The following is a 110,622-nucleotide window of genomic DNA, read 5'->3' as shown; positions in this document are numbered from 1 at the left end:
CGCGCCGGAACCGCCATGCTACGGCGCCAACGTCCGCGAGTTTTTACACAGCCTCAGTCAGAACCGGACGCGGCGTGCACACTAGATTTGGGTTCCAGCGCAGTGCCCAGGAGCGGACCTTCCCAACGTCGGTGGAGAGTCAGGTCCGGTCACCACACGACGCATCGATTTCGATCGTCCAGCGGTCCTCGCCGCCGGCGAACCCGCCGATTGCCTGCCCTTCCACGCCACAGTACTACGCCGCTTGGCAACGGCTTTACACAGCGCCGCAACCGGAGTTCCCTACAGATCACAGGGCTCCGAGAAGGCGCGCAAGGCAATCCGCCGACGCCGCCAAGCCGAGTGTGAGACGCCGCATGAAAATCCGGCGAATGCGGTATTATGTTACCGTCACTCCCACTCGATCATCAACTCAGCAATAAGCTTCTGATTTCATTAGCATAAATATCTCACGAGATCGTTATCGCGTCAAGAGATACGTCAAATTACTAAGATGCCGATTTTATTAGACTTTATATTTGTTGACAAATTCAACTTTTCCAACATGAGACAAACAGGAATACAGATCTGTACTGTATATCTTCGCGCACTTTTCTGCACCAGAAGCGCCCCAAAATACGCCAGCGTACGCTCCCGCTATCTCTCACCTCCTCCAGCACATCGCCACTGGCCTATCAGCGCCGCAGCATCCCGGCGTGGTGAACGACCAAACAGCCGGGCGTATTCGCGATTGAATTGCGACGGACTTTCATAGCCCACGCGATTGGACGCCGCTGCTGCGCCCAGCCCCTCGGTCACCATGAGGCGTCGCGCCTGGATCAGGCGGATCGTCTTATGGAACTGCAGAGGTGTCATGCTGGTCACCGTCTTGAAGCGGCGGTGGAACGCAGAGACGCTCATGGCGGCCAAGCGCGCCAGATCGTCAATCGATGCGGGCTGATCGAAGTGCTCCCGCATCCATCGTGCTGCCGCATGAACGCCGGAGAGCGCCGCGCCCGGCGCGGCGATGTCGCGCAGCAGCCAGCCCTGCGGCCCCTGGAGCACGCGGTAAAGAACTTCACGCTCATAAACGGGCGCGAGGACAGGAATGTCTTCGGGCCGCTCCATCAGCCGCATTAACCGGACCCAGGCATCGAGCAGTTCGGGCGTTGTCGCGCCGACGGAATAGCCGCGCTCCTTCCCGACCGAAGGCGGCGCCTGCTCAAGAAGCGATGCGATCACAGCTCGGTCCAGCGTCAGACTGACGGCGAGATAGGGTTCGCCAGTCGGTTCGGCCTGGACCGTTCCAACCGCCGGCAAGTCGACCGACATCACGAAATAGCTCGCCGGATCATACCGCAGCGTTTTGTCGCCGATGGTCATGGATTTTGATCCTCGCAGGATCAAATTGAGCATCGGCTCATAGACTGCGGCCAGTTCGTGCTCGGGAATGGCGCCCTGGGCCATCGCCAACCGCGGTATGCCCGTTTCGGTTCGCCGGCTTTCCGCGCCAGCCGCCAGACGGCGCAATTCGTCCAAGGGCTGTTCCATGCGCACTGCTTGAGCGGTTGCTAGGCCGCGCGCAAGCGCAAAGCAGGATCAGGCAAGGATAAGCCAGGATCTCCCAGCGCCGAGACGACGCCTCCGACCTATCTCCGCCGGACACATCACGCGGAGAAGCAAAAATGTCGGTCGTCATCATCACGGGCGGAAGTCGAGGTCTGGGTCGTAGCGCGGCTCTGCAGTGCGCCCGACGCGGCATGGGCGTGATCGTTACCTACAACAGCCATCCCAAAGGCGCCGAAGAGGTTGTCGCCGAGATCGCGGGGATGGGCGGCAAGGCCAAGGCCTTGGCGCTCGACGTCTCCCGAGTTTCCAGCTTCATCGCCTTCCGCGACGACGTCGCCCAGGCGCTTGAAACCTATTGGGCGCGCGACCGCTTCGACTTCCTGGTCAACAACGCCGGCCACGGCCTCTTCGAGCCCATCGCAAGCGTCACCGAAGCGCAGTTCGACGGTCTCCTGAACGTGCATCTGAAGGGGCCGTTCTTCCTGACCCAGAGCCTGCTCCCGTTGATGGCCGACGGCGGCGCCATCGTGAACATCACCAGCGCCACGACCCGCGCGGCCACCGCCGGTGTCGCTCCCTATGCCGCGTTCAAGGGCGGGCTCGAGATCCTGACCCGTTACATGGCCAAGGAGTTCGGCGATCGGCGCATCCGCGCCAACGCCGTGTCACCCGGCGCGATACGCACCGAACTCGGCGGCGGCCTGCCCGCGGATTTCGAAGCGCTTCTCGCGGGACAGACCGCCTTGGGGCGCGTTGGCGAGCCGGACGACGTTGGCAAAGTCGTGGCGGCCCTGCTGTCCGATGAAGGTGCCTGGATCAACGCCCAGTCGATCGAGGTGGCTGGCGGTTACATGATCTGATGGCGCGGGACGCGATCATCCAAGGGCGTGCGGCGCGGCTTCAAGCCGCCCAACGCGTCCATGGCTGACCATACCGGTCCGCTCGTCGAACGCCGCTTCCTATGGTTTCGGCCAGCTTCCTCGGAAGGTCCTCACCATGTCCATGACGCTCTATAATTTCCCCCTCTCCGGCCACTCCCACCGCGCCCGGCTGTTCCTTTCGCTCCTGGGCGAAAAGGCCGACATCGTTGACGTCGACCTCGCCCAGGGCGAGCACAAGTCGCCAACCTTCCTGGCGATGAACAGCCTGGGCCAGGTGCCGGTGCTTCAGGACGGAACGACCAGCATCGCCGACTCCAACGCCATCCTGGTCTATCTGGCCAAGAAGGCGGGTCGGACTGACTGGCTGCCGGAGACTCCGGAGGAGGCCGCCCGCGTCCAGCGTTGGCTGTCGATCGCCGCGGGCGAGATCGCCTCCGGCCCGGCCTCGGCGCGACTTATCACCCTGTTCGGGGCCAAGCTCGATCCGGAGAGGACCATCGCCAAGGCTCACGCCATCCTCAAGGTGATGGACGATGAGCTGGCGAGATCGGACTACCTGGCAGGCTCTCGTCCCACCATCGCCGACGTGGCGGCCTATTCGTACGTCGCCCATGCGCCGGAGGGCAACGTCGCTCTGGACGACTACGGCGCGGTACGGGCGTGGATCGCGCGGATCGAGGCCTTGCCGGGCTTCGTGCCGATGCCGATCTCGCGCGTGGGCCTGCGGGCTTGAAGCGCGCTCGCCCGCGTGACTTCGACCACTCGGCGCGTCCGCATGCGGACGCACCGAGTTCTCGATCCGCGCAGGCTTCGAAGCTTGAAGCCGAACACATTCCCTCGCCGATCGAAGCTCGCCTGATGATCGAGGTCGAACGCGGGGCCAGCCTTCATCTCGCCAGCTGCTGGCTCGCCTGAGATCAGCTCTGAAGGTCACGACAATGTCCTCGCCCTCACTGCCCGTCTGGCCGCATGCGCGCTCGCCGTTCCACGCCGGAGAACAGGCGGTGCAGGAGCGCGTGGGCGTCCGTGAACGGATCGAGACCCTTGGCCGCAAGGTGATCCGGGGCGAGATGCCCGAACAGCACCAGACCTTCTTCGCGCAGGTCCCGTTCTTAGTGTTGGGCGTGCGCGGCGACGACGACTGGCCTTGCGCCACCCTGATTGGATCCGCCCCCGGTTTTGCCCACGCGCCGACGGCGACGAGCCTGGTGGTGGGAGCTCTCCCCCACTCGGAAGACCCCGCGCTCGCGGGCCTGCGTCTGGGCGGCGCGGTCGGCGTGCTGGGCATAGAGCTGCCCACGCGGCGTAGAAACCGCCTCAACGGCCGGATCGAAGCGCTGAACGAGAGGGGTTTCGTCATCGCCGTCGATCAGAGCTTCGGTAACTGTCCTCAGTACATCCAGACGCGGGCGTTCGAGGCCGCGCCGCCGCGGGGCCTCGAGCCGGCCACGCGACAGTCGGGCCTGGATGAGGCCGCGCGCGCCTTGATCGCCGCGGCCGACACCTTCTTCATCGCCTCGGCCGCGCCGCCTGGGCAGGCTGAAAATCCGGTCGACGGCGTCGATGTCTCTCATCGCGGCGGCAAACCCGGCTTCGTGCGGGTCGAGGGCGATGTTCTGACCGCCCCCGATTTCGTCGGCAACTACCTCTTCAACACACTCGGAAACCTCACCCTCGATCCGCGCGCGGGACTGGTGTTCCCCGACTTCGCGACCGGCGACTTGCTGCATCTGGCCGTTACGGCGGAAATCGTCTGGGACGGACCGGAGGTGGAAGCCTATGCCGGCGCCGAGCGGCTGTTGCGCTTCACCGTCGATCGCATGGTCCGCGTTCCCGCCAGCCTGCCGTTGCGCGCCGTCGGCGATGTCGGCCTCTCTCCCTATCTGGAGCGGACTGGATCCTGGGCGAGCCGGTCACTGGCGGACTGGGGTCTGCGGGACTACAAGCGCCTACGCGTGGTGCGCATCCTCGACGAAACCCGTTGGGTGCGCTCCCTCTGGCTTGAGCGGGAGGATGGCGGCGCGCTGCCCTCCTTCACCCCCGGCCAGTTCCTGCCCATTCGCCTGCCGATCGGCCGCAACCGGTTGACGCGCACCTACACGATTTCGGATCGCTTCGACGGCCGCTACTATCGCCTGAGCGTCAAGCGCCAGGGCGCCGCCTCGGGCTGGCTTCATCAGGCCAAGATCGGCGACACACTGGATGCCCTGCCGCCCAGGGGCGGCTTCGTGCTCGACGCTCGATCGCAGCGGCCGGTGGTGCTGGTCTCGGCCGGCATCGGGATCACCCCGATGGTGGCGATGCTGAATGGGCTGCTCGCCGAGACGCCTGACAGGCCGGTCTGGTTCTTCCATGGCGCGCGGAGCGGGGAAGAACACGCCTTCGCCGATCATGTGATGCGTCTGGCTGGCCGCCACGCCAGTCTTCGAGTGATCACCGCCTATGACGCTCCGCGTGACGAGGATCTGGCGCGCGGCGTCCTGGCGGGCCGTATCGATCTCGACCTCATCCGCCGGACGCTGCCGCTTGACGACTACGAGTTCTATCTTTGCGGTCCGCCTGGCTTCATGCGGACGCTGGCTGAAGGACTGCCAAGGCTCGGCGTCGCGCCCCAGCGCATCCACAGCGAGGCTTTCGGTCCGGCCTCCCTCCCCCAAAACAGCGCCGAGACGACCAGGGAGGCGTCGCCCAGCGCGCTCGTGACCTTCGCGTCCATTGGCAAGACGACGCCATGGTCGAGGAATTGCAGCAGCCTCCTGGACCTCGCCGAACAATCGGGGCTCGAGCCCCCATCGGGTTGTCGCATAGGCGTCTGCGGCGCCTGCCGAACGAAGATGTTGTCGGGCGCCGTGGCCTACGACATCGCGCCGACGGCGGAACACGCCGCGGACGAAGCGCTGCTCTGCTGCGCCAGACCGGCCACAGATCTTGTTCTCGACCTCTAGCGATCAAGGGTTCTCATGACCAAGCCCGTTCCATCCCAGGCCATTGAAATCACCCGCTTCGATCTCGTCGAAGGGCTGACGATCGGTGACTTCATCCGCGCCAACGCCGACGTCGATCCCTGGCTCTTGCGCCAACCCGGCTTCGTGTCGCGACAGATCGCCCAGGACGCGGACGGTCAGATCATCGACATGTTGGTCTGGGCGAGCGCCGCGCAAGGTCGGGCGGCAGCCGGCCGGCTGATGTCCGAGCTCGCCAACTCGCCCGTCCATGACGCCATAGACCAGAACACTGTGTCGTGGACGGTCGCGCCGGTGTTCCACCGTCTCGAGGCGGACGCCGCTCAGACCGGATGACGGACCTGGAGGCGGCGTTCAGCCAAAGGCGTGCGGCCCGGCTTCAAGCCCGCTGATGACGCGGGGCGCATTCTCCGGGGACGCGACAGGTTGCCGTCGCGCCGAAATTCAAGGAAAAAACCATGAGCGATCCCCAGCCCCTCTCGCGCCATGGCGCGGTTCTCGCCATCGCCCTCGCAGGCCTGCTCGGCGTCCAGCCCGGCGCCGCGACCGCACAGACGCCCTACGCCAACATCAACAAGGCGGCCGCCGCTGCGGACGTCACCCTCACGCCGCTGCGTGGCGGCGTCTATCTCGTCGAAGGCTCTGGCGGGAACATGGCCGCCATCGGCGGTCCGGAGGGTCTGCTGCTGGTCGACGACGGCATCGCGCTGTCCAAGACCAAGATGCGGACGGCGCTCAAGCGCGTGGGCAAGGGTCGGCTAAGGTATGCGATCAACACCCACTGGCATTGGGATCACACCGACGGCAACAGTTGGGCGCGCCAGGACGGCGCGGTCGTGGTGGCCCACACCAACACCGCCCGCCATCTGGAGGAGACCATTCGCGTCGAGGAATGGGGCCACACCTTCACGCCGGTCGCGGCCGACGGGCGCGCCGACGTGCGTATCACCGGGACGACGACGATCGCCTTCGCCGGCGACCAGCTCGTCCTGCGCCCGTACGCGCCATCCCACACCGATGGCGACCTCTCGGCCTACTTCGCCCAGGCCGATATTCTGCTCACCGGCGACACCTGGTGGAACGGCCTCTACCCGTTCATCGACTACGTCGCCGGCGGCGGCATCGACGGGATGATCGCGGCCGCCGACGCCAGTATCGCTCAGGCCGGACCGCGCACCATCGTCGTTCCGGGCCATGGACCGGTCGGCGGTCGCGACGATCTGATCGCCTATCGCGCGATGCTCGCGACCATTCGCGACAATGTGGCCAAGCTCAAAGCCCAGGGCCTGAGCGTCGATCAGGTGATCGCCGCGCGCCCCACCGCCGCCTTCGATGAGGTCTGGGGCAAGGCGATCATCAGCCCTGAACTCTTCACGCGCCTCGTCTATCGCGGCGTGTGACCCGGATCCGAAGCTCTCCGTCCCGAGCTTCGGTAGGCTCGTCGCCCTCCCCTCCCCCAAACGGGGGCGACGAGCCGCTCAGGCGATTGAATCGCCGAGCGCGTGGCGCATGGCCTCGAGCGCGGCGATCATCGCCCGCATGGCGGCGGGATTGTATTCGCCCTGCCCCGCCGGGCCGTGGTGGATCTCCAGGGATTGGCCGCCGCCCAGATCCATATGAAAGGTGTCCAGGGTCCGGAACCGTCCCGCCGCCGGCGCCCCATCCGGCGCCAGCTCGTTCGCGCCGGCGTCGGTGTCGACGGCGCCAAGCTGCTCCAGTTGGCCGTTCAGCAGTGTCTTGAGCGTGGGGTCCAGGCTACCGCCGGGCGGTCCCAGCAACGTCAAGGAAAAGCCGTTGGCGGTGTCGGCCCCGAACAGGCTCGTCGGGCTTTGCAGCGAGGCAGTCTTGGGAAGTGGGATGGGGTCGGCTGGCGAGGGCGAAGCGGTGGGCGCGCCCCCTTTCCGCGACAGGCTCGCAATGGACTGACCGGCCGTCAGACCCATGATGCTCATGATGAAACCCTCCTCGGTCTATGACTGAGGACAGCGTCGCAACAAACGCGCCGCGGATCAGACGTCCAAGCCGCGACCAACCTGTTCCCAAAAGCGATCGCCCGGGCGGCGGGATATGCCTAGCCTGGTGACGAACGTGCCCGGCGCGTTGCGCTTAGCGAGCCTTCAAATTCGGCGATGGCTTCCGCCAGCGCGGCAGGGTTGGACAGAAACGGCGAATGATCGGTATCCAGCGTCGCGCATCCGGCCAAGGCCAGGCGCGCCGACATCGCCGCCTGGGTTTCCAGCGGAATCGTCTCATCGCGGGCGCATTGGACGTAGAAGCGCGCCAGGTCGGCCGGCGGATCGCGCGGCAAGGGCTCCGCTGCGGGGCCCAGCGCCTGCCAGGTCGCGCAACGGTCGGCGGCCCATCCGGCCAGCCCGTCGGGACAAGCTGAGTAGAAGGCGGCGATGCGGTCGGACCGGCTCAGCGCCGCCACCCCACGTTCGGCGTCGACGATCATCTTGGGAACCGCCGCGCCGGCCGGACCCAGACCAAGCGCCTGAAGGTGCGACTCGCCGGCAAGCGGCGCGCTGGCGGCGACGTAAACCAACGCCTCGACGCGGTCAGGGCGCATCGCCGCGGCGGCTGCGATCGCCGCGCCCCCGAGCGAGTGACCGACCAGCCAGACCGGCTCGTTGCCGATCGCCTCGACGATCGCCCGCGCGCAGTCGGCAAGACCGATCCCCCCCAGCGCGGCCGCCGCCTCGCCAACGCCGGGCAGGTCGATGGCCTCCGCACTGTGTCCCTGCCGCTGGAGCAACGTCTCGAGTCGCGACCAGCACCATGCGCCGTGCCAGGCGCCGTGGACGAGGATGAAACGCGCCATGGCTCAGGACTCCGTGCTGGTCAGCACTTGAAGGTGCAAGAACGGCTCCTCGCGCTCGCGGGCGACCGCCGCAAGGTCGGCGACCAACACCTTGGGGTTCAAGGCGACGTGCGCGGCCTGCAGGCGGGTTGCGACCTCCAGGGCGATCGAGGGTTCGTCGGACCAGACCGCCGCGCTCGGTCGGCCCGGCAGGGTGTTGGCGACCGCGATCGCTTCATCGAGATCGCCATAAGGGATGACCGTCGCCACCGGCGCCCACGGTTCGCTGCGGAAGAGGCTCATCGTCGCCGAGACGTTGACCGCCAAGGCCGGGGCCATGACCGCGCCTTGCCTCGGCGATCCGTCGTCAGCTGGCAAGATGATCTCTGCCCCGGCGTCCTCCGCCTGGCTAAGCAGGGATGTCGCGCGCGTCCGCGCCGTTTGGGAAATCAGTGGTCCGATCACCGTGCGAGCGTCTCGGGGATCGCCGATGGACAGAGCCCCGGCCAGGGCGGACAGAGCCTCGACCAGTTCCGCCTGGCGATGTCGCGGCGCCAGCAGGCGGCTGGGATTGGATGGCCCCTGACCGCTGGCCAGGAACAGCCTTGGCCCCAATGCCGAGATCACTTGGTTGAGATCCGCGTCCGGCAGCAGAATACCGGTCGCGCGGCTCTGTAGGCCAAGAACGAGTGACTTGCCGACCGACGCGCGCGCGCGGGCCAGGTCGGCCGCCAACGTCGCGTCGCCGGAAAAGGCCAGCCAGTCGATCCCGGAATGCGCCGCCATCCCAAGGCAGGCCGCATCGTCGGCGACCACGATACTGAACACGCCGTCGGGAAGCCCCGCCTCTGCCAGGAGGTCGCCCAGCCCCTGACCATCCAGCGGGCAGGCCGGCGGCAGCGCCAGAACCATCGAGCAGCCCGCCAGCAGACTGGTCAGCAGCCAGGAAACCGCGCTGGGTTGGGTGGCGTTCCAGGCGGCGACGGCGGCCACCACCCCGGCGGGGCGGCGTTGGTCGGTGCGTGATCCATCCAAGGCCCCGCGCGCCGTCGTCAACCGCGCCTCGCCAGCCTTCAGAGCCTGAGCCATCAGCTCGCGCGCCGCGGTCACCGGCAGAGCGGTCTGACGGGCGCTGAGCAGGACAAGCTCGTCCGCCTTCGCGACGTAGAGATTCCAGAAGCGCTCGAGGACCGCCAGGCGGGCCTCGAGACTGGCCCCCGACCAGCTTCGTCGCTGCAAAGCCTCGCGCGCGGCCTGAACCGCCAGGTCGATGTCGCCGGGGCCGGCCAAAGGCGCTTGGCCAAGCCAGGTGTCATCATAAGGGGAGCGGACCTCGACGCGTAGTCGGCCGAGCGGCGCTTGTCGCCGGCCGCCGATGAAGTTACGCCGATAGGACAGCATGTCGTTATGAGCTCGTTCGCGATCGCCACACGGCGGCGCGAAGGCGTTCCGGACGGCTTCACGAGCTTGGTGCGCCATCGCCCCGGTCGCCAGTTCAGGGACGTGAATCGGTGTGAAAACGCCTTGCTCAAGCAAGCTTTGACAGCATGTCGGCCGCTCGCCGGGCCAAGGGACCATCGCGGTCGGGCATCGCCGCCAATAGTTGCCGGACGCGGTCTTGGGCCTCGCCAGGCGTCTTCGCCGCGTCGCAGGACAGCAGCGCCATGGCCGCCGCGAGTTCCAGGCTAAGCGCCGCCCCCGCCCGCGCGGCTTCAAGCGCCTGCCAGGCATAGTCTCGCCTCACATCCTCGCCATCGCCAGCGAGCACCTCGCTGGCGATCAGATAGAGCCTTGGCAGATCGTAGTGCTGGCCGATCGCTCGGGCGTCCTTCAGCGCCGCAAGGATCCGCCGGCGCGCCTTGGCATGTTCACCCAGGGCGTGAAGCCCTTGAGCAAGCGTCCCGGAAAACGCGGGCGAGAGGATGCGATGGGCTTCCCGATCCAGGCGCTCCAACGCCTGACCTAGGCCTTCGACACCCTTGGCGTATCGCCCGCGGCCGATATCCAGTTCTCCGGCCAGGGCCAGGCCCACCCCATGATAGGGGCCGATGCCGTGGCGGGCCGAATGTTCGATCAGACGGACCACGAGGCGGTCAGCCGTTTCCCAGTCCTCGTCCCAGAGCGCCACCGTCGCGGTGTAGATCAAGGCGATGCACAAACTGACCGGGCGGCCGCCGCGTTCGGCTTCGACCACCGCGGCCTCGCATACCTCGATCGACCGCGCGCGCTCGCCGCGAAGCCAGAGCGCACGACACAACACGATCATCGCGCGCACCTTGTGGTCATATCCGAAGACGTCCGCGCCGTCGGTGTCGGCCGCGGCCCAGTAGGCAAAGCCCTGGTCGATCGCCTCCTGGGCCCGGCGCTGGTCGGCGACCAGGTGCAATGAAGTGCCGAGCATCCATTGCGCCAGCGCCGCTCCGCCCGGATCGCGCGCGGCGTCGCAGAGCTCGGCGCATTGGCGTCCGCAGTCGAGCGCGGCGGAGAACTCGCCGATCCGAGTGAGGAAGATATGCTGGCCGGCCAGCAGCTGCACCTGATCGGCCCGCGCCTTCAGGCGTTCCGCGAGCGAAAGGCCACGCTCGATCGTCTCGCGGACGGCGTCATGGTTGCCGCGACCGAACATGCGTGCGATCGCGATCGCTTCCAGCAGCCTCAGCTCCTCGCCCCCTCCCCGCCGTCCTTCGGCCAGCCTGTTCAAGGCGCGGACGCACCAGGTCTCACAGTCCTCCAGCAGGGCGCGAGAGAGCATCAGGGGCGCAGCGCCAATCGCCAGACTGGAAAAGAGATCGTCGGGACTGGCCGCTTCAGCCCATCTGAGGGCGGCGAGCACATCCCCGACGGTGGGCGGCGCCGACGGGGCGCGTCTTTGGAAGAGCGATCCGTCGGATCCGCCGCCTTCTTGAAGGCGCGCGAGGACCTGCCTGGCGTGACGCTCGGCGATGGTTGCGGCCTCCCCGCTGCGGGTCAACTTGGCCAGCGCATAGGCCCGGGTGGTGTCGAGCAGCCGGAACTGAACGGGTCCCGCGCCGCCATGGGAGGTCCAGACGAGCGACTTGTCGACCAGGCTCGTCAGGGCGTTGGCCACCTCGAGCGCGTCGTCGCCGGGGTCTCCGGCCACGGCATGGGCGTCCTTCAAGCCGAACGGTCCAGTGAACAGGGCCAGGCGCCGCAGCACCCGCTGGTCTCGCGCGTTCAGCAGATCATGGCTCCAGTCGAGCAGCGCCTGAAGCGTCTGGTGGCGTGGGGCGGCGTCTCGGCGCCCTGGCCACTGCAGCCCCAAGCTCTCATCGAGCAGGTCGACGACGCCCCTGAGGCCTAGAGCCCCGACGCGACTGGCGACGAGCTCGATCGCCAGAGCCAAGCCGTCCAGCCGACGGCAGATGTCCCCCGCCAGGCGCGTCTCCGCCTGAGTCCATGGCCCCCGTCGACCGCTGACTTCGGCGCGCTCGACAAAGAGCTGCACCGCCGAATAGTCAAGCGGCTCGCCCGCGGCGTCGGCGTCATCGGCGTGTGGAAAGTCCAGAGGGTCGAGCAGGTGGACGGTCTCGGCCTCCACGCGAAGAGCTTCGCGGCTGGTGACGAGGATCCGATAGGCGTCAAGCCGGCGGGTGAGCCGATCGCAGAACGTCGCGACCGCTTCGACCAGGTGTTCACATCCATCAAGGACCAGCAGCAACCGATGGCCGGCCAGCGCCGTGATCACCGTCTCCTCGAGCTCGCGCCCCGGTCCGTCCAGGCCCAGGGCCGCCGCCACCGCCTTGATCAGCGCGGCTTCATCGTCAGCCGCGCTGAGATCGACGAACACGGGCTCGACCGCCGCCCGCGCCTTCAAGGCCTGGGCGACCAGCGCCGCGACCGTGGTCTTGCCCAGACCGCCAGCGCCGACGAGCGAAATCAGACTCCGTTCGCCCAGGGTCGTCACAAGGCGATCGACGACGACGTCGCGCCCGATCACGCGCGCGGCCGGCAGCGGCAGGCGGGTGGAAAGGTTATGGGCCGCTGGCGGAGCAGCCGACGGCTGAACATGCTCGGGTGGAAGGTTAAGCCAACGCACCGGCGCGACGAAACAGTAGCCCCGGCCGACCACGTTCTCGATGTAGCGCGCCCCCTCCTCGCCCTCGCGCAGGGTCTTGCGCAGCCCCGAAACCGCGACCCGCAGGTTGGACTCCTCGACCGTCAGACCGGCCCAGGCTCGTTCGATCAACTGTCGATGGGTCAGCACGCGACCATGCTCACCGACCAGAGCGATCAAGACCTCGAGCGCGCGCGCGCCGATGGCCACGGGAACGCCCTGCCGCGTCAGCAATCGCTGCTCGGGGGCGAGCACGTAGGGACCGAACAGCGCTTGGCGTGCGCCGGCGGCCTCGCCCGAGTCGATGGCGCGTGCGTCCCCCAAACCGACTGTCCCCTCCTAAGACGCGGATACAACCGCGACGGACGCCAGGTCAGCGCCGCGGGCCGGCCAGTTCGCCACAGTCAGGGTTCGTTGGCTTGTCCGCAAGCACGATTGTTCAAATCGCCACGCGGTCCTTGGCGCTCGTCGTTCGGCGTCTGCAGCCCCTGGAGACGCCCGAAGATCACGCCGGCCTCGCCGCGAGCGAGGACGGCGCTGAGGTCCGACCAGGTTTCCGAGCGGACCGCCCGGTAAGGACGAACACGGGGCGGGGGCGGCGGCCTCACGCGACCGCCTCCGTCTTGGTCCACAGGGTTTGGGCCGTCTCGCGGCCGCCCCGGTGACTACGGCGCCAGGCCGCCGGCGGACAGCCATAATGCTTGCGGAAGGCGCGGGTCAGGTGAGCCTGATCGCACAGCCCGCAGGCGTAGGCGATCTGGGCCAGACCCTCGTCACTGCTCACCATCATGTGCCGGGCCCGCTCGAGCCGCTGGCGCATGATGTAATCCGATGGCGTCAGGCCGAAGGTAACATTGAAGCAGCGACCCAGCTGGCTGGTGCTGATGCGGATCACGCGAGCCAACTCACCGACCTTGATGGTCCGTTCGATGTTTTGCTCGATGAATTCCGCCAGACGGCGCAATCGCCAGCCGGTGAGACGCGCGCCTTTGGGGCGGGGTGGCGTGTTGTCGGGAGTCGCCGGCGCGACATCCAGTTCCCGATCGATGATCCTATGCGCCTGGCCCAGATAGGTCCGCGCCGCGTGCCGGTCGCTGTCCAGCGACTTGAGCGCGTCGTCGATCAGAGCACGGACCATATCGTGTCCGGGCCTTGCCCAGGTCGGGCCGTCCGTCAGGGCGATACTGTGCATGGGAGCCTCCTTGTCGTGATGACAGGAGCATCGGCCCGCATCGCGCCGAGCGCGCGTTAAGCGCCGTGACCAGGCGTGAGACGTCGCGAAGGTTGCAGCTCACGGTCACATAACATCGTTCGACGGAGACTTCACGAGACTTCACATCGCCTGACTCGTGGCGCCGCGCAGGCCGTGCGCACATCAAAGGGCGAGCAGCGCATGCGCCTCGCGCCCCTCCCACCGCTTTCAAAAGAGGCCGCCATGCGTCCCCCGCTTCCCCCTTTCACCCTCGAGACCGCTCGCCAGAAGGTTCAGGCGGCCGAGAATGGCTGGAACAGCCGAGATCCCGCCGCCGTGGCCCAGGCCTACACGCCAGACAGCGTCTGGCGAAACCGCAGCGACTTCGTCACCGGCCGCGAAGCCATCGTCGCGTTCCTGACCCGCAAGTGGGACAAGGAGCAGGAGTATCGGCTGATCAAGGAACTTTGGGCCTTTACCGACAACCGCATCGCCGTTCGCTTCGCCTACGAATGGCGCGATGCGACGGGCACCTGGTTCCGCTCCTACGGCAACGAGAACTGGCAGTTCAACACCGAGGGTCTGATGGAATGGCGTCTGGCCAGCATCAACGACCTGCCGATCAGCGAGTCCGAGCGCCTGTTCTTCTGGCCGCTCGGCGCGCGGCCAGCCGACCATCCGTCGCTGTCCGCCCTGGGTCTCTGATCCTCCGTCCGTCCATCGCCTCAGGAAAAAGGACCCTCTGATGACCATGCTCAACTGGAACGACTATCGCGATCAGCTGATGAAAGGCGTCGGCGAGCTAGGCAGGCTTTCGCCAGACACCGTGCGCGGCTACGCCACGCTAAGCGGCGCGGGTGCCAAGACCGGCCACCTCGAGGCCAAGACGCGTGAACTGATCGCCCTCGCCGCCTCCATCAGCCTGAGGTGCGACGGCTGCATCACGGTTCATACCGAGGCCGCCCATCGACTGGGGGCCACGCGCGAGGAGATCGCCGAAGCCCTAGGCGTGGCCATCGCCATCAACGCTGGCGCGGCCCTGGTCTATTCGACGCGGACACTGGACGCGCTCGACACCCTGCCGCGGCCCTAGGCGATTACGAAAGCGGCCGCGGGCGCGCTAGCCCCGCGCGCCGCGACGCCAAGCGGCCGGCGTCTGGCCGTAGGCCTTGCGAAAGGCGCGGCTGAGGTGGGCTTGATCGCAGAGGCCGCAAAGCTGCGCGATCTGCGCCAGGGCGTCGTCGGTTTCCAGCATCAGACGCTGGGCCATCAGCAGGCGCCTTTGCATGATGAATTCCGATGGCGAAAGGCCAAAGGTCGCTTTCAAGGCCCGACCAAGCTGGCCGGTGCTCATCTTCGCCGCGCCGGCGAGCTCGGCGCTGTAGAGCGTGCGCCCGATATTATCGTCGACAAAGGCGACTATCTGGCGCGCGCGCCAGGTTGGCAGCACGCAACCGGTTGCTCCCGCCGACGCGCGGCTTTCGTCGCGCGGCGGCGGCTCCAGAAGTTCCCGCGCCCGGGCGACCAGCACCTGGGCTGCGATCGGGTCGGCGGGCAGCGCGCCCAGCGCCTGATCCAGCAGGACGGCGACCCTCAGCTGCAACGGCCTGGGCGCGCGGATCTCCGAGGCTGTCAGCGCCATGGCGATCCGCCCGCTTGCGAGTCTTCACAGCGCGCAACACCGCACAACACCAAAGGCGAGCGCGTCGAAACTAGTCTGCTCGCCAGGTTCGACGAAGGCCGTCGCGCCCCAAGGAGCTCTCCCCCATGAAGACCTGGTTCATCACTGGCGCAGCCCGCGGCCTGGGCGCTCGGATCGCCGAGCGCGCGCTTCAGGCCGGCGATAGAGTCGTCGCCACCGCGCGCGACCCGAGCGCCGTCACCATGCGATTTGGCCAGCGCGCCAACCTGTTGGCCGCGCGGCTTGACGTGACCCAACCGGCGCAGGCCAAGACAGCGGTCCAGGCGGCCCTCGATCAGTTCGGGCCGATCGACGTCCTCGTCAACAACGCCGGCTATGGCTTGGTAGGCGCGGTCGAGGAGGCCAGCGCCGGAGAGATCGAGCAGCTCTTCGCCGTCAACGTCTTCGGGCTGCTGGCGGTGACGCGAGCGGTCCTGCCAACCATGCGCGCCCGGCGAAGCGGCCATATCATCAACATGTCCTCGATCGGTGGCTATCGGGGCGCGGCGGGCTTTGGCGTCTATTGCGCCACCAAGTTCGCGGTCGAAGGCCTCACCGAGGCCCTTCATGCAGAGCTGGCGCCACTGGGCATCCATGTCAGCGCGGTCGAGCCGGGATATTTCCGCACCGACTTCCTGGACCCAACCTCGTTGAAGATCAGTCAGCCGGCCATCGCCGACTATGCCGAGACGGCCGGCGCTGTTCGCATCCGTGTGGACGGGCTCAACCACCAGCAGCCCGGCGATCCAGCCAAGCTGGCCGAAGCCGTCCTGCGATTGGCCAATATGCCCGCGCCCCCGGTACGTCTGCCGCTGGGCGCCGATACCGTCGCGGCGATCGCCGCCAAGCACGCCCGCGACAGCGAGATCCTCGCCACTTGGGGCGGGCTGGCGGCGGACACCGGCCACCGCGCCGACTAGAGGCCGGAAGGCGTAGTCGGCGGCCTGCTGAGGGCCGCCGACGCACGCGTCACGGATGCGCGACATCGACGACGACCTTGCCCCCTGCCCGGCCGCCAGCCAGCGTCTCGTAAGCCGCGTCCAAGGCGTCCAGACCAAACCGGCCTTCGTGCAGGCGCGGCTTCAGCGCTCCTTGATCGGCCAGGGCCGCCACTTCCGTCAGAATCTCGCCGAAGTGGCCGCGCCCCTCGCCGCTCAACAGCGGTTGAAGCGTGAAGACCCCCGAATACGTCGCCTGCTTGAAAGAGAGCGGCGCCAGCGCATGCACGCCCCAGCCCAGGCAGCTGACGACGTGGCCGAACCTTTTGACGGCCTGGAACGAGGCGTCCAAGAGGGCGCCGCCGCCGGTGTCGTAGACAACCTCGAAGCCCGCGCCGGCGGTATGCTCGCCGACATAATCGGCGACCGATCGCGCACCGTCGATGGCGACCGCGCCGAGGTCGCGAAGGTAGCTCTGATCCGCCTCGCCCAAGGCGGTGGCATAGACCCGCGCGCCCTTGGCCAGAGCGATCTGGACGGCCAGATGGCCTACACCGCCCGCGCCGCCTTGGACCAGCACGGTCTGGCCAGGTCTGACCCGGGCGCGATCGACGAGGCCTTCCCAGGCCGTTATGGCCACCAGCGGCAGGGCGGCGGCCGCGCGCGCGGAAAGGCTGACCGGCCGTTTGGCGAGAAGTCCCGCGTCGACCGAGACGTACTGGGCGTGGGCGCCCTGCAGTCCCCCGACACCGCCGACGAGGCCGAAAACACGATCCCCCGGCGCGAAACCCACCACGTCCGCGGCGACGGCCTCCACCTCGCCGGCCAGGTCCATGCCCAGCACCGCCGGCAACGGGTTGCGAGCGTGGGCTGCCTGCTCGGCGCGGATCTTCAGGTCCAGAGGATTGAGGCCGCTGGCCTCCACGCGGACAAGCACCTCGCCTGGACCGGGGGTCGGCCGCGCCACAGGCTGAAGCGTGAAGGGGCCGTCGCGCGACGTCACGACGGCGGCGGTCATGGTTTGGATCGAGCTCATCGGAACAACTCCGGTTGGTTGAACCTAAGAGATCATCCAAACGGGATTGACTGGAATAGAAGACTTGGCACGATAATCATTCAGTTTTGAATGGGTGATGCGTGGCGCCGTTCGAGTGGAGCGACCTTCCGATCTTCCTCGCCATCGCCCGGGAGGGCACGCTGGGCGCCGCGGGGCGTCGGGTTGGCCAATCGCAGCCGACCATGGGACGCCGACTGAAAGCGCTCGAAGCGGCGATCGGCGCGGCGCTGTTCCAACGGACGGCGGACGGCTTCGTCCTGACTGACGAAGGCCAGACGCTGCTGGCTCACGCCGAACGCATGGAGACGGAGTCGCTCGCCTTGCTGCGAGCCTTGTCGGGCAGCGACGCGGCCTTGGCGGGCGAGCTCCGCGTTTCATGCTCGGACTGGTTCGCCCGCGTGCTGCTCGCGCCGGTCCTGGCCGAACTGGCCGAACTGCACCCGGCCGTGGTGGTCGAGACCTTGACCGATCCTCGCATCTACAGCCTGGCGCGCCGCGAAGCCGACCTCGTCGTGCGCATGGTGCCGTTCAGCGAGGCCGAGGTGCTCGCCCGGCGCCTGGTGACCATCTCGTATGGGCTGTACGGCCGCCCAGAGGACTGCATAGAGCCGATTGGAGATGGAGCGGGACACGCCTTGGTGGTCATGGACACCGCGTTCGGCGGCATGCCCGACGTCGGCTGGATCACGCGCCGCCTGCCAGGCGCCAGGATCGCCTCGCGCAGCAACAGTCGCGAGGTGCAGGCCCAGCTTTGCGCGCTGGGCGCCGGCCTGGCCGTGCTGCCGCGGCCGCTGGGCGACGCCGCCCCTGGCATCCAACGGATCGAATTGGATGAGGACCCGCCCAGCCGCACGCAGTGGCTGGGCTATCATCGGGACCTGCGGCGCCTGCCGAGATTGCGGGCCCTCGCCGACCTGCTGATCGCGCGGATCCCCACTCTCGCCTATTAGCGCGGTCAGGCCCCATGGGTCCAAGAAGGGCTCGATGCGCTCAAGCCCTTCTTCAACGCCGGGATGATTGTCCTCCGCGAGCCGACTGCGTCGGTCATCTGAGGAGGTTTGAAATGAGCGAGCGTTCAACCAAAGACCAAGCCGCGTCACGACGCGCGGTGATGACGTCCGGCCTTGGCCTGGCCGCCCTCTCCGCGGCGCCGGCGCTGTCGCCGTCAGAAACCCAGGCAGCGACTGCGGCCAAGCCGGCGCGAGCGAGCAGCGGCGTGATCAAGACCAAGGACGGCGTCGAGCTGTTCTACAAGGACTGGGGGCCTCCCGCCGGCCAACCGATCGTCTTCCACCACGGCTGGCCATTGACCGCCGACGAGTGGGACAACCAGATGCTGTTCTTCGGCGCCAAGGGTTTCCGGGTCGTCGCCTTCGACCGGCGCGGTCATGGTCGTTCGACCCAGACCGACGATGGCAACGAGATGAACGCCTACGCCGCCGACACGCACGCAGTCGTCCAAGCCCTGGGCTTGGCCAACGCGGTGCATGTCGGGCATTCAACGGGCGGTGGCGTCGTCGCGCGCTACGTCGCGCGCTTTGGACGCGCCGACCATGTCGCCAAGGCGGTGCTGATCGGCGCCATCCCGCCGATCATGCTGAAGACTCCGGCCAACCCCGGCGGTCTGCCCATGGAGGTCTTCGACGGCTTCCGCGCGGCTCTGCAGGCCAATCGCGCCCAGTTCTACCGGGATGTCCCCGAGGGGCCGTTCTATGGCTTCAATCGTCCGGGCGCGAAGGTCAGCCAGGGCCTGATCAACAACTGGTGGCGCCAAGGCATGGCCGGCGGCGCCAAGGCCCAGTACGACTGCATCGCGGCCTTCTCCGAGACCGATTTCACCGAAGATCTGAAGACGATCGACGCGCCGGTGCTGATCATGCACGGCGAGGATGACCAGATCGTGCCCATCGCCGACAGCGCGCTTCTGGCCATCAAGCTGCTCAAGAACGGCGTGCTCAAGACCTATCCCGGATTCCCGCACGGGATGGCGACGACACAGGCCGACACGATCAACCAGGATCTGCTGGCCTTTATCCGCAGCTAAGACGGCGCCGGGCCGCGCCGACGGCCGCCCCCGTCTGCTTCTCATTGGCGTCCGGACGGGGGCGTACCGATATCTATTTGAAGCTTGATCGAAGAAAGAACCGATATGCGCCAATTCGGCCTTGATGCGACGCGGGTCGCCGAGCGCGTTTGCAACAATGCGCTCCAACTTGCCTCGATCAGCGAGCGTCCGGATCCCGGGCAGTCTCTGCAGGCGGTGATCGACTGGATCAAGAACCTCAGCGCTCAGGCCGCGGGACATCTTCGTGAGACGCTTGCGATCGATTATCCTGAAATCGGTTGGGCCGAAGAAGACCTCGTCAACGCACAGGATCGTCGTCCTTACTGGCTCTATGACCCTATCGATGGTGCCTATCACTTCCTTCAGGGCCTGCCCCTCTGGTCGAGCTCATTGGCTCTGATCGTCGATGGCGAACCCGTCTTCTCCGTCGTGCATGACACATCGCAGCGAGACACGTTCGTGGCGCAGAAGGGTGGCGGCGCGATCTGCAACGGAAGACCAGTAACGGTGTCGCGCAAGCAGGATCCCGCGACCGCGGTCCTCGGGACATCCATTCCGCCTCTGGCGCAGGTCGGGCCGAAGGCGCGGGACCGTGCGCTGGCGCTGGTGAAGCTCGCGTCGGACAGCGCCTTCGTCATCCGGCCGATGGCGGCTGTGTCTCTTCAACTGGCCTATGTCGCGGCCGGCCGGCTGGATGGTTTCTGGGAAGTGGGCGACGATCCGGGCGATTGGCTGGCCGGGAGTCTGCTCGTCACCGAAGCCGGCGGGCAGGTTACGACATTGGCTGGCGGCGAGGTCGCGACGGGAGAAGGCGTCCTCGCCGGCCCTCCCGCCATTCACCGCCATCTCCTGAACGCGTTTCGCAAGGACTAGCCATCACGGCGCCGGCGAGCGCTGAGCAGGCGCTGCGATCACAGGCACCGTTCTATCCAAGCGCCCGTGAGATGAAGGTGATACGACCGGGACGGCTCCCAATTTCCCCGCCCTCTCCAAGTGTCGACATGCACCCAATCACCACGCCCTTCGGCTTCTCCAGCACGGCTTTGGATGTCCTACAGGGCGTCGACCTTCACGGCCGCAGCGCCATCGTCACCGGGGGCGCGGCCGGAATCGGGGTGGAAACAGCCCGCGCCCTGGCCATGGCCGGCGCGGCGGTGACTCTGGCTGTGCGCCGCCCCGAGGCCGCCGAACCCGTCGCCGAGGCGCTTCAAAACGCGACAGGCAATCCGGCTATCACCGTCCGTCGCCTGGACCTGTCAGACCTTCATTCGGTGGCCACGTTCGCTCGGTCCTGGGAGAGCCCGTTGCACATGCTGGTCAACAACGCCGGGATCATGGCGGTGCCGGAGTTGGAGCGAACCCCGCAGGGATACGAACTCCAGTTCGCCACCAACTATCTGGGCCATTTCGCGCTCACCGTGGCCCTGCGCGCCAGTCTGGCCAAGGCCAACGGCGCTCGTGTGGTCTCGCTCAGTTCGCTCGGGCACCTGTTCTCGCCCGTCCTCTTCGACGATCTCCACTACGACTTCATCCCCTACACCCCGATCGGCGCCTACGGGCAGTCGAAGTCCGCCTGCGCCTTGCTGGCCGTGAGCGTCATGCGCCACTGGCGCAACGACGGCATCGTCGCCAACGCGCTCAACCCGGGCGCAATCGCGACGGGCTTGCAGAAGCACACAGGGGGACTGAGGACCCCGGTCGAGCGGCGCAAGACGGCCGAACAGGGCGCTGCGACCTCGGTGCTTCTGGCGGCCTCGCCATTGCTCGAGGGTGTGAGCGGTCGCTATTTTGAGGACTGCAACGAGTCCCGGCCGATCATGAAGCGCCCCGCAGACTTGGTCAGCGGCTATGCGCCCTACGCCCTCGATCCTGAAAACGCCGAGCGGCTGTGGAGGGTGTCTCACGCCCTGGTCGGCGAGGCCCTCGCCTAGCGAAGCCGAACGTGTTCCGGCGCCGGCAAGCGAGGGCTAGGGCCTAGGCGGAAGGCGGCAACGGCGCAGCCTCGGCCCACTCGGCGCGCGTCGTCGGCCGTCCCTTGATGGTCGAGGCGATGGCGGCGGACTTGTCGAGGGTTTCCTGCAGGGACTTGGGCCCCTGGAACGGCCGTCCACCGATATGCCAGCCGTCGGGATGCAGCTCCTCGATCAGCACCCACACGACTTCTCGGAAGGCCTCCGAGCCTTCGAACCTGACCATGACCTCGGTCAGGGCCTTGGCCATTTCGTGCTTTTGGTCCGGCGTGAAGACGCCTTCGACGAGCTTTACATTTACAAAGGGCATGGCCGCTTTCCTTTTGGTGTCCAGGGAAGGGCTGCAGTTTGCGGGCGGACTGGTCTTTCGACTTGGACGGATGCGTCTCCAGAGCTTGAAGGCTTGCCAATGGCGGGCGCAGACCATCGCTGCATCGCGACCGTCGGAGGCGCGGTCATCCACAGGTTTGACGATCTGCCCAGCTACCCACCACGACGCCGCGACACGTCTGAGAATCCGCCACGCAATTTTCGCGCGGCGGAATTCGAGTTGTCCTCAATGCCCCGTAAGTCCGCGTCGCGCTCCGAAGATCAACAATCCCCGGACAACTCGCCAAACCGAACGCCAGAACCCCAGAAGAAGCGCGGCTGCGCGCCCCGCCCCATCGTTCCCTTCCCGCCCCCGCTCTGGGAGGACGGCGCTGCGCGAAACGTTCTCGTCGAGCGAGACCTCCTGGGGATCGTTGAGGCGATCGACCAGACAGCGCACGGGCGTGGTCTTGCTGATCACCTTGCGCTTGGCGAGCAGGCGCAACGCCAGTCGGCGCCCCTCTCCGGCGGTGACCAGGGCGTAGCCGGTCTCGGCGCCGTCGGCGCCAAGCTCGGGCTCGACCACCAGCGGCGAGATCAGACCCTTGGCCTTGATGCTGGCGGCGCGCGCCTCGATGTCGGCCTCGGTGTGGGCGACCTTGCGCACGTTGCGCGGCGACTTCTTGAGCTTGCCGAGCGGATAGACCCGCTCCTCGGCGTGCTGAACGCCAGCGAACGAAACAGCTTGGCTCTGGGTGTTCATGTCTGCCTCCTTGAGGGCATGGGGGTTCAGGCGCAAAAGGCGCGCCTGAACCCCGACGCCCGTCGGCGAGACCGGGGGTGCAAGCGGAGGCGCCGGCTTCGCGGGGACCTGGCTGCAGGGCGTTCCACCCCGCCGCCCATCGTCCTCAGGCCACGCCCGAAGCTGGGCGGAAGCCGGTCCGAAGCGCGCCGGGGGCGGAGCCCCAAGCCCGCGGCCGTCAGGCCGCCATCAAGCCAGAATGAAGCCTGCACAGGAGCCCGCGCACGGCGCGTGGCGGGAAGCGGCGTCGAGCGTCCGGCGGCGCCCCAAAGGCGCCCGCCAGGCGTCGCGCCCGTAGGAGCGGCGAAAGCCGCGGGACCGAGCGTGACCGCCGGACGCTCTCCGAGCCCGGCGAAGCGGACCGCGCAAGCGGGCCGCGGGAGCCTCGCATGGCAATCTGGCGCGCGGGTCGCCCTAGTGCCGGGTGGCCTGCGGCCAATGCTCGTCGGCGAAGGCCTGGATCCACTCACGAGCGGCCCGGTCTCGCTCATGCGCGGGCACGCTCCGCATTCGCGCCGTCAGGCTCTTCACGATCGTCCTGACGGTCGCCCGAAGCTCGTTCCAACGCTCGACGGTCTCCGGGGGAGCCCGACCGCTCTCGACGTCCTGACGGATCGCCCGCAACCGTAGAAACAGCGGATCGTTGGTCAGCACGTCCATGTCGTCGGCGACGGGGTCAGACATGCAGTTTCCACAGACCGATCGCCATCAAGGCAAGCGTCGAGCCGATCCCCGTGGCGAGCAGAAGCCACCCGATCGTGGTCAACGGGCTTCCCGTGCGCAGCCGTTGCCTGCGCGCCATGTCACGATCTCCGATCATGCTCGCACCGTAGCGCTTGCCCGGCGGGCGAGTCGAGATCACGGCGCCACCTTGAACCAGGACCGCCGTCCGCCTGCCTTTGCCCGCTACCGCCGCAGACGGCCAGGCGCCCCCTTCACCGCGCGAGCGGACGAGGCTTAGGTCACGGCGAAGGAGCACGCCGATGTCCGCCACCGCCTCGCCAACGCCCCAGCGCCACCCCGACTCCATGCCGCTTCGCGCGATCCGGCGCGGCCAGCTGCGCCAGATCGTGCCGCTGGCCGACACCACCATCTACGAGATGGAGCGTCGCGGAGAGTTTCCGCGACGCTTCGCCCTAACCCGGCGCTGCGTGGTCTGGGATCTCGCCGAGGTCGAGGCCTGGCTCGCCGAGCGCAAGCGCGAGGGCGAGGCCGGCGTCCAGGACCGCGCCCCCGCGCCTGACGTGCGTGACCGCAAGACCAGGCCTGTTCGGCGCGAGGTCGGCGGCCCGGATCGCCGATAGAGCGTCTCGTTTACACCGAGAGGCTCAGGACCCGGTCGGCGCTCAGGCCCCCGGGTCCAGGGTGACACCATGCAGTTCTGTGGGACGCAAGGTCGGGACATGCCGCTCCCCCCTCACCCACGCGTCGATCATGTCCGCCCATTGCTGAAGCATGTGCCGACGCTGATGGGCGTATTCGGCGACATTGTAGACCCGGCGCGAGGTCCGGCGATCGACGTGGGCCAGACACTTCTCGATCCAGTCGCTTTCAAAGCCGATCTCGTTGAGCAAGGTGGAACCCGTGCGACGCAGGTCATGGACGGTGAACGGCGCGATGGCCAGCCCCTGCTCCTTGGCGCGCTCGGCGATGCTCGTGGTCACCCGGTTGAACGTCGCCCGCGACATGGGCTGGTCCGGCTCGTAGCGCGACGGCAGAAGGTAAGGAGAGTTCCCGGCGCAGGTCTTCAAGGCGATCATGATGTCGAGCGCCTGGTTGGACAGATAGACGTTGTGAGGCCGGCCCGCCTTCATGCGGGCGGCGGGGATGCACCAGACCGCATTGACGAAGTCGACCTCGTCCCAGGTGGCGTCCTGCAGCTCGCTCTTGCGGACCAGGGTCAGCAGGATGAGCTTCATGCCCAGCCGGATGGTCGGCAAGGTGGGGACCTGCTCCAGCAGTGGGTAGAAGAGCCGGATCTCCTTGGCCGACAATGCCCTCTCGCGCGGCGTGAACGACCAGATCGACGATGGGCTGACGTCGTGGGCCGGGTTCTCCACCTTCTCCCCGTGCAGACGGGCGAAGGCGAAGATCAGATTGATCTGATCGCGGATATGGATCGCGGTGGCCGGCGCCCCGCGGCCCTTGACCGTCTCGCAGAGCGCCCGGACATCGCCGGGCTCGATCTCGATCAACAAACGGTTCTTGAACGCCGGCTCGATGTCACGCTCGTAGATCGAGCGACGCATGGCGCGGGTGCTGTCTGCCATGCGGCCTTCTTCCAGCCACTTGCGGCCAAAGTCACCGAAGGTCTTGGCGGCCTTGATGCGGGCCTTGTCCCGCCGCTTCTCGAGCGCCGGTGAAACCCCGTCCCTGATCTTGCGCCGGGCCTCCATCCCGAGCTCCCGCGCGGCGAGCAGGCTTATGCCGTCCCGGCCATAACGTCCCAAGGTCAGGGTCTCTCGCCGGTTGTTGATCCGGTAGTCGAGGCGGAAGGAAATCGAGCCCGAGGGAGCGACCACGACGTAAATACCGTCACGGTCCGCGACCTTGTACGGTTTCTTCTTTGGTTTCAGATGCTTGAGCGAAGCGTCGGTGAGCATGGACGGCCTCCTGCGCACCCCCAAAACACCGAAAATCGGCGCAAAATACCGTCACGCCCCAAACGGGGTGGTGGAAACGCCTTTTCCTGAGTGAATTCAGGGACTTGATGCTAGAAAAAATACCGTCAGGCCTGACTTGTCGTGACGGTATCAGCCGCACGCCCTCGCGAGCAAGCTCAGGGCGATACCGTCAGACACACGAAACGTGAACTGGCTTCCCTCGATCGTAGCCGATCGACGGAGAACCAGAACACGTTTTATTTCAAGGATTTAAGCGATATTCGCGATGGTCCGCGAAGGTCCAAAAAGGACCCTGAATCATTCCCACTCGATGGTGCCGGGCGGCTTGGACGTCACGTCGTAGACGACACGGTTGACGCCGCGAACCTCGTTGATGATCCGGGTGGCGGTCTTGCCAAGCACTGGCCAGGGGAACTCGAAGAAGTCGGCGGTCATGCCGTCGGTCGAGGTCACGGCGCGCAGGGCCAGGACGTTCTCATAAGTCCGGGCGTCGCCCATCACGCCCACGGTCTTCACGGGCAGCAGCACGGCGAAGGCCTGCCAGATCTTGTCGTAGAGGCCGGCGTTGCGGATCTCTTCCAGATAGATGGCGTCGGCTTCCTGCAGGACCTTGACCTTCTCGGGCGTGATCTCGCCCGGGATACGGATGGCCAGGCCCGGGCCCGGGAACGGGTGGCGGCCGACGAAGGCGGGGGCCAGGCCCAGTTCGACGCCCAGGGCGCGGACCTCGTCCTTGAAGAGCTCGCGCAGCGGCTCGACCAGCTTCAACTTCATGTAGTCCGGCAGACCGCCGACATTGTGGTGGCTCTTGATCACCGCCGAAGGGCCGCCGCGGGCAGAGACGCTCTCGACGACGTCGGGATAGAGCGTGCCCTGGGCCAGGAACTCGGCGCCGTCGATCTTGGCGGCTTCCTTATCGAAGACGTCGATGAACAGCTTGCCGATGGTCTTGCGCTTGGTCTCCGGGTCGCTTACGCCGGCCAGCTCGCCCAGGAACAGGTCGCCAGCGTCCACGTGAACCAAAGGGATATTGTAGTGGTCGCGGAACAGGGTGACGACCTGATCGGCCTCGTTCTTGCGCAGCAGGCCGGTGTCGACGAAGACGCAGGTCAATTGGTCGCCGATCGCCTCATGAATCAGGACGGCGGCCACCGAGCTGTCGACCCCGCCCGACAAGCCGCAGATCACCTTGCCCGAGCCAACCTGGTCGCGGATCTTCTGGACCATCTCCTGGCGGAAGGCCGCCATGGTCCAGTCGCCCTTCAGACCGGCGATGTTGAACAGAAAGTTCCGGTACATCTTGGCCCCGTTGACGGTATGGTACACCTCGGGGTGGAACTGCAGGGCGTAGATCTTCTTCTCGTCATTGGCGATGGCCGCGAACGGCGCGCCGGTCGAGGTGGCGATGACCTCGAAGCCCTCGGGGATGGCGGTGACGCGGTCGCCATGGCTCATCCAGACGGTTTCGAGTTCGCCGACGCCGGCCAGACCCTGGAACATCGGGCTGACCTTGCCGATGGTCAGCTCGGCGCGGCCGAACTCGCCGGCGTGCCCCCCCTCGACCTTGCCGCCCAGGACATCGCACAGCAGTTGCTGGCCGTAGCAGATGGCCAGCAGCGGCAGGCCCAGGTCAAAGAGCTTGCGGCCGATGCGGGGGCTGTCCGCCTCCAGCACGCTGGCCGGACCGCCCGAAAGAATGATGGCGCTGGGCTTGTACTCGTCGACGATGGCCTCGGCCTTGTCGAACGGATGGATCTCGCAATAGACGCCGGCCTCGCGCACCCGGCGGGCGATCAGTTGGGTCACCTGGCTGCCGAAGTCGACGATCAGGACGCGCTGGTGGTTCGGTTCGGGGGTCATCGGCGGGTCTCCAGCGGTCTAGCGTTCAGGTCAGGGCGTGTAGGTGGATCGCTCCAGCACGGCGGCGAAGAAGCCGTCCGTTCCGGCGCGGTAAGGGGTCAGGCGCAGATAGCCTTCGGGGCTCACATACTGCTCGACGCCCGGCAGGGCGATCGGCTTCACGGTGAATTCGGGATGGCGCTCCAGGAAGCCGGCGACGCGGTCCTCGTTCTCGTCGGTCAGCAGCGAGCAGGTGACGTAGACCATGCGGCCGCCGGCCTTCACGAAGGTCGCGGCGTCCTCCAGCACGCTGTCCTGCTCGATCTGGCGTTTAGCGAGCTGGTCGGGCGACAGCCGCCACTTGGCGTCCGGGTGGCGGCGCCAGGTGCCGGCGCCGGTGCAGGGGGCGTCGACGAACACGACGTCGATCTTGCCTTCCAGGCCCTTCAGCGGCGTCGCCTCGATCGGCGAGCGGATCTGCAGGTTACGGACCCCTGCCCTCTGGCCGCGTCGGATCGTGTCGGCCAGGCGCCGAGCGTCGGCGTCGTGGGCGAAGATCTGGCCGCTGTTGCCCATGGCGGCGGCCAGGGCCAGCGTCTTGCCGCCCCCGCCAGCGCAGAAGTCCAGCACCTGCTTGCCCTTGACCTCGCCCGCAACGGCGGCGGCGATCTGCGAACCTAGGTCCTGGACCTCGAACCAGCCCTTGGAGAAGGCCGGCACGGCCTCGACCGACGGCGTGCGGTCGGCGGCGGCCGGAGCCGGAATACGGAAGGCGTTGGGCAGGATTCCCGCCGGTGCCGCGTGGATCGGGGCCAGGGCCTTGGCGGCGCGCTCGGCGTCGGTCTTCAGGGTATTGACCCGCAGATCGACCGGGGCGCGTTCGGACAGCGCCCGCATCTCCACGGCCTGATCGGCGCCCAAGGTGCGGATCAGCCGCTCTTCCAGCCAATCAGGATAGTCGCCGACCACCGGGGCCGGAGCGCCGTCGAGCGAAACGGGGTTGGAAAGACGCTCGCGCTCGGCGTCCGTGAGCGGGCCAAAGCCGTGCTCCTCGGCCGCGGCTTCGGCGATCCGCTCCGGCGTCCAAGCCCAGGTGAAGGCCAGCACGCCCAGCACCACGCCGCGCGCGCTGGCGTCACCCATCATCCAGCCCAGCGAGCGTTTGCGGCGCAGAGCGTCGAGCACAAGGCCCGAGACGAAGGCTCGGTCCTTCGAACCGGCGTAACGAGCCGCCTCGCCCCAGCGCTTCAGCGCCATCTTCACCGGAAAATGCCGCGCCTCGATCTCGGTCAGAACCTCGATCGCCGCTGAAACCCGTCCTCCGTCCCGCATCAGACGACCAGGGCCAGGAGGGTCAGGAAGATCCCCGTAAAGGAGACCGCCCAGGCGATGCTGCGCACCCACGGCACGCCCAGCGCGTAGAGCGGCAGGAAGGCGAGGCGACCGCCGACATAGAGGCCGGAGCCAACCAGGGTCAGGGCGCCGAACCGGCCGCCCAGATAGGCGACCAGCACGGCGGCGGCGAAGAACGGGAAGCTCTCGCGGTAGTTGGCGAAGGCCCGCTCCAGCCGCGCGGCCAGGCCGCTGACCGGAACAGGCTCGTCGCGTGGACCGGCGCTCCACTTCAAACCCCGCTGCGACACGCCCGCCAGGGCCGCCGCCAGCAGGTGGACGAGGCCGATCAGGACCGCCACGCCCAGCATCTGAAGTTCGAACGCCATCCGCATCGGCTAGACCGCGCTCGGATAGTTCGGCGCCTCGCGCGTGATCATCACGTCGTGGACGTGGCTTTCACGCAGGCCCGCGCCGGTGATCCGGACGAATTTGGCGCGCTTCTGCAGCTCGGGAATGGTCGGCGCGCCGACATACCCCATGGCCGCGCGAAGGCCGCCGACCAGCTGGTGCAGCACCGGCGAGATCGGACCCTTGAACGGGGTCTGGCCCTCGATGCCTTCCGGCACCAGCTTGAAGCTGTCCGTCACTTCCTTCTGGAAGTAGCGGTCGGCCGAGCCGCGGGCCATGGCGCCCACCGAGCCCATGCCGCGATAGCTCTTGTACGAGCGGCCCTGGTACAGGAACACCTCGCCGGGCGCCTCTTCGGTGCCGGCGAACATCGAGCCCATCATGGCGGTCGAGGCCCCGGCGGCGATGGCCTTGGCCAGGTCGCCCGAGTACTTGATGCCGCCGTCGGCGATGATCGGGGTGTTGCTCTCGCGACCCGCGCGCACCGCTTCCATAATCGCGGTCAGCTGCGGCACGCCCACGCCCGCGACGATGCGGGTGGTGCAGATCGAGCCCGGGCCAATGCCCACCTTCACCGCGTCGGCGCCGGCGTCGATCAGGGCGCGGGCGGCGTCGTAGGTGGCGATGTTGCCGGCCACGATCTGGACGCGGTTGGCTTCGCGCTTCAGGCGCGAGACCGCTTGCGCGACTTGGCTGGAGTGGCCGTGGGCGGTGTCGATGACGACGACGTCAACACCGGCGTCCACCAGGCCCATCGAGCGCTCGAAGCCAGCGTCGCCGACGGTCGAGGCCGCCCCGACCAGCAGGCGGCCCTTGTCGTCCTTGGCGGCTAGGGGGTGCGCCTGGGCCTTCTCGATATCCTTCACCGTGATCAGGCCGACGGCGCGGTAGGCGTCGTCGACGACGATCAGGCGTTCGATCTTGTGCTTGCGCAGCAGCTCGCGGGCTTCGCGCTGGTCGACGCCCTCGGAGACGGTGATCAGGTTCTCGCGGGTCATCAGCGCCGAGGCGGGCACGTTGGCGTCGCCCTCGAAGCGCATATCGCGGTTGGTCAGGATGCCGACCAGCTTGCCCGAGCCGCGCTCGACCACCGGGAAGCCCGAGATCTTGCGGCGGGCCTTGATCTCGCGGACCTCGGCCAGGGTAGTGTCGGGGTGGATGGTCAGCGGATTGATGACCATGCCGCTTTCGTAGCGCTTCACCTCGCGGACCTGGTCGGCCTGCTCCTCGTTGGTGAGGTTGCGGTGAAGAATGCCCAGGCCGCCGGCTTGCGCCATGGCGATGGCGAGGCGGCTTTCGGTCACCGTGTCCATGGCGGCGGACACGAGCGGTATGTTCAGACTGATTTCACGCGTGAACCGGGTCTCGGTCGTCACCTGGGTAGGCATGACGTCGGACGGGCCGGGTTCGAGCAAAACGTCGTCGAAGGTGAGCCCTTCGCGAATCTCCATCGGAGTCTCCATTTTGCGGCGCGGATATAGCCGCGAGGCCGACCGTTGTCGACCCGGAGTCGGCGCGAAATGGAGATGAATTTTTCTGGATAGACGAACGGCGGCGACGACCAAGCCGACCGGCGCCGCCCTCCCCGCCTAGACCGGCTTGGCGCCCGGCGTCCCGCACTTGGCGAACTTGCCCTTGGCGTCCTTGCACTTGGCGGGCTTCGCCGGAGCCGCGGCAGGCGGCGGACACTTGATGAACTTGCCCTTGGCGTCGCGGCAAGGCGCGGCGGCGTTGGCGGCGCTGAGGCTCGACAGGGCGACGGCGAGCGCGAAGGCGAGGCTGAGGCTCTTGGACATGGCAGGTCTCTCACAAGCACGGACAGAGTCCGCTAGACCCCACGCGGACGAATCGCTTGGGAAGAGAGATCAAAAACACAAGTTTCCAATAAAATTCAGCGACTTGAAGCTGAGAAAGCTCGCGCTGACAACTCCGGCGTCAGTCCGCGAGGCCCTCCAGGTTCAAGCGTCCCGACTTTGAAACCACCGCCAGGGCGTCGCCAGTCCTGATGATCTCGCTGGGCGACGGGCTCTCGATCACCGTCCCATCGGCCCGCTCAATTCGCACGATCAGCACGCCGCCTCCGCGCCGCTCAAGCTCCCGGATGGTAGCCTTCCGACTGCCGAGGTTCGGAGGCGCGGTGATGACCCGCAGGTCCAGACCCAGCTTGGCCAGTCCTTCGTCGGTGCCGTCGCCTTTCGGCTCGGAACCGCGCAGGAAATGCGCCAGACGCGGATAGAGGATCATCTCCGCGATCCGCTCGGCGCCGATATGCGCCGGCATGACCACGCGGTCGGCGCCAGCCTGCATCAGCTTGCGCTCGGTCGTCGGGCGTTCGCCGCGGGCGATGATCTCGAGCTTCGAATTGAGACTGCGCGCCGACAGGGTGATGAAGACGTTGGCGGCGTCGTCCGGCAGCACGGTGGCCAACACCTTGGCGCGCTCGACATGCAGGGTGCGCAGCACGTCCTCGTCCGTGGCGTCGGCGTGACGGCAGAGATAGCCTAGGTCCTTCGCCTCCTGGCAGCGCGCCTCGTCGCGCTCGACGATGACGAAGGTCTCGCCGACAGACGCCAGCTCGCCGGCCAGCATGAGCCCGATACGGCCAAAGCCGCAGATGATGATGTGGCCGTCCAGGCGGTCGATGTCGCGTTCCACGCGCTTTCCAAAGAACTGTTCGAGTTGAGACTGAGTCAAAGCCTGCACCAGCGAACCGGTGACGATGATGACGCCCGTGCACCCGAACACCATCGTGGCCATGGTGACGACGTGCAAGTAGTCGGTGTCGATCGGCCGGACTTCGCCATAGCCGACCGTGAAGATGGTCAGGGTGACCATGTAGAGCGCGTCGCCGAACGACCAGCCGGCTTGCATGTAGCCGACCATCGCGCAGGCGGCGACCAGCAGCACGAAGCCGACCGCGATCCCCAAGTTCCTGAACGGCTTGGCGACCAGTCCTCCGATGACGCCCCCCTGGTCGCTCACCGCCCCTTGAACCCCGTCGCGACGAGGAAGACCTCCGAACTATCCTGTCGGCTGGCCTTGGGCTTGAAGTGCTGCACCTTGGTGAAGTGCCGCTTGAGCTTGCCGATGATCTCGGCCGTCTCGCCGCCCTGGAAGGCCTTGGCGACGAAGGCGCCGCCGGGCTTGAGCACATCCACGGCGAACTCGGCGGCGATTTCGATCAGGCCGACGATCCGCAGGTGGTCGGTCTCGCGGTGGCCCACGGTGTTGGGGGCCATGTCCGACATCACGAGGTCGGGCTCGCCGCCGAGCAGCTCCATAAGCTTCTCGGGCGCGCCCTCGGCGGTGAAGTCCATCTCCAGGATGTGCGCGGGCGCGACCGGGTCCACGGGCAGCAGGTCGATGCCGGCGAGGTTCGTGACACCGCGCTCGACCGCGATTTGCAGCCAACCTCCGGGTGCGCAGCCCAGGTCGATGACCTTCGCGCCTTTGCGGAAGAAATGGAACTTGTCGTCGATCTCGCTGATCTTGAACGCCGCTCGGCTGCGATAGCCGAGCGCCCGAGCCTTGGCCGAGAACGGGTCGTTGATCTGACGTTCCAGCCAGGCCTGCTGGCTGGGCGTGCGGCCATAGGCCGTCTTCAGGCGCGCCGGCTTGCCGCGCCCGCCTTCCGAGCCGCCCGAAGGCGGCTTGACCATGCGGCGGCGGGGAGGATCTTCGCTCATGCGGACACCGGTTTCTTGGAAGCCCCACCGCGCCGGCGCCGCCGCGGGCGCTTTTGCTGGTCGGACATCAGGGACATCAGAAGCCCCTCTCTAAGGCCTCGATCGGCGACACGCACGCGCGAACACGGCCAAAGCTCCTGAACAGCCTGCAGGATCGCCGCCCCCGCCAGCACCAGATCGGCGCGGTCGGCGCCGATGCACGGCTCCTGAGCCCGCTCGGCGGACGTCAGCGATAGCAGTCGCTCGGCCGCCGCATCGCAGTCATCGCGCCGCATCCACAGGCCGTCGACGACGTTTCGGTCATAGCGCGGCAGGCCAAGATGCAAGCCCGCCAAGCTGGTGATCGCGCCCGAGGTGCCGACCAGGTGCGCCCGTCCCTCCGCGAAAATCCGCCGCATGGGCTCGGCGTGCGGGAAGCCCTCGATCCGCGCCTTCACATCATCGACCATGGCCCGGAACCAGGTCTCGTTGGCCGTCTCGCCTTCCGGGAAGCGCTCCGCGAGCGTCACCACGCCCACCGGGATCGACAGCCACGCCTTGATCGGCAGCTTCCAGGCGGCGAACTGGCGAGGACGGGCGTCCAATCCCCCGCCCTTCAGGTCCACCCACGACAGCTCGGTCGAGCCGCCGCCGACATCGACGACCAGAGCCGCATCCTGTTCGCGGTCGAACAGGCTCATGCAGCCGGCGACCGAAAGCTGAGCCTCCTCCCGGGGACTGATGATCTGCAGCTTGAGACCGGTCTCTTCATGGACACGCCGCACGAAGTCGGGACCATTGGCCGCACCCCGGCAGGCCTGGGTCGCCACGGCCTTCACACGGATGGCCTTGCGGCGGCGGATCTTCTCGGCGCAGACCTTCAGCGCCGCCAGCGAGCGATCCATGGCCGCCTCGGACAGCCGACCGCTCTGGGACAGCCCCTCGCCTAGCCTGACAATGCGGGAATAGGCCTCGACCACACGGAAGCCGCGCGGCGAAGGCGTAGCCACCAAGAGGCGGCAGTTGTTGGTGCCGAGATCGAGCGCCGCGTAACACGACGACTCCTCCGGCGACCGCCGGCGCCGCCCTTGCGGGGCGCCGGGCGCGCGCGGCGCCTCCGACATGGTCAAGCCACCTGTCTCGCAGGCGTCGCGAACGGTTGCGACGCCTCACTTCGAGTCGACCATAGCACGTGACTCGCGCTCCGGAAGACGCCGCCTTGTCTTCCGCGTTCGGAAGTCTCTACGTTCAGCTTTCAGTCAGCTAGAGATGCTATTCTCCAAACCATGAATTCGAGACTCGCCAAGTTCGCGATCGGCCAAGTCGTCCGTCACCGCCTCTTCCCGTTCCGGGGTGTGGTGTTCGACGTCGACCCGGTGTTCGCCAATACGGAAGATTGGTGGCAGTCGATCCCCGAGGAGATCCGCCCCAACAAGGACCAGCCGTTCTACCACCTGCTGGCCGAGAACGAGGACAACAGCTACGTCGCCTATGTTTCCGAGCAGAACCTGCTGCCGGACGACAGCGGCGAGCCGGTCGGCCACCCGCAGACCGCGGTGATCTTCGAGTCATTCGACCACGGCCAGTACAAGCTTCGGCCTCGAATCTCGCACTAAGCGGCAAACCTGTCCGCGCAACCGCGCGATCAGCGCAAACTCCGAACAGCTTTTGCGAAAATCGGGGCGTAGCGTTCTCGCATGAGCGGAGAAGGCTTCGATAGCGCGCCCCCGCCGGGAGCGAACCAGGATTGGACGATCGATCAGGGCTGGGCGTCCTACTCCCAGGCCGAGCACGACGTCTGGATCACCCTTTACGAACGCCAAGCCCAGATGCTGCATGGCCGGGCCTGCGACGCGTTTCTGCGCGGACTCGACGCCCTCGACCTGCACCGCGCGGGCATCCCGGATTTCCACCGCATTAATGAAGAGCTGCAGCGTCTGACGGGCTGGAGCGTGGTCGCCGTGCCAGGCCTGGTGCCCGACGACGTATTCTTTGATCACCTCGCCAACCGCCGCTTCCCGGCCGGCCAGTTCATCCGCAAGCCGCACGAGCTGGACTATCTGCAGGAGCCGGACATCTTCCACGATGTCTTCGGTCACGTGCCGATGCTGACCGACCCCACCTTCGCCGACTACATGCAGGCCTACGGCGAGGGCGGCCGACGGGCGCTTGGCCTAGGGCGCCTCGCCAATCTCGCACGGCTCTACTGGTACACGGTGGAGTTCGGTCTGATGAACACGCCGGCGGGCCTGCGGATCTATGGAGCCGGCATCGTCTCTTCGCGATCGGAGTCGATCTTCGCTCTCGGCGATCCGTCCCCTAATCGCATCGGCTTCGACCTGGAGCGGGTGATGCGGACGCTCTACCGGATCGACGACTTCCAGCAGGTCTATTTCGTGATCGACTCGATCCAGACCCTGCAGGAGGTGACCCTGCGAGACTTCGGCGCGCTCTATGAGCGCCTGGCGGGCGCCAGCGACATCGGCGTCGCCGAGATCGTTCCCGGCGACGCCGTGATCACCCGCGGGACCCAGGCCTATGCGAGGGCCGGCGGTCGCCTGGCCAGCGCCTCGGCGGGCTGACCTTTCAGGCCAAACAGGATCCGAACGCCCGGGATGCGTCGCACGATCTCGTAGGTCGCGAAACAGCCGGCGAAGGTCGCGACGACCAGGATCGCCCCCTCTAGCCCCTGGGGCAGACCCAGCTTGGCGAGGTGATGGGCCATGACCACGATCAGCGTCTGGTGGACCAGGTAGAACGGGAAGACGCCCAGGGTCAGGTAGCGCAGCACCGGTCCGCCATGCGTCAGATGCTTGGCCCCAAAGCCCAGGATGGCGACGATCGCGCACCAGGTGTCTGCGGCGAACACGAAACGCATCAGCAGCTTCAGTTGAGGCGAAGGGATCGGCGTGTCGTGACGATAGGTCCAGACGTAGATGCTCCATCCCGCCCAGGCGGCGACCGCGACGATCAGGGCTGGCCAGCGAACAGCGACAAGGCGTTCACGCAGGGTGTCGGACTTGGCGAGACCAAAGCCCAGCAGAAAGGCGCTGAACGAAACGGCGTGGACGTAGTGGTCGCCGACCAGAGCGTGGGTCTCGCCGTACTTCGCATAGAGGGTGGCGCGCAGCATCGCGAGAAACAGGATCGGCCAGGCGAATAGGCCAACGCCCTTCAACAGATATTCCGCGGCCTGTTGGATGCGCTCGCCGGCCGTCTTCCAGACCAGCAGCATGAGCGCCAGGACCAGCGTGTAGAACAGCAGGTAGGCCACGAACCACATGTGGTTCCAGGTCGGAGTGATCAGGCAATCGCCGTCGGTCCCGCACCAATGGCCCGAAGCCGTGACATACCGGACCCAGAAGTTCTCGACGCCCACCGGCGCGCTGGGATGTTGGGCCAGATACTCGACAATCTCGTAGTACGACTGCGGCGGCACGATCACGAACATGGCGAACAGCAGCGGTGGCAGCAGGCGCACGATCCGCGCGCCGGTGAGTTGGCCCACCGTGGTCGTGTCGGCCATGAACCGCGTCGCCGCGCCCGAGACCAGGAACAGCAGGGTCAGCCGCCAAGGATTGGTCAGCAGCATGAGGGGCATCAGCCCTTCGACGACATGGGGCGTCTTCACGTGCCAATCCCATGGCACATAGAACATGCCGGTGTGATAGAGGATCAGCAGGAAGAACGCGCCGACCCGAATCCAGTCCAGGTCGTAGCGTCGGTCTATCTGTTGAACGGTCGTGGTCATGAGGGGAAGGTCCGGCTTGAACAGCGATGCTCATGACCTGCCTCGCCCCGCCTCGACCAGCCAAGCGGCTCGGGATCAGCGGCCGACGGTAGGGATGACCGGCGAAGCTTCCGGGACGAGCAGCGGCGTTTTCGGGATGACCGGCGAAGAGCGCCTGTGGCTGACCCGCGCCTACGCCCTCTGCGTGAGCCTGTTCGTCGCCATCTGTCTGGTCAACATCCTGACGGTGCAGCACGACGCCCCGCGCCTGGGCCTGATCAGGCCCGCGATCTGGGAGATCAGCAGCGCCCTGGTCATCCTGGCGATCACCGCGATCCCCGCCGCCATGGCCGTGTGGATGGTCAGGACCAGGCCTCGCTGGTGGGCGGCCGCGCCTGCCCACATCGTCGCCGCCCTCGTCTACTCCGCAATCCACGTCGCGGCCTTCGTCGCGCTGCGGAAGGTCGCTCACGCCGTCTTGCTGCACGAGACCTATCGCTTCGGGCCGCTGCCCGGCGAGTTCCTGTACGAGTTCCGCAAGGACCTGCTGGGCTACGCGGCCGCCACGATCATCTTCTGGCTGGCCCTGATGCGCGGCGCGCAGAAGCCATTCGAACGGGGCGTTGCGGCGCCAGCGGTCTTCGACATCCTGGATGGCGCGCGGCTGATCCGCGTTCCAGTGGCGGAGATCATCGCCGTCCGCTCGGCCGGCAACTATGTCGAGTTCATCCTGGGAGACGGCCGACGCCCCCTCACCCGCTCATCGCTCGGCGCCGCGCTGGAGAGCCTGGCCCGCCATGGCTTCGTGCGCACCCACAAATCCTGGCTGGTCAACACGGCCCGCGTCACCGGCCTGAAGCCCGAGGGCTCGGGCGACTACGCCGTCGAACTGGGTGACATCGAAGCGCCGCTCTCCCGCCGCTTTCCGGAGGCCTTGGCGGCCCTGCGCGCCTAGAAGAGCAACATCCCCATCAGGATGTCGTCCTCGAAACGGCCGTCCGGCAGCCGTCCGCGCGCCACCTGCCGGCCCTCATGCTGGAAGCCCAGCCGCTCGTAGAGCCGGATCGCGCCGGGATTGCCGGCGCCCGCCGCGAGCTCGATGCGCAAGATGGGCGGCTCCTGGGCTTTGGCCCACGCGATCAGGGCCTCGAACAGCCTGGAGCCGATCCCCCGTCCCTGCCGCTCCGGATGGACCGCCACCGTCAGGCTTCCCAGCACGTGGGCGAACAGAGCCACGGTCTCGCGCTTGGCGTGGATCTCGCCGCAGACCAAGCCGTCGGCGTCGATCGCCACCAGGCAGATGTCGCAGCCGATCGCGGCCTCGGCGTACGCGGGCGTCACCTCTTCCGGCGCGCGCGCAAGCGCGCCGGGCGTGACGGCGGCGGCCCTGTGCAGGGTGACGATGGCGTCTCTGTCCGCGAACGTCGCGGCCCGAATGGTGATGCTCAAGCGGTCCTCTGGAACGGATAGAAGTCACCGCCCAGGTCGAGAATCTGGGTCAGTTCGTCCAGGGCCTCGCGGCTCTCGGTCAGCAGCTGCGGATCTGCCAGATCGGCCGGCGACAGGCTGTCGCGGTAGCGGCGCTCCACCCAGTTCGCCAGGGTCGTGTGCAGGCCGGGCGTGAAGCGCTGCGCCGGGTTGGCGGCCTCGAGCTCCTCTTCGGTCAACACGACTCGCAGGCGCAAGCAGGCCGGCCCACCGCCATTGCGCATGCTCTGGCGCACGTCGACATACTCCACGCGTCCGATCGGACCATTGGAGGCGGCCAGTCCCTCGGCGACCGCGTGGGCGCGCGGGTTGTCGCGCGTCTCCGCCGGCGCCAACAGCAGCAGGCGATCCTCGCCAGGAACAGCCAGCAGCTGGGAATTGAACAAATAGCTGGCGACCAGATCCGCCATCGGCAGCTCGGCCTCCGAGACTTCGACGAAGACCGGTTCGAAAAGGCCCTCGGCGGCGGCCCGAACCTCGCGCTCCATCAGACCTCGATCCTCGAAGGCGCGTTCGTGAAAGAACAGGCACTCGCGCGTGCCGACGCAGACCACATCATTGTGGAAGGCGCCGCCCGCGATCGCCGCCTTGGCCTGGCGCGGGAAAACCGGACGCGCGGCGCCGTGACGACGCTGGATGGCCTCGAACGCCTCGCGGGTCTGGCGGGCCGGGAACCTGCCGTCCCAATGCTCCCAGGCCTCGCGCCCCCAGACAAACAGGTTGACGCCCGGCGCGCAATGTTCCGCGCAGAGCCGCACATGGTTGGCGGCGCCCTCGTCGGCGAAGTGGGGCTGGGCTGGCAGGGGATCATGGACGGTGAAACGCCGCGTGTCCGGGAACAGGCGTCGCAGCGCGCGCGTCGTCTGATCGCCCTCCAGGCTGCGATGCAGGTTGGTCAGCAGATTGGCCGGCGTGAGATGAACGCGGCCGTCGGCGGCGTCGGCGCTGGGCGTCACCGTGGCGGCGTTGGCGGCCCACATCGACGAGGCCGAGAAGGCTGCGGCGGCGAGGGCCGGCGCCGACTTCCAGGCATCCTCAAGCAAGATCTCTTCCCGGCCCGAAAACCCGATGGACTTCAGGAAGTTTGTCGCCGGACGCTCATGCGGCGCGAGAACGAACTGCGGCAGGCCCAGGTCGTAGAGCCGCCGCATCTTGGCGAGCCCCTCCAGCGCCGCCCCGCGGGGGTTGGACACCTCGCCGGCGTTGCGAGTGCTCGCCAGGTTGCCGGGCGAAAGACCGACATACGAGTGGGTCGGTCCAACCAGGCCGTCGCAATTTGCCTCGACGGCGGAAGTCATGGTCGCAAGCCTTTGATGTCCTTGACTGTATCGGTAACCGCTCCGGCCTCGAAACTGGCCACTGGATAGGCGCAATAGTCGGCGGCGTAATAGGCGCTGGGCCGGTGATTGCCCGATGCGCCGAGGCCGCCGAACGGCATCGAACCCGCAGCGCCGGTGGTGGGCCGGTTCCAGTTCACCACACCCGCGCGAATACGGTTGAGGAAAGCGTCCCAGCGGCTTGATTCATTTGAGATAAGCCCCGCCGACAAGCCATAGCGCGTGGCGTTCGCCGCCTTCAGGGCGTCGTCGAAACTGCCCACGCGGCGGACCTGAAGCCAGGGCGCGAAGAGCTCCTCATCGGGGATGTCGGCGCCCGTTACATCCACCAGGCCCGGGGTGACGAAGGCGTCGCCAAGACCCGGCACAGATCCCAGGGCGCGGATCCTGTCGCCAGGCATGGCCTCGGCTACGGCGCGAGCGGCCTTGGCCGCGCGCGCCGAGATCAGCGGTCCCATGAACGGCTCGGCCTCGCCGTTCCATGGCCCGACCGTCAGGCGATCGGCCAGCGCCGCCGTCGCCTCGATCACGGCCTGGCCAAAGGCGTCGTCCGGCACGATCAGCCGCCGCGCGCACGAGCAGCGCTGGCCGGTCGTGATGTAGGCCGATTGCACGACCAGGGCGGCGACGGCTTCAGCGTCGTCGGCGTCCCAGACGACCAGCGGGTTGTTGCCGCCAAGTTCCAACGCCAGGATCACGTCCGGACGGTCGGCGAAGCGGCGGCGGAAGAAGGCCCCCGCCGCGGCCGAGCCCGTGAACAGCAGGCCGTCGATCTCCTGGTCGATCAGGGCCTGCCCCGTCTCGCGCCCGCCCTGTACGAGGTTGACGACGCCCGCCGGAACTCCGGCCGCTTCCAGCGCCTCGACCATCAGTTGGCCGGCCAAAGGGGTCTCCTCGGACGGCTTGAACACCACGGTGTCGCCGGCCAGCAGCGCCGGGACGATGTGGCCATTGGGCAGGTGACCGGGGAAGTTGAACGGCCCCAGCACGGCCATCACGCCATGCGCCCGGTGACGCAGCACGGCGCGGCCGAACGGCATGGCGTTCTCGGTGACGCCGGTCCGTTCGTCATAGGCCTTGATCGACAGATCGACCTTGCCGGCCATCGAACCCAGCTCGGCCTTGGTCTCCCAAAGCGCCTTGCCCGTCTCGCGGCTCAGGGCCTCGGCGAAGGCCGCCGTGCGTTCGACCAGGATTTCCTTGTAGCGACGCAGGACCGCGATCCGCTCTTCGCGCGGACGATCCGCCCAGGCGGGGAACGCGCGTCGGGCCGCTTCCACTGCCCGGCCGACGTCCGACGGGTTCGCCGTCGCGCCGCGCCAGACCGCTTCGCCCGTCGCCGGATCGGTCGAGACCAGCTCCGGGCCTTCGCCCGAGCGCCACTTGCCGTCGATGAACAGTCCGCTCATGCCTTCACCCGCACCACTTCGCCTTCGCAGACGCCAAGAGCGTCCATCGCCTCGCGCCCCAGAATGGCCGCCTCACCGTCGATCAGCACCGGAGCGCGGATCGCGCGGAACCGCGACACCTCTCCGGTCGAAATCAGCGCCTCCTCGCCGAAAGCGTCCTCGCCCGGCTTCACCCGCAATCGCTTGGAGTCGCGCACCGTACGGATATCATCGCGCGGACAGGCCACGGTCGGCCCGGCGTCGAACAAGTCGACAAGGCCTTGATACCGAAAACCCTCGCGCTCCAGCATCGCCCGAGCGGCTTCGCCATCGCGATGAACGCGACCGATGACGTCCCGCGCCTCTTCGGGCAGGAGCTCGGTATAGATCGGGTGGCGCGGCGCCAGGTCGAGGATGAACTGGCCGTCGGTGGAGGCGCTCATCAGGTCGGCCTGGTCGAAGTCCAGCCGGAAGAACTTGTGCGAGACGTGCTCCCAGAACGGACAACGGCCATCTTGGTCGAACCAACCGCGCAGCTCGGCCAGCACCATCTCCGCGAACCGCTGCGGTTCGATCCCAATCAGCATGTAGCGCGACTGGGCGAGCAACCGCCCCGCCCCGCCTTTGCGTTTCTCGGGGCGCAAGAACAGCGAGCCGACCTCGGACCAGCCAGCGCATTCGTTCACCAGAACCAGGGCCTTGTGATCAAAGCGCATCTCCAGCGTCGGCGACGACTGGGCCAAGGTCACGACCCGGAACGAAAAGAAAGGCCGCTTCAGGCCGACCCCAGCCTTCACCCCCGCCACGCCCTCGACGGAGCCCGTCTCGGTCTCCTCGAGCATCAGGGTGTACCAAGCCTCGGGCGGGGCCACGCCGGCCTGGAAACTGGCCTCCGACAGCGCCAGGCGCGCGCGCAAGGTCGCCTCATCCTCGGGCAAGCTGGTGAACCCTCTGCCCGAGAGCACGGCCAGCTCCATCAGGGCGTCGAAGTCGGCGGAACCGGCGGGACGGACAACGAGCATTCAGTGGATCTCCCCCAGGGTGTCCATGGCGGCGCGGATCGCGCGGGCGTCGATCGCGCCGCTCGCCAACTTCATCAGGATCAGGGCCGAGAGCTGCGCGCGCTCGACGAAACTCTCGGGCCAGGCGTGCTCGGCCTCGCTGTGGATGTCGCCGCCGCGCACGCCCAGGGTGTCGACATTGGGCAGCCCCGAGGCGAACAGGTTGTTGCCCTCGCAGACGCCGCCGGACGGCTTCCAGACGATCTCCTGGCCGAGCAGCGCCCCAACATCCTTCACCGCCCCGAATAGCCGTTGCTGGGCGGCGTTGAAGGGCTTCGCGCCACGCGTGATCCGGCCGTGCAGATGGGCGTGCAGATCGTCGCCCACGGTCGCGACGATCCGGGCGACCTCGGCTTCGAACCAGACCGCGGCCTCCTCTTGCGGGAAGCGGACGTTGAAGCGGACGACCGCCACCTCCGGCACCATGTTCAGCGGCGCGCCGCCATCGATGCGAGCGACATTGACGGTGACGCCATCGCGCTGACCGTTCAGGGCGTGGAGGCGCTCAGCGATCCGGGCCGCGCCGATCACCGCGTTGCGCCCGGCGGCGAAGTCGCGACCGGCATGAGCCGCGCGGCCGTGGACCACGATGTGGAAGTTTCCCGAGCCTTTGCGCGCCGAAGCCAGGGCTCCGTCCGCCAAGGCCGGTTCGTAGGTCAGGCCGACGTGACCGCGCCGGGCGAAATCGGCGAGCACGGGCGCGGAGGCGATCGAGCCGATCTCCTCATCCGGCGACAGCAGCACGCGATAGCCGAGGCGGGCCGAGTCGGGGTGGCGCTCGAACGCCTCCAAGGCCGCCAGCATCACGGAAATCCCCCCCTTCATGTCCGCGATGCCAGGGCCATGCAACGCGCCGTCCGGGCGCGTGCGGACACTTTGGAAGGCGCTCGTCTCCGGGTAGACCGTGTCGTAGTGGCCGGTCAGAACGACTTGTATCGGCGCCTCGGGACGCACGATCACAGCCAGCGACGGCGGGTGGGCCAGCTCGGTCTCGCGGCCGTCGGCGGCGACCTCGCGTGATGGCGTGAGCGGGATCTCCACGGAAGCGGCCGGCAGGCTGGCGGAGGCGTCGAGCAAAACCTGCCTCTGACGCTCAAGCCCCGCCAAGTGGCGACTTCCGGAATTGATCGCACACCAGTCCACGGCGCGATCAATGATCTGGCCGCCGGCCTGCGCGATATGGTCCAGAACCGCGCGGTCTTCTGACTCAAGACGCATCAATAGCCTGTCCTCCCTCAGTCAGGATAACCAAGGGCCGCGGGCAAATCGTGCTTACCTGAAACGAGGTAACCGAGGGCCCGCGCAACAGCCTTGCTGGAGCTCGTCCATTTCGAACCGAGTTCGAAAGATCGCGCAACCCCCTGCCTGCTCAGTAGTCCTTTCGCCAGCGGACCGAAAGTTTGGCGTCATTCTGGCTGCCGATGCGGGAGACCAGCGAAAGCGTGCGCCGAATACGCCATTCGACCTGAGCGGCTGGGCCTTCGCGACCACCGCCGATGATCTCGAGATAGACGTCGTCGGTCAGGTACTTGCCGCCGGCCACGGTCATGCCCGCGGCGCCCTCGGCGAAGGCCAGACGGTCGAGTCGCGCGAAGCTGCGCAGGTTGCCGATCACGTCAAAACCGCCGCCGCCGGCCAGCGACGCCAGGGCCGAAGCCAGCTGAGCGGCCTCGATCGGGGACAACTGCGCGGCGGACGAGCCGAACAACACCTGGCTGAGCACCTCGTCGCTGGGGAGTTGGGGCTTCGAGGTCAGGGTAATCTCGGGCTTGGCGGCCGTTCCCTTGATCTGCACAACCGCGGTGAGCGAGGTGTCCTGCCGGGTCGCCGACAGGTTGAGAACGATGCGGTCGAGCTGGCTGGCGAGATAGACGGTCCCGTCGTCGTCAAACTCGAAGCGCTTGCCGGCGAAGTCGTATTCGCCTCGCACGACGCGCGCCACGCCGCTCAGCGCCGGCGCCAGCGACGTGCCGCCGACATGGGCGTTCAGCGACAGTTCGACATCCAGCCCTCGCCCGCGGACGAAGACGCGGCGCGGCGCCTTGAGGTCGAGGTCCAGGATCATGCCTCCTGTCGTCGGACGTCGTTGCAGGCCCTGATCCAGATCCAGCGGCCGATTGCGCTCAACGACGTCCATCGCGACGACCCCGGCCGGCGTCTTGGTCTGCGCCGAGACGTCGGCCCGATCGAGGGTCACCGCCCCGGACAGCTTGATCTTGCCGTCGGCCGAGCGGTTCACCGTCGCCGATCCCGTCGCTACGGCTGAAGCCAGGTCGTTGTCGATCAGCCGGAAGCTCTTCATGTCGAGCTTGAAGCTGCCGACCCCATCGCGGGCGAGGCTGATCCGCCCCGCGCCTGAGATCGAGCCGCCCTGCCCGTCCTCGCCGATCGCCTGCAGCACGTCGATGGCGTTGTCAGCCATGGACGAACGCAGCGTCACGTTGCGCAAGCGAAGACCGGTTTGACCGTCCTCGAAGCCGCCGTTGTCCAAGGTGGCCGTGCCAAGCAGGCGCGGATCCGCCAGCGTGCCGCCCAGGCTGGCCTGCAGGTTGATGCGACCCGAGAGGGAGCGATCGGCGCCCATCAGCAGGTTCCACAGCGGCTTGATCTCGCCCTGGGCGGAGAAGCGCCCCTGCACGCCCCGCTTCTTGTTGATGATCAGCCGCAGCGGTTGGGCCGAAGCCTCGACCGGGAGAACGAGATTGGCCTCGGCCTTCAGCCCTTGGCGGTTGTCGCCGTCGGCGACGATGGTCAGCTGGCTGTCGGTAAGATCGCCGTGGATCTTGGCGTCCAGCGACTGCTCGACCTTGGCCCCACGCTCGCGGGCGTTGGAGAGCCGCATGGTGAAATCACCGCCCAGCGTCTCGCCCTGGCCGCGCAGATTGAACGACCCGTCGATGTCGCCGTCCAGGTCAGGGTTGAAGGCCGTCAGGGTCACGCCCGTCAGTTCCGCCTTCAGCATGGCGGTCGCGCCGCCGAGGTCGGCGTCGATATCGGCCCGCCCCTTGTCGATCGCCAGCCGCAGACGCGCTTGGGTCGGACCATCGCCGAACCTCAGCTTGGCCGGTTCGTTGGTCTTGATCTCCGTGCGCCCGAGACGGCCAGCCGCGTTCAGCGTCAGGTCATAAGCGCGGCCGGCCTGGGCCAGTTCACCCGAGCCGCCGAGCCGCCAGCGACCATTGGGGGCGTCCCCCCGCGCATCGATCGAAAGCGGGAGGCGTGAGAGCGGGCCGTCAGCCTTGATCGCGGCGGCCCGCACCTTCCAGCCGCCGAAGCTGATTTCTTGGGCGGTGAGGTTCAGGCTGGCGTTGGCCGTTCCGCCGCCCGGCGCGTCGACGAGGCGCGCGGAGCCCTTGACCTGCCCTTGAGGGATGAAGGCCCCGGGACCGATGGCGAGGGTCAGGTCGGCCGTCGCCGGCAGGCCGTTGCGCAAGGACATCGCGCCCTTCGCCTTCGCTCCGCCCGCGTCGAGGTCGAGATCGCTGAGCTCGACCCCGCCAGGCGAGAAGCGGAAGGCCGTCCGACCGCGCGCCGGTCCATAGGCGCTCTGGGCCTGCAGCGCCGCCGTTCCGTCAGTGGCGTTTGCGCCGCGCGCGAAGACGACGGTCAGGCGCGCCTTGCTCAGCGGCAAGCGGGGCAGATCAATGGAATCGAAATCCGCGTTCAGCTCGGCGCGCGGCGCGGACAGAACGCCGCCGATCTTGCCGTCGCCGCTGGCCTTGCCGGCGATCTCGACCGGGCCGGCGCGGAACGGCCCCGTGGCGGTCCAGTCCAGGCCGAAGTCCAGCGAAAGCCCCTTCCCCAGCTTGCCGGAGGTGTTGGCGTTGGCGGCCGCGCCTTCGAGCCGCGCCTCGGCGACCGTCAGCACGCCCTCGTTCCAGCTGGCCTTGCCATTCAGGCGCGGCGTCGCGCCGAGCAGTCGATCGATCTCGGCATAGCCGGTCGCGAAGTTGGCCGCGCGGCTGTCGACGGTGAACGCCCACGGCCGACCGGCGAAGCTGGAGGCCGACCATTTGGCGGTGACGGAGCCCTTGGCGCCGGGACGCACCGGCCCCAGGCTGGCGACTTTCATTTCGCCATCGAACGACAGGCCGCCCAGAACGCCGCGTTCGCCCGTGCCCGTCACGATCAGGTTCGGCGCATCGATGCGGGCCGAGCGGATCAGGAACCGGCCGCCCTTGATCCGCGCGCCCTCGAACGTCGCCTTGGGGCTCGCGCCCAGCACGGCGAGCAGTCCCGTTCCTCCGCCGCCCGAAGAGGTCGCCTGGGCCTTGATCTCCAGTTCGCCCTTGGTCCATCGCACCAGCGCGGGCCCCTTGGCGCGCTTCAAATGGTAGCCTAGCAGTTCGAGATCGGCGACGTCGGCGGTCCCCTCGACCGAGAAGCCGCCCTTCTCCAGCCGGAAGACCCCGTCAGCCAGCCCCTGCCCCATCTGAGGGATCGAAACGATGCGCTTCAGAGCGCCGATGCGGGCGGTGAAGGCGAGGCCGTCCGGACCCGTGCGTCGTTTGGCGAGGTCTGCGAGACCGCGCGCTTGCAGCGTTAGATTGTCGGCGCGGACGTCCAGCGTCAGGGCCGAAAGCCCGTCGGCGGTCGCCTTCTTGCCGTCGATCGTGAAGTTGGCCTGCGCCCCGAACATCCGCTCAAGTCGCTGGGTCCAGCGCGAGGCGCCGAGGTCCAGCCGGCCGCGCGCCGAGCCCCCCTGAGGCGTCCAGGCCCCGCTGGCCTCCAGGGGCGTGTCAGCGCCGGACTTGGCCAGAACATTGAAGGTCGCCTGGCTAACGGTCCCGTCGGCCTTGGCCTTCAGGTCAAACGGGCGATCGGCGGGCAACCCTAGCGCGCCAGCAATGGCGCCGCCGTTCGCCTCGAGAGCATCGGCGGAGAGGTGCAGGCTCTTGGAGCGTCCGAGATCGAAATCGAAGGTCAGGTGATCGCCGGCATGCAGCCGGGAGGCCACCGCCAGCTTTCCCTTCTGGCCGCCGCGCCTAGCCATCTCGTATTCGCCAGCGACGTCAAAGTCTCCATCGCGGCCGCTGAACGCCGGCCTCGTCACGAGACGGAAGGCGAAGGCGTCCAGATCCACCGACACCGGCGCGGCGCCGGACTTGCCTTTAGGACCCATGGCCGGGCGACGCAGGACGATCACGTCGCGGGCGTCGATACGTTCGGCGTGGAAACGGCGACCGAACAGTTCAGTGGCTCGCCAGGCGACGCGCAGATCGTGGGCCTCCAGCCAAACGCCCCGCTCATCCGAAATGGTCAGGCGGCGGACGCCGAAGTCTTTCCAGATGTCGCCAGACAAGCCCTCGATATGAAGCTTGCCAATCCGCCCCAGCTTCAGCCCCGAGGCGCGCGCCTCAAGGAACATCCGCCCCTGGGGCGTGATCGGCGCCAGGCGCAGGCCGCCGGCCATGACGACGAGGATGGCGGCCAGGATCCCCGCGGCGATCAAGACGGCGCCGCCCCAGCCAAGCTTCTTGGCGGCCTTGACGGCGGTCTCGCTCGCGACCTCCGCGGCCTGGGCGACCGTTTCCGCCAGATCGGGCTTGTCCTGTTCGCCGCTCAAAAGCTTTGCCCGATGCTGAGATAGATCTGGAACGCGGGGTCGCCCGCGCGCCGGCCGAGGGGAACGGCGACATCGGCGCGAATGGGGCCAAAGCCAAGATCATAGCGCACGCCAAGGCCCGCGCCGGCCCGGAAATCCTCGCGCTGGGGCGTTTCGTGCGTGCCGATGGCGCCGGCGTCGACAAAGGCGACGCCGCTCCAATTCCCCGTGATCTTCTGCCGAAGCTCGAACGAGGTCTCGACCAACGACACGCCGCCCTGCGGCGTATTGTCGGCCAAGCGCGGCCCAATCGCCTGATAAGCGTAGCCGCGCACCGAGCCGCCGCCGCCCGCGTAGAAGCGCCGAGCGGCCGGAACTTGAGGGATGCCGCCGCCGACGATCGCCCCGAGCTTCAGGCGACCGGCCAGGACCGTGCTCGCGCCCTTGCCGAACGGCAGATAGGCGGAGCCCTGAGTCGTCAGCTTCAGATAAGGCAAGGTCGTGTCGCCGACGACATAGGTGGGTTCGCCGCGCGCCTCGAGCCGCCAGCCGCGCTTGGGATCCAGGATGTTGTCCGAGAAGTCCCAGGCATAGGCGGCGAGACCCGCGATGGTCGCCAGGTTGAGCTTGCGACCGGCGACCGAGCCGTTTCGGTTCAGCTGCTCCTTGGTCTGCGAGAGGTCCAACGAAACGCCAAACGTCCGGTAGGCCGTCGTCTGTCGGCGCTTGGTCAGATCGACCCCCACGCGCCCGCCGGTCTCGTTGTAGGCGTCGGTGTCGTTGCGGAACAGCGAGCTGCTGAGCTTCAGGGTCTGCTGGGGACGCCGCCAGTGGGGCAACGAGATCTCCGCGCCAATGCTCTGCTCCAGCTTGGCGAAGCGAAGGGCGTAGGTCGTCGTATCGGCGCGCTTCAGCCGATTGTAGCGGATCAGCTTGGCGTCGACGCCGGCGCCTTCGCTGGTCGAATAGCCCGCGCCCAGTTCCACCGTCCGCGCACGACGATCGGCAAGCGTGACGACGACCGGCCGGAACCCTTCGGCGGTGGCCTTGTCCGCCCCCGCCAGCGAGACCGAGATCGAGTCATAGACGCTGGTGTCGCGCAAACGGCGCTCAAGCTCGGCGACATCCTCGGGATCGTAGACGTCGCCAGCCACCCAGGGAGCCAGCCGCCCGACCCAGGCCGGGTTTGTGCGTCCCTTCGTGACCACCTCGACGCCGTCGAGATGCACGAGTTCGCCGGCGGCGATCCTGAAAGATGGCCTGACGGTATGGTCGGCGTGGTCGACGATCACCTCGCGCGGCTGGGCCTCGGCGTCGGCATAGCCCAGCTTGGCGACCTGAGCGACGACGCGCCCCTCGGCGCCGACGACATCGGCCGAGCGTCCGGGATCGCCTTCGGTCAGGCGCATGGCGACCGCGGCGCGCTGCCGAGTCCCTTCGTCCGGGGGATCGCCCGACCAGTCGATCTTGGGCTCTGCGATCACGAAGACCGGGCCAGGCGTAACCTTGACCACCGCGCGCGGCGGCTCGCCCTCAAGCACGTCGGGCTCGACCGTATAGGCGTAATAACCCTCGGCGCGGAGAACGGCGATGACATCTTCGCCGGCCTGGCGGGCGCGCCGACGCGCCTCGGCCCGGCTTTGAGCGGGATGTTTGGATTCCGTGAGGGCGCGCTGGATCGCCTCGCGGAGAGCCTTATCTTCGACGCCCTGGATCTGAGCCATCGGTTCATCGGCCCAGGCCGACGTGGCCATAAGCCAGGCCATTGCCGTCAAAGCCAGGGAAGTTCGCCCAAGCACCAGTTCTCATTCCCCGCGCGATGCGCCCCCGCCCCTGCTGTAGTCTCGGGTGGGGCCCATGTCACGATCCGAAATGCACCAGATTGTCCGCGATCGCCGCTTCTCAAAGCGGCCAACCGGCGCCCAAATGCTAGGCAGTCGTGCGCAAAGGCGCGGCGCGGGTCGAATCCCTCGACCTTCGTCGCCGCCAGGCTTTAGAGTCGATCGGCGGGGCGCCTCGGCGTCGCGTCCAAGACGAAGACGGTCTCAAGGCGGAAGATGGGCCTGGAAAAGAGCATGGCGGGGATGACCCAGACCTTGGCGGAAGCCCCACCCCTGCCGATGACGGAGGCCGCTTACCTGCCAGGCGTCGCCTATGACGAGATGTTCACGGCCGAAGGCGACGTGCGGCCCCACTACGATCCGCTGCACGCTCGAATGTCGACGCTGGGCGCCGAGGAGCTGGCGGGACGGCAGCGCACGCTCGAGCGGTCCTTCCTGCTTCAGGGCATCACCTTCACCGTCTATGGCGCCGAGAACACCACCGAACGGATCATCCCGACCGACCTCTTCCCGCGGATCATCCCGGCCGCCGAATGGGCTCGGATCGAGGCGGGTCTCACCCAGCGCCTCCGCGCGCTGAACCTGTTCCTCGACGACATCTACGGCGACCAGCAGATCTTGATGGACGGCGTCGTGCCGCGCGAACTGGTGCTGGGCGCTCCATCCTACCGCCGCGAAATGCAGCACCTCTATGTGCCCCACAAGGCCTACGCCAATGTCTGCGGCAGCGACCTGATCCGCTGCCAGGACGGACAGTTCGCGGTGCTGGAGGACAATCTGCGCGTCCCATCCGGCGTCTCCTACATGCTGGCCAATCGCGACGCGGCCAAGCGGACCTTCCCCGGCACCTATCGCGCCGCCGGCGTGCGTCCGGTCGAACGCTATCCCGACCTGCTGCTGGCGACGCTGAAGAGCATGACCGCCGACTGGCGCTCGAACCCGCAGGTCGTGGTGCTGACGCCCGGCGTCTACAACAGCGCCTACTACGAACACGCCTACCTCGCCCGCCTGATGGGCGTGCCACTGGTCGAGGGCCGCGACCTCGTGGTGCACGAAAACATGGTCTACATGCGCACCACGACCGGCCTGCGCCGGGTCGACGTGATCTACCGCCGGGTCGACGACGACTTCATCGACCCGCTAACCTTCCGGCGAGACTCCTCGCTGGGCGCGGCGGGCCTGTTCAACGCCTATCGCGCCGGCAATGTGGTCATCTGCAACGCGCCGGGCACCGGCGTCGCCGACGACAAGGCCGTCTACGCCTATGTCCCCGACATCATCCGCTACTATCTGGGCGAGGACGCCATCCTGCCCAACATCGAGACCTATCTCTGCCGCGAGCCCCGCCAGCTGCAGCACGTGCTGGCCAATCTCGACAAACTGGTGGTCAAGGCGGTGGGCGCTTCCGGCGGCTATGGCATGCTGGTGGGGCCGCACGCCTCGCGGTCCGAGCGCGAGGCCTTCGCCGAGGCGATCAAGGCCGATCCGGAAAACTACATCGCCCAGCCGACCATTCAGCTGTCGACCGCGCCGTGTCTGGTCGACGGCCGGATCGAGCCGCGCCACGTCGACCTACGCCCCTTCATCCTGTCCGGAGAGAAGACGATCGTCACGCCCGGCGCCCTCACCCGTGTCGCGCTGAAACGCGGCTCGCTGGTGGTCAATTCCAGCCAGGGCGGCGGCTCCAAGGACACCTGGGTCCTGGCCGAGGAACATGGTCCGGGCAACGGGAGCGTCCGCCCATGATGCTGGCTCGGGTCGCCGACAGCCTCTACTGGCTGGGCCGATACATCGAACGCGCCGAGCACCTCTCGCGCCTGTCCAGCGTGATGCTGAACGCCACGCTGGACCAGACGGACGCCGGCGCCCATGCGGTCTGGATCGCCATGGCCGCGGTCGGAGAGCCCGGCGACGGCGCCGGCGTCGCCTCGTTCGAAGCCGCCCAGAAGCTGGTCCTCGACCGCCAGGACCCGAACTCCGTGGTCTCTTCGCTGGCCCGCGCGCGCGAGAACGCCCGCCAGGTTCGCGACCAGATCACGACCGAGACCTGGGAGCGGCTGAACCTGCTCTATCTGAAGGTCACCGACGCCCGCGCGGCCAAGGAGTTCTCCGACAGCTCGACCAACTTCCTGCACGACGTCATCGCCGACCTCCACCTCTTCAAGGGCGCGGCGGACACCACCATGAGCCATGGCGAGAGCTGGCGGTTCATGATGCTGGGCGCCTACATGGAGCGCGCCCAGCTGGTCTCGCGGCTGCTTGAGGTCTGCTTCGCCGACTCTCCGCGCCACGGACGACTGGACGATCACGTGGCCCTGGTCAGCGTGTTGCGCATGGCCTGCGCCCTGGAGCCCTATCTACGCGTCTACACCGCCGAGATCGAACCGCGGCACATCTTGGAGTTCCTGGTCTTCGACGAGGACTTTCCGCGCTCGATCCGTTTCGCCACCGCCCAGATCGAGCAGCACCTAACCGCCCTCACCCGCAGCGTCTCGGCCGGCGAGCGCGCTGGTCCAGAGCGTCTGGCGGGCCGGCTGAAGGCGCGCCTGCAGTACGCCGATGTCGATGAGCTCAAGGCCGTCGGCGCCGGCCCCCTGCTGACCACCGTCGTCAACGAGTGCGCCCGCATCCACGAAGCGATCTACGAGACCTTCGTGGCCTATCCGCTCGAAATGCGCCTGCCGGCCTAGGGAAGCTCAGTCGTGTTGCTCGAAATCCGCCACGTCACCCAGTACCACTACGAGCGCCCGGTGCGGGAAAGCCTGATGGAGCTGTGGATGCAGCCCCAGAAGACCGCGCGCCAACGGCTGGTCAGCTTCGAGCTAGACCTGGAGCCCGCCGCCCAAGTGTTCTCCTACGCCGACAGCTTCGGCAACGCCGTCTACCACTTCGACGTCCCGCAGCCGCACGACAATCTGACCATCGTGGCCCGCTCCGCGGTCGAGACCGAACCACCGCCCGAGCGGCCCGAGCACCTCGACATGGGCGAGTGGGACCGGATGCGCAGCGAGTTCGTGCGCGGCGAGTGCTTCGACTTCCTGAGGCCGCACGGCTTCGTCCAGACGACCGAAGCGCTGCAGACCTTCATCAACGAGCACGATCTCGAGGCCCTTCGACGCAAGGACCCCCTGACAGCCGTCCGGACCCTGTCGGAGACGATCTACAGCGCCTTCGAGTATCAGCCGGGCGTCACGGACGCCGACAGCCCCATCGACCTGGCGCTGAGCGCTGGCCGAGGCGTCTGCCAGGACTTCGCCCACATCATGCTGGCGGTCTGTCGCGGCTGGGGCGTGCCGGCGCGCTATGTGTCGGGCTATCTGTTCACCGACCGCGAGGCCGGCGACCGTTCCGATCCGGACGCGACCCACGCCTGGGTGGAGGTGTTCCTGCCCAGCCTGCGCTGGGTCGGCTTCGACCCGACGAATAACATGATGGCCGGCGAGCGCCACGTGGCCGTCGCCGTGGGTCGCGACTATGCGGACGTGACGCCGTCACGCGGGGTCTACAAGGGCGATTCCGAGAGCCAGCTGGCGGTTGGCGTCAGCGTCCGCCGGGCGCGGGCGGCGATGGCGGAGCCGGAATTCCTGCGCATGGCGCGGCCGAACTTCGCCGGCGGCCGTCGCCGGCCGACCGCCGTCCGCGAGGACATGCATCAGCAGCAGCAACAGCAGCAGTAGGCGCGGCGGCGGCTGGACCGCCGCCGAATATCAAGCCGGAAGCGTCGCGGCGAAACGCCGGGCGATGTCCAGAGCCCCCGCGGCGCCGCCGGCGCGCGGCCCGATGCGGCTGGTCTCCAGAAACTGCACGCCCGCCTCGACCGACGAGCGCCAGACCACCTCGGCCAGATGCACGCGGCGTCCGCCGGCGTCGACAAAGATGAACCGGTCCGGCGGCGGCGCGACGCCAGCCGTCGACAGCCGCGCGCCGCGCTCGGCGATGTCCAGCAGCGAGCACTTCCACGAACGCGGATCGTCGACGATGTAGATTTTGCGCGCCGCCGGCATCCGAGGATGCGCGCGACGCTCCGCGCCCGAGGGCTCGACCATAGACCTAAGACCTTCAAAACTTCTGCCGAGTCGGCGAGAGAGTTTACCGTAAGCCTTGATATTTCGTCTGCGCCCAGCGGCCCATTCACCAAACCGGGTTTTCGAGATCTAGATCCGGGGAGGCAAGGGGCTCGCTCTAGGCCGCGTAGACGTGCGCCTTGCGCGCCGCCACACGGACCGCGCCCTGGAAGCGAGCCGCCTCGGCCCGCGAGGCGCTGATCTCGATCCGCCGACCATCAAGCGTCGTCGCGTTGACGGTCGTCAGGGCGCCCTGCACGTGCGCCCGATCGACGCGCACCTCGAAGCCGGCGTCGTCCAGCACGAAATCATGCGGTCGCACATACGCCATCGCCGCGCCGTCTCGAACGCCCGACGCCGGCAAGGCCAAGGCGCCAGCGCTGAACCGGCCGCTGGAGACCTCACCCTGGAAGCTGTTGGCCTCGCCAACGAAGCCGCAGACGAAGGCGGAGGCCGGCTGGTCGTGCACCTGGTCGGGCGTGCCGATCTGCTCGATGCGCCCCTGGTTCAGGATCGCCACCCGGTCGGCCAGTTCCAGCGCCTCCTCCTGGTCGTGGGTGACGAAGATCGTGGTGACGCCGGTGGCGTCGTGCACGCGGCGCAGTTCACGGCGCAGCGACTTCCGAACCGTAGCGTCCAGCGCCCCGAACGGCTCGTCGAGCAGTAGCACGCTGGGCTGCACGGCCAGGGCGCGCGACAAGGCGACTCGCTGGCGCTGGCCGCCCGACAGCTGCGATGGATACCGCTGACCCAGGCCTTCCAGCTCGACCAGCTTCAGCAGGTCCTCCACGCGCCGCGCGATCTCGGCCTTGGACGGCTTGTCCTGGCCCTTTCGGACGTCGAGGCCGAACGCGATGTTCTTGGCCACGGTCATGTGCTTGAACAGCGCGTACTGCTGGAACACAAAGCCTACGCGCCGCGCGGCGGCCGAGGCGTAGGTCACGTCCTCGCCATCGAACAGCACTTGACCTTCGTCGGGAAACTCCAGGCCCGCGATCGTGCGCAGCAGGGTCGTCTTGCCCGAGCCCGAAGGGCCCAGAAGCGCCAGCAGTTCGCCGTCGGCGATCTCGAGATCGACCTTGTTCAGGGCCGGGTAGCGGCCGAACTTCTTTTCGACGGAGCGGATGGAAATGGTCATGGGCCGTTCAGTCCGTTCAGTGTCCGCCACGCCCGGCGCGAACGTCGGGCTGGGCGACTTCGAGCGCCGTCTTCAGGACAAGGGTCACGACCGCCAGCAGGCACAGCAGGGCCGCGACCGCGAAGGCGCCGACGAAGTCGTATTCGTTGTAAAGGATCTCGACGTGCAGCGGCATGGTGTTGGTCAGGCCGCGAATGTGGCCGCTGACCACCGACACCGCGCCGAACTCGCCCATGGCGCGGGCGTTGCACAGCAGGACGCCGTACAGCAGCCCCCAGCGGACATTGGGCGCGGTGACCCGCCAGAACGTATAGAGCCCGCTGGCGCCCATCGACACGGCCGCCTCCTCTTCGCTGGTCCCCTGCTCCTGCATCAGCGGGATGAGCTCGCGCGCCACGAACGGGAAGGTCACGAAGATTGTCGCCAGGACGATGCCCGGCACGGCGAAGATGATCTTCAGGTCATTGTCCAGCAGCCACTCGCCCATCCAGCCCTGCAAGCCGAAGACCAGCACATAGATCAGGCCCGCCACGACCGGCGAGACCGAGAACGGCAGGTCGATCAGGGTGATCAGGAACGGCTTGCCCCAGAAGTCGTGCTTGGCGATCGCCCAGGACGCGCACAGACCGAACACCGCGTTGAACGGCACGGCGATGGCGGCGGTGATCAGGGTCAGCTTCACGGCCGCCAGGGCGTCGGGATTGCTGACGGCCGCCAGGGCGGCGTCCAGGCCCTTGCGCAGAGCCTCGGCGAACACCGCGACCAGGGGCAGGATCAGGACCAGCGCCAGGAAGGCCATGACGGTCCCGATGACCAGGACCTTGGCCCAGGTCGGATCGTCGGTGGCGCGGCGGTGGCGCGTAGCGACGGCGCTCATCAGGCGAACCTCCGCGACCAGGCTTGGATGGCGTTGATGACCAGCAGCATCGTGAAGGAGACGGCCAGCATCACCACGGCGATCGTCGCGGCGCGGGCGTACTCGAACTGCTCCAGCTGGATGATGATCAGCAGCGGCGCGATCTCGGACTTGTAGGGCATGTTACCAGCGATGAAGATCACCGAGCCGTACTCACCTACGCCCCGGGCGAAGGCCAGGGCGAAGCCGGTCAGCCAGGCGGGTGCCAGAGCCGGCAGGACGATGCGGACGATGGTGTCGAAACGGCTGGCCCCAAGGCTGGCCGCGGCCTCCTCGACGTCCTCGGCGGCGTCGCGCAGCACGGGCTCGATCGTGCGGACCACGAACGGCAGGCCAATGAAGATCAGGGCGATGGTGACGCCGATCGGGTTGTAGGCGGCCTTGATCCCCAAGGGCGTCAAGAACTGCCCGATCCATCCATTGGGCGAATAGAGCGTCGCCAAGGCGATGCCCGCCACGGCGGTCGGCAGGGCGAACGGCAGGTCAACCAGGGCGTTGACGATCGTCTTGCCGGGAAAGTCATAGCGGACCAGCGCCCAGGCGGTCAGGACCCCGAAGATCCCATTGACCAGGGCCGCGACGAAGGCCGCGCCGAACGTCAGCCGATAGGCCGCCAAGGCGCGCTGTGACGTGGCGACGGTCCAGAACTCGGCGGGCGACTGTTGCGCAGCCTTCAGCACCACGGCCGACAGCGGGATCAGAACGATCAGCGACAGGACCGAGAGCGTTACGCCCATCGTCAGCCCAAATCCCGGAATGGCCGAACGGCGGCGAAACAGGGGTCTCTTGGCCGGCGGCCGGCGCTCGGCGGTGTCGGCGGTCATCGTCTGATCGTCGTCCAGGGTCCGGGCTCGCCACATGGCTCTGTTGAGGCTGAACGTGCTCGGGACCGTGTCCGGTCCCGGCGGCGTCGCGAAGAACTGAGCCGCTTAAATCTCTACCACGATCATGGGGCAAACGAGAAAAGCCGGATGGGACATGGAGAAAAACTGGCGAGCGCGGCGACCCATGCCCCACGAGACGCAGTCATCGACTGCGGCCGCGCGATGAAACCGCGCGGCGGATAAGCTTTTTCAGATCAGGGACTTGAAGTTTGGTAGGCCGGCTGGGACTCGAACCCAGGACCATTCGATTAAAAGTCGAATGCTCTACCACTGAGCTACCGGCCCGCTCACGATCCGGCGGGGGCCGGTGGAAGCGGCGCGGACCATAGTCGGGGGTCGTCGGGCCCGCAAGCACGCTTTCGCCGTTTTTCCCGTCCAGAGTGGTAAAGCTGTGAGCGGGTTAGGGTGAGTCATGCGTAGAACCTTGCTTTTAGCGGGCTTTCTGGCGGTCGCGGCGGCCGGATGCGCGTCCGCGCGCCAACAGGCCGCGCCCTCTCCGCCGCCCGTTCAGGAGTCGGATGAGCGCATCAAATCGGCGTCGGAAGCGAACAAGGACGGAATCACCGGCGCCATGACCGCGCCGCTGCGAGACGTAAATGTCATCCGGACCAAGATTCCGCGCGTCCTGCTTGAGTCCATGGACGATCCGTACAGGCGTCCAGTCCCCGCGAGCTGCGCCAGCCTGATCTCCTTGATCAAACCGTTGGATGCGGCGTTGGGCGAGGACCTCGACAGCATGCCCGCGACCGGAGATGAGGACTTGATGGACCGCGGGCGCAAGGCCGCTGGCGAAGCCGCCCTCGGCGCCGTCGCCAGCGCCGCGCAGGACATGATCCCCATGCGAGGCTGGGTGCGGAAGCTGTCCGGCGCCGAGCGGCACGATCGCCTCGTGCAGAGCGCCATCGCTTCGGGCGCCGTTCGCCGCGCCTACTTGAAGGGCCTGGGCGAGTCCCGCGGCTGCAATCCGCCGGCCACGCCGCAGCACAAGCCGCCAGCGCCACCCCCGGTCGTCGATCCAGGCATGCCGCCGCCTCCGGACCCTTACGGCCCGCGCAAACCGCGCTTCCCCATCCACAAGGAGGAGCTTCCGCCCCAGCCTAAAGGTCAGTCTTCCTGACGCTCCTACTGCGACAGGTGCCGGGCGGCGAAGTCGCGGCGGAACTGCTCGAACCGCCCCTCCGCGATCGCCGCGCGCATGGCGGCGGTCAGCGCCTGGAAGAAGGCGATGTTGTGCCAGGACAGTAGCACCTGCCCCAGGATTTCCTCGGCCTTGAACAGGTGGCGCAGATAGGCCTTGGAGTAGTCGCGGCTAGCCGGGCAGTCGCTGGTCGGGTCCAGCGGCGTGTCATCCTCGGCGTACTTGGCGTTCTTCAGATTGATCGGCCCGTCCCAGGTCCAGGCCTGACCATGGCGGCCCGAGCGGGTCGGCAGCACGCAGTCGAACATGTCGACGCCGCGCGCCACGGCCTCGACCAGGTCGATCGGCTTGCCCACGCCCATCAGGTAGCGCGGGCGATCGTGGGGCAGCAGGCCCGGCGCGTAGTCGAGGACCTCGCACATCGCCTCATGGCCCTCGCCAACCGCCAGACCGCCGATGGCGTAGCCGTCAAAACCGATCTCCTGCAGCTTTTCAGAAGACTCGCGACGCAAGTTTTCGAAGGTCGAGCCCTGCTGGATGCCGAATAGGGCCTGGGTGTCGCGCGTTCCGAAAGCGTCCTTCGAACGCTTGGCCCAGCGGGCGGAGAGCTCCATGCCCTTGCGCGCCCTCGCCTCCTCGGCCGGCCAAGCGACGCACTCGTCCAGCTGCATGACGATGTCGCTGCCCAGCAGGTCGGCCTGGATCTCGATCGAGCGCTCGGGGGTCAGCACGTGCTTGGAGCCGTCGACGTGGCTGGAGAAGGTCACGGCCTCCTCGGTCAGCTTGCTGATGCCCGACAGGCTCATGACCTGGAAGCCGCCGCTGTCGGTGAGGATCGGCTTGTCCCAACGCATGAACTTGTGCAGCCCGCCCAGCCGCGCCACGCGCTCGGCCGAGGGCCGCAGCATCAGGTGGTAGGTGTTGCCCAGGATGATGTCCGCGCCGGTGTCCTTGACCTGGTCGACGGTCATCGCCTTGACCGTGGCGGCCGTGCCGACCGGCATGAAGGCCGGCGTGCGGATGTCGCCGCGCGGCGTCTTGAGGACGCCCGTGCGCGCCTTGCCGTCCGTGGCTTTGATCTCGAAAGGGAACGCGGCCATCAGCGGCTCTCGGGCTCGGCGCGGAACAGCAGGCTGCCGTCGCCATAGGAATAGAAGCGATAGCCCGTCGATATGGCGTGCTCATAGGCCGCGCGCATCGTCTCGCGTCCGGCAAACGCGCTGACCAGCATGAACAGGGTCGACTTGGGCAGGTGGAAGTTAGTCATCAGCACATCCGCGGCGCGGAAGCGATAGCCCGGCGTGATGAAGATCGCGGTCTCGTCGGCGAACGGCCGCACGACGCCGTCCTCGCCCGTGGCGCTCTCCAGCAGGCGCAGCGAGGTGGTGCCGACGCAGATGATCCGGCCGCCAGCGGCGCGGGCGGCGTTCAGGGCGTCGGCGACTTCGCGCGTCACCTGTCCGTACTCGGCGTGCATCTTGTGTTCGGAGACGTCGTCGGTCTTGACCGGCAGGAAGGTGCCCGCCCCAACGTGGAGGGTGACGAAATGCGTCGAAACGCCCTTGGCCTTCAGGGCCTCGAGCAGTTCAGGCGTGAAGTGCAGTCCGGCGGTCGGCGCGGCGACGGAGCCGTCTTCGCGCGCATAGACGGTCTGGTAGTCGGCGCGGTCCCGGTCGTCCTCCCCGCGCTTGGCGGCGATATAGGGCGGCAGCGGCATGTCGCCATGGCGAGCGATGCCGATATCGAGGTCAGGCCCGGAAAGGTCGAAGGCCAGCAGGACCTCGCCGCCCTCGTGCTTCTCGGCGACCGTGGCGTCCAGGCGGTCGAGTTCGCAGGCGCGGTCGTCGCGCGCGCCAAAGGCGACGCGGTCGCCGACCTTCAAACGCTTGCCGGGACGCATGAAGGCGCTCCAGCGGTCCGGCGCGACGCGCCGGTGCAAGGTCGCCTCGACCGCGACAGGCGTGCCGTCCGCGCCGCCCGTCGTCCGCCCCTCGCGCAAGCCCGCGAGACGCGCCGGGATCACACGGGTGTCGTTGAAGACCATGGCGTCGCCAGGACGCAGGAAATCGGGCAGTTCGCGAACCACATGATCGGCCAGACCCTGGCCAGGCCGTACGACCAGCAGACGCGCGGCGTCGCGCGGCTCGGCCGGCCGCAGGGCGATGCGATCCTCGGGGAGGTCGAAGTCGAAGTCGGATAGGCGCATGGGCGCGCTTCAAGCGCACGATGGGCGCCGAAGGTCAAGAGTCAGGCGATCAGCGGGAGAGACGCAAGGAAGCGATAAACCGTAAAACGCGGGCGCGCCAACGGTCATTGACGCATGCTAACAGCGGCTCATGCGTCTCATTGCACAGCTCATGAGTCTTCTCGTCCGCGGCACGGGCCTGATGCTAGGCCTATGTGGCGCCATTCTCGCTCTGATGAGCCTGGGCGGCGCGGTCAGCCCCCGGCTGGACGCCCTGACCCACGCGGCGCCGCTGTGGCTGGCCATGGGTGTCGGCGCGGTCCTGCTGGGAGGCCTCTTCGCGCGCGAAGCCGAGCGATGGGTCATCGTTGCGCTCGGCGTTGTCACGGTCAGCGCCTGCGGCGTGATGATGCTGCCCGAACTGCGCATGGCCTGGCGCTTCAAGCCGGAGGCCACCGCGCCGGGCGACCTCAAGATCATCCAGTTCAATGCCTGGCACGAGAACTACGCGCCGGAAAAGAGCCTGGAGTGGCTGCTGGCGCAGGACGCCGACGTCATCGTGATGGAGGAAGGCGGCGGGGCGGCTTGGGCCGTCAACAAGGGCCTGCGGGCCGCCTATCCCTTCGTGTCCTGCAAGTCCGGGCGCTGCGAGCCCTGGATCTTTTCCCGAAGGAAGGTGAGCGCCTCCGGCTCGCTTCAGAAGGGGCTGCCGGGCGCATGGGCGACGATCGAGGACCCAGCGGGCCCCTTTACGGTCCTCGGCGTCCATTATGTTTGGCCCGTGCCGGCGGGGCGCCAGCAGGTGCAATCGGCGACGCTGGTCAAAGCCGCCTCCAACTTCGACCAGCGAACCCTGATCGTGACCGGCGACTTCAACTCGACGCCTTGGTCCTTCACCCTGAGGCGTCAGGACAAGGCGTTGGGCCTTAACCGATGGACCCGGGCCCTGCCCTCCTGGCCGTCCGGTCAGTTCTCGCGCGTCGCCGCCGCGCCGGCGCCCTTCCTGCCCATCGACCACGTCTATGCCGGCTCCGACTGGCGCGCGATCAAGGTCGAGCGCGGACCGGCCATTGGCTCCGACCATCGCCCCGTCATCGTGACGCTACGCCGATCGTCCAAATAGAAACGGCTCCAGACGCCAGGCCTGGAGCCGCTTGAATTCGCGAAGCGCTGAGGGTTAGGCGTCGGCCGCGATCTTGGCGCTGACGATCTTGCCCGGCTCTTTCGGCGGCTCGCCCTTCGGCAGAGCGTCGACATGTTCCATGCCTTCGACCACCTGACCCCAGACCGTGTACTGACCGTCCAGGAATGTGGCGTCGTCGAACACGATGAAGAACTGGCTGTTGGCAGAGTTCGGATCGGGCGTCCGGGCCATCGAGCAGATGCCGCGCACGTGCGGCTCCTTGTTGAACTCGGCCTTCAGGTCCGGCTTGTCCGAACCGCCGCGGCCGGTGCCCGACGGATCGCCGCCCTGGGCCATGAAGCCCGGGATCACGCGGTGGAAGACGACGCCGTCATAGAAGCCCTCGCGCACCAGCTCCTTGATCCGCTCGACGTGGCCAGGCGCCAGGTCGGGGCGCAGCTTGATGGTGACCGGACCGGTCTCCAGCGTCAGGATCAGGGTGTTTTCGAGGTCGGCCGACATGGTCTTCCCTTATGTGGCGAGTGATGCGACCGCGCTTCTAGCGCGGTTCAGGGCGCCCTGTGAACCAAGTCTTCGCGCGAAAACCGCTAGAGCTCAGCGAACTTCCGCCGGCAAATCGATGTCGCAGACAGAAAAGTCCGCGCCTTTCAAAGCCCTCAGACGCTGAGTTTCGGCGGCGAACCACGGGCCTTTTGGGTCAATAAGTCGCACCCTGGGCCGTTCGGCTTCGGGGATATCCGACAGCAGTCGAAGCTTCAGCATCTGGTCTTGCGGCGCGGGCACGGGTTCGCCCGTCTTGATGGCGCGCACCGCGCTTAATCCGCTGACCACGCGTCCAAAGGCGGTGTAGCGCTTGTCCAGCGACGGATAGGGCTGGCGCATCAGGAAGAACTGGCTGTTGGCCGAGTTGTTGTCCTCGTCCCGCGCCATGCCGACCACGCCGGGGCAATAGGTCCCCCAGGCCGCGACCTTATGGTCGCTGGTCATGTCGCTCCAGCTCCAGGCCTGGCTGACGACCGGCAGGGACTTCAGGTAGCCGACCTCAAGGCCGGCCGGCGCGGCCATGGGGACGAACGGCGTCTCGGCGGTGCGGCGGAACGTGAACTCGGCCTTGAGGTTGGGCTTGTCGGAGCCGCCCTCGCCCGTATTGGTCGGATCGCCTGTCTGAGCCATGAACCGGTCGATGACCCGGAAGAAGGTCCGACCATCATAGACGCCCGCGCGGGTCAGCTCCTGCAGGCGCGCGACGTGGTTTGGCGCGACTTCCGGGATCAGCTCGACCAGCACCCGGCCCTTGTTGGTGTCGATCACCAGGATCGTCTCGGGCGCGGGCGTGCGCCAATCCGCTTCCGACGGCTTGCTCGGCGTCGCCGCCATGGCGGCGCTCGAGGTCATCGCGAGAACCAGGCAGGGCGACAGCGCACGAGACAGCGTCATGTCATTTCACCTGAACGGGGACGTCGAGATCGCAATTGGTGAAGCTGGCGCCCAGTTCGGCCTGCCGCTTGGTCGCCAAAGCCTTGAAGGCGGCCGAGCGGGTGTCCATGACCCGCACCGAGGGACGCTTGTCCGCGGGCAGGTCGGCCAGCAGCTTGACGCTCAGCATCTTGTCCTGGGGATCGGGCACGGGCTCGCCCGTCTTGATGGCGCGGACGACATCGAGGCCCTGCAGCACGCGGCCGAAGGCGGTGTAGGTCTTGTCCAGCGAGGCGTTCGCCTGGCGCATGAAGAAGAACTGGCTATTGGCGCTGTTGGGATCGCCGGCGCGCGCCATGCCCAGGACGCCGGGACAGAAGTTGCCCCAGGTCGCGACCTTGCGATCGGCTGTCATCACGGCCAAGGCCGAGTTCTGGCTAGTGACGGGCAAGGCGTCGACCCAGCCCTGCTCGTTGCTGCCCACCTTGAAGCTGGCGCCCAGCGGCAGGTCGGCGCCACGGCGGAAGGTGAACTCGGCCGTCAGATTGGGCTGGTCCGAACCGCCCATGCCGGTGTTCTGCGGGTCGCCCGTCTGGGCCATGAAGTCGCTGATGACACGGAAGAAGGTCAGGCCGTCATAGAAGCCGCTCTTCACCAGGCTCCGGACGCGCTCGACGTGATTGGGCGCGGCCTGAGGATAGAGCTCGGCGATGATCCGCCCCTTGTTCGTCTCCACCACGATCACGTTATTGGGGTCAGGCGCGCGCCAGTCCGCGCCAGTTGGAGCGGCGGTCTGGGCCGAAGCCGTCGTAGCGGAGGCCGTCACTGCGGCGAGCGCCAAGGCGGCGGCGGTCATGGCGAACTTCATCGATTACCCCGAACAGACTAGGTCATGGCCGGCGTAGAACGACACGGCCTCCCCGACAAGTGCGACGAATCTTGGACCGCAGGATTCCGGCCGCTTCAGGGCGGAGGCCAAGCTCCCGCAAAGCCATCCGTCGAAATGTCCTTTGCATATCCCGCGCACCGAACATCGCCCGCGCGTCGTTGGTCTTTACCGTCCGCCTTGCGGACAACAACAAGGAGACCTTCGATGAACCGACACGCCCTCATGATCGGCTTGTCCGCCGCATCGCTCGCCGCCGCCACGGTCGTGGGCGGTTGCTCTCGCCAAGACCAGAACCAGACCCCGACGACAGCGACCGACCCAGCCGCGAGCAGCTCGACGACGGGCCAAACCCCGACAGCACCCGACATGACGACGCCCGGAAACGTCGACACCGGGACCGGCGCGAGCGGAACGGGAACAACGGGTTCGACGACCGGCGCCCCAGGGACCACCGGCTCGAACAGCACGCAGGATCGTTCGACGGGCACGACGCCAGGAGCGGCGACCTCAGGCTCGTCGTCAACCGCGACCAGCAGCGGTCAAAGCCCGCCACGCTAACCCGTCGTCGGCAACGGGAAGTCGCCAAGCGACTTTCCCGCCCTGGCGATCAGCCTCGCCCGACCTTGGTCAGCAGTTGCTGGGCGACGCCGCCGGGGACAAACTTGGAGATGTCGCCGCCCAGGGTGGCGATCTCCTTGACCAGCCGCGAGGCGATCGCCTGGTGACGCGGGTCGGCCATCAGGAAGACGGTCTCGATCTCGCGATCCAGTTGCTGGTTCATCGCCGTCATCTGGAACTCGTATTCGAAGTCGGCGACGGCCCGCAGGCCGCGCACGATCATCTGGGCGTTCACATCCCGGGCGAAGTGCATCAGCAGGCTTTCGAACGGCCTAACCTCGATCTCGGCGATCTTGGTCAGGTGCGCCGTCTCGCGCTCGAGAATGGCGACCCGCTCGTCCAGCGAGAACAACGGCCCCTTGCCGATATTCACGGCGACGCCGATCACCAGCTTGTCGACCAGCTTCACGGCCCGCCCGATGATGTCGAGATGACCGTTGGTGACCGGATCGAAAGTCCCGGGATAAAGCCCGACCCGCATGCAACCCCCTACGCTAACGGGAGAGGGTTACAGGGTCTCGTCCGCCCCGCTGTCCTCGCCCTGGTTATCGTCGCCGCCGGAATCGGCGAGACGTTCCACGCTGACGACGTGCTCGTCCTGCGCGGTGCGGAAGATGGTTACGCCCTGAGTATTCCGCGCTGCAACACGAATTTGCGAAACAGGCACGCGGATCAGCTGTCCGGCGTCGGTGACGAGCAGGATCTGGTCGCTCTCATCGACCGGGAACGAGCCCACCAGACGACCGCCGCGCTTGCTGAGATCCTGGGCCGCCAGGCCCTGGCCGCCACGGCCGGTGCGCCGGAAATCATAGGCGCTGGTCCGCTTGCCGAAGCCTTCCGACGACACGGTCAGCAGGATTTCCTCAGCCGCGCCCAGTTCGGCGATGCGTTCCGGCGTCAGGGTGGTTTCGTCGCCGTCCTCTTCGCCCTCGTCGGCGACGACGGGGGCGTCATCGCCCTCCTCGCCGGCGGCGCGCAGCATGGCGCGTTGGTGCTTGAGATAGGCCGCCCGCTCGGCGGGCGTCGCGTCGACGCTGCGCAGCACGGCCATCGAGATGACTTCGTCGCCCTCGGCCAGGCGCACGCCGCGCACGCCCGTGGAGTCGCGGCTGGCGAACACGCGGACCTCGTCGACCGAGAAGCGGATGCAGCGGCCGGCGGCCGTGGTCAGCAGCACGTCCTGGTCGGCGTTGCAGACCGCGACGCCGACGATGCCGTCGCCTTCGTCCAGCTTCATGGCGATCTTGCCGTTGCGGCGAACGTCCACGAAGTCGCTGAGCTTGTTGCGGCGAACGCTGCCCGAGCGGGTGGCGAACATCACGTCCAGGCCGCTCCAGGTCGCTTCGTCCTCCGGCAGAGCCAGGATCGAGGTGATGGTCTCGCCGGATTCGATCGGCAGCAGGTTGACGAACGCCTTGCCGCGCGAATTGGCGACGCCCAGCGGCAGGCGCCACACCTTCATCTTGTAGACCTTGCCGCCCGACGTGAAGAACAGCAGCGGCGCGTGGGTCGAGGCCGAGAACACGCGGGTGACGGCGTCCTCGGTCTTGGTCGCCATGCCCGACTTGCCCTTCCCGCCCCGGTGCTGGGTGCGGTAGTTGGCCAGCGGCGTGCGCTTGACGTAGCCGCCCATGGTGACGGTGATGACCATGTCCTCGCGGACGATCAGGTCCTCGTCTTCCACGTCGGCGTCGCCGTCGACGATCTGGCTGCGGCGCGGGATCGCGAACTTCTCGCGGACCTCGACCAGTTCCTCGCGAACCACCGCCATGATGTTGGCGCGATCGGACAGAAGCTCCAGATAGCCGCGGATGGCGTCGGCCAGGGCCTCGGCCTCGTTGCCGATTTCCTCGCGGCCCAGACCCGTCAGACGCGACAGCGTCAGGGCCAGGATGGCGCGGGCTTGCTCGTCGGTCAGGCGGATCAGGCCGCCCGCTTCCTGGATGGTGCGCGGGTCGGCGATCAGCTCGACCAGCGGCAGCATGTCGCCGGCCGGCCAGGACTTGGCCACTAGGCGCTCGCGGGCCTCGGTCGGATCCTTCGACGAGCGGATAATGTGGATGAACTCGTCGATATTGGCGACGGCGATGGTCAGGCCGACCAGCACGTGGCCGCGGTCACGCGCCTTGCCCAGTTCGAACTTGGTGCGGCGGACGACGACTTCCTCGCGGAACTCGACGAACAGCTGCAGCAGTTGGTGCAGGCCCATCTGCTCGGGACGGCCGCGGTTCAGGGCCAGCATGTTGACCCCGAACGAGGTCTGCAGCGCCGTGAAGCGATACAGCTGGTTCAGGATCACTTCGCCCGAGGCGTCGCGCTTCAGCTCGACCACGATGCGCATGCCGTCGCGGTTGGACTCGTCGCGGATGTCGGCGACGCCCTCGATCTTCTTGTCGCGGACCAGTTCGGCGATGTGCTCGACCAGATTGGCCTTGTTCACCTGATACGGGATCTCGGTGATGATGATGGCCTCGCGGCCGGCGCGCAGTTCCTCGACGCTGGCCACGCCGCGCATGACCACCGAGCCGCGACCGGTCAGCAGGGCCTGGCGCGGCGGCGCGCGGCCGATGATCTCGCCGCCGGTCGGGAAGTCGGGACCCGGCACCAGATCCAGCAACTGGTCGGTGGTGCAGTTCGGCTCGTCGATCAGCAGCAGGCAGGCGTCGATGATTTCGCCGAGGTTGTGAGGCGGGATGTTGGTCGCCATGCCGACGGCGATGCCGCCCGCGCCGTTGACCAGCAGGTTCGGGATCCGCGACGGCAGGACGGTCGGCTCCTGCTCCTTGCCGTCGTAGTTGTCGGCGAAGTCGACCGTGTCCTTGTCCAGGTCGGCCAGCAGCGCCATGGCCGGCGGGGCCATGCGGCACTCGGTATAGCGCATGGCCGCGGGCATATCGCCGTCGACCGAGCCGAAATTGCCCTGGCCGTCGATCAGCACCAGACCCATCGAGAACGACTGAGTCATGCGGACGAGCGTGAAGTAGATCGAGGCGTCGCCGTGCGGGTGATACTTACCCATCACGTCACCGACCACGCGGGCCGACTTGACGTAGGGACGGTCCGGCGTCTGCCCCTGCTCGTGCATCGAGAACAGCACTCGACGGTGCACGGGCTTGAGACCATCGCGCGCGTCCGGCAGGGCGCGGCTGACGATCACGCTCATCGCGTAGTCGAGGTAGGAGCGGCGGAGTTCGTCCTCGATGTTGATCGGGGCGATATCCCCGCGGGAACCGTCGGCGGGGATGGTGGTGTGTTCGTCGCTCAAGGGAATTTTTCGCCGTCAGAATCGGACACGGAACTGTCGGAAACTGTTAGCATTCCGACAGGGCGGACGCCACCTTTACGGCCGTTTCGTCCCCAGTCCCACGCTTGTTCAGAAGGAAACCCGCCATGCGCAGCCTCACCCTCGCGACGACCCTGGGCCTCGCCGCCCTGATCACCGCCGCGCCGGCCCTGGCCCAGACCGCCGCGACCGCCCAGGTCAAGGGCGGCGACGGCAAGGATATGGGCGCTATCGCCCTCACTGAGGCCCCTCACGGCGTCCTGCTGAAACTGGAGCTCAAGGGCCTGACGCCCGGCTGGCACGCGGTCCATTTCCACGAAAAGGGCGACTGCGGAACGCCGGACTTCAAGTCCGCCGGCGCCCACGTCCACACCACCGCTCAAGTCGTCCACGGCCTGCTGAACCCGGACGCGAATGACAACGGCGACCTGCCGAACATCTTCGCAGGCGCCGACGGCTCGGCCACGGCGGAAATCTACTCGACGCTGGTCTCGCTGAAGGGCGCCGGCGGCCGTCCGGCCCTATTGGATGCTGATGGCTCGGCGATCGTCGTCCACGCCAGCCCCGACGACCACAAGAGCCAGCCGATCGGCGGCGCCGGCGCGCGCGCCGCTTGCGGCGTGATCAAGTAGTCGCTTAGCTCCCGCCGAGACTCACCCCTCGGCGGGACACCCCATGCGTATCTGGCGACTGTCGATCCTTGCTCTGCTGCTCGCCACGACCGCGGCCTGCGACGGCTCCAAGCGCGACCGCAAGGCCGAGGCCCCGCCCCTTCCGCCGCCCCAAACGGCGCCTGCCCCGCCTCAGCAACCCGCATCCGAGCCGACCGAGTTGGTCTCGCTGGCGTGGCGACCGGCCAACGCCAACCAGAACCTGCAGGCCTTCGATTTTGAGGTCACCGGCCTCGATGTGCTGGCCGTCTGCCACGTGCCGCCCGGCTGGACGATCAACGCCACCGGCGCGGGAGAAGGCGTCACCGAACTGAAGGGCCAGGCCACGGTCGGCGCGGCCTATGTCAGCCTCGACGACATGCAGGACATCGCGGGCCTGTTCCTGGTGCGCGCTCGGAAGGGCGAGCCCTTGGCGGTGAAGGGGCAGATCACCACGGGGACCTATGACGGCGACCAGACGGAGATCCAGGCCACGCCCGCCCTGCTTCGCCGCGAAGCCGCCGAGCGCTGCCCGCCCCCGAAGGGCTAGGCGGCTTCGGCCAGCGCCTCTTCCGGCTTGATCCGCTTTTCGGTCATCGCGACCAAGGCCACGCCGACCATGGTCGCGCCGCCGCCGATCAGCAGCTGCGGCGTCAGCTTGTCGCCCAGGAACAGAATGCCGATGGTGCACGAGACCAACGGCGTCAGTAGGAAATAGGGCGTAACCCGCCCGGCCTCGCGTCGCTGGACCAGCCAGAACAGCAAGGCGCTGGCCCCAACCGTCGAGACCACGGCGGCGAACAGCACCGCCGCCCAGGCGATCGGCGGCGCGGCCTTGATGCGTTCGACCTGCCCCGTCTCGAAGACGAACGACATGGCCAGCAGCACCGGGGCCGCCACCAGGGCGGTCATGCCTTGCATCTTCAGCGGCTTGACGCCCGGCGTCTTGCGCACGAGCACGGTCGCCACGGCCCAGCACGCGCCCGCGAAGACGATCAGCGCAAGGGCCGGCAGGTCGCCCGCTCCATGCGGGTCAAGGCTCATCCAGGCCACGCCGACGAAGGCGATGACCAGCCCGATGACCGCCGGAGGCCGCATGCTCTCGCCCAGCATCCGCCAGGCGAAGATGGCGGTGAACGGAATCCACAGCTGGCTCGCCACGACCAGCGGGCTCAGCGCCTTGGCCATGCTGAAGGCGACGTAGATCATTCCGAAATGGATCGGTCCGGTCAGCAGGACGATCGCCAGCACCTTGCGCGGCTCCGGGAACGGCGGCCGGATGAACGGAAACAGGAAGGCCAGCGCCACCAGGAACCGCAGGCCGCCCATCAGCATCGGCGGCAGGTATAGCGTCGCCACCTTGGCGGCGGCGTTGTTGATCCCCCAGGTCAGGATGATCGCCAGGATGGCGAGATATTCCAGGCCGGTCAGGGGGGAGGACTTGGCGGACATGGCCCCGCTTGGACCAGACCCGCCGCCTCGGGTCAATCGCGGCTCAGGCGACGCCGGCCACCTCACGGACAGCGGATGTCAGCAGGGCGAGGTCCTCGTCCGGCGTCGTGAAGGCCGGCGTCAGATAGATGACCTTGCCCATCGGCCGGATCCAGGCGCCCAACTCGGCGAAACGCGCGCAGAGCTCGCCGACCGCGACGGGCGCATCGAACTCGACGACGCCGATCGCGCCCAGGGTGCGAACGTCGACAACGCCCTTCCCTTCCCGACATGGCTCAAGACCCTCGGCGAGCGCGGCGCCCACCTGCGCGACATCCGCCGCCCAGGCGCCATCCTCGAACAGGTCCAGCGAGGCGTTGGCGGCGGCGCAGGCCAGCGGATTGGCCATATAGGTCGGTCCGTGCATCAGGGCCGCGCCGGCGTCATCCGACCAGAAGGCTTCGAAGACCTTGCGCGAGGCGACAGCGGCCGACAACGGCAGCGTGCCGCCGGTCAAGGCCTTGGACAGGGTGACGATGTCGGGTTCGATCCCCGCCGCCTGCATGGCGAACAGGGTTCCGGTACGGCCAAAGCCGGTGAAGATCTCGTCGAAGATCAGCAGGACGCCGTGCTTGTCGGCGAGCCGGCGCAAGACCCTCAGAACCTCCGGCGAGTGCAGCAACATGCCGCCAGCGCCCTGCACCAGCGGCTCGATCAGGATCGCCGCGATCTCTTGTCCGCGTTCGGCCAGCAGCACGTCCAGCGCCGCCTCGCCGTCTGCGTCGCGCGGCAGGTCGGCGATGACCTGGGCCGGCATGACGCCCGCGAACAGGCTGTGCATCCCCTCCTCCGGGTCGCAGACCGTCATCGTCGCCAGGGTGTCGCCGTGATAGCCGCCCCGGAAGGCCAGGAACTTGGTGCGTCCCGCCACGCCCCGATTGATGTGGAACTGCAGCGCCATCTTCATGGCGATCTCGACCGAGACCGAGCCACTCTCGGCGAAGAAGACGTGGTTCAGGTCTCCCGGCAGCATGCGCGCCAGACGCTCGGCCAGCCGATAGGCCGGCTCATGCGCGAGGCCGCCGAACATCACGTGCGGCATCCGTTCGATCTGCTCACGCAGGGCGGCGGCGATGTGCGGGTGGTTGTAACCGTGGCAGGCCGTCCACCACGAAGCCAGGCCGTCGACCAGCTCACGACCATCCGCCAGGACCAGCCGGGAGCCGCGCGTCGCCACGACCGGCAGCGGCGGCCGGGCGGTCTTCATCTGGCAATAGGGCCGCCAGACATGCGGCGCGCCGGCGGCCAGCCAATCGGGATCGGTCATGACGGTTTCCGTTTGCGGACTCGGGGCGCCTTGCCTATTCCCGCCCACCAGCCACGGCAAACGGGAAACGACATGCAGAGCCTCGACGCCTTCGCCGGCGGCAAGCTGGCGGCCCTGGAAGCCAAGAGCCTGCGCCGCTGGCTGAAGCCCACCCGCCGCCACGACGGCGCCATGGTCGAACGCGACGGGCGACGGCTGATCTCGTTCTCCTGCAACGACTATCTGGGCCTGTCGCAGCATCCGCAGGTGCGCGCGGCGGCGGCCGAGGCGGCGCTAAACTACGGCGCGGGCGCGGCGGCCTCGCGTCTGGTGACCGGCGACCACCCGCTGCTCGGCGACCTCGAAAAGCGCCTGGCGCGCCTCAAGGGAACCGAAGCGGCCTGCGTGTTCGGCTCGGGCTATCTGGCCAACACCGGCGTGATCCCCACTCTGGTCGGCCCTGGCGACGTCGTTCTGATCGACGCCCTAGCCCATGCCTGCATCTGGGCCGGCGCGCAGCTGTCCGGCGCCAAGATCGTCAAGTTCGCCCACAACGACGTCGCCGACCTGGAGCGCCTTCTGGAAGCTGAACGGCCCCTCGCCCGCCACGCTCTTGTGGCCACAGATGGCGTGTTCTCGATGGACGGGGACATCGCGCCGCTGGATCGGCTTTCTCAGATCTGCGCGCGCCACGACGCCTGGCTGCTGAGCGACGACGCGCACGGGGTCGGGGTGCTGGCGGAAGGTCGCGGCTCGGCCGCCTTGTTCCCCGATGCGGAGATCCCGCTGCAGATGGGCACGCTGTCGAAGGCCTTGGGCTCGTACGGCGGATACCTCTGCGGCTCGCAGGCGGTCGTCGGTCTCCTCAAGACCCGCGCTCGCACGTTGGTCTACGCGACGGGTCTGCCGCCCGCCTCGGCCGCCGCCGCCCTTACGGCCCTGGATCTGATCGAGACGCAGCCGGAGTTGACCGTTCAGCCTCTCGCCAAGGCGAAGTTGTTCACCGGGCGCCTGGGCTTACCGGACGCACAAAGCCCGATCGTTCCGGTCGTGGTCGGAACCGCCGACGCCGCCCTCGCGGCCTCCGCGGCGCTGGAGGCGCTGGGCTTCCTGGTCGTGGCGATCCGCCCGCCGACCGTACCCGAAGGAACGGCGCGGCTGCGCGTCGCCTTCAACGCCGTCCACGCCGACGACGACGTCATCCGCCTGGCCGACGCCATCGCCGCGCTGCGGGGCGCCACCGCGTGAAAGCCTTCTTCGTCGCCGGAACCGGCACCGATCTTGGCAAGACCCACGTCGGCTGCGCGCTGCTGGAGGCCGCCCGGAAACGCGGCCTGCGCGTCGAAGCCTTCAAGCCGGTCGTCAGCGGTTTTGATCCGGCGGAGCCGGAGACCAGCGACCCGGCGCGCCTCGCCGCGGCGCTCGGCCGACCGAACGCCTGGGCCGATGTCTCACCGCGCCGGTATCGCGCGCCGCTCGCCCCAAACCTCGCCGCTCGGATGGAAGGCGACACCCTGCGGATGAGCGACCTCGTCGCCGATTGCCGGATCTGGCTGGCCGATCGCGCCGCCGACCTTGCCCTCGTCGAGGGCGCCGGCGGGGTCATGTCACCCATGACCGACGACGCGACAAACCTCGACCTGATGGTCGCGCTGGCCCTCCCCGTTCTGCTGGTCGCGGGCAGCTATCTGGGCACGGCCAGCCATCTGCTGACGGCGCTAGAGGTCGTTCGGGCGCGGGGCCTGACCGTCGCCGCGATCGTCGTCAGCGAAAGCCTCGACGCGCCGGACCTCCGCCAGACGGTCGAGATGCTGCGGGCCTTCGAGCGTCGAGCGCCCATCGTCGTCGCGCCGCGCTCGGCATGGGACGCGACCGAACTGGCGGACGTCCTGCTGACCTAGCCGCCTACTTCTCCAGTCGCGCCACGAGGCTGGACGTATCCCAGCGGCGACCGCCCATGGCCTGGACCTCGGCGTAGAACTGGTCGATCAGCGCCGTGCCCGGCAGGGTCGCGCCGTTCGCCCGGGCCTCGTCCAGGGCGATGCCCAGGTCCTTGCGCATCCAGTCCACGGCGAAGCCAAACTCGAACTCTCCGCGCGCCATGGTCGGCCAGCGGTTCTCCATCTGCCACGACTGCGCCGAGCCCTTGGAGATCGCGGCGAGCACGTCGTCGGTCGGGAGGCCAGCGCGCTTGGCGAAGTGCAGCGCTTCGGCGACTCCCTGCACGACGCCGGCGATGGCGATCTGGTTGCACATCTTGGTCAGCTGCCCCGCGCCGACGTCGCCCATGCGGCGGACGGCCTTGGCGTAGACCTCGATCACCGGCAGCACGCGATCGTAGGCCGCCTGGTCGCCGCCGGCCATGATGGTCAGCTGGCCGTTCTCGGCGCCCGCCTGACCACCCGAGACTGGGGCGTCGACAAAGCTTCTACCGGTGACCGCGGCCAGGGCGACCATCTCGCGGGCGACCTTCGCCGAGGTGGTGGTGTGGTCGACGATCACGCCGCCTTCGCCCATGGCGGGAAGCGCCTGCGCCACGACGTCGCGCACGTCGTCATCATTGCCGACACAGAGCAGCACGACCTCTGCGCCTGCGACCGTCTCGGCGATCGTGGCGAAGGCGGTTCCGCCGTGCTTCTCGGCCCAGCGATGGGCTTTCTCGGGGCTGCGGTTGTAGACGGCGACCTCGTGGCCTGCGGCCTTCAAATGACCCGCCATCGGAAAGCCCATGACGCCCAAGCCGATAAACGCCGTCTTCATCGCGAACTCCTAGAGTGAAGCCCCGGATTACGCGGCCTTCGCCCGCCACTTCAACCCCATCTTAACGTCCTATCGGCAGGTTGCGGGTCCAAGGTTAAACAGGCTTAAGCACGATGGCGGTTAGCAGCGAGCAACCGATCCTCATCAAGAAGGTGAAGAAGGTCTCGGGCGGCGGCCACCATGGCGGCGCCTGGAAGGTCGCCTATGCCGACTTCGTGACCGCGATGATGGCCTTCTTCCTGCTGATGTGGCTGCTGAACACGACCAGCCCCGAGCAGAAGCAGGGCATTGCCGATTACTTCGCGCCCGCCTCGATCTCGTCGACCACTAGCGGCTCCGGCGGCATTCTGGGCGGTACGTCGCTGGGCGATGACGGCGCGAAGTCCGACGGCAAGATGTCGGCCATCCAGCAGATGGCCCCGGAAGTTCCCGACAGCGTCGAGAAGGACGGCCAGTCGACCGACACCGCCAGCCTGGCCTCGGCCAGCGAGCAGGCGCTACGCGACGCCCTGGCCAAGAAGGAGCAGGACAGCTTCGCCTCGGCCGCCCAGTCGCTGCGCCAGTCGCTGCAGGACATGCCCGAGCTGGCCGAACTGTCGAAGCAGATCTTGATCGACCAGACGCCCGAGGGCCTGCGCATCCAGCTGGTCGACCAGGAGGGCCGCTCGATGTTCCAGGAGAACTCCAAGGTCCCCAATGACCGCGCCCGCATCCTGCTGCGCGCCGTCGCCAAGGTGATCAATCAGCTGCCCAACCGCGTGACCATCTCAGGCCACACCAGCGCCAGCGCCTATGGCAAGAAGCAGGACGGCGACTGGTCGCTGTCGGCCTCACGCGCCGACGCCTCGCGCCAGATCCTCCGCGCCGCCGGCGTCGATGACGACCGCATCTATCAGGTCTCGGGCAAGGCCAACTCCGAGCCGTTGTACGCCGACGACCCGACCCTGGCCGGAAACCGGCGCATTTCGATCGTTCTGCTGCGCGAAAAGCCGGTCCTGCCCGACGGTCTGTGACCGTTAGCCGCGCAATGCCTCAGCGAAGCTTGCGCAACCGGACGCAATACCCCCTAATCCATTCAGGGGCGCATCCAGGCTAAAGGGGACCGGGCTTCTGTGACGCAGCACTTTCCGACGCGACAGCTTCGGTTCTTCCTGACCGCGCCCACGCCTTGCCCGTACCTGCCCGGTCGCGAGGAGCGGAAGGTGTTCGCGCACCTGCCGCTGTCCGACGGGCCCACGGTCAATGACAGCCTGACCCAGGTCGGCTTCCGTCGCTCGCAGAACATCGCCTACCGCCCCGCCTGCGAGACCTGCCGCGCCTGCCAGTCGGCGCGCGCGCCCGCCGGCGAGTACGTGCTGTCGCGCTCCGAGCGGAAGGTCCTGAACCGTAACGACGATCTCGAGCGCCATCTGGTCGAGGCCGAGGCGACGCTGGAGCAGTTCGAGCTGCTGCGCCGCTATCTGCTAGCGCGGCACGCCGATGGCGGCATGGCCGAGATGACCTGGCCCGACTACGTGGCCATGGTCGAGGACACCGCGGTCCGCACCCACCTGATCGAGTATCGCCGCAAGTCCCAGGATCGCGGCCCTGGCGACCTCGTCGCTTGCGTGCTGGTCGACGTCCTCGCTGACGGGCTTTCGCTGGTCTACAGCTTCTACGAACCCGACGAGACGCGCCGCAGCCTCGGTTCCTTCATTATCCTGGACCACATCGTCCAGGCTCAGGAAGGCGGCCTGCCCTACGTCTATCTCGGCTACTGGGTGCCGGGCAGCGAGAAGATGGCCTACAAGGCCCGCTTCTCGCCGCTGGAGATCCTCAAGCCTGGCGGCTGGTCGCTGATGTCGGCTCGCGAGCGGGGCGCTCGCCCCCCTGCCCTGCGCGGCGCCGCCAAGGACACGTGCGATCTGCCCCTTAGCGACGCCGAACCGGCGGAGATCGAAGACCTGGGTTAGCGGGCGAAGCTGACCCCGCCGTCCACGGTCACGGCGCCGCCCATCACGTAATCGCCCGCCCGCGAGGCCAGGTAGATCGCCGCGCCAGCCATGTCCTCTTCCGTGCCGATGCGGCCGGCCGGGATGGCCTTGGAGACCGCGTCCGCGTGGTCGCGCGCGACCTTGTTCATGTCCGAGGCGAAAGCGCCCGGCGCGATGCAGCTGACGGCGATGTTTTCCGGCGCCAGACGAAGAGCCATGCGCTTGGTCATGTGCAACAGGCCGGCCTTGGATGCGCCATACGGATAGGTCTCCTCCTTGGAGACCGACTGGCCGTCGATCGAGGCGATGTTGATGACCTTGGCGACGCGGTCTTTCGCCGCCGCGCGCAGCGGTCCAATCAGCGCCTGAGTCAGGAAGAACGGCGTCTTCATGTTGAGGTCGACCGTCTTGTCCCAACCCGCTTCCGGGAACTCATCGAAGGCCGCGCCCCAGGCCGCGCCGGCGTTGTTGACCAGGATGTCCAGCTTGTCCTCCCGCTCCTTGATGCGATCGGCCAGGCCCTGGATGCCCTCCATGGTCGAGATGTCGCCGGGCAGCGAGACGCACTCGCCAAACTCGCTGAGCGCCTCGGCCGCCGCGTCGCAGGCCGCGGCCTTGCGGGCGGTGATGTAGACGCGCTTGGCGCCATAGGTCAGGAAGCCCTTGACGATCATGGCGCCGATGCCGCGCGAGCCGCCGGTCACCAGAGCGACGCGGCCTTCGAGTGAGAACAGGTTCTGCATGTCGAAAATCCTCTAGAAACCGCGCGCGGCGGCCAGGGCGCCGAGGCGCCCGCAAATGTCGTGGAACTGGGAAACGGTCTCGTCGATGATCTGTTGGACGGGCTTGACCTCATCGATCAGCCCGACCGTCTGGCCGGCCAGCGCGGGCGCGGCCTCCATGTCGCCGCCGAAATAGACGTCCAAGATGTTCCGCAGCACGTCCGGCGGCATGACGCCGGCGTCGTGGATCTCCTTGGTCAGGTCTGACTTGATGGCGCGGATGCAGGGGCTGGCCTTCTTGTTCAGCACCCAGGTCCCCGTCTCCTTTGCGTCCGTGATGGCCGCCTTGTAGTTGGCGTGCACCGGGCTCTCCGCCGAACTGACAAAGCGCGTGCCCATCTGCACCGCCTCGGCGCCCAGGGCGAAGGCCGCCGCCATGCCGCGCCCGTCGCAGATGCCGCCGGCGGCGACCAAGGGCACATCGACCTTGGCGCGGATGGCCTGCAGCAGAACCAAGGTCGAGACCTCCTCCGGGTTCTTGAAGCCGCCCCCCTCGGCGCCTTCGACGACCAGGCCATCGACGCCCGCCTCGACGCACTTGACCGCCGCGTCGACGGTCGGGACGGCGTGGTAGACGACGATGCCAGCGTCCTTCAGCGGCCCGATGAACTTGGCCGGGCTGCCGGCCGACGTCGTCACGAACTTGACCCCGCTCTCGCAGACGAAGCGCAGCATGGCGTCGTCGCGCAGGAACAGGATCGGCAGGTTCACGCCGAACGGCAGGCCGCTGGCCGCCATCTTGATGATCTCGGCCTTGCAGTTCTCGGTCTCGCCGGACGAGGTTTCGATGATCCCCAGGCCGCCGGCGCGCGAGACCGCACTCGCCAGCGGGAACCGCGCGATCCAGCCCATGGGGGCCTGAATGATCGGATACTTCGCGCCCGTATGGGCCAGGACACGATTGCTCATGGGATCAGCAACACCCGACCAACGGCCTGGCGGCTCTCGATATAGGCGTGGGCGGCGGCGGCTTCCGACAACGGGAAGGTCCTGTCGATCAGCACCTTAAGCTCCCCGCGCGCGGCCTGCTCGATCAGGTCCTGGATCATGTCATGCACGCGGTCAGTCATGATCTCCGCCCCGAGGAACACGCCGGTGAGCGAGCGATTGCCGGCCATCAGGGACGAGACGTCGACCTTCATCGGCTCGCGACCGGCGTTGCCAACCAGCGAGACACGCCCGCGATAGCCAAGCGCTCCCAGGCTGCCGGCCAGTGTGGCGCCGCCGACGGGATCGACGACCAGATCGACGCCCTTGCCGCCGGTCAGCCCCATCACCTGCTCGACGAGATCGTCGCGGCTGTAGTTGATCCCGTGGTCCATGCCAAAGGCCTTCAACCGGTCCAGACGCGCGTCGCTGGAGGCCGAGGCCAGCACGGCGGCGCCGGCTTTCTTGGCCAGCTGGATGGCGGCGAGACCGACGGCGCCCGCCCCCGCCTGGACCAGCACCGTTTCGCCGGCCTTCAGACGGCCCGCGCCAAACAGGCACTCGTGCGCCGTGCCGAAGGGCACCGGGATCGCCGACGCCTTCTGGCTGTCGAAGCCGTCCGGGATCGGCCAAGCGTTGCGCGCCGGAACGGCCCGGAGCTCGGCGTGAGAGCCGAAGGCGTTCACGGTCACGACCTTCTGGCCGACCTTGAGATGAGACACTTCGGCGCCGACCTCGACGATCTCCCCCGCCGCCTGATAGCCGACGATGTGGGGGCTGCCCGCCATCTGGCCGCCGCCGCGGTTCAGCGTGTCGCCGCCCTCGATGCTGACGGCTTCGACGCGGATGACCACGCCCTGAGGGTGACAGACCGGATCCGGAACATCCTCGTAGCGAAAGACGTCCGGCGCCCCGGTCTCGTAGTACACGGCGGCCTTCATGCCGTTGCTCCCTATCGTTCTTATGGGCCTTAGGGCCTACTTCTTGGGGTCCTTCAGGGCGTCGTAGACCAGCTTGGCGCTGTCGTCGTCGATGTCCTTGATCGCCGGATCGCCGTCCTTGTTCAGGATGTGGATCATGCCCAAGAAGAAGAGGTCGTTCTTGGGGTCGATCCAGAACCAGGTGCCGGCGGCGCCGCCCCAGCTGAAGGTCCCCTCGCCCTGCGGACCCGCCTTGGCGCTGTCGAGCACGACGGCGAAGTCGAGACCGAAACCCCGCCCCTTGGCCGTGTTGAACGGTGGGACGTCGGAATTCATGATCGCGTCGCTCAGCGCGTTGGTGCGCATCAGCTTCACGGTTTCGGGCTTCAGGACCCGCTTGCCGTCCAGCGTCCCGCCGTTCAGCAGCATCTGGGCGAAGCGCGCATAGTCGGCGTTGGTCGAGACCAGGCCGCCGCCGCCCGAGGCCATCACCGGAGGCTTGGTGATGTCCAGCACCATGAAGCCGTTGGCTGGAACCAGCTTCTGCTCCTTAGGGCTCCACAGATAGAGCGAGGCCAGGCGGTCCATCTTCTCGGCCGGCAGCCAGAAGCCGGTGTCGGTCATCTTCAGCGGGTCGAAGATCCGCCTCTTCATGAAGTCGCCCAGCGACATGCCCGACAGCTTCTCGACGATCAGCCCCTGGATATCGACGGAGACGCTGTACTTCCAACGGGTCCCGGGCTGAGCGACCAGCGGCAGCTTGGCGATGTTGTCGACGAACTCCTGTTGCGTCCGCGCGGCCAGCACGTCGCGGGCATAGGCCTTGTCGATCGGATTGTCGGGGACCAGGCCGTAGGCGAAGCCGCCCGAGTGGCTCATGATCTCGCGCATGGTCGGCGGACGATCGGCGGGAACCGTGTCGAACGAGCCGTCCGGATTAACCGCCTTGAAGACGCGGAGGCTGGCGAACTCGGGGATGTACTTGCTGACCGGGTCGTCCAGCTCCCACTTGCCCTCCTCGTAGAGGATCATCATGGCCACGCCCGTGACCGGCTTAGTCTGGGAGTAGATCCGGAAGATCGTGTCCTTGGTCATCGGCGGGCCGTCGAAGCCCTTCTTGCCGTGGACCTGGTAGTTCACGACCTTGCCGTGCCGGACCAGCATGGTGGTCACGCCGGGGAGATGGCCCGTATCGACCAGACCCTGCATGTGGGCGTCCAGTTTCTTCAGGCCTTCGGCCGAGAAGCCCACGCTTTCGGGAGCCGCCGCGACGAAAGCTGCCGCCTTGGGAGCCGCCGCGATCGCGGGACCGCCCGCGACCATGGCCACGGCCAGAACCGTCCCGATCAGTTTACGAAACGCCAACACACCCTCCCGAACACATGTTTGACACGACCTTAGAGCGCGCGCCGCCACCTTGAAACCGTTTTTGAGGGACGGCGCACAGCCTCACCTCGCATCGAACGGTGAAGGTTATTTAATGTTGAGCGCAATTGACCGAACGACGTTCATGTATATTTTTTACTGCACGAGGGATTACGAAATAGACATGTTAGGCAACCGATGGCCACGCTCGCCAATCTGATCAGCATCTATCGCAACGTTCATCGCGTCCCCGCCAATGCGGAGCTCCCGGCCGACGCGACCGCCCAACTGACCATGATGGCCAACGGCATTGACGCCGCGCGCAATGGCATGATGGGTGACGGCTGGACCTATGCGAGCGCCGTGCAGTGGATCATGGACGGCGCCAGGGCGACAACCGCCGTAGCGGTGATGGCCTACGGCTTCATCGCCGATCTGCCCCTGAACACGGCCGGACTGGACTATCTGGTATCCCCGACGGGCGGAAATCCGAACAACCTGAACAGCGCCTACTACGCGAAGTTCGACACCACGAACCGCTACATCAACTTCGCGGTCAACCTCGCGAAAAGCGGTGAAGGCCGCGCCAACTTCGTCGAAACGTACGGCGAGAACGGGACGATGTACGCCACGCTTCAGAAAGCTTATCTGAAACTGTTCGGCGTCTCCCTGTCGCACGATGCGACCCTCGATTATCTGGACGCGGAAGTGCCCAACGGCCGCGGCGGGACCTATACGCGCGGAGAGTATTTCGTCGAGTTGGGCGGGGACGGCGGCAACGGGATCGGCAGTCGCGCGGCCATGGTCGGGGCGCTGATGGCCGAAGCCATGAAAAGCGGCCAAGGTCCCTATGCGGACGCCGTGCGCGCCTATCTGAACGAGGTCGCGGCGACCGGCAAGGGCGTTCCCTTCGCGCACTTCTACTCGATCTATGGCGCGGGCGGCGATCACGCGCTGGGCGGTCCCTCTGACCCGGGCTTGCCGGGCGAGAGCGCCCGCTTCGCCCACGACTGGAACGTCGACGCCTACAATCAGGAACCTGACGACAACACCCACGTCCTGGCCAGCGACGGCAATGACGTGATCAAGCCGATCATCACCGATGGACCGGGCGGTCTCGACGCCGGCAAGCATATCCGCACGGCCGGCGGCAACGACGTCATCATCGTCGACAACGGCGTCGTGCGCGGCCTGATCGACGCGGGCAAGGGCAATGACTCGATCTTCCTGGAGAAGTTCGACGGACGCCTCATCACCGGCGAAGGCTATGACAACATCGACATCGGCTCGTTCGCCAGCCTGCATCTGTCGAACGGCAAGGTCTCGGACATCGCGGTGATCGAGGACTTCCAAAAGGGCTTTGACATGCTGACCTTCGCCGGCGCCGCGGGTCCTGGCGAGAAGAAGCAACTCTATTTCATCGCCACCGCCACTTTCGACGACGCCCTGACAGCCTATGCTGGCGCGACGGCCGCCAACAGCAACACCGTCTTCGAATGGAACGGCGACACCTATGTCTTCCACCAAAACGGTGTGAGCGGGCTCGACGCGGGCGACGGCCTGATCAAGCTGGCCGGCGTTACGGGCCTCAAGGTCAGCAAGGTCACCGATGGCGGCGACCTCCTGTTCGCGGCCTAGGACCTTCAGCCCTCCAAGGCCACGATGGAGCTCCCCTCGCTCAGCGAGGGGAGCTTTTTCGTATGCGCGTCGTCGGCGCTATCGCGCCGCGGTAGGCTTGCTGGAGGTCTTGGCCGGATGCTGTCCCGACTGCGGTCCGAGAGCGACCTCCGTCGGCCGCTCGATCGCCTGATAGACCAGGCTACGCGACTGAGCGTCCAGGCCCGGCCCAACCCCGCCCAGCCGCTGTATCATGCCGATGAAGAAGAGGTCGTTGGCCGGATCGATCCAGAACCAGGTGCCGGCGCTGCCGCCCCAGCTGATCGTGCCGGGGCCCACAGGCGCGCCAGAGGCGGCCGGATCGACGGCCACCCCCGCGTCCAGGCCATAGCCCATGCCGGCGGCGAACGGGAAAGGACGCGGCCCCGGCTTCAAGACGCCCGTCGTGCCGTTGGTCGTCACCACGAAGCCCGGCGGCAGATGGTTCTGGGTCATCAAGGCCACGGATTCGGGCTTCAGGATCCGCACGCCCTCGAGCTCGCCTTTGTTGAGGATCATCTGGGCGAAGCGCGCGAAATCACCGGCTGTCGACAACAGGCCTCCGCCGCCCAAGGGCGCGGCCGGCAAACGGCTGACGTCGCGCCAGGCGCCTTCGACGGCGGGAACCAGCTTTCCCGTGACCGGGTCGGCGTCATAAAGCGCGGCCAGCCGCCCCATCTTCTCGGCGGGCACATAGAAGGCCGTGTCCTTCATGCCCAGCGGCGCGAAAATGTGCTCCTCCATGAACACCGGCAGGGTCTCGCCCGACAGCTTTTCGACGATATAGCCCTGGATGTCGGCGGCGACGCTGTAGCGCCACAGCTGCCCGGGCTCGGAGAACATCGGCAGGCCAGAGACCTTGCGCACCAGCTCCTCCAGCGACCCCGACTGAAGGACGCCCGCCTGATAATAGGCCTTGTCCGGAGGACTACTGGGATCGTCGGCGATGCCGTAGGCGAAGCCCGCCGTGTGGGTCATCAGCTCGCGCATGGTCGGCGGGCGCGAGATGGGAGTCAGGATCGGCTGCCCCGCCGCATCGACGCCGCTGGCGATCCGCAGATTGGCGAATTCCGGCACGTACTTGCTGATCGGGTCGTCCAGCTGCCAAAGACCCTGTTCGTACAGGATCATCATCGCCACGCCGGTGACCGGCTTGGTTTCCGAGCGGATGCGGAAGATGGCGTCCATCGGCATGGGCTCGCCGCTCAGCTCGCGCGCGCCGAAGGCCTTGGCGTGGACGATGCGGCCGTGGCGGGCCAGCAGGGTGACGCCGCCGGCGATCTGGCCGTGATCGACCATCGCCTGCATGTGCTCGTCCAGACGCTTCAGGCGCTCGGCGTTGAAGCCGGCCTCCTCCGGCCTGGCCCGCTGCAGGGCGAACGCCGGAGTCGCGGCGAGGGCCGCGCAGCCGAAGACGCCGGCCAAGACGCCCAGCGCAAGGCGACGCAGCCTCCTTCCGATCATTTCGGCTTGAACCGCTTGTTGGTGGCGAAGCCCTTCGGCGCCAGCTTGCCGGCGCCCGCCCGACGACCGACCCATTCCTTCCATTCCGCCCAATCACGGCGGCGGCCAGCGGTGTCGATCCAATAGGCGCCGGTCTCCGCGTTAAACGACAGGCCGTCGCGCAAACCGCCTTCTCGATAAGACTGCAGCTTGACGCCCTTGCCGCGCGGCATCTCCGGCAGCTCCTCGATCGGGAAGATCAGGATCTTGCCGTTATCGCCGATGACGGCCAGCTGATCGCCCACGGCCTCCATGCAGAAGGCCGCGCCGGCGGCGTCGACGGTCAGGACCTGCTTGCCGGCCTTGCGGTTGGCGAGCGCTTCTTCCTCGGGCATCAGGAAGCCGTAACCCAGCTTCGAGGCCAGAATGCGCTTGCGCCCGGCCTTGAACGGGAAGACGTCGACGATCTTCACCTTGTCGTCCAGCTCGATCATCATCCGCACCGGCTCGCCATGACCTCGGGCGCTTGGAAGCTTATCGCAGCCGAGGGTGAAGAAACGTCCATCGCTGGAGAAGATCAGCAGCTTGTCGGTGGTCTCGGCCGGGACCAGGAAGCCCAGCTTGTCGCCTTCCTTGAACTTCAGCTCGGACGGATCGTCGACCTTGCCCTTGGCGGCGCGGATCCAGCCGCGCTCGGACAGGATGATCGTGATCGGTTCGCGGACGATCATCGCCTCGATGGCGGCGTCGGCGTCGACCACCGGAGCGTCGGCGAAGATCGAACGGCCCTTCACGCCCGTCGGGCGAGGCTTGTCCAGCGGATGGTTGATCTTCAGCAGCGTCGCCCGGACCTCTCCCAAGCCCACGCCGACCAGCTTCCATTGCTTGGCCTCGCTGGCCAGCATGGCCAGGATGCCGTCGCGTTCCTCGACCAGCTCGGCGTGCTCGCGACGGATCTCCATCTCCTCCAGCTTGGCCAGTTGGCGCAGCCGGGTGTTGAGGATCGCGTCGGCCTGAATGTCCGACAGCGCGAAGGTCTCGATCAGCTTTTCCTTCGGCTTGTCCTCGTAGCGGACGATCCGAATGACCTCGTCGAGGTTCAGATAGGCGATCAGCAGGCCGTCCAGGATGTGCAGACGGGCTTCGATCTTGGCCAAGCGGTGACGGGCCCGGCGGGTCAGGACCTCGCGGCGGTGGGCCAGGAAGGCCATCAGCGCCTGCTTGAGGCCCATGACGCCCGGCGTGCCGCGCGCATCCAGCACGTTAATGTTGACCGGGAAGCGGCTTTCCAGCGCCGAGAGCTTGAACAGGCTCTCCATCAACACTTCGGGCTCGACGTTCTTGGACTTGGGCTCAAGGACCAGACGGATGTCCTCGGCGCTCTCGTCGCGGACGTCGCCCAGCAGGGCGGCCTTCTTGCTGTCGATCAGGTCGGCCAGTTGCTCGACCAGATCCGACTTCTTCACCTGATACGGGATTTCGGTGACGACGATCTGGTATGTGCCGCGACCGGTGTCTTCCTTCTCCCACTTGGCGCGGATGCGCACGCCGCCGCGGCCGGTCTCGTAGGTTTCCAGCAGGGACGCGCGCGGCTCGACGATGACGCCGCCGGTCGGGAAGTCGGGGCCCGGAACCTTTTCCAGCAGCTCTTCGGTGGTCGCGTCGGGATTGGCCAGCAGCAGTTGGCAGGCGTCGATCAGCTCGGCGGCGTTGTGCGGCGGGATCGAGGTGGCCATGCCGACCGCGATGCCCGACGAGCCGTTGGCCAAGAGGTTCGGGAAGCCCGACGGCAGGACCACCGGCTCTTCGTCTTGACCATCATAGGTCGGGCGGAAGTCGACCGCGTCCTCGTCGATGCCGTCGAGCAGAAGCGTCGCCGCCTCCGTCATCTTGCATTCGGTGTAACGCATGGCCGCGGCGTTATCGCCGTCGATATTGCCGAAGTTCCCCTGTCCTTCGACCAGCGGAATGCGCTGAGCGAAGTCCTGGGCCAGGCGGACCAGAGCGTCGTAGATCGACTGGTCGCCGTGCGGGTGGAAGTTACCCATCACCTCGCCGACCACCTTGGCGCACTTGCGGGCCGCGGCGTCCGGGTTCAGGCGCATGTTGCTCATCGCGTACAGCACGCGACGGTGCACGGGCTTCAGACCATCGCGCACGTCGGGCAGCGCTCGCGAGCCGATGGTCGAGAGCGCATAGGCCAGGTAGCGGCGCGACAGGGCCTCGGTCAGCGGCTCGTCGAGAATGCGGTCGCCGTCGCCGGGGCCGCCGGGGGGAGGAAGGACAGGCTTGTTCATCGAGGGGATTCGTTACTCCGGGGAAGGAGTCTAGCAGAAATCCCCTCGCCGATTCGAGCGGTTAGGCCTGAACGATCCCCGGCTTTCCGGCCTCCAGGGCCCATTTCGCCCGGGTGGAGAGCTTCCCGTCGCGACGGCTGACCGCGTCCAGCACCTTGAACTCGGTGACGAAGGCCTTGGGGGTCGCCTCGCAGATCGCGTAGCCGCGCTGGTTGTTGTTGAACTTCAGCAGCGGATTGGCGGCCTGGATCTTGGCGAATTCGTCACGCTGGTCGACGCCGTCGCCGCCGGAGCTGATCGAGGTGATCACGAATTCCGAAGCGATCGGCGCGGCCTCGCGCTTGGTCCCATCGACATAGAGGTCGCCGGCGAAGTTCTGGTGCTCGTCGCCCGTCAGGACGACGACGTTACCGACCTTGGCGTCCCGGATCTTGCCCAAGAGGCGACCGCGCGGGATGCGATAGCCGGCCCAGGAGTCCGGGTTGACGATCACGCCAGGCCCCGGATCGCGATCGAGGTCCATCATCATCACCTGCTGGGCGATGACGTTCCAGGTCGCCTTGCCGCCGGTCAGGCCGTCCATCAGCCACTTCTCCTGCGCCGCTCCCACGACTTCAGCCTTCGGGGCGTTGATGGCGTCGCACCAGGTCTGCTTATCATTGCAGGGCTGGTCGGTGCGGAACTGGCGGGTGTCCAGCAGATTGAGATTCAGGAGCTGGCCGTACGCGGCGCGGCGATAAATCTGCAGCGACGTCCCGGTCGGGAAGCTCGACGCGCGCAGCGGCATGTTCTCGTAATAGGCCTGGACCGCCGCTTGGCGGCGCAGGTTGAACACTTTCGGATCCGTGCCGTCCTGATCCAGCTCGCCGACCCAGTTGTTGTCGGTCTCGTGGTCGTCCCAGACCACGAACCAGGGCGCGGCGGCGTGGGCGGCCTGAAGATCGGTGTCCATCTTGTACTGGGCGTAGCGGCGGCGGTAGTCGTCGAGCGTGTAGATCTCCGAGCCGAAGTGCTGGCGGACGTTCTCGGTCGGTCCGTTCCAGCCGTTCGAGACGCGATTGCCACGCCCTTCGTAGATGTAGTCGCCGTAGCAGAAGACGAAGTCGGGGTTGTCCTCGGCGAGGCGGCGATAGGCCGTGTAGTAGCCGCTCTCGTAGTGCTGGCAGCCCGAGACGGCGAAGCGGACGCGGTCCAGCCCCGCGCCCAGGGCCGGCGTCGTGCGGGCGCGGCCAACCAGGCTGCGCTCCTTGCCGGCGGTGAAGCGGTACCAGTAGTCGCGGTTCGGCTGCAGGCCGGCGACCTCGACATGCACCGAATGACCCAGTTCCGGCGGCGCGATCGTCGTTCCCTTGGCGACGACGTTGCGCATGTTGGCCGCGTCGGCGACTTCCCAGTCCACCGCCACCGGCGCCATCGGCATGCCGTAGCCGATCTCGAAGGGCTCGGGCGCCAGGCGCGTCCAGATCACGAAGCCATCCGGCGACGGATCGCCCGACGCGACGCCCAGCTGGAACGGATAGGTCCGGAACATTGGCTGAGCCAGGGCCTTGCCGCTCTCAAGCGGTATCGAAAGGGCCGTGACGGCCGCGCCGCCGAACACGGTCAGTAGGCGACGGCGGCTCAGGGCGTAGCGGTCGAGAACAGACATGGCGAAACTCCGGAAACGAGAGTGTCGCGATAGCGTCACTGTGTGACGGTTCTTAAAGCCTGCCAGCCTCGGCCAGGCGGTCTAGCAACCATAGGCGCGCCGGCGGCAGCGGTCGGTTCAGGGGACCGAATACGAACTGCTCCAAAAAGTGGCCGGTAATGTCCAGCCCCGCCTTCACATCGCCCTCGGCGAGACCGCCCTGTGACGACAGCATGAACGGCGGCAGCGGCAAGAGCTTGTCGTGATAGGGCCGCCCCGCCTCCCGGCTCACCGCGCGGCCCGTGCGCGGACTGACATAAACCAGATCGTCGAAGACGCCGGTCGCCGCGCACCTGGAAAGATCCAGGCCAAAGCCCAGCTCCTGCAGCAGCCCGGCTTCGTAGCGCACATAGACGGCGGGCCAGATCTCGGGGACCTCCAACACGCGGATCAGGGCTTCCAGGGCGTGGAACGCTCCGGGATGGGCCTCGCGCTCAGGCAAGGCGGCCGCGGCCACCGCCGCAGCGGCGGAGAGCCCCGCCAAGGCCAGCCGATCGTCGAACAACGACGAAGGCCCCTCGCCCATCGGCTCCAGACTGGCAGAGCCCAGCTGATCGGAGACGCGAGCCCGATAACGAGCGATGACCCGCGCGCCCGGTTGCAGGAATGGCTTCATCCGCCGAGAGGCCGCTCCCGCCACGTGGGCGGCGAACTTGCCGCGATCCTGGGTTAGGAGTTCGACGATCGCGCCCGTTTCGCCGTGGGCGCGGGCGGACAGGACGTAGGCTTCGTCCTCCCACTCCATCTAGGACGGCGTCCCCCACGCCACGACCTTCTCCAGCACCGGACGCCAGTCAGGCGCGACCGGCAGGCCGATCACGTCGCGCAGCGTCGCTTCCAGCTCATCGACCGTAAGATCGCGCTGCTCGACCACCGCGCCGGTCACGTCGCGATGGGTGAAGCGGTTGTTCTTCAGGGCGTAGCGCGCGGCCGGCGTGGTGCGGCCAACTGTCATGCTCCAGGTGAAGTGCGAGCTGGGGTGGGTGTAGGTGAAATAGTTGGCCTGCTCGTAGTCGATGTCGGCCCAGGCGCCCTGGGCGACCTGATAGAGCGGCGCCCATTTGCCCGAGAGATTGGCTTGCACCTGCCGCTCGGCCACGCCGCCCTGCTCGACGTCGACGATGCGGAACTCACCGTGCGGGGTGTCCTGCACCTCATCGGAGAACAGCTTCAGCGGTCCGGTCAGCACGCAGCCGCCAAAGCCGTTGTCGACCAGCCACGTCTCGCCGTCCAACTGGACGCCCAGCACCATATGCGAGCGCGGGCGCGGCGGCGCGCCTTCAGGAACCAGCCACTGGACGCGGGCCATCAGACCCTCGACCTGGAAGCCTAGCGCCGTCAGGGCACGCTTCAGCAGGCCGTTCTGCTCGTAGCAGTAGCCGCCTCGACCCGCGCCGATCAGCTTGGCGTCGATATCGGCTGGAACGATGCTGATCCCGCGCCCCAGCAGCACGTCGAGGTTCTCGAACGGGATGGCGTCGGGATGCTTCAGCGTCAGGGCGCGCAGCACCGCGAGGCTCGCCTCGCGCGGACCGTCATAGTCGATCCGCTTGAAATAGGCGTCCAGATCGACGGTCGGCTGCGCGGGGGCGTCAAACATCGAAGTCCAGTCCGATGTCGCTGAACAGGCCCCGCTCCTCGGCCCAGTTCTCCTTGACCTTCACGTGCAGGAACAGGTGCACCTTGCGATCCAGGATCTCGCAGAGCTCCTCGCGCGCGGCCTGGCCGATCCACTTCAGGGTCTGGCCGCCCTTGCCGATCACGATCACGCGCTGCCCGTCTCGCTCGACCAGGATGGTCTGCTCGATGCGGACACTGCCGTCCTTGCGTTCCTCGAAGGCGGTCGTCTCGACCGTGGCGGCGTAGGGCAGCTCCTCGTGGACACGGAGATAGACCTTCTCGCGCGTGATCTCCGCGGCCAGCAGGCGGGCCGGCAGGTCGGCGGTCTGGTCTTCCGGATAGAGCCAGGGCCCCTCCGGCATCATGGTGACGAGCTTGGCGGTCAGGTCGTCGACGCCGGCGCCCGTCGCGGCGCTGATCATGAAGACGTCGGTGTAGACGCCGGTGTCGAAGAAGTCCTTGGCGACCGCCAGCAGAGTGTCGCGCTTGACGCCGTCGATCTTGTTCAGCGCCAGGATCACCTTGCGATCGGCGGCCTTCAGGCCCTCGATGATGGTCTGGACGTCCTGGGCCGAACGGTATTCTCCGGGCGTCGCCTTATCGGCGCGGGCGGCCAGTTCGGCCTGCACGTCGACGAGGTGGACGGTGGCTTCGGCCTCTTCCGAGCCGGCCCAGGCGGCGCGCACCATGGCGCGGTCGAGGCGCCGGCGCGGGCTGAAGATGCCGGGGGTGTCGACAAGGACGATCTGCGTGTCGCCGGCGATGGCGACGCCGCGCACGGGGAAGCGCGTGGTCTGGACCTTCTGGGTGACGATCGAGACCTTGGCCCCGACCATGCGGTTGACCAGGGTGGACTTGCCGGCGTTCGGCGCGCCGATGATGGCGGCGAAGCCAGCGCGAGTTTTGGAGGTGGTTTCAGTCATTGAGCGTGCGTGTAGCATCGTTGGATCGGAAAATCCCGTGCAGCCTGCCTTGTGATCGCCGCTAAGCTGGGCATTGGTCTTCCAACAGATCGGCGTCACGGATTCGGGGGACCGCATGAGCTCGACAGACTCGGCCCTGCCGACGCCCAAGGTCCTGCGTACGCTTGGTCCTGGCCTGATCACCGGCGCGGCCGACGACGATCCCAGCGGTATCGCCACCTATTCCCAGGCCGGCGCGCAGTTCGGCCTGAACATGCTGTGGACGGTCGTCCTGACCTATCCGCTAATGGTCGCCATCCAGTCCATCAGCGCCCGCATCGGCCGGGTCACCGGACACGGCCTCTCGACGAACCTGGCGAGGGTCTTCCCGGGTTGGCTGGTGATGGCCCTGGTGGCCCTGCTGTTCATCGGCAATGCAATCAATATTGGCGCCGACCTGGCGGCGATGGGCGCGGCGGCGCGGCTGGTGACGGGCTGGAACGAGCACGCCCTGACCATCGGCTTCGCGATCGTCAGCCTGGGCCTGCAGGTCTTCGTGCCCTACCATCGGTATGTGAAGCTGCTGAAGTGGCTGACCATGGCGCTGTTCGCCTATGTCGCCGTGGTCTTCACCGTGAAGATCGACTGGGCCCAGGTGGCCCTGCACACGATCGCGCCGCAGCTGCCCAAGAGCGGCTGGATCGTCGTGGTCGTGGCCGTGTTCGGCACCACGATCAGCCCTTACCTCTTCTTCTGGCAAAGCTCGGAAGAGGTCGAGGAAGAGGAGGCCAAGGGCGAGCCGCCGTTGATCGAGGATCCGACCGACGCTCCGGAAGAATTGGAGCGCATCCGTTGGGACACCCTGGTGGGCATGGGCGTGTCGAACCTGATCGCCTTCTTCATCATCCTGACCACGGCGGTGACCCTGCACGCCCGCGGCGTCACAGACATCCAGACCTCGGCCCAGGCGGCGGAAGCGCTGCGCCCCGTCGCGGGAGAGCTGGCCTTCTTCTTATTCGCGGCGGGCATCGTTGGCACCGGCCTTCTGGCCGTACCGGTCCTGGCCGGTTCCGTGGGCTATGCGCTGGGCGAGCTGAAAGGCTGGAAGTGCGGTCTCGAGCACAAGCCGACCGAAGCCAAGGCCTTCTACGCCGTCATCGCCGTCGCGGTCGTGACGGGTCTTGTGGTGGACTATTCGGGCCTGGATCCGATCAAGGCCCTGTTTTGGAGCGCCGTGATCAATGGGGTCATCTCGGTGCCGATCATGGCCGCGATGATGGTCGTCGCCAGCCGCAAGGCCCAGATGGGCGCCTTCGTCGCCACACCGGCGCAGAAGATCCTTGGCTGGCTGGCGACCATCGTGATGGCGGCCGCCGTCATCGGCATGTTCGTCGCCTTCTAGGGACTACCCGGCCCGCTCACGCTCCAGCAGGGCCTTTGCGGCGGCCTTTTCGGCCTCCTGTCGCGACTTGCCCTTGGCGATGGCTGGATCGACGCCGACGACCAGGACCTCGACCGTGAAGATCGGCGCGTGGTCGGGGCCGGTGCGGTCCAGCACGCGATAGGTCGGCAGCGGCCGCCCCTTGCCCTGCGCCCACTCCTGCAGCGCGGTCTTGGGATCGCGCGGACGCCCCTCGCCCGCCCGGTCGAATTCGTCGGCCCAAAGGCTGAGGAACACGCGCCGGGCCGCATCGAGGCCGCCATCCTGGTAGAGCGCGGCCATCAAGGCTTCGGTGGCGCCGGCGAGGATGGACTCGGTTTCCCGTCCGCCGATCTTGCTGGACGAGGCCGACAGACGTAGCGCGGGGCCGAGTTCGGCCGCACGAGCCACGCGCGCGCAGGTCTCGCGACTGACCAGCGCGTTGAGGCGCGGGGCGAGCTCGCCCTCCTTGGCCTTCGGGAACCGCTGGGCCAGGGCCTCGGCGGCCAGCAAGCCCAGGACACGGTCGCCGATGAACTCCAGCACCTCGTTGTCGCGGACCTTCTTGGCCCCATCGCCGACGCTGGCGTGCGTAAGGGCGCGCTCAAGCAGTTCCCGGTCTTCGAACTGATGGCCGATCCGGCGCTCCAGGTCGCCGACGGCGGCGGCCCGTCTATCCATGGCGAAAGATCACTTCAGCACGTGGAAGAAGCGGCTGGGACGCGCGTCCAGGAACCAGGTCCAGGGCTTGAACAGGCTGGCCTCGGCGTTCCACGACAGCAGGATGATCTGGGCGCGGCCGACCAGGTTCTCTTCCGGTACGAAGCCGACGCCGACCTCGTCGCCGATGTACTGGTCCAGCTCGTAGTCCCACTTGCAGGCGCTAGTCTTGAACGGCGAGACGCCCGGATCGAAGCGGCTGTCGGCCGAGTTGTCGCGGTTGTCGCCCATGAAGAAGTAGCAGCCGGCAGGCACCGTATAGACGCCAGTGTTGTCGCCTCGGCTGTCGGGGCCGAAGTCCTGGGTCTTGTACTGGCGGCCTTCGGGGTTGGTTTCCTCGAAGCGCTGGACCTGCTGGGTGAAGCCATAGCCGGTGTCGACCAGGGCCGGCGGCAGCGGCTTGCGCGGCAGCTCCTTGCCGTTGATGAAGACGGCGCCGCCGCGGATCTGGATCTTGTCGCCCGGCAGCCCGATCAGGCGCTTGATGTAATCGGTGCGGTTATCGCGCGGCAGCTTAAAGACGATGATATCGCCGCGCTTGGGCGCGTGATTGAAGATTCGGCCCTGGATGATCGGCGGGCTGAACGGGATCGAGTGCCGGCTCCAGCCGTAGCTGAACTTCGACACGATGATGTAGTCGCCCTGATAGAGGTTGGGCTCCATCGAAGCCGACGGAATCGTGAACGGCTGGAACAGCAGGACCCGCAGCACAAGGGCGATGCCCAACGCATAGGCGACGGTCTTGATGATCTCGATGAACTCGGCGACGGCGCCCTTCTCTCCGGGCGGTGGCGTGTCGACGTCGGTCATGCGGTCGCTGAGTTCTTCGAAAAGGACGGTCCGGGAAACCGGATGTGGCCTTGCTAGACGGGCTTGCGGCCACGGGCAAGAGCGGGCGCGTAGCGGGGCTTTAAGGCGAAGGTTGGACCGTCCGCCCCGCCGGCAGCGCTTCGATGATCACGAACGCCTGGGCGTAGGGATGGTCGTCGGTCAGCGACAAGTGGATCACCGCCTCCATCCCAGGCGGCGTCATTTCCCTCAAGCGCTCCTGAGCGCCGCCGGTCAGGGCCATGGTCGGCTTGCCCGACGGCAGGTTGACGACGCCCATTCCGGCCAGGTGCACGCCACGCTTCAGGCCCGTGCCGAGAGCCTTCGAACAAGCCTCCTTGGCCGCGAAGCGCTTGGCGTAGCTGGAGGCGCGGTCGGGCTTTCGCTCGGACCGGTTGCGCTCGATCTCGGTGAAGACCTTGTTGGTGAAGCGGTCGCCGAAACGTTCGAGGGACTTCTCGATCCGGCGGATATCGCAGAGATCCGAGCCGATCCCGATGATCACGCGGCCAGCTCCACGCGGGCGGCGTCCATCAGGGCGCGCATACGCTGGATCGCCTGCGGCAGGCCGACAAAGATCGCCTCGCCGATCAGGAAGTGGCCGATGTTCAGTTCGGCGATCTCCGGGATGGCCGCGATCGGCTTGACCGTGGCGTAGTCGATGCCGTGGCCGGCGTGGACCTCCAGGCCCAGCTCGGCTGCTAGCGCCGCGCCCGCTTTGAGACGCTGAAGGATGGTCTCGGCCCGCGCGGTTTCGCCCGCTCGCGCCGCGTCGCAATAGGCGCCAGTGTGCAGTTCGACGACCTGGGCGCCCGCCGCGACGGAGGCGCGGATCTGCTCGGGATCAGGCTCGATGAACAGCGAGACACGCGCGCCGACGGTCCGCAGGCGCGCCGTAGCGGCGGCGATCCGGGCCTGACCTTTGATCACGTCGAGTCCGCCCTCGGTGGTGACCTCCTCGCGGCGCTCCGGCACCAGGCAGGCCGCGTGCGGCTTGGCGCCCAGCGCGATGCCGACCATCTCGTCGGTCACCGCCATCTCGAAGTTCAGCGGCTTGCCGCGCTTGTGGCAAAGGTCGGTCAGCACGGCGATGTCGGCGTCGCTGATGTGGCGGCGGTCTTCGCGCAGGTGCGCGGTGATGCCGTCGGCGCCAGCGGCAAGCGCCAGCTCGGCCGCGCGCACAGGCTCAGGATACCAGGACCCCCGCGCATTCCGGATCGTGGCCACGTGATCGATGTTGACGCCCAGTCGCAAGCTCATCCGTCTTCCCATCCTTTGGCCGAGGTCGGACTCGATGGGTCCGCGCGTCAATCGTATAGGCCCAGCTGCTCGGCTGTGCAGGTGGGAATTTCGTTCGCCGGCGCCAATACCCCGAATGGACAAAGCGAAACTGGCGCGGGATGGTCCCCGAGTTTGGCTTCCGGGGGGACACGACCATGACCTTGAATAAGACCTGGCTCGCCGCGACGGCGGGCGCCTTGGCGCTCGCTCTGGCCGGCGGCGCCGCGGCCGCCGACATCTCGGCCGGCAAGCTGAAGACCCTGAAGGCCGAGGCGGTCGCGGGCGTCGAAAGCCGCGCCAAGCTGGCGCAGGTCATGAACGACAAGATCTTCTCGTTCGGCGAGCTGGGCTTCCAAGAGATCGAGACCTCGGCCTACATCACCAAGGTGCTGGAGGAGAACGGCTTCACCATCCAGCGGGGCGTCTCGGGAATCCCGACCGCCTGGCTCGCCACCTGGACCCACGGCCAAGGCGGGCCGACCATCGCGCTCGGCAGCGACCTAGACTGCATTCCCAAGGCGTCCCAGAAGCCCGGCGTCCCCTGGCACGATCCGATCGTCCCGGGCGCGCCGGGCCACGGCGAGGGCCACAACTCCGGCCAAGCCCTGAACGTCGTGGCCGCCCTCGCCGTCAAGGACGCTATGGTCAAGCACGACATCGCCGGCACGCTGATGCTGTGGCCGGGCGTGGCCGAAGAGCTGGTGGCCGGCAAGGCCTACATGGTCCGCGACGGCGCCTTCAAAGGCGTGGACGCCACGATCTTCACCCACGTAGGCTCGAACCTGCAGACCAGCTGGGGGCCGCCCACCGGAACGGGTCTGGTTTCGGTCAAGTACAGCTTCCACGGCGAGTCCGCCCACTCCGCCGGCGCGCCCTGGCGCGGCCGCAGCGCGCTGGACGCCGTCGAGCTGATGGACATGGGCTGGAACATGCGCCGCGAGCACCTCAAGCCCGAACAGCGCTCGCACTATGTGATCACCGACGGCGGCGACCAGCCCAACGTCGTGCCGTCCGAGGCGACCGTCTGGTACTATTTCCGCGAGCAGAGCTTCGACGCGATCAAGAAGAACTGGGAGATCGGCAACAAGATCGCCAAGGCGGCCGCCGACATGACCGACACCAAGGTCGACTACGCTGTCGTCGGGACGGCCGCGCCCCGCTACTTCAATCGCCCGATGGCCGAGGCGGCTCAGAAGAACATCGAGGTCGTCGGTCTGCCCAAATGGACACCGGACGAGCAGGCCTTCGCCAAGGCGGTGCAGACCAATGTCGGCTCGACCAAGAAGGAAGGCCTCGACGTCAAGCTGAAGGGCCTGAAGGCGCCGGAGGAGAAGCCGGAGAGCGGCGGCTCGGACGACATCGGCGACATCTCGTGGATCATGCCCACGATCACGATCAGCTATCCGTCCAACATCCCCGACCTGCCGGGCCACCACTGGGCCAACGCCATCTCGATGGCGACGCCGATCGCGCACAAGGGCGTGGTCGCCGGCTCGAAGGTGGTCGCGATGACGACGCTGGACCTCTTGACCCAGCCCAAGCTGCTGGCCGAGGCCAAGACCTATTTCACCGACGTCCAGACCAAGACGCAGAAATACGTGCCGATGCTCTCGGCGACGGACAAACCGCAGGTGCAGATCAACGCCGAGACCATGGCGCGCTTCCGGCCTGAGATGAAGAAATACTACTACGATCCCGACAAGTACGGGACGTATCTGGAGCAGCTGGGCATTGCCTGGCCGGTCAAGCAGCTGACGCCGCCGGCCCAGGCGAAATAGGCCAGATCAGCCCTTCAGTCGGCGGCTGCCGGGATCCTCGATCGGGATCGCGGCCAGCTCCGGCGGGAGGGCGTCGGCCGGATAGGCCGGGACTTCCAGGCTGGCCAGGGCGACCAGCGGGACGCCCACATCGGCCTTGCCGCCCGAGCGGTCAACGATGCAGGCGGCGGCCACGACGTCGCCGCCGGCGTCCTTGATCGCCTGGATGCATTCACGCGACGACAGGCCCGTCGTGACGATGTCCTCGACCATCACGACCTTCTGGCCGGGCTCGATGTGGAAGCCGCGACGGAACTTGAAGCTGCCGCCTTCGCGCTCGACATAGATCGAAGGCACGTTCAGGTGCCGGGCGGTCTCGTAGCCGGGGATGATGCCGCCAACGGCCGGGGAGACGGCGACGTCCACATGGCCGACGGTGGCGATGATCTTCTGGGCCAAGGCCTTGCAGAGGCGCTCGCAGCGCTCGGGCCGCATGAACACCAGGTTCTTCTGCAGAAAGACCGGGCTGTGCAGGCCGCTGGACAGCACGAAGTGGCCTTCGCGCAGGGCGCCGGCGGCGCGGAATTCGTCGAGGACGTCGTCGTTGGTCATGGGGCGTCGATATAGCCCAGCCGGCCGAGTCTACAAACGCCGGCTTGCGGAGCGATGCGGTTTAAGGCTCTACCGCCTGCATGACCGAAGAGATCCAACGCCCGCGCGTCGGCTGCGGCGCCGCCATCCTCGACGACCAGGGCCGCCTACTGCTGGTCAAGCGCGTCAAGAATCCCGAGGCCGACCACTGGGGCGTGCCGGGCGGTAAGCTCGACTGGGGCGAGGCCGCCCACGTCTGCGCCGAGCGTGAGATCAACGAGGAGCTCGGGATCACCATCAAGGCCGGTCGCGTGCTGGCGGTCACCGACATGGTCGCGCCGGACTACCACTGGGTGGCCATCACCTATGCCGTCGAGAGCTGGGAAGGCGAGCCGTCGATCCAGGAAGCTCACGCCCTCCACGAATGGGGTTGGTTCGCCCTGGACGCCCTACCCTCGCCGTTGACGGCGGGCGCTCTCGACGCCGTGGCGGCTTTGCGGAAAGCCTAGCCGCGAGTCCGATCCACCGTCTCGACCGACGGACAGGCCCGCAGCGCGGCCTGGATATTGGTCAGGTGCTTGGCGTCGCGGACCTCGACATCGATGTCGGTGTCGAAGAAGTCGCTCTGCCGGTGGTGCATGCGAAGATTGACGATGTTGCCGCCGGCCTCGCCGATGATCGTGCAGACCTGCCCCAGGACACCCGGCGCGTTTTGGATCGTGGCGTGCAGGCGCGTCAGCGAGATGGTCGAACGCTCGGCCTCCGGCGTCCAGTTCAGGTCGCGCCACAGCTCCTCGCGATCCTCGTACTCGGCCAGGCGCGGGCAGTCGATCGTGTGGACGTCCAGACCTTCTCCGTCCTCGCGCAGGATGCCGACGATGCGGTCGCCGGGCACGGGGCTGCAACAATGCGCGAAGTGCAGCGAGACGCCCGGCGTCAGGCCGCCGCCGCGGACATAGAGCCGCGCGGCTTCCTGGCCGCCCTCGATCTTCCGGCGGGCCGTGGCGGCCTCACGCTCGGAATCCTTCATGCCCGGATAGGCGGTTTCCAGCACCTGGCTGGGCGAGACCCGGCCGCGTCCGACGGCGTCGAACAGAGCCTCGTCGCCCTCCAGCGCAAAGCGTTCCAGGATCGGCCGCAACGACACGTCCTTCAGCTTCTTGCCGGCGCGCTCGAAGACCTGCTCCAGCGAGGCCCGCCCCAAACGCAGGAACTCTTCCTTCTCGGTCTGGCGGATATGACGGCGAATGGCGGACCTTGCCCGGCCTGTAACCGTCAGCGAGCGCCAGTCCGGCGGCACCACGGGCTTGGAGCCACGCACCACCTCGACCACGTCGCCATTGACCAGGGGCGTGCGCAGCGGCTTCAGCTCGCCATTGACCTTCACGCCGATGCAGGTGTCGCCCACGCTGGTGTGCACGGCATAGGCGAAGTCCAGCGGCATGGCTCCGCGCGGCAGGCTGACCAGCTTGCCCTTGGGCGTGAAGACGAACACCTGGTCTAGGAACATCTCGAGCTTGGCGTGCTCGACCAGTTCTTCGCTGTCGCCGCCGTGTTCCAGCACCTGGACCAGCTGGCGCAGGTTGGCCAGCGGGTCGCGACCGCCGGCGGCCTCCATGCCTTCCAGGTCAAGGCCGTACGAGGCGTCCTTGTAGCGGAAGTGGGCGGCGACGCCCTCTTCATTGACGCGGTCCATCGCCTCAGTGCGGATCTGCATCTCGATACGCATGCCGCGCGGCCCGACCACGGTCGTATGCAGCGAGCGGTAGTTGTTCCGCTTCGGCGTCGAGATGTAGTCCTTGAAGCGGTCGGGCACGCTGGACCAGGCGCGGTGAACGACGCCCAGGACGCGGTAGCAGTCTTCCTCGCTGTCGACGATCACGCGGAAGGCGTAGATGTCCGACATCTGCGAGAAGCCGATCGACTTGCGCTGCAGCTTCCGCCAGATCGAGTAAGGCGACTTCTCGCGGCCGAAGACGCGCGACGGCAGGTTGGCGGACTCCAGCCGAGCCGCGATTTCCTGGCTGACCAGAGCGACCGCCCCGCCCTGCTCTTCCCGGAGCGCATCGAGACGACGCAGGATGGCGTCGCGCGCCACCGGATTGGTGTGCTGGAAGGACAGCTCCTCCAGCTCCACGCAGATGCGGTGGCAGCCGATGTTGCGGGCCAGCGGGGCGTAGATGTCGCGCGTCTCGCGGGCGATGCGCTCGCGCTTGGCCTGGTTCTTGATGAAGTGCAGCGTCCGCATGTTGTGCAGACGGTCGGCCAGCTTGACCAGCAGGACGCGGACGTCCTTGGAGATCGCCAGGATGAACTTGCGCAGGTTCTCGGCCTGGCGCGTGTGCTCGGCCTGGAGCTCCAGCTTGGAAAGCTTGGTGACGCCCTCGACCAGCTCGGCGATCTCCTCGCCGAACAGCTGGGCGATCTCCTCCTTGGTGACCGGGGTGTCCTCGATCACGTCGTGCAGCAGCGCCGTGACGATGGTCGCGGTGTCGAGCCGGTACTCAGTGAGGATGCCCGCCACCTCGATCGGGTGGGCGTAGTATGGGTCGCCGCTGGCCCGGGTCTGCGAGCCGTGCATGCGCATCGCATACACATAGGCGCGGTTCAGCAGCGCCTCGTCGGCCGTCGGGTCGTAGGCGTGGACCCGCTCGATCAGCTCATATTGGCGAAGGAACTTGGGGCGCGGCTTGGCCGGAGCGGCCGGCGCCGGGGTCGGCTCGGTGGGAGCCGGAGACGACGACGCGCCCGATTCGGTATCGGGCGCGCGTTGGGATGAAGCGGTGCTATCGACCGCCTCCAGGGTCAGAGGGTCTGCGCCTTCGGGGCTCAGTACCGCTCCTCCTGGCCGCCGTCGCGGTCGCTTTGCAGGGCGCGGACCAGTTCCAGCTCGCTCATCTGCATGTGGCTCGGATCAGCCAGCAGAGCCAGGGTCTCGGCCTCTTCCTCGGCTTCGGTGTGCTCGTCGACACGCTGCAGCGTGGTGATCAGGTGCTCCTTGAGCCCCTCGTGATCGATCACGTCGTCGGCGATTTCGCGCAGGGCCACGACCGGGTTCTTGTCGTTGTCGCGGTCGACCATCAGGGCCGCGCCGGCCGAGATGCCGCGGGCGCGGTGCGCCGACAGCAGGACGAGCGCGAAGCGGTTCGGAACCTTCTCGACGCAATCTTCGACGGTGACGCGGGCCATGAGTTCCTCGGGCTGCGGTTATCTATCGCAAAATAGGCTTCCGTGCGGCGACACGCAACGCCGCGCACGATCATCAGCTTTCGCGAGCGGGCGCTTATGCCCGCTTCGCCGGTCAATGTCCAGACTTAGTCTGCTCGCCCGGAGCGCCTTCTGGTCGCGCGTCTCGGCCGACCGACGCCTTGCCCGCCAAGGCCGACGCCGTCTCCGCGAGGATCGGGTGGACCCACGACGACGCCAGCTCGGCCAAGGGCCCCATCACGAACCGTCGATCATGCGCCCTAGGATGGGGGACGACGAGGGCGCCATTCAAGACCATTCGTCCATACGCGACGAGATCAAGGTCCAGAGTGCGGGCGGCGTTGGCCTCTCCCCTCGCCCGCCCGAACCGCGCCTCGATGCGATGCAAGGCCGCCAGCGTCTCGGCGGGCGACAATGCGGTCCGCACGATCGCGACGCCGTTCAGGTACTCGGGCCCCGCCGGATCAGGCCAGGCGGCCGAGCGCCACCAGCTGGAGCGCGCCGCGACCTCCAGACCCTCGTCGGAGAAGGCCCTCAAGGCGGCTTCCAACAAGGCCTCGCGACTCGTATAGGCTCCCGGCAGATTGCAGCCGAGCGCCACGATCACGGCCTCGTCCAAGTCATTTTCAGCGACCTGATTTTTCAAGGATTTCTCGTGACCTTCTACCCGACCGACCGCATCGCCCTGTTTATCGACGGGGCCAATCTCTATTCCGCCGCCAAGGCGCTGGGCTTTGACATCGACTACCGCAAGCTGCTGGACGAGTTCAAAAAGCGCGGCGTGCTGATCCGGGCCTATTACTACACCGCCATCGCCGAGAACGACGACTATTCGCCGATCCGCCCGCTGGTGGACTGGCTGGACTACAACGGCTTTACCCTGGTGACGAAGCCGGCGCGCGAGTTCACCGACAGCCAGGGCCGCAAGCGCTGGCGCGGCGACATGGACATCGAGATCGCCGTCGACATGCTGCAGATGGCCGAGACCGCCGATCACTTGGTGCTGTTCTCGGGCGACGGCGACTTCCGCGCCCTGGTCGAGGCGGTCCAGCGCAAGGGCCGCCGCGTCACCGTGGTCTCGACCATGAAGAGCCAGCCGCCGATGACCAGCGACGACCTGCGCCGCCAAGCCGACAACTTCGTCGACCTCTCCGATCTTGGAAACATCATCGGCCGTCCCCAGCGCGTCCAGACCCGCCAGATGTCGGACAACCGCACCCCGGCCGAACGTGAAGCCGAGGACGAATACTGAGATGTCGCAGGTCTCCAATATCGTCGGCGAGGTCGTCCCGAACCCCGCCGAACCCCCGCGCGACTGCCCGCTGTGTCCGCGTCTCGTCGCCTATCGTCGCGAGAACCAGGACCTCTATCCCGACTGGTTCAACGGCCCCGCCCCGTCGTTCGGCGACAAGGACGCCCGGCTGCTGGTCGTGGGTCTGGCGCCCGGCCGCAAAGGCGCCAACCGCACCGGACGCCCATTCACGGGCGACTACGCCGGGACCCTGCTCTACGACACCCTGATCAAGTTCGGCTTCGCGACCGGCAAGTTCGAGGCGCGACCCGATGACAGCCTGAAGCTGGTCGGCAGCGCTGTGACCAACGCGGTCCGCTGCGCGCCGCCCGGCAACAAGCCGGAGACTTCGGAAGAGAACAATTGCCGCCCGTTCCTGACGGCACGGCTGGAACAGTTCCCGAACCTGAAGGCCATCGTCACCCTGGGCGACGTCTCGCGCCGAAACGTGCTGAAGGCCCTGGGCCTGAAGGCCTCGGCCGGCGTCCCGGGCCACGGCTCGGAGTTCCAGGCCGGCCCTTACCGGATCTTCAACAGCTATCACTGCTCGCGGCTCAACACGAACACCGGCCGCCTGACGACGCCGATGTTCGAGGATCTGTTCGCGCGGGTGAAGGCGTATCTGGACCAAGCCGCCTAGCGCGGCTTCATCAAGCGGCCGGACCTACAGCCTCACTGTGCGCCCCTCGCGGGCGGCGCGGTAGATGGCCTCGATAATGCGAACGTCCTTCAGCCCCTCCTCGCCCCCGACGATCGGCTCGCGGTTCGTCAGGATGCATTCGGAGAGATGGTCCAGCTGGGCCGAGAACTGGTTCTTCGGCTGCGGCGCCGGCTCGCGGGCCGTAGGCGGTCCGCCCAGCGCCGTCCGCATCGACTGGCCCTGATAGCTGGTGGCCGGGTCGATCTCGATGAAGCCCTTCGGCCCCGTGACCCGATAGCGGTTGAAGTTGGCGGTATAGGCCGAGCCGCACTGGGCCGTGGCGCCCGACGGGAACAGCAGCTGGAAGTTGATGATGTCCTCAACCTCCTTGAAGCGCGGGTTCGAACGGTCCGTGGACTCGATGGCGTTGACGGCCACCGGCTCTTCGCCGGTCAGGTAACGGGCGGCGTTCAGGCTGTAGATGCCGATGTCCATCAGGCTGCCGCCGCCGGCCAGGGCCTTGTTCAGGCGCCACTGCGTGGGATCGCCGATCGTGAAGCCATGGTCGGTCGAGATGTGCCGCACCGGGCCCACCGCGCCGTCGCGGATCAGCTTGATCGCCTCGATATTGTGGGCTTGGAAGCGGCTGCGATAGCCGATCATCAGCTTGCGGCCGGCCTTCTTGCAGGCGGCGATCATCGCTTCGCAGTCAGCCGCCGAGGTCGCCATCGGCTTTTCGCACATCACGTGCTTGCCCGCCTTGGCCGCGCGCTCGGTGAAGGTGCGGTGCAGGCTGTTGGGCGTGACGACGTAGACGATGTCGACGTCGGGATTATCGACGATCTTGTCGAAGGTCTCGTAGCTGTAGCGGTGGCTTTCCGGAATCCCGTACTGCTCGCCGAACGTCTTGAGCTTCTCGGGCGTGCCGCTGACCAGCGCGACGAGCTTGGAATGTTCGCACTCGGCGAAGCGGGGCATGATGATCTTGGTGGCGTAATAGCCAAGACCCAGGATCGCGTAGCCCAGCTTGCGGTCCGTCTGGCGGGCCAGGGCGTCCAGCGGTCCCGCGGCGGCGGCGGCCGCAAGCCCCGAGGCGATGAAGGTTCGCTTGCTGATCGTGCTCATCGCTTGGCTCCCGTAAGGCCCGACGTCAGGGTGCGGACCCGCGCCAGGATGTGATTTGAGGTCAGGAACAGCGTGCGGCCGTCCTCGCCGAACGTGCAGTTGGCCGTCGGGAAGCCGGTCTCGATGACACCGAGAAGCTTGGCCTCAGGCGTCAGGATCAGGATCCCGCCCGGACCAGTCGCGAACAGGCGTCCATGGACGTCCACCCGCATCCCATCAGGCAAACCGGGGCCACCCGCCTTCTGCAATTCGCTAGCGTCGAAGAAGACCTTCCGCGACACCGGCAGTCCATCGCGACCAAGGTCGTAGGCCATGATGACCGGCCCCTTGGGATCCGAAACCGCGACGTACAGGCGCCCCTCGTCCGGCGACAGAGCCACCCCGTTGGGGAAGGTCAGCTTGTCGTCGACCAGCGCCACCTCACCGTTCGGACGGCGCAGATAAACCCCGTTGAACGGCAGCTCCTTGATCGGCGAGGCGTCCAGGCCCTCAAGGCCGTAAGGCGGATCGGTGAAGTAGATCGAACCCTTCAGGTCACCCAGCCGCGCGACGATCAGGTCGTTGGGGCTGTTGAACCGCTTGCCCTGGAAGCGGTCGGCGAGAACGGTCTTGGCCTTGGTCTTCAGATCAACCTTGGAGACGGCGCGATTGCCGTGGTCGCAGACCAGCAGCTCACCGGTCAGCGACAAGGTCATGCCGTTGGTCCCGGGCTCCCGGAAGATCTTGGTCGGCGGCCCGGCATAGCCGGACGGCTGCAGGAAGACGGCCTTTCCGTCCTTCTCGCTCCACCGATACATGACGTTGCCCGGCACGTCGGAGAACAGCAGGTAGTCGCCATCGGGAATCCAGACCGGTCCCTCCGACCAGATCATGCCGTCGGCCAGTTGCTCGATCACCGCGTCGGGCGCGATGACGGCGTCCAGCTCTGGCGACAACCGCCGGATTCGGCCTATGCGGGCAAAAGCCTGCGTCGCGGCTTGTGCGGTCATCGATCGTCCTCCGGCGATCAGGGCGGCTCCGGCGGCGAGCATGGCGCGTCGGGTCGTCATGGTGGCGGTCTCCGCTTCTTGGTTCGCCGCCTAGAGACCATGACAGCGATGTCACGGCAACGGCGAAACGTCAGGACCGAACGCGCGGCACGGCGTCCAGCCAACGCGCATAGGCCGCCTCCCGTTCGTGCTCTTTCAACGCGGGCTTGAGCGTCTCGGCGGCGGGGCTGACCTCGGCGGCTTCCTCGACACTAGCGTAGAGTCCCGCGCCGACCGCGGCGAAGAGAGCCGCGCCCAGGGCCGTGGTCTCCTGGTAGCTCGACCGGCGCACCGAGACCCCTGTCAGGTCGGCCAGCCGTTGCGAGAACCACGCGCTCCTGGACATGCCGCCATCGATGCGCAGCTGCGCCGCCTCACCGAACGCGCCCGGCGCGTCGGCCCGCATCGCCTCGATCAGGTCGCGGCTCTGCAGGGCGCAGGCGTCATAGGTCGCCGCCGCGATCTCCGGCAGGCCAGCATCGCGTGTCAGGCCGAAGATCGCCCCCCGCGCGCCGGCGTCCCACCAGGGCGCGCCGAGGCCCGTGAAGGCCGGCACGACCACGACGCCGTGATCGCTCTTGGCGGCGCGCGCCAGGGCCTCGGCCCCGCGCGGCCCGCCGGTGACGCCCAGGCCCTCGCCCAGCCACTGGATCGCCGCCCCGGCGACGAAGATCGAGCCCTCGAGCGCGTAGGTCGTCTTGCCGTTCACCCGCGCCGCCACCGTGGTCAGCAGCCGCGAACGCGACACGCATTTCTCTTCGCCTGTGTTGATCAGCATGAAGCAGCCGGTGCCGTAGGTCGCCTTCATTTGGCCGGGCGACACGCAACCTTGCCCCATCAGCGCCGCCTGCTGGTCGCCGGCCACGCCGCGGATCGGAACGGGCCGCCCCAGAACTTCCGCCTCAACCGCTCCATAGTCGTCGACGCAGTCCAGCACCTTGGGCAGTAGGGTCGACGGCACATCGAACAGCGCCAACATCTCGCCCGACCATTCCTGCGCGCCGATGTCGAACAGCAGGGTCCGCGAGGCGTTGGTCGCATCGGTGGCGTGCACGGCGCCGGCGGTCAGCCGCCAGATCACCCAGCAGTCCATGGTGCCGCACAGCAGCTCGCCCGCCTCGGCCCGAGCTCGCGCCCCGGGCACATGGTCCAGCAGCCAGGCGATCTTGGTGGCCGAGAAATAGGGATCGAGCAGCAAGCCAGTGACCTCGGCCACCCGCGCTTCGCGACCTTCGGCCTTGAGCTTGGCGCAGACGTCCGCCGTGCGCCGGTCCTGCCAGACGATCGCCGGATGGATCGGACGACCCGTATGGCGATCCCAGACCACGACCGTCTCGCGCTGATTGGTGACGCCGATCGCGGCGATATCCGCCGCCCGTCCCGAGGCCTCGGCGGCCTCGCGCATCACGGCCACGCAGGCGGCGTAGATTTCCTCGGCGTCGTGCTCGACCCAGCCGTCGTGCGGATAGTCCTGGCGGAGCGGCCGCGAGGCCTCGGCCAAAGCCCGCCCTTCGTGGTCGAACAGAATGGCGCGCGTGCTCGTGGTGCCCTGGTCCAGAGCCAGGATCAGGTCTTGCGCCATTCGGCGTCCTCCCTCGTAAGCGGCCGCCGGTCACGATTCACGCCGACGCCAGACATCGCCTTTAAGCATGTTTTCATTTGGCCTCCGCAAGGTCATCCTTGAAGCGCCTGCGGATTCGAGGAGTCGGGCCATTTCAGCCGTCGAGATCTCCACGCTTATGACGCTGGCTCGCAGTCGCGAGCCGGGTGACCGCGAACGCCTGCTCACGGGGATCATCGATCTCTGCGAAGCGGGACGCGCCAAGGGCGAGCCGACCCATCCCGACGTCCAGGCCTTGCTGAATTCGATCTTCATGACCCTTGTGGTCGAGGCCGAACGCGACATCCGCCATCGCCTGTCGGAGCGCCTGGCCGACGCAGACTGGGCGCCGTCGGCCCTGATCAACATCATGGCGCTCGACGAGATCGAGATCGCCCGACCGATCATCGCCCGCAGCCCTGTGCTCAAAGACCACGACCTGGTCCGCCTGCTGGTCCAGGCGACGCTGGAACACCAGATCGAGATCGCCCGCCGTCCACGTCTGTCGCCTCCCGTGGTCGACGCCATCATCCAGCGCGACGAGCCGGCCGTCCTGACCGCCCTGGCGGCCAACGAGAGCGCCGAGATTTCCGACCAGGCCATGCAGCGCCTTGTTGACCGTTCGCGCGATGTGGTCGCCCTGCGCTCGCCACTGGCCCGGCACCCGCGGATGTCCAGCGAGTTGGCGGAGCAGCTCTATGTTCTGGTCGGCCACGCCCTGCGCGAGGCCCTTGCCTCCCGCTTCAACCTCGACACCGCCCGCATGCAAGGGGCGCTGGACGAAGCGTTGCGCGCCGCCCATCGCGGCGAGACCGAGATCGAGATCGGCCCCGTCGAGCAAGACGAAGACCGCGAGGACATGGAGCGCTCCCTGATCGAGAAGCTCGACTCGGCGGGCCAGCTCCGACCTGGCTACCTGCTGCGGGTGCTGCGCGAAGGACGGCTACAGCTGTTCATCATGGCCCTGGCGCGGCTGGGCGATTTCGAGCCGACGCAGATCCGCCGGGCCATCGACAGCGCCAAGCCCGAGTTGCTGGCCCTCGCCTGTTCGGCCGTCGGCATCGACCGCAGCGTCTTTCCGACGATCCTGGAGCACGTCCGCCACCTGAACGGCGGCCGTCCTGGCGGCGGCGACGAGGGCCTGCGCCGCGCCGGCAGCGCCTTTGGCCCCTTTACGCCGGACATCGCCGGCATGGCCTTCCGACAGGCGGTCGGCGCGGTTTGACAACCGCCCGGGCTTGCCGCCTCTTGGCGCCATGTACCAGCCGCAACCTTTCGTGACTCGCCTGGCGTTCAAGTCCAGCGACCGGCCCGAGGCGCAAGAGGCCCGTGAGCGGCTGGTCGCGCGTTACGGCGACGTCGGCGAGGACAATGCGCAGGTGATCGTCGCGCTCGGCGGCGACGGCTTCATGCTGGAGACGCTGCACGAGGCCATCGCCTCTCAGACGCCGATCTACGGCATGAACCGGGGCTCGGTCGGCTTCTTGATGAACGAGTACAGCGAGGACGGCCTCTTGGAGCGGATCAACGCCGCCGAACGGGCGGTCATCCATCCGCTGGCCATGGTGGCGATCGACTCTCGCCGGACCCAACACCGCGCCCTGGCGATCAACGAGGTCTCGCTGCTGCGCCAGACCCGCCAGACCGCCAAGCTGCGCATCTCGATCGACGGTAAGGTGCGGATGGGCGAGCTGGTCTGCGACGGCGCCCTGCTGGCGACGCCGGCCGGCTCTACCGCCTACAATCTTTCGGCGCATGGCCCGATCATCCCGATCGACGGCCATGTCCTGGCACTGACGCCGATCAGCGCCTTCCGGCCCCGGCGCTGGCGTGGGGCCCTGCTGCCGCAGTCGGCCCGCGTGACGTTCGAGATCCTGGAGGCCGACAAGCGCCCCGTCAGCGCCGTCGCCGATAACTTCGAGGTGCGGGACGTGATGGAGGTCCACATCTCCGAAGATCGCGGCACCTCGCTGTCCATGCTGTTCGACGCCGGCCGTAGTCTCGAAGAGCGTGTGTTGGCCGAGCAGTTCTCGGCCTGAGACGTTGGGTCGCACGGTAGGTGCGGTCTCACTCAATGTTAACGCCTGCTATGTTAGCGTCACTTAAGTATCCGCCGCTGGGGAGGCGATCGTGACGAACAAGACCACCGCCGAGGTGATCCAGGTGCCGAACATGCTCAAGCTCAAGGTGGGCGGGCGCGGCGGCATCGACATGGCCGCGATCGCCAAGGCCGAGGCGGCGCTGAAAAGCCTTTCCGGGAACTTCGCCCAATGGCTGGACGACGAGATCGTCAAGCTGGAAGCCGCTCGCCAAGCCGTCCGCACCGAAGGCCTCAACGCCGAGACGGTCGAGACCCTGTACCTTCGCGCTCACGACCTGAAGGGCCTGGGCGCGACCTACGAGTTCCCGCTGATCACGCGCCTGTCCGCTTCGCTGTGCAAGCTGATCGACGATCCGGCGACGCGGCTGTCCGCGCCGATGTTCCTGGTCGACGCCCACATCGATGCGATCAAGGCCTGCGTCCGCGACGACATTCGCGTTGACACCCACCCGGTCGGCCGCCCGCTCGTCACCGAGCTGGAAGCGCGCGTCGCCGAGTACCTGAGCTCGGCCGGCTAGGTCAGGCCAAACAGCCCCCGCAGGTACGGGTTGAGCATCCGGCCTTCCGGATCCAGTTCCTGGCGGACGGCCAGGTAGTCGTTCCAGCGCGGATACAGCGCCGCCAACTGCTGCCCCCGCAGCGTATGCAGCTTGCCCCAATGCGGTCGCCCCTCGTAGCGGCGGAAGATCGGCTCAACCAGGCTGTAGAGGAAGCTGAAGTCGTCACGGTAGTAGGCGTGCACCGCCACCGAGCCGCGCGGTCCGCCATGGAACGGCGACAGCCAGGCGTCGTCGGACGCGATCCGCCGCGCCTCGATCGGAAAGAAGACGTCGGGCCGCTCCTTCTCGATCGTGCGAACGACCTCCTCCAGGGCCTTCAGCTGGTTCTCGACCGGCAGGTGGAACTCCATCTCGTTGAAGCGCACCGGCCGCTCGGTCGACAGCAGCTTCCAGCCCTCGTCGACGGCGGTCTCGGGCTTGGCGGTCGACAGCAGCGCCTTGGCGGCGGCCTTGCGCACCGGGGTCGCGAAGCCCAGCAGATTGCGCAAGCCCTTCAGCGCCTCAAGGAATTCGGTGTCCTGGTCGGGACCGCGCGGCAGGGCCGGATCGTCGGTCTCGTCATGGCTGATGTTGGCCGCCAGGCCCGTGAACGGCACGGCGTAGAACTCGAAGTTGCGGTGCTGGGCCCAGCGCGCCTCGGCGTTGGCCAGCGCCTCCTCGAACGGCTCGAGCCAGACGCGGCGGCGCAGGCGGCGATTGGCGCTGGTCCTGATCCGCACCTGGCTGATCACGCCCAGCGCGCCCAGCGAGACGAGAGCGGCCTGGAAGATCTCCGGGTTCTTCTCGGCGTCGGCGTCGATCACCTGGCCCGAGGGCGTGACGAGCCGCAGGCCCGTGACGTCGCCGTGCAGAGCCGGGATCTTCGCCCCGGCGCCGTGGGTGGCGGTGCCCAGCGCGCCGCCCAGCGACTGCTTGTTGATGTCGGGCAGGTTCGGGAGCGCCCGGCCCTTCTCGGCCAGCATCGGCCCGAGCGCGCCAAGCCGCGTGCCGGTGCGGACAATCGCCGCGTCGCCCTCCCAGTCGACCACGCCGGCCATGGCGTCCAGCGAGACGAGCGTCCCGGTCGTCGGCGCCAGGGCGGTGAAGGAGTGGCCCGCGCCCACCGGACGGATCGGTCCCTGGGCGGTCTTCAAGGCCAGGGCCAGCTCGCCCTCGTCCTTGGGCGCCAGGCGGGCGGCGGGATAGGCGTTCTGGATGCCCGACCAGTTGCGCCAGAGCAGCTTGCCGTCGGCGTTGACGGAGGGCGGCGAAGGCGGTTCGGGCTTGTCTCCGGTGGCGACCTTGTAGGCCGCCGCGCCGCCGGCGACCACCGCCACGCCCGTTCCGCCCGCGATCAGGGCCCCACGCCTGGAGATCATGCTTCCGCCCGCTTGTTGTTTGTTACGTCGCGGAGTCTTCGCGCCCCGCCATGAACCGTATCAGGGCCTTGAAATCGTCCGGCGTGCAAGTGGCGCATTGGCCGGTCGCCGGCATGGCGTTGAAGCCCTGGATCGTGTGATCCAGCAGCACGGCCTCGCCCTGCTTCCAGCGCGGGTCCCAGGCCGCCCGATCATGCACCATCGGAGCGCCCGTCTCCGGCATGGCGTGGCACGCGCGACAAGAGGTTTCGTACAGCGCGGCCAGGCGCGCGTCGGCCGGACGCAGCGCCAGGGCCTGCTCGGGCGTGGGCGGCGGCGGAGGCTTGGCTCCGCAGGCCGCGAGGATCAGGGCGGAGGCGAGAAGGGCCAGCCGCTTCATCAAGCGATCCCCGACAAGCGCTTGGCCGCCGTCAGCGTGTTGGCCAGCAGGCAGGCGATGGTCATCGGTCCGACTCCCCCCGGAACCGGCGTGATCGCGCCGGCGACCTCGCGAACCTCGTCGAAGGCGACGTCGCCGACAAGGCGGGTCTTGCCCGCCGCCGCGGCCGCGGGATCGCGGGCCGGATAGCGGGTGATGCCGACGTCGATCACGGTCGCGCCCGGCTTGACCCAGTCGGCCTTGACCATCTCGGCGCGCCCCACGGCGGCCACGACGATGTCGGCCTGTCGAACGATGCCCGGCAGATCCTTGGAGCGCGAGTGGGCGATGGTGACGGTGCAGTCGGCGGCCAGCAGCATCTGGGCCATCGGCTTGCCCATCAGGTTCGAGCGGCCGATCACGACGGCGTTCTTGCCGGAGAGATCGCCCAGCGTGTCCTTCAGCAGCATCATGCAGCCCAGCGGCGTGCAGGGCGTCAGGGCCGGCAGGCCGCTGGCCAGGCGACCGGCGTTGGTCACGGTCAGGCCATCGACGTCCTTGTCCGGCGACAGCGCCGCCACGACGTCCATCTGGCTGATGTGCGGCGGCACCGGGAACTGGACCAGCACGCCGTGGATCTTGGGATCGGCGTTCAGCTTGGCGACGACGGCCAGCAGCTCGTCCTGCGTGGTCTCGGCCGGCAGGCGATGGGTTTCGGAGTACATGCCAGCGGCTTCGGTCTGTTCGCCCTTGTTGCGGACATAGACCTGACTGGCCGGATCCTCGCCGACCAGCACCACGGCCAGGCCCGGCGTCACGCCATGCTTGGCCTTCAGCTCGGCCACCTCCTTGGCGATCTTGGCCCGCAGATCGGCCGCGAAAGCCTTGCCGTCGATGAGTTTAGCCTGCGCCATGGGGGTTCTCCTGCTTGACCCGTCCCTAGCCGCTCGACGCGCGCCGCGCAACGCCGCCGCCGAGGACTTGACCCGAACCTCCGGTGGGCGTTTTCCAGGGTTATGACCCAGTCCTTCCCGACTCCCGCCGCCCACGCCCGCGACCTCCTGGACAAGCTGGGCGTCCCGGCCCGCCCCGCCGACGCCGGCCAGCCGGTGCGCAGCCCGATCGACGGCTCCGTCCTGACCCATGTCGCCTTCGACGACGCCCGCGAGATCGAGGCCAAGGTCGCGGCCGGCCGTCGCGCCTTCGACGCCTGGCGCGTGGTCCCCGCCCCGCGACGCGGCGAACTGGTGCGCCTGTTCGGCGAAGAGCTGCGCGCGGCCAAGTCCGATCTGGCCGCCCTCGTCACCCTGGAAGCCGGCAAGATCGCCTCGGAGGCGGCCGGCGAGGTCCAGGAGATGATCGACATCTGCGACTTCGCCGTCGGCCTGTCGCGCCAGTTGCATGGCCTGACCATCGCGTCCGAGCGTCCGGGCCACGCCATGCGCGAGACCTGGCACCCGCTGGGTCCGGTCGCGGTGATCAGCGCCTTCAACTTCCCGGTCGCCGTCTGGGCCTGGAACGCGTGCCTGGCCCTGGTCTGCGGCGATCCGGTGATCTGGAAGCCGTCCGAGAAGACGCCGCTCACGGCGCTGGCCACCCACGCCATTCTCGAGCGCGCCCTGGCTCGCTTCGGCGACGCGCCCGAAGGCTTGGTGTCGGTGGTCCAGGGCGGCCGCGACGCGGGCGAGCGCCTGGCCCGCGATCCGCGCATCCCGCTGGTCAGCGCCACCGGCTCCACGCGCATGGGCAAGGCGCTCGCCCCGCTGGTCGCCGAACGCTTCGGCCGCTCGATCCTGGAGCTGGGCGGCAACAACGCCATGATTGTCACGCCTTCGGCCGACCTCTCTTTGGCCCTGCGCGCCATCGTCTTCTCGGCCGCCGGCACCGCCGGCCAGCGCTGTACGTCCCTGCGCCGGCTGATCGTCCACGAAAGCCTGGTCGACAAGGTCTCGGACGCGGTCGAGACCGCCTTCCAGCGCCTGCCGGTCGGCGATCCGCGCGAGGGCAAGACGCTTCTCGGTCCGCTGATCGATCGCCAGGCCTATGACGCCTTCGTCGCCGCGATGGGCGCCGTCCGGACCGAGGGGGGGACCGTCAGCGGCGGCGAGCGCCTGCTGGCCGATCAGTGGCCCGAGGCCTTCTACGTCCGCCCGGCCCTGGCCCGCCTGCCCGCCCCCGCGCCGTGCATGCAGCGCGAGACCTTCGCGCCCCTGCTGCACGTCGTGCCGTACGCGGACTTCGACGAGGCGGTGGCGATCCAGAACGACGTTCCCCAGGGTCTGTCCTCCTGTGTGATGACCAACGACGTCCGCGAGGCCGAGGCCTTCCTGTCGGCCGCCGGCAGCGACTGCGGCATCGCCAACGTCAACATCGGCCCCTCGGGCGCCGAGATCGGCGGCGCGTTCGGCGGCGAGAAGGAGACCGGCGGCGGCCGCGAGAGCGGTTCGGACAGCTGGAAGCAGTACATGCGCCGCCAGACCGCGACCGTGAACTATTCGGGGGCCCTGCCGCTGGCCCAGGGGGTGCGGTTCGATCTCTGAAGTAGCACTCTCCCTTCCCCTTGATGGGGAAGGGCCGGGGATGGGGTGACTGATGAGGTGGTGGTGGCGCGCGGCATCGACTGCCGTGACCACCCCACCCCTACCCCTCCCCATCCAGGGGAGGGGCGTGTTTCCTCGGCTTCACGCGATCGCTCGCTGAAGGGATGGGGAGGCGACGGAGCGGCCGGGCGAACCCGGAGACCGTAAGGTTTGATAGCGTTTCGGCTCGTCGACCGCTCCGCCAGGCTGTTGTTTCCATGAGGACGGCGGGCGTGAGCGTT

The 110,622-nt window shown here is 67.5% G+C and carries 104 protein-coding genes and 1 tRNA gene; 37 read left to right on the top strand and 68 right to left on the bottom strand.

Features of this window, described 5'->3' with window-relative positions; translation table 11 throughout:
* Positions 1-636 precede the first annotated feature (636 nt).
* Entirely contained in the window at positions 637-1,518 is an 882-nt protein-coding gene (locus AX690_RS18385) for an AraC family transcriptional regulator (RefSeq protein ID WP_231732236.1), read from the bottom strand.
* A gap of 146 nt (positions 1,519-1,664) precedes the next feature.
* On the opposite strand from AX690_RS18385, the gene AX690_RS18380 reads away from it, so the two are divergent.
* The 5 genes from AX690_RS18380 (at position 1,665) to AX690_RS18360 (ending at position 6,792) form a co-directional block, all read left to right on the top strand.
* The gene (locus AX690_RS18380; protein WP_066681165.1) at positions 1,665-2,408 is read left to right on the top strand and encodes an SDR family NAD(P)-dependent oxidoreductase; all 744 of its coding nucleotides are present in this window, start codon (positions 1,665-1,667) and stop codon (positions 2,406-2,408) included.
* Positions 2,409-2,544: 136 nt separating this feature from the next.
* On the top strand, positions 2,545-3,162 hold the full coding sequence (locus AX690_RS18375) for a glutathione S-transferase family protein (RefSeq protein WP_197426903.1): 618 nt from the start codon (positions 2,545-2,547) through the stop codon (positions 3,160-3,162).
* A 322-nt stretch (positions 3,163-3,484) separates the two neighbouring features.
* On the top strand, positions 3,485-5,374 hold the full coding sequence (locus AX690_RS18370; protein ID WP_231732235.1) for a pyridoxamine 5'-phosphate oxidase family protein: 1,890 nt from the start codon (positions 3,485-3,487) through the stop codon (positions 5,372-5,374).
* Between the two features lie 15 nt (positions 5,375-5,389).
* A complete protein-coding gene (locus tag AX690_RS18365) occupies positions 5,390-5,728 on the top strand; it encodes a hypothetical protein (protein ID WP_066681162.1) in 339 nt (112 codons plus the stop codon).
* 122 nt (positions 5,729-5,850) lie between these two features.
* Positions 5,851-6,792: an MBL fold metallo-hydrolase gene (locus AX690_RS18360; protein ID WP_066681160.1), complete on the top strand. Its 942-nt coding sequence runs from the start codon at positions 5,851-5,853 to the stop codon at positions 6,790-6,792.
* A 78-nt stretch (positions 6,793-6,870) separates the two neighbouring features.
* Here the strand turns inward: AX690_RS18360 and AX690_RS18355 are convergent, their stop codons facing one another.
* The 5 genes from AX690_RS18355 to AX690_RS18335 form a co-directional block, all read right to left on the bottom strand.
* A complete protein-coding gene (locus tag AX690_RS18355; protein WP_066681159.1) occupies positions 6,871-7,344 on the bottom strand; it encodes a hypothetical protein in 474 nt (157 codons plus the stop codon).
* Between the two features lie 119 nt (positions 7,345-7,463).
* Positions 7,464-8,213, bottom strand: coding sequence for an alpha/beta fold hydrolase (locus AX690_RS18350; RefSeq protein ID WP_066681158.1), 750 nt, complete (start codon positions 8,211-8,213; stop codon positions 7,464-7,466).
* A gap of 3 nt (positions 8,214-8,216) precedes the next feature.
* Positions 8,217-9,593: an aldehyde dehydrogenase family protein gene (locus AX690_RS18345; RefSeq protein ID WP_066681157.1), complete on the bottom strand. Its 1,377-nt coding sequence runs from the start codon at positions 9,591-9,593 to the stop codon at positions 8,217-8,219.
* Between the two features lie 127 nt (positions 9,594-9,720).
* Positions 9,721-12,591, bottom strand: a complete 2,871-nt coding sequence (locus AX690_RS18340; protein WP_066681152.1) for a winged helix-turn-helix domain-containing protein — start codon at positions 12,589-12,591, stop codon at positions 9,721-9,723.
* 280 nt (positions 12,592-12,871) lie between these two features.
* Entirely contained in the window at positions 12,872-13,459 is a 588-nt protein-coding gene (locus AX690_RS18335) for a helix-turn-helix domain-containing protein (RefSeq protein ID WP_082769733.1), read from the bottom strand.
* Between the two features lie 243 nt (positions 13,460-13,702).
* Here AX690_RS18335 and AX690_RS18330 point away from each other — a divergent pair, with 243 nt between their 5' ends.
* Together AX690_RS18330 and AX690_RS18325 are read left to right on the top strand one after the other, a co-directional pair.
* Positions 13,703-14,164 carry a nuclear transport factor 2 family protein gene (locus AX690_RS18330; protein WP_082769732.1) on the top strand — a complete coding sequence of 154 codons (462 nt, stop codon included), beginning with the start codon at positions 13,703-13,705 and terminating at the stop codon, positions 14,162-14,164.
* A 40-nt stretch (positions 14,165-14,204) separates the two neighbouring features.
* Positions 14,205-14,552 carry a carboxymuconolactone decarboxylase family protein gene (locus AX690_RS18325; protein WP_197426902.1) on the top strand — a complete coding sequence of 116 codons (348 nt, stop codon included), beginning with the start codon at positions 14,205-14,207 and terminating at the stop codon, positions 14,550-14,552.
* Positions 14,553-14,579: 27 nt separating this feature from the next.
* On the opposite strand, the gene AX690_RS18320 is transcribed toward AX690_RS18325, so the two are convergent.
* Complete coding sequence (locus AX690_RS18320; RefSeq protein WP_066681146.1) at positions 14,580-15,101, bottom strand: helix-turn-helix transcriptional regulator; 522 nt, start codon at positions 15,099-15,101, stop codon at positions 14,580-14,582.
* 125 nt (positions 15,102-15,226) lie between these two features.
* Here AX690_RS18320 and AX690_RS18315 point away from each other — a divergent pair, with 125 nt between their 5' ends.
* Entirely contained in the window at positions 15,227-16,060 is an 834-nt protein-coding gene (locus AX690_RS18315; RefSeq protein WP_066681142.1) for an oxidoreductase, read from the top strand.
* A 49-nt stretch (positions 16,061-16,109) separates the two neighbouring features.
* On the opposite strand, the gene AX690_RS18310 is transcribed toward AX690_RS18315, so the two are convergent.
* Positions 16,110-17,114: a zinc-dependent alcohol dehydrogenase family protein gene (locus AX690_RS18310; RefSeq protein WP_066681140.1), complete on the bottom strand. Its 1,005-nt coding sequence runs from the start codon at positions 17,112-17,114 to the stop codon at positions 16,110-16,112.
* A gap of 101 nt (positions 17,115-17,215) precedes the next feature.
* Here AX690_RS18310 and AX690_RS18305 point away from each other — a divergent pair, with 101 nt between their 5' ends.
* The 4 genes from AX690_RS18305 to AX690_RS18290 all read left to right on the top strand — a co-directional run bounded on the left by AX690_RS18305 (position 17,216) and on the right by AX690_RS18290 (position 21,131).
* Positions 17,216-18,085, top strand: coding sequence for a LysR family transcriptional regulator (locus AX690_RS18305; protein ID WP_066681139.1), 870 nt, complete (start codon positions 17,216-17,218; stop codon positions 18,083-18,085).
* A gap of 113 nt (positions 18,086-18,198) precedes the next feature.
* A complete protein-coding gene (locus AX690_RS18300; RefSeq protein ID WP_066681137.1) occupies positions 18,199-19,179 on the top strand; it encodes an alpha/beta fold hydrolase in 981 nt (326 codons plus the stop codon).
* A gap of 105 nt (positions 19,180-19,284) precedes the next feature.
* A complete protein-coding gene (locus AX690_RS18295) occupies positions 19,285-20,073 on the top strand; it encodes an inositol monophosphatase family protein (RefSeq protein ID WP_066681135.1) in 789 nt (262 codons plus the stop codon).
* Positions 20,074-20,201: 128 nt separating this feature from the next.
* On the top strand, positions 20,202-21,131 hold the full coding sequence (locus tag AX690_RS18290) for an SDR family NAD(P)-dependent oxidoreductase (protein ID WP_066681132.1): 930 nt from the start codon (positions 20,202-20,204) through the stop codon (positions 21,129-21,131).
* 43 nt (positions 21,132-21,174) lie between these two features.
* Here AX690_RS18290 and AX690_RS18285 read toward each other — a convergent pair whose 3' ends face one another.
* The 4 genes from AX690_RS18285 to AX690_RS23040 form a co-directional block, all read right to left on the bottom strand.
* Positions 21,175-21,480 (bottom strand): 4-oxalocrotonate tautomerase family protein, encoded by a 306-nt coding sequence (locus tag AX690_RS18285; protein ID WP_066681130.1) that lies wholly within the window; start codon positions 21,478-21,480, stop codon positions 21,175-21,177.
* 246 nt (positions 21,481-21,726) lie between these two features.
* Positions 21,727-22,242, bottom strand: coding sequence for a ParB/Srx family N-terminal domain-containing protein (locus AX690_RS18280; protein ID WP_066730509.1), 516 nt, complete (start codon positions 22,240-22,242; stop codon positions 21,727-21,729).
* Positions 22,243-22,695: 453 nt separating this feature from the next.
* Complete coding sequence (locus tag AX690_RS18275) at positions 22,696-22,965, bottom strand: hypothetical protein (RefSeq protein WP_066681058.1); 270 nt, start codon at positions 22,963-22,965, stop codon at positions 22,696-22,698.
* Entirely contained in the window at positions 22,958-23,143 is a 186-nt protein-coding gene (locus AX690_RS23040; RefSeq protein ID WP_156449722.1) for a hypothetical protein, read from the bottom strand. The genes AX690_RS18275 and AX690_RS23040 overlap by 8 nt, the downstream gene beginning before the upstream one ends.
* A 121-nt stretch (positions 23,144-23,264) precedes the next feature.
* Here AX690_RS23040 and AX690_RS18265 point away from each other — a divergent pair, with 121 nt between their 5' ends.
* Positions 23,265-23,585: an AlpA family transcriptional regulator gene (locus AX690_RS18265; protein ID WP_066681054.1), complete on the top strand. Its 321-nt coding sequence runs from the start codon at positions 23,265-23,267 to the stop codon at positions 23,583-23,585.
* A 42-nt stretch (positions 23,586-23,627) separates the two neighbouring features.
* Here the strand turns inward: AX690_RS18265 and AX690_RS18260 are convergent, their stop codons facing one another.
* The 9 genes from AX690_RS18260 to AX690_RS18220 all read right to left on the bottom strand — a co-directional run bounded on the left by AX690_RS18260 (position 23,628) and on the right by AX690_RS18220 (position 33,276).
* Positions 23,628-24,884, bottom strand: a complete 1,257-nt coding sequence (locus AX690_RS18260) for a tyrosine-type recombinase/integrase (protein ID WP_066681052.1) — start codon at positions 24,882-24,884, stop codon at positions 23,628-23,630.
* Between the two features lie 318 nt (positions 24,885-25,202).
* Positions 25,203-26,765 (bottom strand): glutamine-hydrolyzing GMP synthase, encoded by a 1,563-nt coding sequence (guaA, locus tag AX690_RS18255; protein WP_066681050.1) that lies wholly within the window; start codon positions 26,763-26,765, stop codon positions 25,203-25,205.
* Between the two features lie 30 nt (positions 26,766-26,795).
* Positions 26,796-28,076 carry an RsmB/NOP family class I SAM-dependent RNA methyltransferase gene (locus AX690_RS18250; RefSeq protein ID WP_066681049.1) on the bottom strand — a complete coding sequence of 427 codons (1,281 nt, stop codon included), beginning with the start codon at positions 28,074-28,076 and terminating at the stop codon, positions 26,796-26,798.
* Positions 28,076-28,465, bottom strand: coding sequence for an MAPEG family protein (locus tag AX690_RS18245; RefSeq protein ID WP_369798227.1), 390 nt, complete (start codon positions 28,463-28,465; stop codon positions 28,076-28,078). The genes AX690_RS18250 and AX690_RS18245 overlap by 1 nt, the downstream gene beginning before the upstream one ends.
* Positions 28,466-28,474: 9 nt before the next feature.
* Positions 28,475-29,938: an IMP dehydrogenase gene (gene guaB / locus AX690_RS18240; RefSeq protein WP_066681047.1), complete on the bottom strand. Its 1,464-nt coding sequence runs from the start codon at positions 29,936-29,938 to the stop codon at positions 28,475-28,477.
* Between the two features lie 138 nt (positions 29,939-30,076).
* The gene (locus tag AX690_RS18235) at positions 30,077-30,283 is read right to left on the bottom strand and encodes a hypothetical protein (protein WP_066681045.1); all 207 of its coding nucleotides are present in this window, start codon (positions 30,281-30,283) and stop codon (positions 30,077-30,079) included.
* Positions 30,284-30,422: 139 nt separating this feature from the next.
* On the bottom strand, positions 30,423-31,469 hold the full coding sequence (locus AX690_RS18230) for a TrkA family potassium uptake protein (RefSeq protein ID WP_066681044.1): 1,047 nt from the start codon (positions 31,467-31,469) through the stop codon (positions 30,423-30,425).
* Positions 31,466-32,173, bottom strand: coding sequence for an RlmE family RNA methyltransferase (locus AX690_RS18225; protein WP_066681042.1), 708 nt, complete (start codon positions 32,171-32,173; stop codon positions 31,466-31,468). The genes AX690_RS18230 and AX690_RS18225 overlap by 4 nt, the downstream gene beginning before the upstream one ends.
* On the bottom strand, positions 32,170-33,276 hold the full coding sequence (locus AX690_RS18220) for a Ppx/GppA phosphatase family protein (RefSeq protein ID WP_066681065.1): 1,107 nt from the start codon (positions 33,274-33,276) through the stop codon (positions 32,170-32,172). Before AX690_RS18220 ends, AX690_RS18225 begins: the two co-directional genes overlap by 4 nt.
* 162 nt (positions 33,277-33,438) lie before the next feature.
* Between AX690_RS18220 and hspQ the strand changes: the two genes are divergently transcribed.
* Together hspQ and phhA are read left to right on the top strand one after the other, a co-directional pair.
* Positions 33,439-33,768: a heat shock protein HspQ gene (hspQ, locus tag AX690_RS18215; protein WP_066681040.1), complete on the top strand. Its 330-nt coding sequence runs from the start codon at positions 33,439-33,441 to the stop codon at positions 33,766-33,768.
* A gap of 81 nt (positions 33,769-33,849) precedes the next feature.
* On the top strand, positions 33,850-34,734 hold the full coding sequence (phhA, locus tag AX690_RS18210; RefSeq protein WP_066681038.1) for a phenylalanine 4-monooxygenase: 885 nt from the start codon (positions 33,850-33,852) through the stop codon (positions 34,732-34,734).
* On the opposite strand, the gene AX690_RS18205 is transcribed toward phhA, so the two are convergent.
* Complete coding sequence (locus AX690_RS18205) at positions 34,689-35,903, bottom strand: acyltransferase (RefSeq protein WP_066681036.1); 1,215 nt, start codon at positions 35,901-35,903, stop codon at positions 34,689-34,691. The two genes, phhA and AX690_RS18205, sit on opposite strands and share 46 nt — an antisense overlap.
* 136 nt (positions 35,904-36,039) lie before the next feature.
* On the opposite strand from AX690_RS18205, the gene AX690_RS18200 reads away from it, so the two are divergent.
* Positions 36,040-36,837, top strand: coding sequence for a LytTR family DNA-binding domain-containing protein (locus AX690_RS18200; protein WP_231732234.1), 798 nt, complete (start codon positions 36,040-36,042; stop codon positions 36,835-36,837).
* Here AX690_RS18200 and AX690_RS18195 read toward each other — a convergent pair.
* From AX690_RS18195 to AX690_RS18165, 7 genes are all read right to left on the bottom strand, one after another.
* Positions 36,834-37,331, bottom strand: a complete 498-nt coding sequence (locus tag AX690_RS18195; protein ID WP_066681031.1) for a GNAT family N-acetyltransferase — start codon at positions 37,329-37,331, stop codon at positions 36,834-36,836. The genes AX690_RS18200 and AX690_RS18195 overlap by 4 nt on opposite strands.
* Positions 37,328-38,668: an N-succinylarginine dihydrolase gene (locus AX690_RS18190; RefSeq protein WP_066681030.1), complete on the bottom strand. Its 1,341-nt coding sequence runs from the start codon at positions 38,666-38,668 to the stop codon at positions 37,328-37,330. Before AX690_RS18190 ends, AX690_RS18195 begins: the two co-directional genes overlap by 4 nt.
* Positions 38,665-40,116, bottom strand: a complete 1,452-nt coding sequence (gene astD / locus AX690_RS18185) for a succinylglutamate-semialdehyde dehydrogenase (RefSeq protein ID WP_066681028.1) — start codon at positions 40,114-40,116, stop codon at positions 38,665-38,667. The genes AX690_RS18190 and astD overlap by 4 nt, the downstream gene beginning before the upstream one ends.
* Positions 40,113-41,117, bottom strand: a complete 1,005-nt coding sequence (locus AX690_RS18180; protein ID WP_066681027.1) for an arginine N-succinyltransferase — start codon at positions 41,115-41,117, stop codon at positions 40,113-40,115. The genes astD and AX690_RS18180 overlap by 4 nt, the downstream gene beginning before the upstream one ends.
* Positions 41,118-42,374: a hydrolase gene (locus AX690_RS18175; RefSeq protein ID WP_066681026.1), complete on the bottom strand. Its 1,257-nt coding sequence runs from the start codon at positions 42,372-42,374 to the stop codon at positions 41,118-41,120. It lies immediately after the preceding gene.
* 151 nt (positions 42,375-42,525) lie between these two features.
* The gene (locus AX690_RS18170) at positions 42,526-46,695 is read right to left on the bottom strand and encodes a translocation/assembly module TamB domain-containing protein (RefSeq protein ID WP_197426907.1); all 4,170 of its coding nucleotides are present in this window, start codon (positions 46,693-46,695) and stop codon (positions 42,526-42,528) included.
* A gap of 23 nt (positions 46,696-46,718) precedes the next feature.
* Complete coding sequence (locus tag AX690_RS18165; RefSeq protein WP_066681022.1) at positions 46,719-48,503, bottom strand: autotransporter assembly complex family protein; 1,785 nt, start codon at positions 48,501-48,503, stop codon at positions 46,719-46,721.
* Between the two features lie 273 nt (positions 48,504-48,776).
* On the opposite strand from AX690_RS18165, the gene AX690_RS18160 reads away from it, so the two are divergent.
* The 3 genes from AX690_RS18160 to AX690_RS18150 are packed head-to-tail and all read left to right on the top strand — an operon-like array spanning position 48,777 to position 52,219.
* Positions 48,777-50,288, top strand: coding sequence for a circularly permuted type 2 ATP-grasp protein (locus AX690_RS18160; RefSeq protein ID WP_082769738.1), 1,512 nt, complete (start codon positions 48,777-48,779; stop codon positions 50,286-50,288).
* Positions 50,285-51,232, top strand: a complete 948-nt coding sequence (locus AX690_RS18155) for an alpha-E domain-containing protein (protein WP_066681020.1) — start codon at positions 50,285-50,287, stop codon at positions 51,230-51,232. Before AX690_RS18160 ends, AX690_RS18155 begins: the two co-directional genes overlap by 4 nt.
* A 12-nt stretch (positions 51,233-51,244) precedes the next feature.
* Positions 51,245-52,219 carry a transglutaminase family protein gene (locus AX690_RS18150; RefSeq protein ID WP_066681018.1) on the top strand — a complete coding sequence of 325 codons (975 nt, stop codon included), beginning with the start codon at positions 51,245-51,247 and terminating at the stop codon, positions 52,217-52,219.
* 30 nt (positions 52,220-52,249) lie between these two features.
* On the opposite strand, the gene AX690_RS18145 is transcribed toward AX690_RS18150, so the two are convergent.
* The 5 genes from AX690_RS18145 to AX690_RS18125 form a co-directional block, all read right to left on the bottom strand.
* Positions 52,250-52,588 carry a PilZ domain-containing protein gene (locus AX690_RS18145; RefSeq protein WP_066681016.1) on the bottom strand — a complete coding sequence of 113 codons (339 nt, stop codon included), beginning with the start codon at positions 52,586-52,588 and terminating at the stop codon, positions 52,250-52,252.
* Positions 52,589-52,724: 136 nt separating this feature from the next.
* Positions 52,725-53,744, bottom strand: a complete 1,020-nt coding sequence (locus AX690_RS18140; RefSeq protein WP_066681014.1) for a sulfate/molybdate ABC transporter ATP-binding protein — start codon at positions 53,742-53,744, stop codon at positions 52,725-52,727.
* Between the two features lie 16 nt (positions 53,745-53,760).
* Positions 53,761-54,621, bottom strand: a complete 861-nt coding sequence (gene cysW / locus AX690_RS18135; protein WP_066681012.1) for a sulfate ABC transporter permease subunit CysW — start codon at positions 54,619-54,621, stop codon at positions 53,761-53,763.
* A complete protein-coding gene (gene cysT, locus AX690_RS18130) occupies positions 54,621-55,484 on the bottom strand; it encodes a sulfate ABC transporter permease subunit CysT (protein ID WP_066681061.1) in 864 nt (287 codons plus the stop codon). Before cysT ends, cysW begins: the two co-directional genes overlap by 1 nt.
* A gap of 270 nt (positions 55,485-55,754) precedes the next feature.
* A tRNA-Lys gene (locus AX690_RS18125) sits at positions 55,755-55,829 on the bottom strand.
* Positions 55,830-55,956: 127 nt separating this feature from the next.
* Between AX690_RS18125 and AX690_RS18120 the strand changes: the two genes are divergently transcribed.
* Complete coding sequence (locus AX690_RS18120) at positions 55,957-56,661, top strand: hypothetical protein (protein ID WP_066681010.1); 705 nt, start codon at positions 55,957-55,959, stop codon at positions 56,659-56,661.
* A gap of 5 nt (positions 56,662-56,666) precedes the next feature.
* On the opposite strand, the gene tgt is transcribed toward AX690_RS18120, so the two are convergent.
* Positions 56,667-57,782: a tRNA guanosine(34) transglycosylase Tgt gene (tgt, locus tag AX690_RS18115; protein WP_066681008.1), complete on the bottom strand. Its 1,116-nt coding sequence runs from the start codon at positions 57,780-57,782 to the stop codon at positions 56,667-56,669.
* Positions 57,782-58,888 (bottom strand): tRNA preQ1(34) S-adenosylmethionine ribosyltransferase-isomerase QueA, encoded by a 1,107-nt coding sequence (queA, locus tag AX690_RS18110; RefSeq protein WP_066681004.1) that lies wholly within the window; start codon positions 58,886-58,888, stop codon positions 57,782-57,784. The genes tgt and queA overlap by 1 nt, the downstream gene beginning before the upstream one ends.
* Positions 58,889-59,039: 151 nt before the next feature.
* On the opposite strand from queA, the gene AX690_RS18105 reads away from it, so the two are divergent.
* Positions 59,040-59,990, top strand: coding sequence for an endonuclease/exonuclease/phosphatase family protein (locus AX690_RS18105; protein ID WP_369798226.1), 951 nt, complete (start codon positions 59,040-59,042; stop codon positions 59,988-59,990).
* Between the two features lie 54 nt (positions 59,991-60,044).
* Here AX690_RS18105 and AX690_RS18100 read toward each other — a convergent pair whose 3' ends face one another.
* The 5 genes from AX690_RS18100 to gyrA form a co-directional block, all read right to left on the bottom strand.
* Positions 60,045-60,512 carry a peptidylprolyl isomerase gene (locus tag AX690_RS18100; RefSeq protein ID WP_066680999.1) on the bottom strand — a complete coding sequence of 156 codons (468 nt, stop codon included), beginning with the start codon at positions 60,510-60,512 and terminating at the stop codon, positions 60,045-60,047.
* A 93-nt stretch (positions 60,513-60,605) separates the two neighbouring features.
* Positions 60,606-61,448 carry a peptidylprolyl isomerase gene (locus AX690_RS18095; protein ID WP_066680998.1) on the bottom strand — a complete coding sequence of 281 codons (843 nt, stop codon included), beginning with the start codon at positions 61,446-61,448 and terminating at the stop codon, positions 60,606-60,608.
* A gap of 1 nt (position 61,449) precedes the next feature.
* Positions 61,450-62,295: a peptidylprolyl isomerase gene (locus tag AX690_RS18090; protein WP_066680996.1), complete on the bottom strand. Its 846-nt coding sequence runs from the start codon at positions 62,293-62,295 to the stop codon at positions 61,450-61,452.
* Between the two features lie 628 nt (positions 62,296-62,923).
* Positions 62,924-63,415, bottom strand: coding sequence for a pantetheine-phosphate adenylyltransferase (coaD, locus tag AX690_RS18085; RefSeq protein WP_066680994.1), 492 nt, complete (start codon positions 63,413-63,415; stop codon positions 62,924-62,926).
* Positions 63,416-63,442: 27 nt separating this feature from the next.
* Positions 63,443-66,199, bottom strand: coding sequence for a DNA gyrase subunit A (gyrA, locus tag AX690_RS18080; protein ID WP_066680992.1), 2,757 nt, complete (start codon positions 66,197-66,199; stop codon positions 63,443-63,445).
* Between the two features lie 125 nt (positions 66,200-66,324).
* On the opposite strand from gyrA, the gene AX690_RS18075 reads away from it, so the two are divergent.
* Both AX690_RS18075 and AX690_RS18070 read left to right on the top strand, forming a co-directional pair.
* Entirely contained in the window at positions 66,325-66,849 is a 525-nt protein-coding gene (locus tag AX690_RS18075) for a superoxide dismutase family protein (RefSeq protein WP_066680990.1), read from the top strand.
* A gap of 43 nt (positions 66,850-66,892) precedes the next feature.
* Positions 66,893-67,417 carry a hypothetical protein gene (locus AX690_RS18070; protein WP_066680988.1) on the top strand — a complete coding sequence of 175 codons (525 nt, stop codon included), beginning with the start codon at positions 66,893-66,895 and terminating at the stop codon, positions 67,415-67,417.
* On the opposite strand, the gene AX690_RS18065 is transcribed toward AX690_RS18070, so the two are convergent.
* Together AX690_RS18065 and AX690_RS18060 are read right to left on the bottom strand one after the other, a co-directional pair.
* Positions 67,414-68,355 (bottom strand): DMT family transporter, encoded by a 942-nt coding sequence (locus AX690_RS18065; protein ID WP_197426901.1) that lies wholly within the window; start codon positions 68,353-68,355, stop codon positions 67,414-67,416. The genes AX690_RS18070 and AX690_RS18065 overlap by 4 nt on opposite strands.
* 7 nt (positions 68,356-68,362) lie before the next feature.
* A complete protein-coding gene (locus AX690_RS18060) occupies positions 68,363-69,625 on the bottom strand; it encodes an adenosylmethionine--8-amino-7-oxononanoate transaminase (RefSeq protein ID WP_066680984.1) in 1,263 nt (420 codons plus the stop codon).
* Positions 69,626-69,697: 72 nt separating this feature from the next.
* Here AX690_RS18060 and bioF point away from each other — a divergent pair, with 72 nt between their 5' ends.
* Together bioF and bioD are read left to right on the top strand one after the other, a co-directional pair.
* Positions 69,698-70,852, top strand: coding sequence for an 8-amino-7-oxononanoate synthase (gene bioF / locus AX690_RS18055; protein ID WP_066680983.1), 1,155 nt, complete (start codon positions 69,698-69,700; stop codon positions 70,850-70,852).
* Positions 70,849-71,505 carry a dethiobiotin synthase gene (gene bioD, locus AX690_RS18050; protein ID WP_066680981.1) on the top strand — a complete coding sequence of 219 codons (657 nt, stop codon included), beginning with the start codon at positions 70,849-70,851 and terminating at the stop codon, positions 71,503-71,505. Before bioF ends, bioD begins: the two co-directional genes overlap by 4 nt.
* Positions 71,506-71,509: 4 nt before the next feature.
* Here the strand turns inward: bioD and AX690_RS18045 are convergent, their stop codons facing one another.
* On the bottom strand, positions 71,510-72,364 hold the full coding sequence (locus AX690_RS18045) for an NAD(P)-dependent oxidoreductase (protein ID WP_066680978.1): 855 nt from the start codon (positions 72,362-72,364) through the stop codon (positions 71,510-71,512).
* 113 nt (positions 72,365-72,477) lie between these two features.
* On the opposite strand from AX690_RS18045, the gene AX690_RS18040 reads away from it, so the two are divergent.
* Positions 72,478-73,377 carry a flagellar motor protein MotB gene (locus tag AX690_RS18040; protein ID WP_066680977.1) on the top strand — a complete coding sequence of 300 codons (900 nt, stop codon included), beginning with the start codon at positions 72,478-72,480 and terminating at the stop codon, positions 73,375-73,377.
* Between the two features lie 99 nt (positions 73,378-73,476).
* Positions 73,477-74,316: an arginyltransferase gene (locus AX690_RS18035; protein ID WP_066680975.1), complete on the top strand. Its 840-nt coding sequence runs from the start codon at positions 73,477-73,479 to the stop codon at positions 74,314-74,316.
* Here the strand turns inward: AX690_RS18035 and AX690_RS18030 are convergent.
* The 4 genes from AX690_RS18030 to AX690_RS18015 are packed head-to-tail and all read right to left on the bottom strand — an operon-like array spanning position 74,313 to position 78,331.
* Positions 74,313-75,080: an SDR family NAD(P)-dependent oxidoreductase gene (locus AX690_RS18030; RefSeq protein WP_066680973.1), complete on the bottom strand. Its 768-nt coding sequence runs from the start codon at positions 75,078-75,080 to the stop codon at positions 74,313-74,315. The two genes, AX690_RS18035 and AX690_RS18030, sit on opposite strands and share 4 nt — an antisense overlap.
* Before the next feature lie 12 nt (positions 75,081-75,092).
* Positions 75,093-76,028 (bottom strand): nitronate monooxygenase family protein, encoded by a 936-nt coding sequence (locus AX690_RS18025; RefSeq protein WP_066680971.1) that lies wholly within the window; start codon positions 76,026-76,028, stop codon positions 75,093-75,095.
* Positions 76,025-76,987 carry a zinc-binding alcohol dehydrogenase family protein gene (locus AX690_RS18020; protein WP_066680969.1) on the bottom strand — a complete coding sequence of 321 codons (963 nt, stop codon included), beginning with the start codon at positions 76,985-76,987 and terminating at the stop codon, positions 76,025-76,027. Before AX690_RS18020 ends, AX690_RS18025 begins: the two co-directional genes overlap by 4 nt.
* Positions 76,988-77,023: 36 nt before the next feature.
* Positions 77,024-78,331: a serine hydrolase gene (locus AX690_RS18015; protein WP_066680967.1), complete on the bottom strand. Its 1,308-nt coding sequence runs from the start codon at positions 78,329-78,331 to the stop codon at positions 77,024-77,026.
* Between the two features lie 198 nt (positions 78,332-78,529).
* On the opposite strand from AX690_RS18015, the gene AX690_RS23435 reads away from it, so the two are divergent.
* Positions 78,530-79,969, top strand: a complete 1,440-nt coding sequence (locus AX690_RS23435; RefSeq protein WP_066680965.1) for a hypothetical protein — start codon at positions 78,530-78,532, stop codon at positions 79,967-79,969.
* Positions 79,970-80,047: 78 nt separating this feature from the next.
* Here AX690_RS23435 and AX690_RS18005 read toward each other — a convergent pair whose 3' ends face one another.
* The 6 genes from AX690_RS18005 to era all read right to left on the bottom strand — a co-directional run bounded on the left by AX690_RS18005 (position 80,048) and on the right by era (position 87,957).
* Complete coding sequence (locus AX690_RS18005) at positions 80,048-81,451, bottom strand: serine hydrolase (protein ID WP_066730508.1); 1,404 nt, start codon at positions 81,449-81,451, stop codon at positions 80,048-80,050.
* Entirely contained in the window at positions 81,448-83,727 is a 2,280-nt protein-coding gene (gene parC / locus AX690_RS18000) for a DNA topoisomerase IV subunit A (RefSeq protein WP_066680961.1), read from the bottom strand. The genes AX690_RS18005 and parC overlap by 4 nt, the downstream gene beginning before the upstream one ends.
* 61 nt (positions 83,728-83,788) lie before the next feature.
* On the bottom strand, positions 83,789-85,375 hold the full coding sequence (locus AX690_RS17995) for an alkaline phosphatase (protein ID WP_066680960.1): 1,587 nt from the start codon (positions 85,373-85,375) through the stop codon (positions 83,789-83,791).
* Between the two features lie 52 nt (positions 85,376-85,427).
* Positions 85,428-86,159, bottom strand: coding sequence for a DNA repair protein RecO (gene recO, locus AX690_RS17990; RefSeq protein ID WP_066680959.1), 732 nt, complete (start codon positions 86,157-86,159; stop codon positions 85,428-85,430).
* Entirely contained in the window at positions 86,160-87,014 is an 855-nt protein-coding gene (locus AX690_RS17985) for an arylamine N-acetyltransferase (RefSeq protein ID WP_066680958.1), read from the bottom strand. It lies immediately after the preceding gene.
* Positions 87,007-87,957, bottom strand: a complete 951-nt coding sequence (gene era, locus AX690_RS17980) for a GTPase Era (RefSeq protein WP_066680952.1) — start codon at positions 87,955-87,957, stop codon at positions 87,007-87,009. Before era ends, AX690_RS17985 begins: the two co-directional genes overlap by 8 nt.
* A 115-nt stretch (positions 87,958-88,072) precedes the next feature.
* Between era and AX690_RS17975 the strand changes: the two genes are divergently transcribed.
* Positions 88,073-89,338: an Nramp family divalent metal transporter gene (locus AX690_RS17975; RefSeq protein WP_066681060.1), complete on the top strand. Its 1,266-nt coding sequence runs from the start codon at positions 88,073-88,075 to the stop codon at positions 89,336-89,338.
* Between the two features lie 3 nt (positions 89,339-89,341).
* Here the strand turns inward: AX690_RS17975 and rnc are convergent, their stop codons facing one another.
* The 4 genes from rnc to AX690_RS17955 form a co-directional block, all read right to left on the bottom strand.
* Positions 89,342-90,037 (bottom strand): ribonuclease III, encoded by a 696-nt coding sequence (rnc, locus tag AX690_RS17970; protein ID WP_066680951.1) that lies wholly within the window; start codon positions 90,035-90,037, stop codon positions 89,342-89,344.
* 9 nt (positions 90,038-90,046) lie between these two features.
* Positions 90,047-90,886 carry a signal peptidase I gene (gene lepB, locus AX690_RS17965; RefSeq protein WP_066680950.1) on the bottom strand — a complete coding sequence of 280 codons (840 nt, stop codon included), beginning with the start codon at positions 90,884-90,886 and terminating at the stop codon, positions 90,047-90,049.
* A 100-nt stretch (positions 90,887-90,986) separates the two neighbouring features.
* A complete protein-coding gene (gene acpS / locus AX690_RS17960) occupies positions 90,987-91,409 on the bottom strand; it encodes a holo-ACP synthase (protein ID WP_066680949.1) in 423 nt (140 codons plus the stop codon).
* On the bottom strand, positions 91,406-92,164 hold the full coding sequence (locus tag AX690_RS17955) for a pyridoxine 5'-phosphate synthase (protein ID WP_066680942.1): 759 nt from the start codon (positions 92,162-92,164) through the stop codon (positions 91,406-91,408). The genes acpS and AX690_RS17955 overlap by 4 nt, the downstream gene beginning before the upstream one ends.
* A 176-nt stretch (positions 92,165-92,340) precedes the next feature.
* On the opposite strand from AX690_RS17955, the gene AX690_RS17950 reads away from it, so the two are divergent.
* Positions 92,341-93,963, top strand: coding sequence for a M20 family metallopeptidase (locus AX690_RS17950; RefSeq protein WP_066681059.1), 1,623 nt, complete (start codon positions 92,341-92,343; stop codon positions 93,961-93,963).
* 6 nt (positions 93,964-93,969) lie between these two features.
* Here AX690_RS17950 and pyrE read toward each other — a convergent pair whose 3' ends face one another.
* Positions 93,970-94,554: an orotate phosphoribosyltransferase gene (gene pyrE, locus AX690_RS17945; RefSeq protein WP_066680939.1), complete on the bottom strand. Its 585-nt coding sequence runs from the start codon at positions 94,552-94,554 to the stop codon at positions 93,970-93,972.
* 80 nt (positions 94,555-94,634) lie between these two features.
* Between pyrE and AX690_RS17940 the strand changes: the two genes are divergently transcribed.
* Positions 94,635-95,042 (top strand): NUDIX domain-containing protein, encoded by a 408-nt coding sequence (locus tag AX690_RS17940; RefSeq protein WP_066680937.1) that lies wholly within the window; start codon positions 94,635-94,637, stop codon positions 95,040-95,042.
* On the opposite strand, the gene AX690_RS17935 is transcribed toward AX690_RS17940, so the two are convergent.
* The 3 genes from AX690_RS17935 to folK all read right to left on the bottom strand — a co-directional run bounded on the left by AX690_RS17935 (position 95,039) and on the right by folK (position 98,386).
* A complete protein-coding gene (locus AX690_RS17935) occupies positions 95,039-97,192 on the bottom strand; it encodes a bifunctional (p)ppGpp synthetase/guanosine-3',5'-bis(diphosphate) 3'-pyrophosphohydrolase (RefSeq protein ID WP_197426906.1) in 2,154 nt (717 codons plus the stop codon). The two genes, AX690_RS17940 and AX690_RS17935, sit on opposite strands and share 4 nt — an antisense overlap.
* 170 nt (positions 97,193-97,362) lie before the next feature.
* Positions 97,363-97,722 (bottom strand): DNA-directed RNA polymerase subunit omega, encoded by a 360-nt coding sequence (rpoZ, locus tag AX690_RS17930; RefSeq protein ID WP_004619634.1) that lies wholly within the window; start codon positions 97,720-97,722, stop codon positions 97,363-97,365.
* A gap of 112 nt (positions 97,723-97,834) precedes the next feature.
* Positions 97,835-98,386: a 2-amino-4-hydroxy-6-hydroxymethyldihydropteridine diphosphokinase gene (gene folK, locus AX690_RS17925; RefSeq protein WP_066680933.1), complete on the bottom strand. Its 552-nt coding sequence runs from the start codon at positions 98,384-98,386 to the stop codon at positions 97,835-97,837.
* A 9-nt stretch (positions 98,387-98,395) separates the two neighbouring features.
* Here folK and AX690_RS17920 point away from each other — a divergent pair, with 9 nt between their 5' ends.
* Together AX690_RS17920 and AX690_RS17915 are read left to right on the top strand one after the other, a co-directional pair.
* Positions 98,396-98,992, top strand: coding sequence for an NYN domain-containing protein (locus AX690_RS17920; protein ID WP_066680931.1), 597 nt, complete (start codon positions 98,396-98,398; stop codon positions 98,990-98,992).
* Between the two features lies 1 nt (position 98,993).
* Complete coding sequence (locus tag AX690_RS17915; protein WP_066680930.1) at positions 98,994-99,671, top strand: uracil-DNA glycosylase; 678 nt, start codon at positions 98,994-98,996, stop codon at positions 99,669-99,671.
* A 24-nt stretch (positions 99,672-99,695) separates the two neighbouring features.
* Here AX690_RS17915 and AX690_RS17910 read toward each other — a convergent pair whose 3' ends face one another.
* The 3 genes from AX690_RS17910 to glpK form a co-directional block, all read right to left on the bottom strand.
* On the bottom strand, positions 99,696-100,895 hold the full coding sequence (locus AX690_RS17910) for a Gfo/Idh/MocA family protein (RefSeq protein ID WP_197426904.1): 1,200 nt from the start codon (positions 100,893-100,895) through the stop codon (positions 99,696-99,698).
* Positions 100,793-101,845, bottom strand: coding sequence for an SMP-30/gluconolactonase/LRE family protein (locus AX690_RS17905; protein WP_066680925.1), 1,053 nt, complete (start codon positions 101,843-101,845; stop codon positions 100,793-100,795). Before AX690_RS17905 ends, AX690_RS17910 begins: the two co-directional genes overlap by 103 nt.
* Before the next feature lie 70 nt (positions 101,846-101,915).
* Positions 101,916-103,406 carry a glycerol kinase GlpK gene (gene glpK, locus AX690_RS17900; protein ID WP_066680923.1) on the bottom strand — a complete coding sequence of 497 codons (1,491 nt, stop codon included), beginning with the start codon at positions 103,404-103,406 and terminating at the stop codon, positions 101,916-101,918.
* Positions 103,407-103,563: 157 nt separating this feature from the next.
* Between glpK and AX690_RS17895 the strand changes: the two genes are divergently transcribed.
* From AX690_RS17895 to AX690_RS17885, 3 genes are all read left to right on the top strand, one after another.
* Complete coding sequence (locus tag AX690_RS17895; protein ID WP_066680921.1) at positions 103,564-104,649, top strand: DUF2336 domain-containing protein; 1,086 nt, start codon at positions 103,564-103,566, stop codon at positions 104,647-104,649.
* Positions 104,650-104,680: 31 nt separating this feature from the next.
* Positions 104,681-105,463, top strand: coding sequence for an NAD kinase (locus tag AX690_RS17890; RefSeq protein WP_066680920.1), 783 nt, complete (start codon positions 104,681-104,683; stop codon positions 105,461-105,463).
* A gap of 91 nt (positions 105,464-105,554) precedes the next feature.
* The gene (locus AX690_RS17885) at positions 105,555-106,043 is read left to right on the top strand and encodes a histidine phosphotransferase (RefSeq protein ID WP_066680919.1); all 489 of its coding nucleotides are present in this window, start codon (positions 105,555-105,557) and stop codon (positions 106,041-106,043) included.
* Here AX690_RS17885 and AX690_RS17880 read toward each other — a convergent pair.
* The 3 genes from AX690_RS17880 to folD are packed head-to-tail and all read right to left on the bottom strand — an operon-like array spanning position 106,040 to position 108,715.
* The gene (locus AX690_RS17880) at positions 106,040-107,443 is read right to left on the bottom strand and encodes a D-arabinono-1,4-lactone oxidase (protein ID WP_066680918.1); all 1,404 of its coding nucleotides are present in this window, start codon (positions 107,441-107,443) and stop codon (positions 106,040-106,042) included. The two genes, AX690_RS17885 and AX690_RS17880, sit on opposite strands and share 4 nt — an antisense overlap.
* A 22-nt stretch (positions 107,444-107,465) precedes the next feature.
* Complete coding sequence (locus AX690_RS17875; RefSeq protein WP_156449721.1) at positions 107,466-107,822, bottom strand: cytochrome c5 family protein; 357 nt, start codon at positions 107,820-107,822, stop codon at positions 107,466-107,468.
* Positions 107,822-108,715, bottom strand: coding sequence for a bifunctional methylenetetrahydrofolate dehydrogenase/methenyltetrahydrofolate cyclohydrolase FolD (gene folD / locus AX690_RS17870; protein ID WP_066680915.1), 894 nt, complete (start codon positions 108,713-108,715; stop codon positions 107,822-107,824). Before folD ends, AX690_RS17875 begins: the two co-directional genes overlap by 1 nt.
* A 102-nt stretch (positions 108,716-108,817) precedes the next feature.
* On the opposite strand from folD, the gene AX690_RS17865 reads away from it, so the two are divergent.
* Positions 108,818-110,341, top strand: coding sequence for an aldehyde dehydrogenase family protein (locus tag AX690_RS17865; protein WP_066680914.1), 1,524 nt, complete (start codon positions 108,818-108,820; stop codon positions 110,339-110,341).
* Positions 110,342-110,622 lie beyond the last annotated feature (281 nt).

The organism is Caulobacter sp. CCH9-E1 (assembly GCF_001556515.1).
GTDB lineage: Bacteria > Pseudomonadota > Alphaproteobacteria > Caulobacterales > Caulobacteraceae > Caulobacter.
The sequence above is the reverse complement of the archived record's forward strand: the minus strand, read 5'-3'. Positions and strand labels throughout refer to the sequence as shown.

Coding starts and splice junctions, on each gene's coding strand:
- AX690_RS18355 (WP_066681159.1), bottom strand. CDS start 7,344: ATGAGCATCATGGGTCTGACGGCCGGTCAGTCCATTGCGAGCCTGTCG.
- AX690_RS18375 (WP_197426903.1), top strand. CDS start 2,545: ATGTCCATGACGCTCTATAATTTCCCCCTCTCCGGCCACTCCCACCGC.
- AX690_RS17905 (WP_066680925.1), bottom strand. CDS start 101,845: ATGACGACCCGACGCGCCATGCTCGCCGCCGGAGCCGCCCTGATCGCC.
- AX690_RS17950 (WP_066681059.1), top strand. CDS start 92,341: ATGACCTTGAATAAGACCTGGCTCGCCGCGACGGCGGGCGCCTTGGCG.
- AX690_RS18045 (WP_066680978.1), bottom strand. CDS start 72,364: ATGAAGACGGCGTTTATCGGCTTGGGCGTCATGGGCTTTCCGATGGCG.
- AX690_RS18260 (WP_066681052.1), bottom strand. CDS start 24,884: ATGCTCACCGACGCTTCGCTCAAGCATCTGAAACCAAAGAAGAAACCG.
- AX690_RS18250 (WP_066681049.1), bottom strand. CDS start 28,076: ATGCGGGACGGAGGACGGGTTTCAGCGGCGATCGAGGTTCTGACCGAG.
- AX690_RS18025 (WP_066680971.1), bottom strand. CDS start 76,028: ATGAGCAATCGTGTCCTGGCCCATACGGGCGCGAAGTATCCGATCATT.
- AX690_RS17975 (WP_066681060.1), top strand. CDS start 88,073: ATGAGCTCGACAGACTCGGCCCTGCCGACGCCCAAGGTCCTGCGTACG.
- AX690_RS18075 (WP_066680990.1), top strand. CDS start 66,325: ATGCGCAGCCTCACCCTCGCGACGACCCTGGGCCTCGCCGCCCTGATC.
- AX690_RS17875 (WP_156449721.1), bottom strand. CDS start 107,822: ATGAAGCGGCTGGCCCTTCTCGCCTCCGCCCTGATCCTCGCGGCCTGC.
- AX690_RS18040 (WP_066680977.1), top strand. CDS start 72,478: ATGGCGGTTAGCAGCGAGCAACCGATCCTCATCAAGAAGGTGAAGAAG.
- AX690_RS18180 (WP_066681027.1), bottom strand. CDS start 41,117: ATGCTCGTTGTCCGTCCCGCCGGTTCCGCCGACTTCGACGCCCTGATG.
- AX690_RS18100 (WP_066680999.1), bottom strand. CDS start 60,512: ATGTCGGCCGACCTCGAAAACACCCTGATCCTGACGCTGGAGACCGGT.
- AX690_RS18105 (WP_369798226.1), top strand. CDS start 59,040: ATGAGTCTTCTCGTCCGCGGCACGGGCCTGATGCTAGGCCTATGTGGC.
- AX690_RS18220 (WP_066681065.1), bottom strand. CDS start 33,276: ATGTCGGAGGCGCCGCGCGCGCCCGGCGCCCCGCAAGGGCGGCGCCGG.
- AX690_RS17865 (WP_066680914.1), top strand. CDS start 108,818: ATGACCCAGTCCTTCCCGACTCCCGCCGCCCACGCCCGCGACCTCCTG.
- AX690_RS18310 (WP_066681140.1), bottom strand. CDS start 17,114: ATGAGCTCGATCCAAACCATGACCGCCGCCGTCGTGACGTCGCGCGAC.
- AX690_RS17995 (WP_066680960.1), bottom strand. CDS start 85,375: ATGTCTGTTCTCGACCGCTACGCCCTGAGCCGCCGTCGCCTACTGACC.
- bioF (WP_066680983.1), top strand. CDS start 69,698: ATGCAGAGCCTCGACGCCTTCGCCGGCGGCAAGCTGGCGGCCCTGGAA.
- AX690_RS18320 (WP_066681146.1), bottom strand. CDS start 15,101: ATGGCGCTGACAGCCTCGGAGATCCGCGCGCCCAGGCCGTTGCAGCTG.
- AX690_RS17890 (WP_066680920.1), top strand. CDS start 104,681: ATGTACCAGCCGCAACCTTTCGTGACTCGCCTGGCGTTCAAGTCCAGC.
- AX690_RS18365 (WP_066681162.1), top strand. CDS start 5,390: ATGACCAAGCCCGTTCCATCCCAGGCCATTGAAATCACCCGCTTCGAT.
- AX690_RS18205 (WP_066681036.1), bottom strand. CDS start 35,903: ATGACCACGACCGTTCAACAGATAGACCGACGCTACGACCTGGACTGG.
- pyrE (WP_066680939.1), bottom strand. CDS start 94,554: ATGACCAACGACGACGTCCTCGACGAATTCCGCGCCGCCGGCGCCCTG.
- AX690_RS18120 (WP_066681010.1), top strand. CDS start 55,957: ATGCGTAGAACCTTGCTTTTAGCGGGCTTTCTGGCGGTCGCGGCGGCC.
- AX690_RS18315 (WP_066681142.1), top strand. CDS start 15,227: ATGAAGACCTGGTTCATCACTGGCGCAGCCCGCGGCCTGGGCGCTCGG.
- AX690_RS18155 (WP_066681020.1), top strand. CDS start 50,285: ATGATGCTGGCTCGGGTCGCCGACAGCCTCTACTGGCTGGGCCGATAC.
- hspQ (WP_066681040.1), top strand. CDS start 33,439: ATGAATTCGAGACTCGCCAAGTTCGCGATCGGCCAAGTCGTCCGTCAC.
- AX690_RS18280 (WP_066730509.1), bottom strand. CDS start 22,242: ATGAACACCCAGAGCCAAGCTGTTTCGTTCGCTGGCGTTCAGCACGCC.
- AX690_RS18070 (WP_066680988.1), top strand. CDS start 66,893: ATGCGTATCTGGCGACTGTCGATCCTTGCTCTGCTGCTCGCCACGACC.
- AX690_RS17955 (WP_066680942.1), bottom strand. CDS start 92,164: ATGAGCTTGCGACTGGGCGTCAACATCGATCACGTGGCCACGATCCGG.
- era (WP_066680952.1), bottom strand. CDS start 87,957: ATGACTGAAACCACCTCCAAAACTCGCGCTGGCTTCGCCGCCATCATC.
- AX690_RS17915 (WP_066680930.1), top strand. CDS start 98,994: ATGTCGCAGGTCTCCAATATCGTCGGCGAGGTCGTCCCGAACCCCGCC.
- AX690_RS18175 (WP_066681026.1), bottom strand. CDS start 42,374: ATGCGTCTTGAGTCAGAAGACCGCGCGGTTCTGGACCATATCGCGCAG.
- queA (WP_066681004.1), bottom strand. CDS start 58,888: ATGCGCCTATCCGACTTCGACTTCGACCTCCCCGAGGATCGCATCGCC.
- tgt (WP_066681008.1), bottom strand. CDS start 57,782: ATGGCCGCGTTCCCTTTCGAGATCAAAGCCACGGACGGCAAGGCGCGC.
- guaB (WP_066681047.1), bottom strand. CDS start 29,938: ATGGAGATTCGCGAAGGGCTCACCTTCGACGACGTTTTGCTCGAACCC.
- AX690_RS18200 (WP_231732234.1), top strand. CDS start 36,040: ATGACCGGCGAAGAGCGCCTGTGGCTGACCCGCGCCTACGCCCTCTGC.
- AX690_RS18030 (WP_066680973.1), bottom strand. CDS start 75,080: ATGCAGAACCTGTTCTCACTCGAAGGCCGCGTCGCTCTGGTGACCGGC.
- AX690_RS18350 (WP_066681158.1), bottom strand. CDS start 8,213: ATGGCGCGTTTCATCCTCGTCCACGGCGCCTGGCACGGCGCATGGTGC.
- guaA (WP_066681050.1), bottom strand. CDS start 26,765: ATGACCCCCGAACCGAACCACCAGCGCGTCCTGATCGTCGACTTCGGC.
- AX690_RS18330 (WP_082769732.1), top strand. CDS start 13,703: ATGCGTCCCCCGCTTCCCCCTTTCACCCTCGAGACCGCTCGCCAGAAG.
- lepB (WP_066680950.1), bottom strand. CDS start 90,886: ATGACCGACGTCGACACGCCACCGCCCGGAGAGAAGGGCGCCGTCGCC.
- rnc (WP_066680951.1), bottom strand. CDS start 90,037: ATGGATAGACGGGCCGCCGCCGTCGGCGACCTGGAGCGCCGGATCGGC.
- AX690_RS18380 (WP_066681165.1), top strand. CDS start 1,665: ATGTCGGTCGTCATCATCACGGGCGGAAGTCGAGGTCTGGGTCGTAGC.
- AX690_RS18060 (WP_066680984.1), bottom strand. CDS start 69,625: ATGACCGATCCCGATTGGCTGGCCGCCGGCGCGCCGCATGTCTGGCGG.
- cysW (WP_066681012.1), bottom strand. CDS start 54,621: ATGAGCGCCGTCGCTACGCGCCACCGCCGCGCCACCGACGATCCGACC.
- AX690_RS18345 (WP_066681157.1), bottom strand. CDS start 9,593: ATGCTGTCCTATCGGCGTAACTTCATCGGCGGCCGGCGACAAGCGCCG.
- cysT (WP_066681061.1), bottom strand. CDS start 55,484: ATGACCGCCGACACCGCCGAGCGCCGGCCGCCGGCCAAGAGACCCCTG.
- AX690_RS18190 (WP_066681030.1), bottom strand. CDS start 38,668: ATGACTTCCGCCGTCGAGGCAAATTGCGACGGCCTGGTTGGACCGACC.
- folD (WP_066680915.1), bottom strand. CDS start 108,715: ATGGCGCAGGCTAAACTCATCGACGGCAAGGCTTTCGCGGCCGATCTG.
- AX690_RS18295 (WP_066681135.1), top strand. CDS start 19,285: ATGCGCCAATTCGGCCTTGATGCGACGCGGGTCGCCGAGCGCGTTTGC.
- AX690_RS17985 (WP_066680958.1), bottom strand. CDS start 87,014: ATGTTTGACGCCCCCGCGCAGCCGACCGTCGATCTGGACGCCTATTTC.
- AX690_RS18290 (WP_066681132.1), top strand. CDS start 20,202: ATGCACCCAATCACCACGCCCTTCGGCTTCTCCAGCACGGCTTTGGAT.
- coaD (WP_066680994.1), bottom strand. CDS start 63,415: ATGCGGGTCGGGCTTTATCCCGGGACTTTCGATCCGGTCACCAACGGT.
- glpK (WP_066680923.1), bottom strand. CDS start 103,406: ATGGCGCAAGACCTGATCCTGGCTCTGGACCAGGGCACCACGAGCACG.
- AX690_RS18360 (WP_066681160.1), top strand. CDS start 5,851: ATGAGCGATCCCCAGCCCCTCTCGCGCCATGGCGCGGTTCTCGCCATC.
- AX690_RS18245 (WP_369798227.1), bottom strand. CDS start 28,465: ATGGCGTTCGAACTTCAGATGCTGGGCGTGGCGGTCCTGATCGGCCTC.
- AX690_RS18335 (WP_082769733.1), bottom strand. CDS start 13,459: ATGCACAGTATCGCCCTGACGGACGGCCCGACCTGGGCAAGGCCCGGA.
- AX690_RS17880 (WP_066680918.1), bottom strand. CDS start 107,443: ATGATCTCCAGGCGTGGGGCCCTGATCGCGGGCGGAACGGGCGTGGCG.
- phhA (WP_066681038.1), top strand. CDS start 33,850: ATGAGCGGAGAAGGCTTCGATAGCGCGCCCCCGCCGGGAGCGAACCAG.
- rpoZ (WP_004619634.1), bottom strand. CDS start 97,722: ATGGCCCGCGTCACCGTCGAAGATTGCGTCGAGAAGGTTCCGAACCGC.
- AX690_RS18300 (WP_066681137.1), top strand. CDS start 18,199: ATGAGCGAGCGTTCAACCAAAGACCAAGCCGCGTCACGACGCGCGGTG.
- AX690_RS23435 (WP_066680965.1), top strand. CDS start 78,530: ATGGCCACGCTCGCCAATCTGATCAGCATCTATCGCAACGTTCATCGC.
- AX690_RS18285 (WP_066681130.1), bottom strand. CDS start 21,480: ATGCCCTTTGTAAATGTAAAGCTCGTCGAAGGCGTCTTCACGCCGGAC.
- AX690_RS18140 (WP_066681014.1), bottom strand. CDS start 53,744: ATGACCATTTCCATCCGCTCCGTCGAAAAGAAGTTCGGCCGCTACCCG.
- AX690_RS18145 (WP_066681016.1), bottom strand. CDS start 52,588: ATGGTCGAGCCCTCGGGCGCGGAGCGTCGCGCGCATCCTCGGATGCCG.
- AX690_RS18265 (WP_066681054.1), top strand. CDS start 23,265: ATGTCCGCCACCGCCTCGCCAACGCCCCAGCGCCACCCCGACTCCATG.
- parC (WP_066680961.1), bottom strand. CDS start 83,727: ATGAACAAGCCTGTCCTTCCTCCCCCCGGCGGCCCCGGCGACGGCGAC.
- AX690_RS17940 (WP_066680937.1), top strand. CDS start 94,635: ATGACCGAAGAGATCCAACGCCCGCGCGTCGGCTGCGGCGCCGCCATC.
- AX690_RS18005 (WP_066730508.1), bottom strand. CDS start 81,451: ATGATCGGAAGGAGGCTGCGTCGCCTTGCGCTGGGCGTCTTGGCCGGC.
- astD (WP_066681028.1), bottom strand. CDS start 40,116: ATGAGCGGACTGTTCATCGACGGCAAGTGGCGCTCGGGCGAAGGCCCG.
- AX690_RS17895 (WP_066680921.1), top strand. CDS start 103,564: ATGACGCTGGCTCGCAGTCGCGAGCCGGGTGACCGCGAACGCCTGCTC.
- AX690_RS18235 (WP_066681045.1), bottom strand. CDS start 30,283: ATGTCCAAGAGCCTCAGCCTCGCCTTCGCGCTCGCCGTCGCCCTGTCG.
- AX690_RS18160 (WP_082769738.1), top strand. CDS start 48,777: ATGGCGGGGATGACCCAGACCTTGGCGGAAGCCCCACCCCTGCCGATG.
- AX690_RS18325 (WP_197426902.1), top strand. CDS start 14,205: ATGACCATGCTCAACTGGAACGACTATCGCGATCAGCTGATGAAAGGC.
- recO (WP_066680959.1), bottom strand. CDS start 86,159: ATGGAGTGGGAGGACGAAGCCTACGTCCTGTCCGCCCGCGCCCACGGC.
- AX690_RS18275 (WP_066681058.1), bottom strand. CDS start 22,965: ATGTCTGACCCCGTCGCCGACGACATGGACGTGCTGACCAACGATCCG.
- AX690_RS18225 (WP_066681042.1), bottom strand. CDS start 32,173: ATGAGCGAAGATCCTCCCCGCCGCCGCATGGTCAAGCCGCCTTCGGGC.
- AX690_RS18090 (WP_066680996.1), bottom strand. CDS start 62,295: ATGAAGTTCGCCATGACCGCCGCCGCCTTGGCGCTCGCCGCAGTGACG.
- AX690_RS18095 (WP_066680998.1), bottom strand. CDS start 61,448: ATGACGCTGTCTCGTGCGCTGTCGCCCTGCCTGGTTCTCGCGATGACC.
- AX690_RS18020 (WP_066680969.1), bottom strand. CDS start 76,987: ATGAAGGCCGCCGTGTACTACGAGACCGGGGCGCCGGACGTCTTTCGC.